This window comes from Streptomyces sp. NPDC053755, from assembly GCF_040677675.1.
Lineage (GTDB): Bacteria > Actinomycetota > Actinomycetes > Streptomycetales > Streptomycetaceae > Streptomyces.
In genome coordinates this window covers 1-94,604 of record NZ_JBFASK010000027.1, presented here as the reverse complement: position 1 = coordinate 94,604, position 94,604 = coordinate 1, and the positions used below count along the sequence as shown (strand labels likewise).

At 73.1% G+C, this 94,604-nt stretch carries 81 protein-coding genes; 45 read left to right on the top strand and 36 right to left on the bottom strand.

Annotation, left to right across the window (positions count from 1 at the left end):
• Positions 1-102 precede the first annotated feature (102 nt).
• From AB0K65_RS24130 to AB0K65_RS24120, 3 genes are read left to right on the top strand one after another with little or no spacing between them, the layout of a single operon-like run.
• Positions 103-804, top strand: coding sequence for an NTP transferase domain-containing protein (locus AB0K65_RS24130; RefSeq protein WP_365719799.1), 702 nt, complete (start codon positions 103-105; stop codon positions 802-804).
• Positions 797-1,414: an SIS domain-containing protein gene (locus AB0K65_RS24125; RefSeq protein ID WP_365719797.1), complete on the top strand. Its 618-nt coding sequence runs from the start codon at positions 797-799 to the stop codon at positions 1,412-1,414. Before AB0K65_RS24130 ends, AB0K65_RS24125 begins: the two co-directional genes overlap by 8 nt.
• Positions 1,414-2,178 (top strand): HAD-IA family hydrolase, encoded by a 765-nt coding sequence (locus tag AB0K65_RS24120; RefSeq protein ID WP_365719795.1) that lies wholly within the window; start codon positions 1,414-1,416, stop codon positions 2,176-2,178. Before AB0K65_RS24125 ends, AB0K65_RS24120 begins: the two co-directional genes overlap by 1 nt.
• An 81-nt stretch (positions 2,179-2,259) precedes the next feature.
• Here AB0K65_RS24120 and AB0K65_RS24115 read toward each other — a convergent pair whose 3' ends face one another.
• The 4 genes from AB0K65_RS24115 to AB0K65_RS24100 all read right to left on the bottom strand — a co-directional run bounded on the left by AB0K65_RS24115 (position 2,260) and on the right by AB0K65_RS24100 (position 6,168).
• The gene (locus tag AB0K65_RS24115; RefSeq protein WP_365719793.1) at positions 2,260-3,420 is read right to left on the bottom strand and encodes a glycosyltransferase family 4 protein; all 1,161 of its coding nucleotides are present in this window, start codon (positions 3,418-3,420) and stop codon (positions 2,260-2,262) included.
• 95 nt (positions 3,421-3,515) lie between these two features.
• Positions 3,516-4,568 (bottom strand): sugar phosphate nucleotidyltransferase, encoded by a 1,053-nt coding sequence (locus AB0K65_RS24110; protein WP_365719791.1) that lies wholly within the window; start codon positions 4,566-4,568, stop codon positions 3,516-3,518.
• Positions 4,565-5,494 (bottom strand): NAD-dependent epimerase/dehydratase family protein, encoded by a 930-nt coding sequence (locus AB0K65_RS24105; protein WP_365719789.1) that lies wholly within the window; start codon positions 5,492-5,494, stop codon positions 4,565-4,567. Before AB0K65_RS24105 ends, AB0K65_RS24110 begins: the two co-directional genes overlap by 4 nt.
• 95 nt (positions 5,495-5,589) lie before the next feature.
• Positions 5,590-6,168, bottom strand: a complete 579-nt coding sequence (locus AB0K65_RS24100) for an HAD-IIIA family hydrolase (RefSeq protein WP_365719787.1) — start codon at positions 6,166-6,168, stop codon at positions 5,590-5,592.
• Between the two features lie 327 nt (positions 6,169-6,495).
• Here AB0K65_RS24100 and AB0K65_RS24095 point away from each other — a divergent pair, with 327 nt between their 5' ends.
• Positions 6,496-7,485: a hypothetical protein gene (locus AB0K65_RS24095; RefSeq protein ID WP_365719785.1), complete on the top strand. Its 990-nt coding sequence runs from the start codon at positions 6,496-6,498 to the stop codon at positions 7,483-7,485.
• Between the two features lie 267 nt (positions 7,486-7,752).
• On the opposite strand, the gene treZ is transcribed toward AB0K65_RS24095, so the two are convergent.
• Together treZ and AB0K65_RS24085 are read right to left on the bottom strand one after the other, a co-directional pair.
• Complete coding sequence (gene treZ, locus AB0K65_RS24090; RefSeq protein WP_365719783.1) at positions 7,753-9,504, bottom strand: malto-oligosyltrehalose trehalohydrolase; 1,752 nt, start codon at positions 9,502-9,504, stop codon at positions 7,753-7,755.
• Between the two features lie 52 nt (positions 9,505-9,556).
• Positions 9,557-10,513, bottom strand: coding sequence for a GNAT family N-acetyltransferase (locus tag AB0K65_RS24085; protein ID WP_365719781.1), 957 nt, complete (start codon positions 10,511-10,513; stop codon positions 9,557-9,559).
• Positions 10,514-10,786: 273 nt separating this feature from the next.
• Here AB0K65_RS24085 and AB0K65_RS24080 point away from each other — a divergent pair, with 273 nt between their 5' ends.
• The gene (locus AB0K65_RS24080) at positions 10,787-11,335 is read left to right on the top strand and encodes a DUF1707 and FHA domain-containing protein (RefSeq protein ID WP_365719779.1); all 549 of its coding nucleotides are present in this window, start codon (positions 10,787-10,789) and stop codon (positions 11,333-11,335) included.
• Between the two features lie 380 nt (positions 11,336-11,715).
• Complete coding sequence (locus AB0K65_RS24075; protein ID WP_365719777.1) at positions 11,716-12,729, top strand: cytochrome P450; 1,014 nt, start codon at positions 11,716-11,718, stop codon at positions 12,727-12,729.
• Positions 12,730-12,786: 57 nt separating this feature from the next.
• On the opposite strand, the gene treY is transcribed toward AB0K65_RS24075, so the two are convergent.
• Positions 12,787-15,120 (bottom strand): malto-oligosyltrehalose synthase, encoded by a 2,334-nt coding sequence (gene treY, locus AB0K65_RS24070; protein ID WP_365719775.1) that lies wholly within the window; start codon positions 15,118-15,120, stop codon positions 12,787-12,789.
• An 81-nt stretch (positions 15,121-15,201) separates the two neighbouring features.
• Here treY and AB0K65_RS24065 point away from each other — a divergent pair, with 81 nt between their 5' ends.
• Entirely contained in the window at positions 15,202-16,701 is a 1,500-nt protein-coding gene (locus AB0K65_RS24065; RefSeq protein ID WP_365719773.1) for an MFS transporter, read from the top strand.
• A gap of 152 nt (positions 16,702-16,853) precedes the next feature.
• On the opposite strand, the gene glgX is transcribed toward AB0K65_RS24065, so the two are convergent.
• Complete coding sequence (glgX, locus tag AB0K65_RS24060) at positions 16,854-18,977, bottom strand: glycogen debranching protein GlgX (RefSeq protein ID WP_365719771.1); 2,124 nt, start codon at positions 18,975-18,977, stop codon at positions 16,854-16,856.
• A gap of 137 nt (positions 18,978-19,114) precedes the next feature.
• Here glgX and AB0K65_RS24055 point away from each other — a divergent pair, with 137 nt between their 5' ends.
• The 4 genes from AB0K65_RS24055 (at position 19,115) to AB0K65_RS24040 (ending at position 23,736) form a co-directional block, all read left to right on the top strand.
• Positions 19,115-19,960 carry a Tat pathway signal sequence domain protein gene (locus tag AB0K65_RS24055; protein ID WP_365719769.1) on the top strand — a complete coding sequence of 282 codons (846 nt, stop codon included), beginning with the start codon at positions 19,115-19,117 and terminating at the stop codon, positions 19,958-19,960.
• 310 nt (positions 19,961-20,270) lie between these two features.
• On the top strand, positions 20,271-21,572 hold the full coding sequence (locus AB0K65_RS24050; RefSeq protein ID WP_365719767.1) for a copper amine oxidase: 1,302 nt from the start codon (positions 20,271-20,273) through the stop codon (positions 21,570-21,572).
• Between the two features lie 108 nt (positions 21,573-21,680).
• On the top strand, positions 21,681-22,934 hold the full coding sequence (locus AB0K65_RS24045; protein ID WP_365719765.1) for an SAV2148 family HEPN domain-containing protein: 1,254 nt from the start codon (positions 21,681-21,683) through the stop codon (positions 22,932-22,934).
• A 79-nt stretch (positions 22,935-23,013) separates the two neighbouring features.
• A complete protein-coding gene (locus tag AB0K65_RS24040) occupies positions 23,014-23,736 on the top strand; it encodes an exonuclease domain-containing protein (RefSeq protein ID WP_365719763.1) in 723 nt (240 codons plus the stop codon).
• Positions 23,737-23,776: 40 nt separating this feature from the next.
• Here AB0K65_RS24040 and AB0K65_RS24035 read toward each other — a convergent pair whose 3' ends face one another.
• Complete coding sequence (locus AB0K65_RS24035) at positions 23,777-24,640, bottom strand: aminoglycoside phosphotransferase family protein (protein WP_365719761.1); 864 nt, start codon at positions 24,638-24,640, stop codon at positions 23,777-23,779.
• A gap of 191 nt (positions 24,641-24,831) precedes the next feature.
• On the opposite strand from AB0K65_RS24035, the gene AB0K65_RS24030 reads away from it, so the two are divergent.
• The 7 genes from AB0K65_RS24030 (at position 24,832) to AB0K65_RS24000 (ending at position 31,863) form a co-directional block, all read left to right on the top strand.
• Positions 24,832-25,728 (top strand): sugar ABC transporter permease, encoded by an 897-nt coding sequence (locus tag AB0K65_RS24030; RefSeq protein WP_365719809.1) that lies wholly within the window; start codon positions 24,832-24,834, stop codon positions 25,726-25,728.
• Positions 25,725-26,564, top strand: a complete 840-nt coding sequence (locus AB0K65_RS24025; protein WP_365719759.1) for a carbohydrate ABC transporter permease — start codon at positions 25,725-25,727, stop codon at positions 26,562-26,564. The genes AB0K65_RS24030 and AB0K65_RS24025 overlap by 4 nt, the downstream gene beginning before the upstream one ends.
• A complete protein-coding gene (locus AB0K65_RS24020; protein WP_365719757.1) occupies positions 26,564-27,859 on the top strand; it encodes a sugar ABC transporter substrate-binding protein in 1,296 nt (431 codons plus the stop codon). Before AB0K65_RS24025 ends, AB0K65_RS24020 begins: the two co-directional genes overlap by 1 nt.
• A 53-nt stretch (positions 27,860-27,912) precedes the next feature.
• The gene (mgt, locus tag AB0K65_RS24015) at positions 27,913-29,106 is read left to right on the top strand and encodes a macrolide-inactivating glycosyltransferase (protein ID WP_365719755.1); all 1,194 of its coding nucleotides are present in this window, start codon (positions 27,913-27,915) and stop codon (positions 29,104-29,106) included.
• Positions 29,107-29,330: 224 nt separating this feature from the next.
• On the top strand, positions 29,331-30,533 hold the full coding sequence (locus AB0K65_RS24010; RefSeq protein ID WP_365719753.1) for a S8 family serine peptidase: 1,203 nt from the start codon (positions 29,331-29,333) through the stop codon (positions 30,531-30,533).
• 73 nt (positions 30,534-30,606) lie between these two features.
• Positions 30,607-31,161, top strand: a complete 555-nt coding sequence (locus AB0K65_RS24005) for a DUF1697 domain-containing protein (RefSeq protein WP_365719751.1) — start codon at positions 30,607-30,609, stop codon at positions 31,159-31,161.
• Between the two features lie 78 nt (positions 31,162-31,239).
• On the top strand, positions 31,240-31,863 hold the full coding sequence (locus AB0K65_RS24000; protein WP_365719749.1) for a DsbA family protein: 624 nt from the start codon (positions 31,240-31,242) through the stop codon (positions 31,861-31,863).
• 195 nt (positions 31,864-32,058) lie between these two features.
• Here AB0K65_RS24000 and AB0K65_RS23995 read toward each other — a convergent pair whose 3' ends face one another.
• From AB0K65_RS23995 to AB0K65_RS23930, 14 genes are all read right to left on the bottom strand, one after another.
• Positions 32,059-32,793: a sirohydrochlorin chelatase gene (locus AB0K65_RS23995; RefSeq protein ID WP_365719747.1), complete on the bottom strand. Its 735-nt coding sequence runs from the start codon at positions 32,791-32,793 to the stop codon at positions 32,059-32,061.
• An 8-nt stretch (positions 32,794-32,801) separates the two neighbouring features.
• Entirely contained in the window at positions 32,802-33,686 is an 885-nt protein-coding gene (locus AB0K65_RS23990; RefSeq protein ID WP_365719745.1) for an ABC transporter permease, read from the bottom strand.
• A complete protein-coding gene (locus tag AB0K65_RS23985; protein ID WP_365719743.1) occupies positions 33,673-34,467 on the bottom strand; it encodes an ABC transporter ATP-binding protein in 795 nt (264 codons plus the stop codon). The genes AB0K65_RS23990 and AB0K65_RS23985 overlap by 14 nt, the downstream gene beginning before the upstream one ends.
• Positions 34,468-34,500: 33 nt before the next feature.
• Positions 34,501-35,607, bottom strand: coding sequence for an aliphatic sulfonate ABC transporter substrate-binding protein (locus AB0K65_RS23980; RefSeq protein WP_365719741.1), 1,107 nt, complete (start codon positions 35,605-35,607; stop codon positions 34,501-34,503).
• Positions 35,608-35,798: 191 nt separating this feature from the next.
• Positions 35,799-37,151: a GTP-binding protein gene (locus AB0K65_RS23975; protein ID WP_365719739.1), complete on the bottom strand. Its 1,353-nt coding sequence runs from the start codon at positions 37,149-37,151 to the stop codon at positions 35,799-35,801.
• Positions 37,152-37,153: 2 nt separating this feature from the next.
• Positions 37,154-38,089 carry a sulfate adenylyltransferase subunit CysD gene (cysD, locus tag AB0K65_RS23970; protein WP_365719737.1) on the bottom strand — a complete coding sequence of 312 codons (936 nt, stop codon included), beginning with the start codon at positions 38,087-38,089 and terminating at the stop codon, positions 37,154-37,156.
• Positions 38,090-38,210: 121 nt separating this feature from the next.
• Positions 38,211-38,777: an adenylyl-sulfate kinase gene (gene cysC / locus AB0K65_RS23965; protein WP_365719735.1), complete on the bottom strand. Its 567-nt coding sequence runs from the start codon at positions 38,775-38,777 to the stop codon at positions 38,211-38,213.
• Positions 38,777-39,484: a phosphoadenylyl-sulfate reductase gene (locus tag AB0K65_RS23960; protein WP_365719733.1), complete on the bottom strand. Its 708-nt coding sequence runs from the start codon at positions 39,482-39,484 to the stop codon at positions 38,777-38,779. The genes cysC and AB0K65_RS23960 overlap by 1 nt, the downstream gene beginning before the upstream one ends.
• On the bottom strand, positions 39,481-39,669 hold the full coding sequence (locus tag AB0K65_RS23955) for a hypothetical protein (RefSeq protein WP_365719731.1): 189 nt from the start codon (positions 39,667-39,669) through the stop codon (positions 39,481-39,483). The genes AB0K65_RS23960 and AB0K65_RS23955 overlap by 4 nt, the downstream gene beginning before the upstream one ends.
• Positions 39,666-41,363 (bottom strand): nitrite/sulfite reductase, encoded by a 1,698-nt coding sequence (locus tag AB0K65_RS23950; protein WP_365719729.1) that lies wholly within the window; start codon positions 41,361-41,363, stop codon positions 39,666-39,668. The genes AB0K65_RS23955 and AB0K65_RS23950 overlap by 4 nt, the downstream gene beginning before the upstream one ends.
• 126 nt (positions 41,364-41,489) lie before the next feature.
• Positions 41,490-41,573: a putative leader peptide gene (locus AB0K65_RS23945; protein WP_310591794.1), complete on the bottom strand. Its 84-nt coding sequence runs from the start codon at positions 41,571-41,573 to the stop codon at positions 41,490-41,492.
• A 145-nt stretch (positions 41,574-41,718) separates the two neighbouring features.
• Positions 41,719-42,288: a GNAT family N-acetyltransferase gene (locus tag AB0K65_RS23940; RefSeq protein WP_365719727.1), complete on the bottom strand. Its 570-nt coding sequence runs from the start codon at positions 42,286-42,288 to the stop codon at positions 41,719-41,721.
• A gap of 57 nt (positions 42,289-42,345) precedes the next feature.
• Positions 42,346-43,671: a GAF domain-containing protein gene (locus AB0K65_RS23935; RefSeq protein ID WP_365719725.1), complete on the bottom strand. Its 1,326-nt coding sequence runs from the start codon at positions 43,669-43,671 to the stop codon at positions 42,346-42,348.
• A gap of 330 nt (positions 43,672-44,001) precedes the next feature.
• On the bottom strand, positions 44,002-45,645 hold the full coding sequence (locus tag AB0K65_RS23930; protein ID WP_365719723.1) for an acyl-CoA dehydrogenase family protein: 1,644 nt from the start codon (positions 45,643-45,645) through the stop codon (positions 44,002-44,004).
• 17 nt (positions 45,646-45,662) lie between these two features.
• Here AB0K65_RS23930 and AB0K65_RS23925 point away from each other — a divergent pair, with 17 nt between their 5' ends.
• Both AB0K65_RS23925 and AB0K65_RS23920 read left to right on the top strand, forming a co-directional pair.
• On the top strand, positions 45,663-46,778 hold the full coding sequence (locus tag AB0K65_RS23925) for a YihY/virulence factor BrkB family protein (RefSeq protein WP_365719721.1): 1,116 nt from the start codon (positions 45,663-45,665) through the stop codon (positions 46,776-46,778).
• Between the two features lie 62 nt (positions 46,779-46,840).
• Positions 46,841-47,548, top strand: a complete 708-nt coding sequence (locus AB0K65_RS23920; protein ID WP_365719719.1) for a helix-turn-helix domain-containing protein — start codon at positions 46,841-46,843, stop codon at positions 47,546-47,548.
• A gap of 10 nt (positions 47,549-47,558) precedes the next feature.
• Here the strand turns inward: AB0K65_RS23920 and AB0K65_RS23915 are convergent, their stop codons facing one another.
• Entirely contained in the window at positions 47,559-47,957 is a 399-nt protein-coding gene (locus tag AB0K65_RS23915; RefSeq protein WP_365719717.1) for a VOC family protein, read from the bottom strand.
• Between the two features lie 238 nt (positions 47,958-48,195).
• Between AB0K65_RS23915 and AB0K65_RS23910 the strand changes: the two genes are divergently transcribed.
• The 5 genes from AB0K65_RS23910 to AB0K65_RS23890 all read left to right on the top strand — a co-directional run bounded on the left by AB0K65_RS23910 (position 48,196) and on the right by AB0K65_RS23890 (position 56,104).
• Entirely contained in the window at positions 48,196-48,615 is a 420-nt protein-coding gene (locus AB0K65_RS23910; RefSeq protein WP_365719715.1) for a hypothetical protein, read from the top strand.
• Positions 48,612-52,568 carry a WD40 repeat domain-containing protein gene (locus AB0K65_RS23905; RefSeq protein ID WP_365719714.1) on the top strand — a complete coding sequence of 1,319 codons (3,957 nt, stop codon included), beginning with the start codon at positions 48,612-48,614 and terminating at the stop codon, positions 52,566-52,568. The genes AB0K65_RS23910 and AB0K65_RS23905 overlap by 4 nt, the downstream gene beginning before the upstream one ends.
• A 416-nt stretch (positions 52,569-52,984) precedes the next feature.
• Complete coding sequence (gene rsgA / locus AB0K65_RS23900) at positions 52,985-54,100, top strand: ribosome small subunit-dependent GTPase A (protein WP_365719712.1); 1,116 nt, start codon at positions 52,985-52,987, stop codon at positions 54,098-54,100.
• Between the two features lie 97 nt (positions 54,101-54,197).
• Complete coding sequence (locus tag AB0K65_RS23895; protein ID WP_365719710.1) at positions 54,198-55,661, top strand: AlkA N-terminal domain-containing protein; 1,464 nt, start codon at positions 54,198-54,200, stop codon at positions 55,659-55,661.
• The gene (locus tag AB0K65_RS23890) at positions 55,658-56,104 is read left to right on the top strand and encodes a GNAT family N-acetyltransferase (RefSeq protein ID WP_365719708.1); all 447 of its coding nucleotides are present in this window, start codon (positions 55,658-55,660) and stop codon (positions 56,102-56,104) included. Before AB0K65_RS23895 ends, AB0K65_RS23890 begins: the two co-directional genes overlap by 4 nt.
• Positions 56,105-56,223: 119 nt before the next feature.
• On the opposite strand, the gene AB0K65_RS23885 is transcribed toward AB0K65_RS23890, so the two are convergent.
• Both AB0K65_RS23885 and AB0K65_RS23880 read right to left on the bottom strand, forming a co-directional pair.
• Positions 56,224-56,706 (bottom strand): DUF456 domain-containing protein, encoded by a 483-nt coding sequence (locus tag AB0K65_RS23885; protein WP_365719706.1) that lies wholly within the window; start codon positions 56,704-56,706, stop codon positions 56,224-56,226.
• 91 nt (positions 56,707-56,797) lie between these two features.
• Positions 56,798-57,781, bottom strand: a complete 984-nt coding sequence (locus tag AB0K65_RS23880; RefSeq protein ID WP_365719705.1) for a helix-turn-helix domain-containing protein — start codon at positions 57,779-57,781, stop codon at positions 56,798-56,800.
• Between the two features lie 939 nt (positions 57,782-58,720).
• On the opposite strand from AB0K65_RS23880, the gene AB0K65_RS23875 reads away from it, so the two are divergent.
• The 3 genes from AB0K65_RS23875 to AB0K65_RS23865 all read left to right on the top strand — a co-directional run bounded on the left by AB0K65_RS23875 (position 58,721) and on the right by AB0K65_RS23865 (position 62,426).
• Entirely contained in the window at positions 58,721-60,145 is a 1,425-nt protein-coding gene (locus AB0K65_RS23875) for a protein phosphatase 2C domain-containing protein (protein WP_365719703.1), read from the top strand.
• A 27-nt stretch (positions 60,146-60,172) separates the two neighbouring features.
• Entirely contained in the window at positions 60,173-61,915 is a 1,743-nt protein-coding gene (locus AB0K65_RS23870) for a pyruvate dehydrogenase (protein ID WP_365719701.1), read from the top strand.
• Positions 61,916-62,072: 157 nt separating this feature from the next.
• The gene (locus tag AB0K65_RS23865; protein WP_365719807.1) at positions 62,073-62,426 is read left to right on the top strand and encodes an ATP-binding protein; all 354 of its coding nucleotides are present in this window, start codon (positions 62,073-62,075) and stop codon (positions 62,424-62,426) included.
• A gap of 39 nt (positions 62,427-62,465) precedes the next feature.
• Here AB0K65_RS23865 and AB0K65_RS23860 read toward each other — a convergent pair whose 3' ends face one another.
• Together AB0K65_RS23860 and AB0K65_RS23855 are read right to left on the bottom strand one after the other, a co-directional pair.
• Positions 62,466-63,524: a DUF2637 domain-containing protein gene (locus AB0K65_RS23860; protein ID WP_365719699.1), complete on the bottom strand. Its 1,059-nt coding sequence runs from the start codon at positions 63,522-63,524 to the stop codon at positions 62,466-62,468.
• 206 nt (positions 63,525-63,730) lie between these two features.
• Positions 63,731-64,588, bottom strand: coding sequence for a (2Fe-2S)-binding protein (locus AB0K65_RS23855; protein ID WP_365719698.1), 858 nt, complete (start codon positions 64,586-64,588; stop codon positions 63,731-63,733).
• Positions 64,589-64,888: 300 nt separating this feature from the next.
• Here AB0K65_RS23855 and AB0K65_RS23850 point away from each other — a divergent pair, with 300 nt between their 5' ends.
• The 6 genes from AB0K65_RS23850 (at position 64,889) to AB0K65_RS23825 (ending at position 72,667) form a co-directional block, all read left to right on the top strand.
• Positions 64,889-65,758, top strand: coding sequence for an FCD domain-containing protein (locus tag AB0K65_RS23850; protein WP_365719805.1), 870 nt, complete (start codon positions 64,889-64,891; stop codon positions 65,756-65,758).
• Between the two features lie 117 nt (positions 65,759-65,875).
• Positions 65,876-67,735, top strand: a complete 1,860-nt coding sequence (locus tag AB0K65_RS23845) for a hypothetical protein (protein ID WP_365719697.1) — start codon at positions 65,876-65,878, stop codon at positions 67,733-67,735.
• Positions 67,736-67,877: 142 nt separating this feature from the next.
• Complete coding sequence (locus tag AB0K65_RS23840; RefSeq protein WP_365719696.1) at positions 67,878-68,600, top strand: Crp/Fnr family transcriptional regulator; 723 nt, start codon at positions 67,878-67,880, stop codon at positions 68,598-68,600.
• 264 nt (positions 68,601-68,864) lie between these two features.
• The gene (locus tag AB0K65_RS23835; RefSeq protein ID WP_365719695.1) at positions 68,865-69,620 is read left to right on the top strand and encodes a hypothetical protein; all 756 of its coding nucleotides are present in this window, start codon (positions 68,865-68,867) and stop codon (positions 69,618-69,620) included.
• 12 nt (positions 69,621-69,632) lie between these two features.
• Positions 69,633-71,786 (top strand): hypothetical protein, encoded by a 2,154-nt coding sequence (locus AB0K65_RS23830; protein WP_365719693.1) that lies wholly within the window; start codon positions 69,633-69,635, stop codon positions 71,784-71,786.
• Positions 71,783-72,667: a hypothetical protein gene (locus AB0K65_RS23825; RefSeq protein WP_365719691.1), complete on the top strand. Its 885-nt coding sequence runs from the start codon at positions 71,783-71,785 to the stop codon at positions 72,665-72,667. The genes AB0K65_RS23830 and AB0K65_RS23825 overlap by 4 nt, the downstream gene beginning before the upstream one ends.
• A 25-nt stretch (positions 72,668-72,692) precedes the next feature.
• Here the strand turns inward: AB0K65_RS23825 and AB0K65_RS23820 are convergent, their stop codons facing one another.
• The gene (locus AB0K65_RS23820) at positions 72,693-73,241 is read right to left on the bottom strand and encodes a hypothetical protein (RefSeq protein WP_365719689.1); all 549 of its coding nucleotides are present in this window, start codon (positions 73,239-73,241) and stop codon (positions 72,693-72,695) included.
• A 103-nt stretch (positions 73,242-73,344) separates the two neighbouring features.
• On the opposite strand from AB0K65_RS23820, the gene AB0K65_RS23815 reads away from it, so the two are divergent.
• Both AB0K65_RS23815 and AB0K65_RS23810 read left to right on the top strand, forming a co-directional pair.
• A complete protein-coding gene (locus tag AB0K65_RS23815; protein WP_365719687.1) occupies positions 73,345-74,616 on the top strand; it encodes an OmpA family protein in 1,272 nt (423 codons plus the stop codon).
• Between the two features lie 115 nt (positions 74,617-74,731).
• On the top strand, positions 74,732-75,985 hold the full coding sequence (locus AB0K65_RS23810) for a hypothetical protein (RefSeq protein WP_365719685.1): 1,254 nt from the start codon (positions 74,732-74,734) through the stop codon (positions 75,983-75,985).
• A 120-nt stretch (positions 75,986-76,105) separates the two neighbouring features.
• On the opposite strand, the gene AB0K65_RS23805 is transcribed toward AB0K65_RS23810, so the two are convergent.
• Positions 76,106-76,894, bottom strand: a complete 789-nt coding sequence (locus tag AB0K65_RS23805; protein ID WP_365719683.1) for a hypothetical protein — start codon at positions 76,892-76,894, stop codon at positions 76,106-76,108.
• 529 nt (positions 76,895-77,423) lie between these two features.
• Positions 77,424-79,121: a PucR family transcriptional regulator ligand-binding domain-containing protein gene (locus AB0K65_RS23800; protein WP_365719681.1), complete on the bottom strand. Its 1,698-nt coding sequence runs from the start codon at positions 79,119-79,121 to the stop codon at positions 77,424-77,426.
• A 312-nt stretch (positions 79,122-79,433) separates the two neighbouring features.
• Between AB0K65_RS23800 and AB0K65_RS23795 the strand changes: the two genes are divergently transcribed.
• From AB0K65_RS23795 to AB0K65_RS23770, 6 genes are all read left to right on the top strand, one after another.
• Positions 79,434-80,324 (top strand): xanthine dehydrogenase family protein subunit M, encoded by an 891-nt coding sequence (locus AB0K65_RS23795; RefSeq protein WP_365719679.1) that lies wholly within the window; start codon positions 79,434-79,436, stop codon positions 80,322-80,324.
• A gap of 2 nt (positions 80,325-80,326) precedes the next feature.
• The gene (locus AB0K65_RS23790) at positions 80,327-80,920 is read left to right on the top strand and encodes a (2Fe-2S)-binding protein (protein ID WP_365719677.1); all 594 of its coding nucleotides are present in this window, start codon (positions 80,327-80,329) and stop codon (positions 80,918-80,920) included.
• Positions 80,921-80,922: 2 nt separating this feature from the next.
• The gene (gene pucD / locus AB0K65_RS23785; RefSeq protein WP_365719675.1) at positions 80,923-83,328 is read left to right on the top strand and encodes a xanthine dehydrogenase subunit D; all 2,406 of its coding nucleotides are present in this window, start codon (positions 80,923-80,925) and stop codon (positions 83,326-83,328) included.
• Between the two features lie 367 nt (positions 83,329-83,695).
• Positions 83,696-85,171, top strand: coding sequence for an NCS2 family permease (locus AB0K65_RS23780; protein ID WP_365719673.1), 1,476 nt, complete (start codon positions 83,696-83,698; stop codon positions 85,169-85,171).
• Between the two features lie 41 nt (positions 85,172-85,212).
• Positions 85,213-86,361 carry an XdhC/CoxI family protein gene (locus tag AB0K65_RS23775; protein WP_365719671.1) on the top strand — a complete coding sequence of 383 codons (1,149 nt, stop codon included), beginning with the start codon at positions 85,213-85,215 and terminating at the stop codon, positions 86,359-86,361.
• A 121-nt stretch (positions 86,362-86,482) separates the two neighbouring features.
• Positions 86,483-87,709 carry a GNAT family N-acetyltransferase gene (locus tag AB0K65_RS23770; protein WP_365719669.1) on the top strand — a complete coding sequence of 409 codons (1,227 nt, stop codon included), beginning with the start codon at positions 86,483-86,485 and terminating at the stop codon, positions 87,707-87,709.
• A gap of 108 nt (positions 87,710-87,817) precedes the next feature.
• On the opposite strand, the gene AB0K65_RS23765 is transcribed toward AB0K65_RS23770, so the two are convergent.
• The 5 genes from AB0K65_RS23765 to AB0K65_RS23745 form a co-directional block, all read right to left on the bottom strand.
• On the bottom strand, positions 87,818-88,654 hold the full coding sequence (locus tag AB0K65_RS23765; protein ID WP_365719803.1) for an endonuclease: 837 nt from the start codon (positions 88,652-88,654) through the stop codon (positions 87,818-87,820).
• A gap of 278 nt (positions 88,655-88,932) precedes the next feature.
• The gene (locus AB0K65_RS23760) at positions 88,933-89,541 is read right to left on the bottom strand and encodes a snapalysin family zinc-dependent metalloprotease (RefSeq protein ID WP_365719667.1); all 609 of its coding nucleotides are present in this window, start codon (positions 89,539-89,541) and stop codon (positions 88,933-88,935) included.
• 172 nt (positions 89,542-89,713) lie between these two features.
• Positions 89,714-89,992 carry a hypothetical protein gene (locus tag AB0K65_RS23755; RefSeq protein ID WP_365719665.1) on the bottom strand — a complete coding sequence of 93 codons (279 nt, stop codon included), beginning with the start codon at positions 89,990-89,992 and terminating at the stop codon, positions 89,714-89,716.
• Complete coding sequence (locus AB0K65_RS23750) at positions 89,989-90,723, bottom strand: TNT domain-containing protein (RefSeq protein ID WP_365719801.1); 735 nt, start codon at positions 90,721-90,723, stop codon at positions 89,989-89,991. The genes AB0K65_RS23755 and AB0K65_RS23750 overlap by 4 nt, the downstream gene beginning before the upstream one ends.
• A gap of 131 nt (positions 90,724-90,854) precedes the next feature.
• Positions 90,855-91,460 carry a TetR/AcrR family transcriptional regulator gene (locus AB0K65_RS23745; RefSeq protein WP_365719663.1) on the bottom strand — a complete coding sequence of 202 codons (606 nt, stop codon included), beginning with the start codon at positions 91,458-91,460 and terminating at the stop codon, positions 90,855-90,857.
• Positions 91,461-91,587: 127 nt separating this feature from the next.
• Here AB0K65_RS23745 and AB0K65_RS23740 point away from each other — a divergent pair, with 127 nt between their 5' ends.
• From AB0K65_RS23740 to AB0K65_RS23730, 3 genes are all read left to right on the top strand, one after another.
• Complete coding sequence (locus AB0K65_RS23740; protein WP_365719661.1) at positions 91,588-92,742, top strand: acyl-CoA dehydrogenase family protein; 1,155 nt, start codon at positions 91,588-91,590, stop codon at positions 92,740-92,742.
• 62 nt (positions 92,743-92,804) lie between these two features.
• The gene (locus AB0K65_RS23735) at positions 92,805-93,566 is read left to right on the top strand and encodes an SDR family NAD(P)-dependent oxidoreductase (RefSeq protein WP_365719659.1); all 762 of its coding nucleotides are present in this window, start codon (positions 92,805-92,807) and stop codon (positions 93,564-93,566) included.
• 104 nt (positions 93,567-93,670) lie between these two features.
• A complete protein-coding gene (locus AB0K65_RS23730; RefSeq protein WP_365719657.1) occupies positions 93,671-94,387 on the top strand; it encodes a TetR family transcriptional regulator in 717 nt (238 codons plus the stop codon).
• The last annotated feature ends 217 nt before the right edge of the window (positions 94,388-94,604 follow it).

Genomic DNA, 94,604 nt, shown 5'->3' with positions numbered 1-94,604 from the left:
GACAACCCCCGCGCAGCCATCCAACACACCGTCACCAACCGCTGAATCGAGGCGATGTCGAGATGGAGTCCTTGATCGGCCAGAGTGGAGGGTGTGCTCTCCATGCCGTCTGAGCGCCTTGTGGTCTTCCTCGCCGGAGGACGGGCGACCCGTCTGGGGGGCCACGCCGCGAACACGCCCAAGGCGTTGCAGCGAGTCGCCGGTGTGCCGCTGATCGACCACCTCGTCGGGGAGGCGACGCGCCTCGGCTTCGGGCGGTTCCACCTCGCCCTCGACCACCTGTACGAGCCCATCGTCGAGCACCTCGCACGCCAGGGCGTGCCGTTCACCTGGTCACTCGACGACGTCCCCGGCGGTGCCGGGACGGCCGGAGCGCTGAGGTCCGCGCGGGATCACCTCGCGGACGATTTCGTGGTGTGGCTCGCCGACACCCTTCCTCCCGCGGAGCTGACCGGGCCCGTGCTCCCGGCGCCCGCCGCACCGGCCGTCGCGCGGATGGCCGTCTCGGCACAGGTCCCGGACGTCGTGCCGAACGTCGTCGTCGAGGACGGCCGCGTCGTCGGCTACGACAAGCACGCGGCGGCCGGGGCGACCCACGTGGACGCCGGGCTCTACGCCCTCACGCGCGAGGTCCTCGACCACGTGTCGGCCGGACGCTGCGAGCTGGAGCAGCTGTGGCCGGTCCTCGCCCGGCGCGGCCTGGTCGAGGCCGAGGTGGTAGACGGCCGGTTCCTCGACATCGGAACGCCCGGCCGGCTCGCCGTGGCCGACCGCGAGCTGCGGGCGGTGAAGTCCCGTGCGTAGCCACTCCGACCCGGCCACGGTCCGTGGCGCGCGCGGGTACGTCGACGACCTGTCTCTGGCCCTCGACCGGCTCGACACGGAACAGCTCGACGGTGCCATCGAGATGGTCGCCTCCCGGATCCGCGGCGGGCGCGGCGTCTTCGTCGTCGGCAACGGCGGCAGCTCGTCCGTGGCCGACCACATGGCGTGCGACTGGCAGGCCGCCGCCTGGTACGCCGGCCACCGCACCCGGGAGATCAGCTCGCTGACCGAGAACACGGCGCGGATCACGGCCATCGCCAACGACTTCAGCTACGAGGCCATATTCGAGCAACAGCTGACCGAGCGCTGCCAGCCGGGGGACCTGCTGGTGTGCCTGTCGGTCAGCGGCGCCTCCCCGAACGTGCTGCGTGCCGCGTCGGCCGCGCGAGAGCGGGGGGTCGCGGTGCTCAGCCTCGTAGGAAGGCTCAGTCCCCTGTCCGAGCTGAGCGACATGGCGGTGCATCTGGACGTCCACGGGGACTACGGCCTGACCGAGGACCTCCAGTCGCTCTTCACCCACATGGTCGCCCGGTCCGTCCGCAAGGTGGGCACCCACCGGGTGTCGGCTCCCGCGCGCGGGCTCGTCTGATGGGCACGGCCACGCGCCCCTCGGAAGCGCGCGCACGCCGGCCGCGGGCCATCCTCTTCGACGTCGGCATGACGCTCGTGCACCCCGACGGCGGCGTGATCGCCCACGAGCTCGACGCCCGGGGTATCCCGGGCGTGACGGCGGCCGACGCGGTGGCGGCCCTGCAGATGGCCTGCGACGCGTCCCACATGCGGCTGCCCGCGGGGCAGGACGCGATCGGCAGGACCGGACTCGCCTTCGCCGGCGCGCTCGGACTCCCGCCCGCGCCCACCGCGGAGGCCCTGCGCACGTGTCTGACGGAACGTGACCTGTACCGCGAGCTCGACCCCGGCGCCGCGCCCGCCCTCGAGGCCCTGCGGGACCTCGGCATCCGGCTCGCCGTCGTCTCGAACTCCGACGGCACGCTCCTCGAGGAGCTCGACCGCTGGTCGCTCCGCGGCTACTTCGACGTCATCGTCGACTCGACCGTGGCGGGAGTGGAGAAGCCCGACCCCGGCATCTTCCGCATCGCGGTCGACCGGCTGGGGCTGGAGGCGGAGCACTGCTGGTACGTCGGCGACCACGTGGTCAACGACGTGGTCGGGGGCATGGCGGCGGGGATCGGCGAGATCGTCCTCTACGACCGGTTCGAGCTGTACCGGCACATTCCGGGCGTCCACCGGATCGCCGAGCTGCCGGGCCTCGTGACCCTGGCGAAGGAGGCGCTGTCCGGGGCCGCGCCCGGCGGGCGCCCGACCGCACCTCGGCCGGCCGCCCTGTCGTAGGCCGTGGGGAAAGGGCCGGCGCCCCCCGGGTGCCGGCCCTTCGGACGGACCGTGCCGCCGCGCGGCGGTCGCGCGGGGCCGTCACAGGGAGGCGAGCACCTCCGCCGTGCGGCGCACCATCACGGGCAGGCTGAAGTTCTCCCGGACATGCGCGTGCCCCGCGTCCGCGTACGCCTGGCGGAGGCCGGGATCGCCGAGCATCCGGTCGAGGGCGTCGGCCAGCGACCGGGCGTCGCGCGCCTCGACCTGGAGGGCCACGTCCGGGCGGGTCACGATCTCGTCGATGCCCTTCACGCGCGTGGTCACGACCGCCCGGCGCGCCGCCATCCCCTCCAGGACGGCCAGTCCCAGTCCCTCCTCGTGACTGGGCTGCGCCACGAGGTCGGCGGCCGAGAACAGCGCCGGGACCTGGTCCGCCACCACGGTCGCGTCGAAGGAGACCAGGTCGGCGCAGCCGAGTCCCTCGGCGAGGGACCTCAGACCGTCGGCGTACTCCTGGGACGCCGAGCTGACCGTCCCGGCGATGACGAGCCGCAGCCGTCGCTCGTGGGGGCCCAGAGCGCCGAACGCCTCGATGAGTTCCCTCATGCCCTTGCGTTCCTTGAGGCGGCCGACGCACGCGATCATCAGGTCGCGCTCGCCCACGCCGTACCGGGCCCGCCACGCGGCCGTCGTGGGCGCGTCGGTCTCCGGCATCGGCACCCCGTGGTGGATCAGGTGCACCACCTCGGCCGGTCCGTGGGCGCGCGCCCTCTCCGCGTAGAACCGCGAGCCGGCGAGTACGGCGTCCGGGCGCAGGTCGCCGTAGACCACGGCCATGCGTCCGTCGCCGAACGGCTCGTCCTGGGGAGCGTGTTCGTGGAAGGCGGCCGCCCAGGCGAGTCCCGGCGTCGAGCGGCGGATCATGGCCGCCTGGAAGGCGGCGTCGAGGCTGTTGGAGACCAGGACGTCCGGACGGAAGTCGTCCACCTGGGCCTTGAGTTCGGTGGCGAGCGAGAACGCCATCTCCTCCCACGGGAGCTTCTGGCGGTCGAACAGCCGGTCGCGGTACCGCCAGAGCCGGACCAGCCGGTAGGGCCGGGGCCTGGGGTCCACCGCACCCGGCTCCATGCCGTGCGGGGTGTCGGTCAGCACCATGACCTGGTGGCCCGACGCCGTCAGCCCTTCGGCCAGGTTCAGGGCGTAGGTCTCGGCGCCGCCGATGACCGGGTCGAAGCTGGATGTCAGGAGTGCCACGCGCATGCGGATCATCTTTCGTGGGTCGCGTCGGAACGGTCCGTGGGCGCCGCGTCGACCGCGCCGGGGCCGGCGCCCGTGCGGTCGCGGCACGGCGGGGGTCACCCGCCGCCGGCGCTCGCCTCGCCGAAGAGCACCGCGTCCTCGAAGACGCCGCGCCGCAGGCGGGTGCCCGGCATCGTGACGGCGCGCCGCACGAGCGCCCCTTCCTCCAGGGCGGTCCCGGTCCCCAGGACGGCGGGGCCTTCGACACGGCTGCCCGGGCTCACCCGGACGCCCGGGCCGAGGAGGACCCGCCCGGTGACCGTCCCCTCCACCGGGGGATGCTCGCCCTGGCACCAGAGGTCCGCGCCGGAGTCCGCGCCCGGCCCGCCGTGACACGGACGGGCCACGCGGCCCAGCCGGTCCGTGCCGAGCAGGTGCAGCGACGACGCCAGCAGGGCCTCGGGGACGCCGACGTCGCTCCAGTACGCCGACGTGCCGACCGCCGCCACGGGCATGCCCCGGCGCAGCAGCTCGGGCACCAGATGCCGGTCGAAGTCGAGGTCCGGGGCCGTACCCCGCAGCGCCGACAGCACGGCGAGAGCGTCGGGCGAGAGGACGTACATGCCCGTACTGATCATGCCGGAGGCCAGACGCCGGGAGGCGTCGCGGACCATGTCGGTGATCCGGCCCCCGGCGTCGACGTCGACCTGCCCGAACGGCCGGGGATCGTCGACGGCCTGGGTCACCACGGTCATCACCGCACCGCGCCGTCGGTGCTCCCGGAGCACGTCGCCGAAGCCGACCGTGGTGCAGGCGTCGCCGCTGACCACCACCACGGCATCGGCCCCGGCGAGCCGGTCGAGGACCGCCACCAGGCCGCCGGCCGGACCCGTCAGGCTCTCCTCCGTCACGGAGGAGAGCCTGACCCCGTCGACCGGATCCGTGCGCGTCCAGGCCTCGATGGCCGGTGCCAGGTGGTGCAGGTTGAGGACCACCCGCGTGATCCCGCTCGCGGCCAGGTCCTCGGTGATCCACTCGACCAGCGGGCGGTTGAGCACCGGGACCAGCGGCTTGGGCAGGGTGGCCGTGATGCCGCCCAGGCGCGTCCCGCGACCGGCGGCCAGGACCACACCGCGAACGTCGCCGACGACCGGCGGCGGGACCGTCATCGGCCCGCCCGGGACGCCCACAGGCCGGCCGCCGCCTGACGCACCGCCTCCCGGGACGATGCCCGCGGGCGCCAGCCCGCGGCGGTCAGCCGCGCGGTGTCCGGCAGCACCGTCCCCGCGTCGCCGCGCCAGGCCAACTCGTCGCTGTGCCGCTCCAGGACGAAGTCGACGCCGGTGACCGCCGCGACGACGTCGGCGACGTCGGCGATGGAGACGCTGTCGAGGTTCGCCACGTTGAAGACCCGCCGTCCCGCCGGCGAGCCCGGCAGCGCGTCGGAGAGGTCGACCAGGGCCGAGGCGCAGTCCGCCAGGCTCAGGAAGGACCGCCGGTGGTGGGTGGATCCCGTGATCTTCACGGCGTCGCCCGCGGCGGCGGCCTCCCCGGCCCGTCGCACGAAGTCGTGGACGACGCCCCGGCGGGTGGCGGGCCCGACGATGTTGGCGAGCCGGAACACGGCGGTCGGGACGCCGCTGCGCTGCCCGTAGGCCTCGAGGAACGCCTCCGAGGCGATCTTGGCGGCGGCGAAGCCGGTCGTGGCCGCCACCGGTGCCCGCTCGTCCGGATGCTGCGTCCCTGCCTCGTACACCAGCTGGCTCGACGTCGTCACGACCGCTCCCGGAACGCGCTCGCCGAGCGCGTCGAGGAGGTGCGCGGTCATGGCGAGGGAGTGGAGGTGGTCGAGAAGGCTCGACCGGTCGTCACGGTTCTCCGTGACCGACGCCAGATGGACGACCAGGCGGTAGTCCCGTACCAGCGCGGGATCCACCGGCTGCCGCAGATCGACGCCGACGGGGGTGACCCCGGGACGGTCGCGCGGCTCGACGAGGTCCCACGCGTCCACCTCGAAGCCCCGGTCCACGAGTTCGCCGACGACGGCCTCGCCTATGGAACCCGCCGCGCCGGTCACCAGAGCCCGCTGGGTCATCGTGTCCCTCTCCTCCAGTCCGATCATCACCACGGTCAGTCAATCACCGTTCCCCGGCGGGCCGGCCTCGATGCCCGTACCCGCCGGAAGCCGCTTCAGGCGAGCAGCCGGTCGGCCCCGAGGGACAGGGAGGGCGCGACCACACAACCCGGGTACGCCTGGCGGGTCCTGTCCTCGTGGGCGGCTCCCCGGCCGGTGCGGACGAGCATGGTCCTGCACCCCGCGGCGGCCCCCGCCTGGATGTCGGTGATCGCGTCCCCGACCATCCAACCGCCCTCCGGACGGCACCCCCAGGCCCGTGAGGCCGCGAGGAGCATCCCCGGCTCTGGCTTCCGGCACGCGCACCGGCCGGCCGGAGCGTGCGGGCAGATGACCGACCCCAGGATGCTCGCGCCCGCGGCCTCGAACCGGTCGACGACCGACCGGTGGATGGCCAGGATCTCCTCCGCCGGCGCCAAGTCCCGCTCGATCACCGCCTGGTTGGTCACGATGACCACGTCCCGGCTCCGGCTCAGAAGCCGCACGGCCTCGACCGCCCCCGGGATCAGGGCGACATCGGAGGGCCTGCGGACGTGGGCGTCACGGTTCTCGATGAGGACGCCGTCGCGGTCCAGGAAGACGACGGGGCGCCGGGCACCCTCCGAGGCATCCTCGGCACGATGCCGGATCAACACGCACGACCGGTCAGTGGTCACAGTGGGCTTGTCCCTGTCCGACGGAGACGGATGCCGCGCAGGCCGGTCCACGGGGATGCCGCGTACTCGAGTGGGCGACGGCCCTCCCCCTGCGCGTGTCGTGGACATTACCCCAGCAGCGGTGGAGAGCGGGAGGCGGGGCAGGACCGTGATCTCCGCCGCGGGCCCACCGCCCTGCTCGCCGCGCCGGTGCCGAAACAGTGTGCGCAAGGGCACAGTTGACCCGGGGACCGCCCTCCTGATCCACACGACGCATCTAGGCTGGACCGGACGGCACGGACCGGACGGCAACGGAAGGCGGCGCACGTGGGTTTGTTCCGGCGAGGACCCCGACGGGACGGCGACGAGATCCCCAGGGACCCCGAGTTCTCCTACTTCTCCGAACGTGAGGGCGCGCTGTTCCGCGGCCAGGTCCGCGAGGCGTTCGCCGAACTCGGGCTCGAAGTCACCGTCTACGCCGACCTGGTGAGCGACGACGGCGGCCGGCAGTTCGGCCTGGGCAATCTGGCGGCGGTCTGCCACAACGACCGGCGCGGGCCGCGCGTCTGGCCGGACCTCATCCGCCGCCACGTCCGCCTCGTCCTGCGCACCATGGACGGCCCCTCCGCGCTCGACACCCTCCCGCCCGAACAGATCCGCGCCCAGCTCTACCCGCGGGTGGTCAGCGGCGACGGCATCGACCCGGGGGCCTTCGGCTACGCCAGGACCGTCGCGCCGGGACTGTACGAGATCCTCGCCCTCGACCTGCCGGAGAGCGTCATGATGCTCACCGACGAGGCCCTGGAGCCGCTCGGCGACGTCCAGCGCCTGCGCGACCGGGCCCTGAGCAATCTGCGCGGACTGCCGGTCGAAGGACACGAGACGGTCCGGGACGCCGACGGCATGTGCTTCGAGGTGGTCCTCGGCGACTCCTTCTACACCGCCAGCCGCGTCCTCGACCTGGACGCGGTCGTCCGGCGCGTCACCGGCCGGCCGCTCACGGACCACGGGGCACTGGTCGCGATGCCGTTCCGCCACCAGCTCGCCTTCCATCCCATCCGCGACACCACCATCGTCGCCGCGCTCGGCGCGATGGCCTCCTTCGCCGCCTCCGGCTACGAGGACACGCCCGGCGCCATCAGCCCGTACGTCTTCTGGTGGCGGGACGGCACGCTCACCCAGCTAAGCGAACGGGACGGAGACGACGGCGACCTGCGCATCGTCGTGGGTGACGACTTCCAGGACCTGCTCGAACGCCTCATCGCCCAGGGCCCGGACACGGGCAGGGACAAACGCAGGGACAAGGACGGACGCTGACCGGCCGCGGCCCGTCGGCGACGACGGGCCGCGACGCGTGACGAGGAACGGGGCCCGGACGGCCGCTTCACTGATCCGGAGCGTCAGCGGCTAGGGCGTGTTCGGAAAGTGGCGCCGTCCGCCCGAAGGGCGGGCCCCGCGGCGTCCGGTGCGTGCGATCGCACGGCGGAGGGCCGCCCTCGTACGGGACGTACATGGACGATCCCGACAACGCGGCGAGCGTGCGTGCCAGGCGTCGCGGGGCAGACGGGACCTTCGAAACACGCCCTAGCCGTCGACGAGGATCACCGCGGACTCGGCCGGCAGCAGCAGCGCCCCGTCCCGGCCCGGGGCCTCGACCGGTTCCCAGGCCGCGACGACCCGGTCGCGGCCGTTCGACCCCAGGGGGATCTCCGCCGTCTCCTTGCCCAGGTTGGCCGCGACGCGGAGCACCCCGCGCCGGAACGCCAGCCAGCGGCCCTCCTCGTCGTAGGCCACCCGGACCGCCGCGAGGTCCGGATCGGTGAGGTCGGGGAGGGTGCGGCGCAGGGCGATCAGCTCGCGGTGCCAGGCGAGGAGCCGGTTGTGCGGTGCCCGCTCGCGCTCCGAGCGGTCCAGGACCGACCGGTCCCGGGTCGCCGGGTCCTGCGGGTCGGGAATGTCCTCCTCCGACCAGCCGTGCGCCGCGAACTCGCGCCGCCGGCCCTGCCGTACGGCCTCGGCCAGCTCCGGGTCGGTGTGGTCGGTGAAGTACTGCCAGGGCGTGCCCGCCCCCCACTCCTCGCCCATGAAGAGCATCGGCACCGAGGGGCCGGTGAGGACCAGCGTCGCCGCGCAGGCCAGCAGGCCGGGGGAGAGGGTCGCCGACAGGCGGTCGCCGGTCGCCCGGTTGCCGATCTGGTCGTGGGTCTGGGCGTAGCCGAGGAACCGCTGCGCGGGCGTACGGGCCCGGTCCACCGGCCGCCCGTGGCGGCGGCCCCGGAAGGTGGAGAAGGTGCCGTCGTGGAAGAAGACGTGCGTGAGGGTCTTGGCCAGCGCCGCCAGCGGGGCGCGCGCGAAGTCGGCGTAGTACCCCTGGGACTCCCCGGTGAGCGCGGTGTGCAGCGCGTGGTGGAAGTCGTCGTTCCACTGGGCGTGGACGCCGAGTCCGCCCATCGTGCGGGGCGTGGTCATGCGCGGGTCGGCGAGGTCCGACTCGGCGATCAGGAAGTGCGGCCGGCCCTGCTCCCTGGCCAGTTCGTCCACCGCCTCCGACAGCTCCTCCAGGAACGGAAGCGCCCGGGTGTCCGCGAGCGCGTGCACCGCGTCGAGACGGAGGCCGTCGATCCGGTAGTCCCGCAGCCAGGCGAGTGCGCTGCCGATCAGATACGCGCGGACCTCGTCCGAGCCGGGCGCGTCCAGGTTCACCGCGGCGCCCCACGGCGTGTGGTGGGTGTCGGTGAAGTACGGCCCGAAGGAGGGCAGGTGGTTCCCGGAGGGGCCCAGGTGATTGTGGACGACGTCCAGCACCACCCCCATCCCGAGCCCGTGCGCCGCGTCGACGAAGCGCTTGAGGGCCTCCGGCCCGCCGTACGGCTCGTGGACCGCCCACAGCGAGACGCCGTCGTACCCCCAGCCCCAGCGGCCCGGGAAAGGGCACAGCGGCATCAGCTCCACATGGGTGATGCCGAGGCCCGCCAGCTCCCCGAGCCGCTCCGCCGCCGCGTCCAGGGTGCCCTCGGGGGTGAAGGTCCCGACGTGCAGCTCGTACAGCACCGCGGCGCGCAGCCGCAGCCCCGGGGAGGCGTGGCGCCAGGTGTACGTGTCGTGGTCGACGACCGCGCTGCGGCCGTCCGGCCCCTCCGGCTGGCGGCGGGAGCGGGGGTCGGGGAGCAGCGGCCCGCCGTCCACGGCGTAGCCGTAGCGGTCACCGTCGGCGGCCTCCGCCACCCCCGTCCACCAGCCGTCCCGCTCGGCATCCCTCTCCAGGGCGTGCTCGGCGCCGTTCAGTTCCAGCGTGACCCGTTCACGGGCCTGCGGGGCCCACACCTCGAACAGCACTGGCCGATCCCCTCGTCGACGGACCAACGACTACCGGGGACCATCCTGGCAGTCAGGAGTCGGTACCGCCCGGCGCGTCCCACACGTAGTTGATCGCCCGCTCGAAGGTGATGTAACCCGCTCGGGCGAACGCGTTCGCCATCGGGACGTTCGCGAGATCGGTCGCGGCACGGATACGGGGCACGTTCTCCCCGGCCAGGACGCGGGTGCCTTCGGCGAGGATGTCGTCGATGAAGCCCTTGCCGCGGTAAGCGGGGAGCACGCCGATGTAGGCGATGGTGTGGTGGTAGTTGTTCCGCGCCGGGATGACGAACCCCACCGGCTCACCGGTCTCCGGCAGCCGCGCGACCCGCCACCACTCCCGTGGTGAGGCGTAGTGCGCGAACTCCTCGTCGTAGTGCTTCTCCGCCGCCTCGCGCGCCGTCAGGCCCGACGCCAGGTCGGCGTTTCCATGGGCGTCGAGCGTTCCCTCCAGCACCGGCGCCATCAGGGTCACGAGGTCCTCGCGGTCCTTCACCGGCCGGAACTCCAGACGTCCCCCCGGCTCCGGTACGGCGGTCCCGGGGCGCCACTCGAGGCGCAGCCGCTCGACCAGCGGGCGGGCGCCCGCCCGCTCCAGGGCGCCGAAGAGCGTCTCCAGCCGGGCGCGCGTCTCGGGGACGTCGTGCCAGTCCGGCGGCAGGAACCGTCCGTACTCGGGGCGTTCCGCGCCCGCGGGCACGACGGCCGCGGTCGCCGTCTCCAGGAGCCGCAGCCCGATCTCGGCGCTCTCGTCGGCGGGCAGCTCGGGGTCGAGGTCGTAGAAGTCGAGGGCGAGCGGCTCGCCGCCCTCCTTGTTGGTCCACCACGCGATCCTGGCGAGGACCCGGTCGCCGCGCAGGGCCACCCACATCCACCGCGGCACGCGGCGGCCGGTGGCGAGGTCGTCCTCCAACTCGTGGTCGAGGACGTAGGTCAGCCGGCAGAACAGGGCCAGCTCCTCCGGTCCGGAGAGGGGGCGCAGGGTCACACCGGCGGTGGCGCGGGAAGAGGCCGGTCCGGCGGGCCGGGGCGCCGCACCCGACACCGGCCGGGAGGTTGTGTCGGACGTCGGGTGGGACGCCGTGTCGGACGTCGGGTGGGACGTCGCGTCGGACGTCGAGTGCGAAGACGTGGGCACGTCCTGGTTCCCCCTGGGAGTCGAGTCCGCAGACCGTATCAGCGCTCTTCGCCGGGCCGGTACGGCTTTGTCGTGCGGGCCCCTTCTGGACACTCCGGGCTCCTCGGACCGACAATCACGAGTGTGACGACGCCTTTCGAGTTCCCCACGCACTCCGCGCGGCTCTCCGACGCCGAGCGGGACCGTGCGCTGGTGCTGCTCCGGGAGGGTGCCGCGCAGGGCCGGCTCTCGCACGACACCTTCCTCTTCCGGATGGAGCGCGCGCTCGCAGCGCGCCGTCCCGACGAACTCGCCCTCCTGACAGCCGACTTGCAGACGGAGTCGGGCTGGACCCGGCGGGTGGTGGGCGCGGTCGAGAAGATGTCCGCGTTCACGGCCAAGGTCGGACGGGCCTGGCAGGCCGAGCGGCTGCCGAAGCTGCTCCTGCCGGCACCGGGGCCCTATCCGCTGCGGATCGGCCGCGACCCGGTGAACGGACTGCGGCTCAGCCACGAGACGGTCTCCCGCGCCCACGCCGAGCTGTCCCTCCAGGGGGAGCTCTGGGTGCTGCGCGACCTCGGCTCGACCAACGGCACGACCGTCAACGGGCGCCGGGTGACCGGTGCCGTGGTGGTGCGGGCGGGAGACATGGTCGGGTTCGGGCAGATGTCCTTCCGGCTCTCCGTGCGCTGAACCGCCCGCCCGCCCTCCTGTCGGCCCGCCCTCCTGTCGGCGAGCCGCCGGGCGAGGCCCGGCCCCCGCGCGGGGCCGGGCCGCCCCCACGCGGTGCCGGCCGCTTCCCTTCGCGGGTGCGGGGCCGGGGCGCCCCCCTCATGGGTGCGGCGCGGGGCCCGGCCCCCGGGAGCCCTCGGCGGGCGCGCGGTGCCGGGGCCGTGTGCCGGGCTTCCGCCGGCGGGCGACCGGCAGCGGCTTTCCGGGCCCCGTCCGCGGGCGCTCGGGGTCACCCGTTCGGCGGAGCGCCGACTGCGGCGGGCCGCCCCCGGTGGTGAGGTGGGGAGACGCGCCCGCACCGTCGGCCGCGGTCACCCACAGCGGAACCGACAGGGGGCGCGATGCGCGAGACGTCGAACCCGGCCATACGACAGGACAGCTGGGCGGAGGTGCCGCCCATGGCCCCGGCCGCCACCCGGTCCCAGGGCCCCGCGCCCCTCGCCCGTACCGTCGCGCCGAGCCCTCTGGCCCCCGGCGCGAGCCGGGACCCGCACCGGGTACACCGGGTGCTCCGGAAGGAGTTCCCGCTCACCTTCGACCCGCTGCTGCGCGCCTGGGTACTCAGCCGGTTCGCCGACGTGGCCTGCGCGCTCACCGACGCCCGGTTCACCCACGGCCACCGCCCGGGCGACCCGCCCTGTGCCGAGAGCCATGTCGACGTCGACGCGGCGGAGCTGCGGACCGTCGCCGAACGCACGGCACACGTCCTCGCGCGCCGTCTCGCCGACCTTCCCCGGGCCGATCTCGTCGCCGACTACTGCCACTGGCTTCCCGCCGGCACCGTGGCCGCCGCCACCGGCGTGCCCTACCGGGACATGATGCGCCTGGTCCGCGGCCGCGCCGCCTCCGCACTCGCCGGCCAGTGCACCGCGCAGATCGCGATACGAGAGAAGGCCCTGGCCTCCTTCCTCGCCAACGTCCTCGCCGACCCCGACCAGGTGGCCGCGCTCCGCGACGCGCCCTCGGACCTGATCGCCCGCGCCTGGACCGAGTCGCTGCGCCGCGACCCGCCCGTGCAGATCGCCGTACGCCGCACCAGCGCCCAGGTGCCGGTCAGCGGCGGCACCCTCCCCGAGGGCGCACCCGTGGCCCTGCTGGTCGGCTCCGCCGGGCGGGACCCCGAGCGGTTCCGCGCCCCCGACCGCTTCGACCCGTTCCGCGACGATCCCGGCCAGCTCACCTACGGCTACGGCGGCTGCCCCGCCGTCCTCCTGGCCGGCTTCGAGGCGGAGTACGCGCTGCGCGCCCTGTTCGAGACGATGCCCCGGATCCGCCTCGCCGACGGATTCCGCCCCGAACACACCGGCCTCGTCACCCGCGGCCCCCGCAACCTCTTCGTCCGCCCCCGCGGCTGACCGCGCGGCGGCGCGGGGCGCGCTGCCGACGGCGCGCCCCGCCCCTCGGCCCTCCCGTCACCCCGGCAGGCGGCCGAGCAGCGCCACCGGACGCTCGTCGAAGAGTTCCGCCAGCTTGACCTCCGTGTCCGGGCCGCCCGTGAACTCCCGTACCCCGTCCAGCAGATCGCCCCACCGGCCCTCGGGAAGCACCAGCTCCGTGTCCTGCCAGCCGCCCGCCTCCGCCAGGCGCAGGGAGAGCCGTGTGACGGCCGTGACGACCTGGCCCGAGCGGGCGAAGGCCAGGCAGTGCGAGGCCGCCGGGCCGGACGCGGCCAGCGGAAGGTAGCTCTCCGGCGCGCCGAAGACCTCCGGGCGCTCCCTGCGGAGCCTGAGCACCGCCCTGACCAGGGCCGTCTTGTCGTCGTCGGGACCGACCGCGAACGGTCGGCGGTTGTCCGGATCGACCAGGGCCCGGTACTCCCGCTCCGTCCCCTGGTACAGCTCCGGCACCCCCGGCATCGTCAGCTGCACGAGCGCCGCACCGAGCATCTGCGCCCGGATGTGCGGCTCCAGGGCGAACGCCGCCTCCGAGGCCGAGCGCAGCGGAATGCGGCCGGGGCCCGCCGCCACGAACTCCGCCACCGCCCGTTCGTAGACCGGATCGGGCTCCGTCCAGCTGGTGTGCAGACCCGCCTCCCGCACGGACTTCAGCACGGCGGGTCCGAGCCGTCCGGCGTCGGGCGTGCCGAACCCGAACGCGGTCTGCCACGCCGTCCACGCGAGGTGCGGATCGGGCGCCGGCACCCCCGCCACCTCCTCGAGCAGCGAGGCCCACACCGACGGGCACTGGGCGAGCACCGAGATGCCCGCCCGGACGTCCGCGCTCCGCTTGGTGTCGTGGGTGGTCAGCACCGTGCCGGTGGCCGGCCAGTCCCGGGCGATCCGCGACGCGTACGCGTGGAACTCCTCGGGCGTGACCGCCGGGCGGCCGGGGTCCCCGCCCACTTCGTTCGCCGAGAGCAGCGGGGTGTAGCGGTAGAAGGCCGTGTCCTCCACGGACTTGGCGCGCAGCGCCGACGACGTCTGGGCGAACCGGGCCCGGAAGGCGCGGTGTTCCGGACCGTCCCCGAGCAGCCCGAGCGCGAGGGCCCGCACGGTGTCGACCGCCTCGGCCTCCTCGGCCACCGCGAACGCGGCCTTGGCGCCCCGGGCCGCGTCCTCGGTGAGGACCTCCTCGCCGCCGGTCCGGTACGTGCGGTAGACCGGGACCCGCACCAGGAGTTCACGGATCGCCGTCGTCAGCGCCCAGGGCGCGTGGTCCCGCAGTCCGGGGTCAGCCGCGCAGACACGGCCCGCGATCCGCGTCAGGGCGGCCGTCTCCGCCACCAGCTCGTGGGTCACCACCTTGTACGCGGCCCGGCGCGCCGTCGCCTCCCAACAGCCGCCCCTGTCCCCGGCGCGCCCGGCGAACTCGCGGTACACGTCGAGGAGTTCGTCGGCGCCGACCGGGTCGACGAAGACGCCGTCCACCTGCCGCAGGGCGTCGTAGCCGGTGGTCCCGGCGACGGGCCAGTCGGCGGGCAGGGGCTCCGTGCCGGTGAGGATCTTCTCGACGACCGTCCAGCACCGGCCGCCGGTCGCGTCCCGCAGCCGCTCCAGATAGCCCTGGGGGTCGGCGAGCCCGTCGGGGTGGTCGATCCGCAGGCCGTCGATCACCCCGTCCCGTACCAGCCGCACGATCGTGGCGTGGGTGGCGTCGAAGACCTCGGGGTCCTCGACGCGCACCCCGATCAGGTCGGAGATGGTGAAGAAGCGGCGGTAGTTGAGCTCCGTGCGGGCCAGTCGCCACCAGGCCAGGCGGTACCACTGGGCGTCGAGCAGTTCGGCGAGCGGGAGGTCCTCGGTGCCGGCACGGAGCGGGAACTCCTGCTCGTCCAGGCGGAGCGTGCCGTCCTCCACCCGCATCCGGTCCCGCACCTCGGACAGCCGGCCCGGCAGCACGGGCAGCAGGACGCGGCCGTCCTCCGCCTGCCAGTCGATGTCGAACCAGCGGGCGTACGGGGAGTCGGGGCCCTCGCGCAGCACCTCGCGCAGGGCGTGGTTGTACCGGGGATCGGCGGCCATGTGGTTGGGCACCAGGTCGACGACGACGCCGAGGCCGTGGGCCCGGGCGGTCGACGCGAGGGAGCGCAGACCGTCCTCGCCACCGAGCTCGGCGCGGACGGCGCGGTGGTCGGTGACGTCGTACCCGTGCGTGGAGCCGGGCACGGCCTCCAGGACGGGCGAGAGATGGACGTGGGAGACCCCGAGGCCGGCCAGGTGCGGGACGGCACGCTCGGCGGCCGCGAACGGGAACTCCGGCTGGAGCTGGAGCCGGTAGGTGGCGGTGGGCGTGGTCGAGGGCGTCATGCGAACGTACGTACCCCGTTGGGCGGCTTCTGTGTCATCGCCCCATGCGCCCGTTCGAGTGCATCGCGTTACGTTCGCGTGATGCTGCGTCTGTATCGCGACACCCTGTCGGTGCTCGGACCGGCCCTTCCGGCCGTCTCGTTCCTCGGCAGACTGCCCACCGCGATGTGCCAGCTCGGCAGTCTCCTCCTCGTCGCCGAGACGAGCGGCTCCCTGACGACGGCGGGACTCGCGGGCGGAGCGCTCGCGGCCGGGCAGACGGTCGCCGGACCGGTCGTCGGCAGGCTCGCCGACCGGCGGGGACAGCGCGGGGTCGTCCTCACCGCCTCCCTCGCCAACGCGGTGCTCGTCACCGCGCTGGTGGCCGCGGCACTCGCCCAGGCGGCGACCGGCTGGCTGATGCTCCTCGGCGCGCTCGCCGGGGCGAGCGTCCCGCAGGTCGGTCCGCTGGCCCGGACCCGCTCGGTGGCGCTGGTCCGGCGCGGCGGGGCGGACGACCGGGGGGTGGCGACGGTGCTGTCCTTCGAGGGCACCCTGGACGAGGTCTCCTTCGTGCTCGGGCCCGCCCTGGTCGGCGTGGCCGCGGCCCTCGCCCACCCGGCGGCCGCGCTGCTGCTCGCCGCCGCCCTGCTGGCGACCTGCGGCACGGCCTTCGCCCTGCATCCCTCGGCGCGGGCGGCCGCGGCGCCGGAGCGGCGGTCAGCCCGGAGCCCGGAGTCCGGGTCGGTCGCGGCGCCGGGCCGGCCACCGGTCGGGGCGCCGGGGTCGCGGACGCTGGAGGTGCCGGAATCCGGGGCGGTGGAGGTGCAGGAGGCCCGGGCGGTGGAGGTGCCGGAGTCCGGGTCGGTCGGGGCGGGTGCCGCCACGGCGCCGGCCGGGCGCGGAGTCGGGGCCGGGAGGGAAGCAGGTGCCGGCGCCGGCGGCGTGCCGGGTGCGGACGGCCCGGCTCTCGACGGCCCGGCGGCCGGAAGAGCCGCGTCCCGCACCACCCGTACGGGCGTCGCCCGACGGGGGAGGCTGTCGGGGGCGGCTTACGCCCTTCGGGTCACGATGGCGCTCCAGGGCGCGATGTTCGGAGCCTCGCAGGCCGGGATCACCGCCCTCACCGAGAAGCTGGGCGCACCGGAGCAGGCCGGGCTCGTCTATGCCGCGATGGGCGTGATGAGCGCGGCCGTCGGCCTGTCGATGGCGGCCGTCCCGGCCGGGATCGGGCCGGCCGTCCGCTGGCGCGTCTCCACCGCCGCCCTCGTCGTGCTCTCCGTGCCGCTCGTCGTCGTCGACTCGCTCGGCGCGCTGTACGCGGTCGTGATCGTCCTCGGAGCGGCCTTCGCGCCCCACCTCATCACCGTCTTCGCACTGACCGAGCGGACGGTGCCGGCCGCACGGCTCGCCGAGTCCATGGCCTTTCTGACCAGCGGGATCGTGGGCGGCCAGGCCCTCGCCCTCGCCGTGTCGGGCGGCCTCGCGGACGGTCACGGCGCCCCCGCCGCCTTCGCGGTGGGCGTGGCGGCGGCGGTGCTGTGCGCCGTGCTCTCCTGGGCGGTCCGCATCCGCCTCCCGTCGGCACGGGCGGACGCCTGACCGACACGGCGGCCGGGGTGGGCGGGTGTCATGCGGCCGGACGCTGCCAGGGCGGAGGCGGCGGGGGCCCCGGACCAGTCCACCCCGCGAGAACGGGGCGGGGCGGCCCGGTGGACCGTCCCGCCCCGCGTACCGTCCTCCGGCTCGGACCTCTATGCCGGGCGCAGCAGCACCGTCAGGCTGAGCGGTGCCAGCGTCACCCGTTCGCCCGCCGCCACCTTGGGGCCCTCCTGGGGCGGGATGCCCTCGGGGTGGGAGGTGTCGACCACGACACGCCAGGTCTGGCCGTGGTTGACCGGGACCTCGAACTCCAGCTCCTGCGACGACGCGTTGAACATCAGCAGGAAGGAGTCGTCGGCGATCCGCTCACCCTGGAGCCCCGGCTCTGAGATGGCGTTGCCGTTCAGGAAGACCGTCAGCGCCTGGGCGTGCGCCGCCTGCCAGTCCCGCGAGGTCATCTCCACGCCCTCCGGCGTGAACCAGGCGATGTCGGTCAACTCGTCGTGCGTGCCCTCCACCGGCCGCCCGTGGAAGAAGCGCCGGCGCCGGAAGACCGGGTGGTCCCGCCGCAGCCGCACCATCGCCCGGGTGAACTCGAGCAGGGTGCCCTCCTCCTCGGCGCCCGGCTCCGGCCAGCGGACCCACGACACCTCGTTGTCCTGGCAGTAGGCGTTGTTGTTGCCGCCCTGGGTCCGCCCGAACTCGTCGCCGTGGCTGAGCATCGGCACGCCCTGCGACAGCATGAGCGTCGCCAGGAAGTTGCGCATCTGGCGGGCACGCAGCTCCCGGATGCCGATGTCGTCCGTGTCGCCCTCGGCGCCGCAGTTCCAGGACCGGTTGTGGCTCTCCCCGTCCCGGTTGCCCTCGCCGTTCGACTCGTTGTGCTTCCCGTCGTACGACACCAGGTCGCGCAGGGTGAACCCGTCGTGGCACGTCACGAAGTTCACCGAGGCGAGCGGGCGCCGGCCGTCGTCCTGGTAGAGATCGGACGACCCGGTGAGCCGGGACGCGAACTCGGCGAGCGTGCGCGGCTCGCCCCGCCACAGGTCCCGGACGCAGTCGCGGTACTTGCCGTTCCACTCGGTCCACAGGGGCGGGAAGTTGCCGACCTGATAGCCGCCCTCGCCCACGTCCCAGGGCTCGGCGATCAGCTTCACCTGGCTGACCACCGGATCCTGTTGCACCAGGTCGAAGAAGGACGACAGCCGGTCCACCTCGTGGAACTGGCGGGCGAGGGTCGCCGCCAGGTCGAAGCGGAAGCCGTCGACGTGCATCTCCGTCACCCAGTACCGCAGACTGTCCATGATCATCTGGAGGACGTGCGGGGACCGCATGAGCAGCGAGTTCCCGGTGCCCGTGGTGTCGAAGTAGTGCTGGGGCGCGTCGTCCACGAGACGGTAGTAGGAGGGGTTGTCCAGACCCCGGAAGGAGAGCGTCGGCCCCAGGTGGTTGCCCTCCGCGGTGTGGTTGTAGACCACGTCGAGGATGACCTCGATCCCGGCCTGGTGCAGCGCCTTGACCGCCGACTTGAACTCCAGGACCTGCTGGCCCCGGTCGCCCCAGGAGGCGTAGGCGTTGTGCGGGGCGAAGAAGCCGATGGTGTTGTAGCCCCAGTAGTTCGACAGACCCGCGTCCACCAGCCGGTGGTCGTTGACGAACTGGTGGACCGGCATCAGCTCCAGCGCCGTGACGCCCAGTTCCTTGAGGTGACCGATCACCGACGGGTGGGCGAGACCCGCGTACGTGCCGCGCAGTTCCTCGGGAAGCTCCGGGTGGAGCATCGTCAGGCCCTTCACATGGGCCTCGTAGATCACCGTGCGGTGGTAGTCGGTCCTCGGGCGCCGGTCGTCGCCCCAGTCGAAGTACGGATTGACCACGACCGAGGTCATCGTGTGGGGCGCCGAGTCGAGGTCGTTGCGGGAGTCCGGCCGCCCGAAGTGGTAGCCGTACACCGCCTCGCCCCAGTCGACGGAGCCCGAGACCGCCCGGGCGTAAGGGTCCAGGAGCAGCTTCGCCGCGTTGCAGCGCTGCCCGTGCTCCGGCGCGTACGGACCGTGGACCCGGAATCCGTAGCGCTGTCCGGGCATCACGCCCGGCAGATAGGCGTGGCGGACGAAGGCGTCCGTCTCGCGCAGCTCGACGGCCGTCTCCGACCCGTCGTCATGGATCAGACACAGCTCGATTCTGTCGGCGGTCTCCGAGAAGACCGCGAAGTTCGTTCCGGCGCCGTCGTAGGTGGCGCCCAGGGGATACGCCTGTCCCGGCCAGACCTGCATAGATAAGACTCTTCCATCCTGATCCGGGGGTGGGGGTGCACTCCGGCCAAATGCTGCCTCAAAGAGGGGCAACCTCCTAGGACTTCGACCCGTCCTACCGGGTGACCGCATGCACGTGGGGGAACAGAGGGGGAAGTGTGTACGAATCAGTGCGCCGCCATCTGGGGAAGATGGTGGCGGGCACGGCCCTGGCGGTGACGGGAACCGCCGTCATGGTCGGGATCACGCTGCCCGGAACGGCGGGCGCCGACGACACGCCGAGGGCCGGGGTGTCCGGTGCGCGCGGCACCGGATCCGAGGGGGCCTCCGGGGCCGGGGAAGCCGGCGCGGACGCGTCCGCGGGGACCGCGCCGGAGCCGGCGACCCTGGCGGTCGCGCCGCCCGAGGGGGAGAAGGGCGTGGGCACCGACCCGCTCACCGACGACGAGCTGAAGCGGGCGGAGGCGCTGGCACTGACCCCGCCGGCCCGGGCCGCGCGGCGCGACGTCGAGGGGGCGCGAGGACCGCAGCACCTGGGCACCGAGCTGGCCGACCCGCGCCCGGAGGAGGCCGACGACCCCGCCGCGCCGCGCCGGGCGGAGGTGCGGTTCTACGACTACGAACGCGACGAGCTGATCACCCGGACCGTCAACCTCGCCACGGGGAAGGTCGAGAGCGCCGCCGCCCAGCGCGGCGTGCAGCCCTCGGCCCATCCCGAGGAGCTGCGCGAGGCCCTGGAGCTCATCCTGAGGAGCCCGCTGGGCAAGGGTGTCCGCGAGGATTACAAGGACGCCACCGGCAAGGCCCTGACCTCGGCCGACCAGCTCTGGTTCAACGGCGACGTCTACCGCCCCTACCGCGAGGCGAAGGTACCCGCGCAGCTGGCCGCCTGCGGCGGACACCGGTGCGTCCGCCTGGTCACCAAGATCCACAACGGGTCCTGGATCGACACGCGGAACCTCGTCGTCGACCTCAGCGCCAGGACCGTGACCCGCGTCGGCTGATCGCGCCGCCCCGACCCGACCGGCTCGGCTCCCGCCCGCCCCGACGGGACCTGAACGGATCCCACGCGCGCGGGTCCGACCCGCACCGCCACCGACGCCGGCATCACGGACCGACCCGTTCGGATCCGACCTGACCTGACAAGACCTGACCTATGGCCTGACCCGAACCGGCTCGGCCCGACCCGGCCCCCGCCGTGGCGCCCGCCGACCGTCGTCGGCCGCTCTCCTCGGCCCGGGGCCCGTCCCGCGCGGGCCGACCACCCGCGCGTCTGTCCGCATTCCGCACTTCCGTACGAGGGAGTTCGTCCACATGCCCACCCCTTCGCTCTCGCGCGCCCGCAGGCACGGCGCCGCGCTCGCCGTGGCCGGCCTGCTCGCCACCGCCACGGCCGCCGCCGGCCCCGCGACGCCCGCCACCGCCGCTCCCGCCCCGCCCCGGCCCGACTGCTCCGCCGCCCACCGCATCGAGCAGAAGCTCGACGGCGGCACCACCTGGCGCATGTGCTGGCGCTACGACACCGACTCCGGCCTCGTCCTGGACAAGGTGACCTACCAGCCCAAGAGCGCGAGCGCCCCCATCCGCGTGCTCACCAGCGCGAAGCTCGCCCAGATCCACGTGCCGTACGACGACGGCAACGCCGAGTACGACGACCTCACCGGTGCCGGGTTCGGCTGGGGCCTGCAGAACCTGAAGCCCGCCGAGTGCCCCGGCGGCACCCTCACCAGCGTGAAGGTGCCCGAAGTCGGCAAGGTCAACGGACTGTGCACCACCACCCGGGCCCGTGGCCACGCGTACCGCATGGCCAACGACGAGGGCACCAAGGTCTGGCAGTCCCAGGGCAAGGACCTGCTCGTCTACACCGTGAACAAGGTCGCCTGGTACGAATACATCACCGAATGGCGCTTCTCCTCCGACGGAACGATCGCCGCCAACGTCGGCGCCACCGGCAGCCTCTCGCCCTTCGACTACAACGCCACCGACGGCCGGGGATGGCCCATCGGGGCGGGCTCCCGCGCCTACGCCACCAGCCACGCGCACAACGTCTTCTGGCGCCTCGACTTCGGCCTGGACGGCAGCGTCAGGGACCGGATCGAGCAGTACGACTCCAAGGTCACCGCGCCGGGCCCCCAGGGCGGCGGCCCGACCGTGAAGACGACCCGCACCCCGGTCACCAGGGAACTCGCCGGGGACGCGAAGAACATGCGCTGGTGGCGGGTGGTCAGCGCGAACGGCAAGAACAAGGACGGCCACGCCCGCTCGTACGAGATCGTGCCCGGGCCCTCCAACACCCATGCCGGCCGGGGCTTCACCCGGCACGACATCTACTTCACCCAGAGCCGCGCCTGCGAGCAGTTCGCCAGCAACAACATCCTGCCGTGCGGCACCAACGCCCCCGACAGCGTGGACAAGTGGGTCGACGGCGAGACGCTGACCGACCCCGCCGTCTGGGTCAACATCGGGTTCCACCACATCGCCCGGGACGAGGACCAGCAGCCGATGCCGGTCCACTGGCAGGGCTTCCAGCTCGCGCCCCGGGACGTAACCGCTATGAATCCGCTCACTCCGGCTGATCTCGCCGGCCAGAACGGCGCTCCGAACCAGGGGAGTTGAGCGAGGAGCCTGACGATCCTGCTGCACCGCCTCCCGCTCCCGGAGTACCCTTCCTTGATCTTGTCGGACTGGTCAGACGGGCGTCCAGGAGCAGAAGGCGGTGCGCGGGTGAGCTCGGGAGGTCTGGAGCTGCCCCCAGGTGACGCGGGTCACGAGGGGAGTTCCCCCGACCCCGGCGCAGTGCCGCCCGGAGCGGTGTCAGTCGCCAGGCCGATGGAGATCGGGGCGGAGCTGGACTGGGACGCCGAAGCGTGGAGCGAGGTGCGCACCCGCGCCCAGCGGGCCGGACGCGCCTATATCTGGCTGAATCTCGTCGAGCAGCGGTTGCGAGCCGTCGTGGCGGCGGTCCTTCGGCCCGTGTACGAACCGGTCCACGGCGAGGAATGGGTGGTGGCCGCGGCGGGCCCCGCCGGCCAGGAGTGGGTGCAGCGGGCGGTCGCGGTCCGGGAGGTGTCGCGGCGCAAGGGGTACCTCCTCGACCCCGCCGACGACAACGTCCTCAGCTTCCTCACCCTCCCGCAGCTGCGGGAACTGGTGGTGCAGCACTGGCCCTGCTTCGAGCCGTACTTCGACGACCGGCGCGAGGTCGAACTCGCCCTGGACGAGCTGGAGGTGACGCGCAACGTCGTCTCCCGCAACCGTGCCCTCTCGCTCACCGTGCTCGCCCAGTCCGAGCGCGCCTCCGCCCGGCTCCTGGAGATCCTCGGGAGCGGGGCGGGCGTGCCGTCCGCCGACCGGCTGCCCGTCGACGCGGTCGAGGACCTCGTCGGCGACCGGTACGCCGATGTCGTCTCCGTCCATCCCGACCGGGTCCGGCTCCAGCGGCAGCTGCCGGCCGAGGACCTCTTCGGTGGAGCCCGGCGCCTCGACGCCACCGGCATAGGCCTGAACCTGCTCGTGCAGAACTTCTCCGGGCGGCGGCTCGTCCGCCTGGCCGAGTCCGGCTGCCGGATACGGCTCCTCTTCCTCAACCCGGCCAGCAGCGCCGTGAAGCGGCGCGAGCGCGAGCTCGGCCTGAAGAAGGGCGAGCTGAGCCGCTCGGTGGAGATGAACATCCTCCACATGCGGCGGGTCCGCTCGAAGCTGCGCGACCCCGGGGCCTTCCAGATCCACGTCTTCGACGAGACCCCGCGCTTCACCGCGTACCTCGTGGACGGTGACGGGGCGGACGGGGTCGCCGTCGTCCAGTCCTATCTGCGCCGGGCCCGGGGGATGGAGGCGCCGGTGCTCGTGCTGCGCGGGGGCGGACGGAACGTGGTGCGGGCCGGACGGCAGGACGGCCGGGACGCGGACCACGGACTGTTCGAGACATACCGGGAGGAGTTCGAGTCGGTGTGGCTCGACTCCCGTCCGGTCTCCTGAGCGGCCTCGAAGGAGGCGTTGTCAGTGGCGCGTGCGAGGGTGTTCAGCACCACGGGGGAGATCACGTAAGGAGGACCCGATGGCCTGGCATGGGGAAGAGCTGGTCGGTTTCGACCTGGAGACGACCGGTACGGAACCGCTGGAGGCGCGGATCGTGACGGCGTCGGTCGTCGGCGTCCACGGCGGACGGGTGGTGCGGCAGCGGGACTGGCTCGCCGATCCCGGCATCCGCATCCCGGCCCAGGCGTCGGCGATCCACGGCATCAGCAGCGAACGGGCCGCGGCCGAGGGGCGACCGGTGCGCGAGGTCGCCGACGAGATCGCCGAGACGCTGACCGGGTACTGGTCCAAGGGCGTCCCGGTCGTCGCGTACAACGCCGCCTTCGACCTGACGCTGCTCTCCGCCGAGCTGCGCCGCCACGGCCTGCCCTCGCTGGGCGAGCGGCTCGGCGGCGCCGCCACGGGACCGGTCGTCGACCCGTACACCATCGACCGGGCCGTCGACCGGTACCGCCGGGGGAAGCGGACGCTGGAGGCGGTCTGCGGCGAGTACGGCGTCGTCCTCGAAGCGGCCCACCAGGCGGCCGCCGACGCCCTGGCCGCCGTGCGGGTCGCCGTCGCGATAGCCGAGCGGCACCCGTCGGTGGCCGCCCTGACCCCCGCCGAGCTGCATGAGCGTCAGATCGGCTGGTACCGCGCCTGGGCGGAGGACTTCCAGGACTTCCTGCGCCGCAAGGGCAGCCCCGAGGCGGTCGTCGACCCGTCCTGGCCCCTGCGGGAGCAGGTGCCCGTGACGCGCTGAGGAAGCGGAACCGAAGACCGGGCCCCGCTCGGCGGCTCCGTCAGAACGGGTACCAGCGGACCTCGGGGTCGCCGTCGCGCAGCGAGGCCACCCGGCGCTCGAACTCGGCCAGGGCCTGGGGGTTGGCGGGGGCGTGCTGGGCCACCCAGGCGCAGCTCGCGGTCTCCCGTGCCCCGCGCAGCACGGCGCACCCCTCCCACTCCCGGACGTCCCAGCCGTACGCCTCGGTGAAGGCGTCGTAGGCGGCGGGATCGAGGCCGTAGCGGTCGCGGGAGAGGGCCAGGACGACCAGGTCGTGCTCGCGCAGGTCGGAGGAGAAGGTCTCCAGGTCGACCAGGACCGGGCCGTCGGGGCCCACGTGGACGTTGCGGGGCAGCGCGTCGCCGTGGATCGGGCCGGGGGTGAGGCGCGGGGCGAGAGCCGCCGCCGCCGGCGCGAAGGAGTCGCGGCGCTCCCGCAGGAAGGCAGCGTCGGCCGGGTCGACGGCGTCGCCCGCGAGCCGCAGCCACCGTTCCACCCCGCCGAGCAGCTCGCGCCGGGGGAGGGTGAGGGACACGGGCTCCGCGAGGGCGTGGACCCGGCGCAGCAGCGGTGCCAGGTCCCGTGGCTCGGCAGGCCGCACGGCCTCGGGCAGCCGGTGCCAGAGGGTGACCGGATGGCCGTCCACCAGGCGGGGTGCGGACTCCGCCGCCCGTACCGCGGGGACGCCCGACTCCGCGAGCCAGTCGGCGAGCGCCAGTTCCCGCTCGGCACGGGCCAGCAGCTCCGCGTCCCGGCCGATCTTGATCACCAGGTCGCCCGCCGCGAAGACCGCGTTCTCGCCCAGCGCGAGCAGCGATGCCTCCCGCTCACGGGCCGGCAGCCCCGCGGCGGCCAGGATGTCCCGTGCCCGCGCCTCGTCCATGCGTCTCTCCGTCTCCGTCCGATGCCTGTGCGAATCAGCCAAAGTCTCGCATCGACGCAGGTGACCTTGACGAACCGACGGCCCGTCAGGACCATGACGGAGCCCGCTGTGACGTCGCGAATGCCGTATCCGTCTCATAAGGGGTCTCATCTGTGAGTGTGGCGATCGCGCCGAAGCGGTCCGGCGGACCGGTGACCGCCGGCAGGGAGCCGGACCGGAGGCAGGGCTTCGGCGCCTGGTTCCTGGTGCTGCCGGCCCTCATCCCGATCCTGGTCCTGAGCGTCGGCCCGCTCCTCTACGGCATCGCGCTCGCGTTCACCGACGCCCAGTCCGGCCGCACCCAGCCGACGCGGTGGGTGGGCACCCTCAACTTCCAGGACCTGCTCCACGACACGCTCTTCTGGGAGTCGTTCCGGATCGGCCTTCTCTGGGCCGTCGGGGTCACCGTCCCGCAGTTCCTGCTGGCCCTCGGCCTCGCCCTCCTGCTCGACCAGAAGCTCCGCTTCCGCTGGCTGGCCCGAGCGCTCGCGATCATCCCCTGGGCCATGCCCGAGGTCGTCGTCGGCATCATGTGGCGCCTGGTCTACAACCCCGACGCGGGCATCCTCAACGAGACGATCCGCGATCTGGGCCTGGGAGACGGAGGCGACTGGCTCACCCGGCCGGCGACCGCCCTGCCCGCCGTCGTCCTCGTCGGGGTGTGGGCGGGCATGCCCCAGACCACGGTCGCCCTGCTCGCCGGGCTCCAGAACACCCCGCACGAACTCCACGAGGCCGCCGCACTGGACGGCGCGGGCGCCTGGCGCCGCTTCCGTACCGTCACCTGGCCCGCCCTCAGACCCGTCGCCCTCGCCATCACCGCCCTCAACTTCATCTGGAACTTCAACTCCTTCGCCCTGGTCTACGTCCTGACCAACGGCGGACCCGGGGGCCGCACCCGGCTGCCGATGCTCTTCGCGTACGAAGAGGCGTTCCGCTACGGCCAGTTCGGCTACGCCGCCGCGATGGGCTGTGTGATGGTGGCCGTCGTCTCGGTGCTCCTCGCCCTCTACCTCGTCGGACGGCTGAAGGGGGAACAGGACCGGTGAGCCTCCGCACCAGCAGGCCCGCGCGCATCGGCCAGTACCTCGCGCTCCTCGCCTATCTCGTCTTCCTCGCGTTCCCGTTCCTCTGGCTGGTCTCCACCGCCTTCAAGCCCGCCCCCGAACTGGCCTCCCTCCACCCCACCTGGATCCCCGAGGACCCCACCCTCGCCAACTTCCGGCAGGCCTTCGACGAACAGTCCCTGCTGCGGGCCGCCGGGAACAGCCTGGTCGCCGCGGTCTGCGCCGCTCTCATCGCCGTCGTCGTCGCCACGCCGATGGCCTATGTGACGGCGCGGCACCGGAGCCGGCTCACCACCGCCGCCACGGGGTGGGTCGTGGTCAGCCAGGCGTTCCCCTTCGTCCTCGTGATCATTCCGCTCTTCCTCGTCCTGAAGGACCTCCACCTGATCAACAGCCTGGCCGGGCTGGTCATGGTGTACGTCGTCTGGTCGCTGCCGTTCGCGCTGTGGATGCTGGTGGGGTACGTCCGGGCCGTGCCGGCCGAACTGGAGGAGGCAGCCGCCGTCGACGGCGCGGGCAGGCTCCGGACCCTCGTCTCGGTCACCGCCCCGCTGCTCGCCCCGGGCATCGTCGCCACCGCGCTCTTCGCCTTCGTCACCGCGTGGAACGAGTTCTTCTTCGCGCTCGTTCTGCTCAAGACCCCGGAGAAGCAGACCTTGCCGGTCGTCCTCACCCACTTCCTCGGCGCCGAGGGCGTCGCCGACCTCGGCCCGCTGGCCGCGGCGGCCTTCCTCGCCACGATCCCCTCCCTCGTCCTCTTCGCCGTCATCCAGAAGCGGATCACCGGCGGGATGTTCACCGGGGCGGTGAAGTCCTGATGCGCATCCGTACGTTCACCGCCGCGGCCGCCGCACTGGCCCTGCTGCTCACCGGCTGCGCCTCGGAGGGGGAACGGGAGGACGGGAAGGTGCGGCTCCGCTTCCAGTCCCTGGCCTGGCAGCAGGAATCCGTCGACGCCAACAAGGAGCTGGTGGCGGAGTGGAACGCCGCCCACCCCGACATCCAGGTCGACTACGTCCAGGGCAGCTGGGACTCGGTCCACGACCAGCTCCTCACCTCCTTCGAGGGCGGCGAGGCGCCCGACATCATCCACGACGCCTCCGACGACCTGGCCGACTTCGCCTACGGCGGCTACCTCGCCGATCTGACCGGCCTCCTCCCCGCGCGGCTGCGCGCCGACATCCCCGCGCACAGCTGGCGGACGACCACCTTCGGCGAGGGGATCTACGGCGTGCCGTTCCTCCAGGAACCGCGCATGATCATGGCGAACAAGAAGATCCTCGACTCCTCCGGCGTCCGGATCCCGACTCCGGAGAGGCCGTGGAGCTGGGAGGAGTTCCGGCAGGTCGCCAAGGACCTGACGGCGAGCATGGGCAAGGGGAGGTACGCGGTCGCCTGGCCGCTCAAGGAGCCGGTCTCCGTCAGTCTCAACCTGGGCCTCTCGGCCGGCGGGCGGCTGTTCCACCGGGGCGGGGACGGCAAGGTCACCGTCCGCTTCACCGAGGCCGACGGGGTGGTGCCCCGGACCATCCACGATCAGGTGGGCATCGACCGCTCGGCCTCGCGGTCCACGCTCGGCTCGGGCGGCTCGGACACCCTTCCGGGATTCTTCGGCGGTACGTACGCGATGGTCCCGCTCGGGTTCTCGTACCGGCAGCAGATCACCCAGCAGGCCCCCAAGGGCTTCGAGTGGATCGTCCTGCCCGCCCCGGCGGGGCGGCACGGCCTCGCGCAGGGTGTCAGTCCGCAGACGCTCTCGATCGCCGAGGACAGCCCGCACAAGAAGGAGGCCGCACTCTTCCTCGACTTCTTCCTCCAGCCGCGGAACATGGTCCGCCTCGCGCGGGGTGACTGGATGCTGCCCACCGGCACGGCGGCGCTCGCCGACCCCTCCCTGCACACGCCGGAGGACGGCTGGGCCACCGGAGCGGCGGTGGCGCGGCAGCTGCGGCCGGCACCGGCGCAGTCGGTGCGGGGCTATGCCGAGTGGAAGGACAAGGTGGCGACGCCGGCGTTCCAGGAGTACTACAGCGGGGCGATCGACGCCGACGAGCTGCGCGAACGGCTGGAGAAGGACGGCAATCCGGTCCTCGCCCGCTACCAGCGCCACTGACGTCGACCGAAACCGACTGGACGAGACGTCTCGTCTCGCTTAGGCTCGCGGTCATGACCACCACCCCGCGCGCCCATGTCGCCATGTTCTCCATCGCCGCCCACGGCCACGTCAACCCCAGCCTCGAAGTGATCAGGGAGCTCGTCGAGCGTGGGCACCGCGTCAGCTACGCCATCCCCGCGGCCTTCGCCGAGAAGGTCGCGGCGACCGGGGCCACCCCCGTCGTCTACACCTCCACGCTGCCCACCGACGACGACCCGGAGGCGTGGGGAACCGAGCTGATCGACAACATCGAGCCGTTCCTGGACGACGCGGTCCAGGCGCTGCCTCAACTGGCCGAGGCCTTCGACGCGGACCGTCCCGATCTCGTCCTGCACGACATCACGTCGTACCCCGCGCCGGTCCTCGCCCACCGCTGGGGTGTGCCCGCCGTCGGACTCTGGCCCAATCTCGTTCCCTGGGAGGGGTACGAGGAGGAGGTCGCCGAGCCCATGTTCGCCGAACTCAAGGCGTCCGAGCGGGGGAAGGCGTACTACGCGCGGTTCACGTCCTGGCTGGCCGAGCACGGTGTCGACACGCACCCCGACCGGCTCGTCGCGCGCCCCCGGCGGGCGCTCGTGCTCATCCCCCGGGCGCTCCAGCCGCACGCCGACCGGGTCGACGAGTCCGTCTTCACGTTCGTCGGCGCCTGTCAGGGGGAGCGGGCGGAGCAGGGGGAGTGGCAGCGCCCCTCCGGTGCGGAGAAGGTGCTCCTGGTCTCTCTGGGCTCCGCCTTCACCAAGCAGCCGGACTTCTACCGTGCGTGCGCCGAAGCCTTCGCCGGCCTGCCGGAGTGGCATGTCGTCCTGCAGATCGGCCGGTTCGTCGACCCCGCCGAACTCGGCGGCCTGCCGGCCAACGTCGAGGTGCGGTCGTGGGTACCGCAACTGGCCGTTCTCAGGCAGGCGGACGCGTTCATCACGCACGCCGGCGCCGGCGGCAGCCAGGAGGGCCTGGCCACGGCCACGCCGATGGTCGCGGTCCCGCAGGCCGTCGACCAGTTCGGCAACGCCGACGTGCTCCAGTCCCTCGGAGTGGCGCGGCACCTGCCGATGGAGGAGGCGACGCCGGAGGCGCTGCGCGAGGCCGTGCTCGCCCTGACCGGCGACCCCGAAGTGGCACGGCGGGCACGGGAGATCCAGGCGGGCATGGCCGGTGAAGGCGGTGCCCGCCGAGCCGCCGACCTCATCGAGGCCGAACTCCGCTGAGAAGGGCGACGACGAAGGCCCCCGGGTGAACCGGGGGCCTTACGCATGGCCCGAGTTGGGCGGAAGTGTCGCACTTGTTATTAAGAAAGCTTGTTGAATAAGTCATAGGTGTGTGAAGGCCTTGATTTGCACTCGTCAATCGGTCAGGGTTTCGAACCAGCTACCGGAGAGTTTCCTTCCAGTGGCCCAACCCCCCACAAATCCTGACGAGGAGACCCCTCTTCATGGCAACACACAAGCGTATTCGCAGGACGAAGCTCGTCGTCGTCGCCACGGCGATAGCGGCCGCGACGGGCGTCACCGCCCTCACCACCCCGTTCGCGGGCGCGGCCCCCGCTCCCGCCGAGGGAACGGTGTTCGGGATCGGTGCCGAAGGCGCGGTCGCCGGAAGCTACATCGTTCTGCTGGACGAGAAGGCCGACAAGGGCGAGCTGGCCGAGGAGTACGGCGGCACCCTGCGCCGCAGCTACGACTCGGCCGTCAACGGCTTCTCCGTCAACGGCATGTCGGAGACCGAGGCCAAGCGCCTCGCCGCCGACCCGGCCGTCGCCAAGGTCGTGCAGAACAAGAAGTTCACCATCAACGCCACCCAGGAGAACCCGCCTTCCTGGGGCCTCGACCGGGTCGACCAGGCCGAGACCGCCGGGGACGCGAAGTACACCTACCCCGACAAGGCCGGTGAGGGCGTCACCGCCTACGTCATCGACACCGGCGTCCGCGTCACCCACAAGGACTTCGAGGGCCGCGCGACCGACGGCTTCGACGCCGTCGACAACGACGACACGGCCCAGGACGGCAACGGCCACGGCACCCATGTGGCCGGCACCATCGCCGGATCCACCTACGGCATCGCGAAGAAGGCGAAGATCGTCGCGGTCCGCGTCCTCGACGACGCCGGATCCGGCACCACCGAGCAGGTCGTCGCCGGCATCGACTGGGTCACCCAGAACCACAAGGGCCCGTCCGTGGCCAACATGAGCCTCGGCGGAGGCGCCGACCCGGCCCTGGACGAGGCCGTCAAGAAGGCCATCGCCTCCGGCGTCACCTTCGGCGTCGCCGCCGGCAACGAGTCCTCCGACGCCGGCCAGGGCTCCCCCTCCCGCGTCCCGGAGGCGATCACCGTGGCCTCCTCGACCAAGACCGACGAGCAGTCCGACTTCTCCAACTTCGGCTCCGTCGTCGACCTCTACGCCCCGGGCTCCGAGATCGCCTCGGCCTGGAACGACAGCGACACCGGGACGAAGACCATCTCGGGCACGTCGATGGCGACTCCGCACGTGGTCGGCGCCGCCGCCGTCTACCTCGCCGGACACCCCGACGCCACCCCGGACCAGGTGGCCCAGGCCCTGGTCGGCGGTGCCAGCACCGACAAGATCACCAACCCCAGCCAGGGCACCGCCAACAAGCTGCTCAAGATCGTCGAGTAGCGGCTCCCCTCGCGTGACCGGCGGCCGCCGCGCCCTCCCCCACGGGGCGCGGCGGCCGCCTTATGGTGTGCGCATGACGACGACCTACGCCGCCCTGCTCCGCGGGATCAACGTGAGCGGCCACCGCAAAGTCCCCATGGCCGAACTCCGTTCGCTCCTCGAGGAACTCGGCCACCGGGACGTCCGCACCTACCTGCAGAGCGGCAACGCCGTCTTCACCACCGACGCCGACGACCGGAGCGAGGACGCGCTCCGTCAGGACCTCGAAGACGCCGTCGAGCGGCACTTCGGCTTCCGCGTCGACTGTCTGGTGCGCGACGCGGACTACCTCGCCGCCGTCGCCGACGCCTGCCCCTTCCCCGCCGCCGAGCTGGAGGGCAGGCAACTCCACGTCACGTACTTCTCCGAGCGCGTCGATCCCGAACGGCTCGCCGGAATCGACCAGGCCGCCTTCCTGCCCGAGGAGTTCCGGCTCGGCGACCGCGCCCTCTACCTCTACGCGCCCGACGGCCTCGGCCGGTCGAAGCTCGCCGAGGCGCTCTCCCGGCCCGGACTCACCAAGGGCGTCGTCGCCACCTCGCGCAACTGGAACACCGTGGCCAAGCTGGTGGAGCTGACGCGCGCCTGACCGCTCGCGATTGGCCCAGTTGACGGAGTCGCGAATGGCCCGCCGATCCGGCGGGCCCGCTGGCTAGGCTCATGTCACATGACGACCGAGACGCAGCCCAGGACCGCCGTCGACTTCTACTTCGACCCCGCCTGCCCCTTCGCCTGGATCGCCTCCCGCTGGATGCTGGAGGTGGAGCGGCATCGTGACATCGACCTGCGGTTCCACGTGATGAGCCTGTACTTCCACAACGTCGGCAACGACCTGCCCGAGTGGTACAGGGAACTCGTCGACAAGTCGATAGGCCCGGTCCGGGTCGCGGTCGCGGCGGCCGAGAAGCACGGCGAAGAGATCCTGCGCCCGCTCTACACCGCGTACGGCACCCGCATCCACAACGAGAAGCAGACCGACTTCGACGCCGTGATCGCCGAGTCGCTCGCCGAGGTCGGCCTGCCGGCCGAGCTGGCCGCGGCCGCGCACGACGAGGGGTACGACGAGGCGGTCCGCCGCAGCCACGACGCGGGCAAGGACCCCGAGGCGGACGGCTACGTCGGCACCCCGACCCTCCACCTCGACGGAACCGCCTGGTTCGGACCGGTCCTGCGGGCCGTCCCGCGCGGCGAGAAGGCGGCCGAGCTGTTCGACGGCTTCCGGGTGCTCGCCGGCCACTCCGACCTGTTCGAGATCAAGCGGACTCGCACGGGCGGCCTGGACTTCAGCTGACCGCCGACGGCACGGACCTCAGGGCGTGTTTCGAGAGTCCCGCCTGCCCCGCGACGCCTGGCACGCACGCTCGCCGCGTGGTCGTGATCGTCCACGTACGTCCCGTACGAGGGCGACCCTCCGCCGTGCGATCGCACGCACCGGACGCCGCGGGGCCCGCCCTGCGGGCGGACGGCGCTACCTTCGAAACACGCCCTAGCCGACCGCCACCAGCCCGGCCGCGGTCCGCGCCTCGTCGTAGCGAGCGGTCAGCAGGCGTGCCAGCTCCGGCGCCGGACCGAGGACGCCGGCCAGGACGTCGGCGTCGGCCGCACCCGCCGCGATGCGGTCCGGGAGCCGGCCCGGGGCGATGACGTACGGAGCCACCGCCACCCGGCGGACGCCGTCGGCGCGCAGCGCGCGGACGGCGTCCTCGGTCCGGGGAAGGGATGCGGAGGCGAACGCAGGCCGCACGGAGCACCAACCGGTGCGCCGCAGCTCCCGCGCCGTTTCTGCGATCACTGCGATCGCCTCCGGGTCAGAGGAGCCCGCCGAGGCCAGGACGACCCCGGTCGTGCTCTTGTCGGCGGGCCCGAGGCCCGCCTCGTACAGCCGGCGTTCCACCGCCGACACCAGCAGCGGGGACGGTCCGAGGACCTCCGCCTGCCGGATGCGGAGGCCGGCGGGGGCCTGGCGAAGGACGGCGGGGATGTCGGCCTTGGCGTGGAAGGCCCGGGTCAGCAGCAGTGGCAGCGCCACCACCTCCCGGACCCCCTCGGCGGCCAGGGCCGCCAGGACCCCGGGCACCGACGGGAGGTTGAAGTCCAGGAACGCCGTCTCCACCCGGAGCCCCGGCCGCAGCGACCGCGCACGGCGCACCAGCGCGTGCACGGTCGCGGCGTGCCGCGGATCGCGGCTGCCGTGGGCGACGACGAGCAGGACGGGGTTCATGGGCGCACTCAGCTCCGGGCCAGCAGACCGCGGCTGCGCAGGACCGAGCGCTCCAGCGGGCTGAAGATCAGGAGGTCGATGGCGATGCCGACGACCAGGATCAGGATGATGGCGAGGAAGATCCCCGGCATGTCGATGTTGTTCCGGCCGTTCTCCAGCAACTGGCCGAGCCCGAGGCCCAGTTCAGGGGAGGACGCGATGATCTCTGCGGCCATCAGCGACCGCCAGGAGAACGCCCAGCCCTGCTTCAGACCCGCCAGATAGCCGGGCAGCGCGGCCGGCATCACGATGTGCCAGGCCCCCTTCAGTCCCGTCGCGCCGAGCGTTTGCCCGGCCCGCAGGAACAGCGGCGGGACCTGGTCGACACCGGCCACCAGACCGTTGGCGATCGACGGGACGGCGCCCAGCAGGATCACCGCGTACATCATCTGGTCGTTGAGGCCGATCCAGAGCACCGCGGGGGCGACCCAGGCGACCGAGGGCAGCGACTGCAGGCCGGACAGGATCGGGCCGATCGCCGCGCGGACGAACTTCACCCGGGCGACGAGCAGGCCCAGCGGCGTACCGATGGCGAGCGCCATCAGGAAGCCGAGCAGAGCCCGGGACACGCTCGTCCAGAGGACGTCGAGAAGCGTGCCCTCCAGCCACATCGTGGACAGGCTGTCCCAGACCGCGGACGGCGGCGGCAGCTTGAACTCGTCCGTGACCTTGGCGGTGACCAGCAGCTGCCACACCACCAGCACCAGGGCGACGGCGAGGACGGGCGGCAGCACCTTCTTCAGCAGGACCTCGCGGACCGGCGTGCGGCTGACCTGCACCGCGTCGAGCGCGTCGAGGCCCGCTTCCAGGCCGGCCAGGTCGTCGGCCTTGGTGGTCGTGTCAGTGCTGGCCATGACGGCGGATCTCCCCACGCAGTTCTTCGGTGATCTCGACGGAAAGCTCCGCGACGGCGGCGTCCTCGATGCGGCGCGGCTGCGGGATGTCGATGGTCCACTCCCGGGCGATCCGGCCCGGCCGGGACGAGAGCAGCACCACGCGCTCGGCCAGCCGCACGGCCTCGCGCACGTTGTGCGTCACGAACAGCACCGACAGGTTCGTCTCGCGCCAGATCCGGGTCAGCTCGTCGTGCAGCACGTCACGGGTGATGGCGTCGAGCGCGGCGAACGGCTCGTCCATCAGCAGCAGGTCGCTGTCCTGGGCGAGCGCCCTGGCCAGGGCCACCCGCTGGCGCATACCGCCGGACAGCTCGTGCACCCGCTTGCCGTACGAGCCGCGGAGCCTGACCAGCTCCAGCAGGCGCTCCGCCTCCGGGCGGCGCTCGGCCTTCGGGACGCCGCGCAGCCGCAGGGCCAGCTCGATGTTCTTGCCCGCGGTCAGCCACGGGAAGAGGGCGTGCTCCTGGAACATCAGGGCCGGCCGGCCACCGGGGGTCTCGATCGACCCCGCCGACGGCCGGTCGAGCCCGGCGACCAGGTTGAGCAGCGTGGACTTTCCGCAGCCCGAGGCCCCCAGGAGGGTGACGAACTCGCCCGGGGCGACATCGAGCGTGATGTCGTCGAGGACGAGCTGCGGACCCGCGGGTCCGCCGAAGGACTTCGATACATGCGCGATCCGGGCGGCATGGGTCACCGCCGCACGGTCCTCGGCCTTGGCGAGCGTCGCGGTCGTGGCCATGGTCGTCACCTCCTGGGAACTCGGCTGGTTGGTTTACTTGACGCCGAGACCGGCGTCGGCGACCTCGGGCTGCCCCGCGGCCTTGAGGACCTTGTTGAGCGGCTTCAGGTCGTAGATGCCGTTCAGGTCGGGCCGCTTGAGGAGGCCGGCCTTCACCGCGTGGTCCGCCTGGGCCTGGAGCGTGGCGGCCAGCGGGTCGTCGGTGAACCGGATCGACGGCCAGGCGGCGTCGATCACCTTGGCGCCGAGCGGCTTGCCCGTCAGCTCCTTGAGCTTGGCGTTCGCCGACGCCTTCGCCTTGTCCGGGTGGGCGTTGATCCACGCGTTGGTCTTCACCACACCGCGCAGGACGGCCTCGACGACGTCGGGGTGCTCGGCGAGGAATCTCTGCGACACGATGATGTTCGTGATCACGAACTTCTTGTCGGGCCACAGCGTCGACTCGTCGAGAAGGACCTTCGCGCCCTCGGTGACCAGCTTGGAGGCGGTCGGTTCCGGCACCCAGGCGCCGTCGATGGAGCCGGAGGTGTAGGCGTTCGGGGTCACCTTGTTGTCCGTGCGGACCACGGAGACGTCGCCCTTGCCGCTCTGGGCGTCGACCTTCCAGCCCTTCTCGGAGATCCAGTTGAGGAAGGCGACGTCCTGGGTGTTGCCGTGCTGCGGGGTGGCGATCCTCTTGCCCTTGAGGTCGTCCAGGGTCTTGATCTTGTCGGGGTCGACCACGAGCTTCACGCCGCCGGAGGCCGAGCCTCCGACGATGCGCAGGTTCGTGCCCCCGGATTTGGTGTAGCCGTTGATCGCGGGGGAGGGGCCGATGAAACCGATGTCGATCGAGTCGGCGTTGAGCGCCTCGATCTCGGAGGGGCCGGCGTTGAAGGTCGAGACCTCGAGCCGCGTGCCGCCCAGCTCCTTCTGCAGGATGCCTTCCTGGTCGCCCACCAGGGCCGTGGCGTGGGTCAGGTTCGGGAAGTAGCCGAGCCGGACCTTGTCGGCCGAGAGCTTCGCGCCCTCGGCGGCCACCTTCTTCTGGTCGTCCTTGGCCTGGGAGCCGTAGCCGCACGAGGCGAGCGCGCCGATCAGCAGCGGCAGGGCCGCGGCGGCGGCGAGCGAGCGGCGCAGGGTGGTGCGGGAGGCAGGCACGGAGGTTCCCCTCAGGGTCTTCGAAGTTCTCGTCGTCTATGTCGTGCGGGGTGGAGCGGGACAGCGCCGCGTACCCGCGGCGTGGACGTCAGCACGCACATCGCCCGACTCCTCCCCGGCCCGCGCCGAGGGCGCCGGAACCCACCCGGCCGCCCTCCTTGGCGAAGGTGGCGTACACGTCCTGTCGCATGTCAGAAGTCCCAGCCCTCGTCGGAGGCGGCGTCCGCCACGGGCAGCGCCTTGGCGGTGGCGAATGCCTCGCCCGCCATGCCGGCGGCGAGCGTGGTGCCGTCCGCGGGGTCGATCAGCAGGAACGAGCCGGTACGCCGGGAGTCCACGTACGCGTCCAGCGCGAGCGGCTCGGCGGTGCGGACCCTCACCCGGCCGATGTCGTTGGCGACGAGCTGCCCCGGCTCGGGGTGCTGGGAGAGGTCGTCCAGGGTCAGCCGGGACGGGATCTCCTTCACGATCGCCTTGACCGTGCGGGTCGTGTGCTTCAGGAGTACCCGCTGGCCCACCGTCAGCGGCTGGTCGGCCACGTGGCAGACGGTCGCCTCGACGTCCTGGCTGGTCGCCGGGGCGTCACCGCTGGGGGCCAGCAGGTCGCCGCGGGAGATGTCGATGTCGTCGGCGAGCCGGATGGTGACCGACTGCGGGGCCCACGCGATGTCCACGGGCTCGCCCAGCGCGTCGATCGCCGTGATCGTGGACGTCCTGCCCGACGGCAGGACGGTGATCTCCTCGCCGACCCGGAAGGCGCCGGCCGCGATCTGACCGGCGTACCCGCGGTAGTCCGGGTGCTCGGCGGTCTGCGGACGGATCACGTACTGCACCGGGAAGCGGGCGTGGCACGCCGTCAGGTCATGGCTGACCGGGACGGTCTCCAGGTGCTCCAGGACGGTCGGGCCGCCGTACCAGTCCATGTTCGCGGAGGGTTCCACGACGTTGTCGCCGGCCAGCGCCGAGATCGGGATCGCGGTGATCTCCGGGACGCCCAGCTCCGAGGCGTACGTCGTGAACTCCTCGGCGATCGCGGCGAAGACGGGCTCGGCGTAGTCGACGAGGTCCATCTTGTTCACGGCCAGGACGACGTGCGGCACCCGCAGCAGCGCGGCGACCGCGGCGTGCCGGCGGGTCTGCTCGACGACGCCGTTGCGGGCGTCGACCAGGACCACGGCCAGCTCGGCGGTCGAGGCGCCGGTCACCATGTTCCGGGTGTACTGCACGTGCCCGGGCGTGTCGGCGAGGATGAACCGGCGGCGTGCCGTGGCGAAGTAGCGGTAGGCGACGTCGATGGTGATGCCCTGCTCGCGCTCGGCCCGCAGCCCGTCGGTGAGCAGCGCGAGGTCCGGGGCGTCCTGGCCGCGCTTGATGGACGCGGCCTCGACGGCCTCCAGCTGGTCGGTGAGGACCGACTTGGAGTCGTGGAGGAGCCGGCCCACCAGGGTGGACTTGCCGTCGTCGACGGAGCCGGCGGTGGCGAAGCGCAGCAGGGTGGTCGCCGAGACGTCGGCGAACTGCTCGGTCGTGCTCGTGCTCGTCATGGCTAGAAGTACCCTTCGCGCTTGCGGTCTTCCATCGCGGCCTCGGACATCTTGTCGTCGGCGCGGGTCGCGCCCCGCTCGGTGAGACGGGAGGCGGCGATCTCGGCGATCACCGCGTCCAGCGTGGTGGCGTCGGAGTCGACGGCGCCCGTGCAGGACATGTCACCGACGGTGCGGTAGCGGATGAGCCGCGTCTCGACCGTCTCGGTCTCCTTGGGGCCGCCCCACTCGCCGGCGGTCAGCCACATGCCGTTGCGGGCGAACACCTCCCGCTCGTGGGCGAAGTAGATCTCCGGCAGCTCGATGCCCTCGCGGGCGATGTACTGCCAGACGTCCAGCTCGGTCCAGTTGGAGAGCGGGAAGACGCGGACGTGCTCGCCGGGAGCGTGCCGGCCGTTGTAGAGCTGCCACAGCTCCGGGCGCTGGCGGCGCGGGTCCCACTGGGAGAACTCGTCGCGGAGGCTGAACACCCGCTCCTTGGCGCGCGCCTTCTCCTCGTCGCGGCGGCCGCCGCCGAAGACCGCGTCGAAACGGTGCTGCTGGATCGCCTCGGTCAGCGGCACCGTCTGGAGCGGGTTGCGCGTCCCGTCGGGACGCTCGCGCAGCTTCCCGGCGTCGATGTACTCCTGGACGGAGGCCACGTGCAGACGGAGCCCGTGCTTCTCGACCGTGCGGTCGCGGTACTCGAGGACCTCGGGGAAGTTGTGCCCGGTGTCGACGTGCAGCAGCGTGAACGGCACCGGCGCGGGCGCGAACGCCTTCAGCGCCAGGTGCAGCATCACGATGGAGTCCTTGCCACCGGAGAAGAGGATCACCGGCCGCTCGAACTCGCCCGCCACCTCGCGGAAGATGTGGACGGCCTCGGACTCGAGCGAGTCCAGGTGCGACAGCGCGAACGGGCTGTCGGTCTCCTCATGAACATGCGCAACGGTGGTCACTCTGCACCCCTTTCGTGATCCCCCAGAGCTGACGCCTGGGCGGTACCCCCATCTCCGCCCGCGCGGCGCAGAGGCGCTGCTTCGGCATTCGTCCGCGGCCGGGCGGCCGCACGTGCGTCGCTCACAGCAAGCCCTTCTCGGTGAGCAGCGCGTACAGCTGCGCGGCGGACTCCTGCACGGACTGGTTCTGGGACTCGATCCGCAGATCGGGGGCGGCCGGCTCGTCGTACGGGTCGTCGACCCCGGTGAGGCCGCTGATCTCGCCGGCGGCCTGCTTGGCGTAGAGCCCCTTCACATCGCGTACGGAGCACACGTCCACCGGAGTGGCGACGTGCACCTCGACATAGGGGGTGCCCTCGGACTGGTGACGCTTGCGGACGGCCTCGCGGCTGTCCTCGTACGGGGCGATGACCGGGACCAGGACCTTCACACCGTTGGAGGCGAGCAGTTCGGCGACGAAGCCGATGCGCTGCACGTTGGTGTGGCGGTCCTCGCGGGTGAAGCCGAGGCCCGCGGAGAGGAACTCGCGGATCTCGTCGCCGTCGAGCACCTCGACGCGGTGGCCCTCGCCGCGCAGGCGGCCGGCCAGCTCGTACGCGATGGTGGTCTTGCCGGCGCTCGGCAGGCCCGTGAGCCAGATGGTGGCACCGGTCACGTGGTTCTCCTGAGAAGTCTGGGTGGTGGTCATCAGCCGTGCAGTCCGCATTCCGTCTTGGCACGCCCGGCCCAGCGGCCGGCGCGGGCGTCCTCGCCCTCCTCGACGCGGCGGGTGCAGGGGGCGCAGCCGACGGAGGCGTATCCGTCCATCAGCAGCGGGTTGGTGAGCACGCCGTGCTCGGCGACGTACGCGTCGACGTCGTCCTGGGTCCAGCGGGCGATGGGCGAGATCTTGACCTTCTGCCGCTTCTCGTCCCAGCCGACGACCGGGGTGGCGGCGCGGGTGGGGGACTCGTCGCGGCGCAGGCCGGTCGCCCAGGCGCGGTAGGCGGTCAGGCCCTCTTCGAGGGGCTTGACCTTGCGCAGCGCGCAGCACCGGTCGGGGTCGCGGTCGTGCAGCCGGGGGCCGTACTCGGCGTCCTGCTCGGCGACCGTCTGGCGCGGGGTCAGGGTGATGACGTTGACGTCCATCACCGCCTCGACCGCGTCGCGGGTGCCGATGGTCTCGGGGAAGTGGTAGCCGGTGTCGAGGAAGACGACGTCCACGCCGGGCAGGGCGCGCGAGGCGAGGTGGGCGACCACCGCGTCCTCCATGGAGGAGGTGACGCAGAACTCCTTGCCGAAGGTGCCGGTCGCCCACTGGAGGATCTCCAGCGCGGAGGCGTCCTCCAGGTCGCGTCCGGCCTGCTCGGCGAGGGCCTTGAGGTCGGTGGCCCCGGTGACCTGGGTCGTCGTCATATCTGTTCCCCTCCAGTGGTGTCGCTCCGCGAGCTTCGAGGTTCCGGGGCGAGGAGCCCCAGGAACTTCAGCTGGAAGGCTCGCCCGCATGCCCGGCATTCCCAGGCGCCGTGACCCTGCTCGTTCGGACGCAGGTCCTCGTCGCCGCAGTACGGGCAGTGGAACGGCGCGGCACGCTCGCTCATGACAGCGCTTCTTCCGAGGCGCGGGCCGCCCAGGTGGCGAAGCGCTCGCCGTCCTCGCGCTGCTCCTGGAAGCGCTTGAGGACCCGCTCGACGTAGTCCGGCAGACCGGCCGCGGTGACCTTCAGGCCGCGGACCTTGCGGCCGAAGCCGGCCTCCAGGCCGAGCGCGCCGCCGAGGTGGACCTGGTAGCCCTCCACCCGGTTGCCCTCGTCGTCGATGACCAGCTGGCCCTTGAGACCGATGTCCGCCACCTGGATACGGGCGCAGGCGTTGGGGCAGCCGTTGATGTTGATGGTGATCGGCTCGTCGAACTCCGGGATGCGGCGCTCCAGTTCGTCGATGAGCGAGGCGCCGCGCGCCTTGGTCTCGACGATGGCCAGCTTGCAGAACTCGATGCCCGTGCAGGCCATCGTGCCGCGGCGGAAGGGCGAGGGCGTGACCCGCAGGTCCAGCGACTCCAGCGCGGAGACCAGGGGCTCGACCTGGGCCTCCTCGACGTCGAGGACGATCATCTTCTGCTCGGCGGTGGTGCGGAGCCGCCCCGAGCCGTGCGACTCGGCGATCTCGGCGATCTTGGTGAGCGTGGCGCCGTCGACCCGGCCGACGCGCGGCGCGAACCCGACGTAGAACCGGCCGTCCTTCTGCTTGTGGACGCCGACGTGGTCACGCCACTGGCCGGCGGGCTGGGCCGGAGCCGGGCCGTCGGTCAGCTTGCGCTTCAGGTACTCGTCCTCCAGGACCTGGCGGAACTTCTCGGGGCCCCAGTCCGCGACCAGGAACTTCAGGCGGGCGCGGTTGCGCAGCCGGCGGTAGCCGTAGTCGCGGAAGATCGAGATGACGCCCTCGTAGACGTCCGGGACCTCGTCGAGCGAGACCCAGGTGCCCAGGCGGACGCCCAGCTTGGGGTTGGTGGACAGGCCGCCGCCGACCCAGACGTCGAAGCCGGGGCCGTGCTCCGGGTGGTGCACACCGACGAAGGCGATGTCGTTGATCTCGTGCGCCACGTCGAGCAGCGGCGAGCCGGAGACCGCCGACTTGAACTTGCGGGGCAGGTTCGAGAAGTCCTTGTTGCCGACGATCCGGCGCTGGATCTCGTCGATGGCGGGCGTGCCGTCGATGATCTCGTCCTGGGCGATGCCGGCGACCGGCGAGCCGAGGATGACGCGCGGGGTGTCGCCGCAGGCCTCGGTCGTGGAGAGGCCGACCGCCTCCAGGCGGTTCCAGATCTCGGGCACGTCCTCGATCCGGATCCAGTGGTACTGCACGTTCTGGCGGTCGGTGATGTCGGCGGTACCCCGCGCGAACTCCTGCGAGATCTCGCCGATGACGCGCAGCTGCTCGGTGGTCAGCCGGCCGCCGTCGATGCGGACACGGAGCATGAAGTACTCGTCGTCCAGCTCCTCCGGCTCGAGGACCCCGGTCTTGGTGCCGTCCAGACCCTGCTTGCGCTGGGTGTAGAGGCCCCACCAGCGCATGCGTCCGCGCAGGTCGTTGGGGTCGATGGAGTCGAATCCGCGCTTGGAGTAGATCGTCTCAATACGTGTCCGTACATTGAGACCGTCGTCGTCCTTCTTGAACTGCTCATTGCCGTTCAGCGGGGTGAAGTGCCCCACGGCCCACTGACCCTCGCCACGGTGACGCCCGGCCTTGCGGCGGGCGGCGACGGGAGTGGGGTTTTCCGGGGTGGCGGCCATGGCGTTTTGTCCTTCGGGACTGCGGGAGGGCGGCTCTGACCTGCACACTCGCGCTCAGGTCAGAGGATGGCGCGTCGGTGCGCAGCAGGGTCTTGCAGAAAGTCGATCGCGGCGTCGCTGGTTCTCTCAGCGCGCCGGACAGATGGCGCTGGACATGCGGCCGAGGTCGACGTGCCGCCGACTCACCAAGGCAATTCCAGTTCCAGACATGACGGAAGCGTGTCACGGGCCTTTGGACTCAGTCCAGCTTCGTCCGTTATGTGGACACCACCGTCCCGCATCGCGAGACGGTGTGCCGTGGGTCACTCCGTAAGGGTGCTGATCAGGGGGAATCGCGCGCGATGGCGCTTTCCGGTCAGCCGTGGGCGCCGGGCCAGGGGCCGGGGGTCGTCGCCTCCTCGGTCTCCTCCACCGTGGTGTCGAAGAGCCGGAAGCCGCGCCGCAGGTAGTTGTCCATCGCGTGCGGTCCGTCCAGCGAGCAGGTGTGCAGCCACACCCGCCGGGTCGGCTCCCGGTCCGGCCAGCGCTCGGCCAGGTCCCAGGCGCGCCGCACGCCCTCGGTCAGCAGGTGGCCGCCGATGCGGCGACCCCGGAAGGCCGGGATCAGCCCGAAGTAGATGATCTCCACGACTCCGTCGTCCTGCGGGTCCAGCTCCACGTACCCGGCCGGCGTCCCCTTCTCGTACGCCACCCAGATCTCGGCTCCCGGACGCTCGACGATCTCCTGCCACTCCTTGTACGACAGGTGCAGCCGGTCGTTCCAGCTGATGTCGCCGCCGACCGCCGTATAGAGGAAGCGGGCGAACTCGGGGGAGGGCACCTCGGCCCGCGCGATCCTGACGTCGTCGCCCGCGGGCGGGGCGGCGGGACGCAGGTCCGAGGCCGAGGTCTGTTCGAGGGACCAGGTGGTGAGAGTGATGCTCATACGCCCATCGCATCATGCGGAGCGCGAGATTCCCATGGGGGTCCGGCGTCGCGTGCGTTACTCCCCCGCAGGTCCGGGCGTTCCCGGAGGGCCGGGCACCCGGGCCGCGCTGATCGCCGGGGCCGTGGAGTGGGGCAGCAGATCCTCCGACCGCGGCGGGCGGACGACCTCCACCTCGACCTCCTCGCCGAAACGGTACGGACGGTGGGCGAGCACACCGGCCAGGGTGCGGCGGACCCGGGACATCTCCGCCCGTACCGTCACCGTCCGCGTCCGGTCCCCGAACACGTCCTGCGCCAGCTCCGCCGCCGTCCGCCCGCCGGGGTGCAGCGCGAGGACGAACAGCAGCTCCGCGTGGCGCGGACTCAGCTCCCTCGACCAGCTGCCCGCCGCGCCCGACACCGTCACCGACCACCGGCGCGGCCGGCTCAGATCGAGCACCACCCGGCTCGGGGCCGCCGCCGTGTCGTCCGCCGCCGTCCGCCCCGCCTCCACCCGCAGCAGCCAGCCGCCCGGCAGCGGCTCCACCGCGCACATGCCGAGCGCCGGCAGCCACACCCGCCCGGCCCGGAACGACGTGGGGAGCGCGATCCGGTCCACCGGCGCCATCCCGGTCACCGCCGCCGTCCAGCCGTGCGTGTCCACGGCGACGGCCCGGCCGCCCACCCGGCACAGGATCGGCGCCGCCACCGAGCGCAACCGCTCGATCGAGCGCAGATGGCGCTGGCGCATCTCCGCCTCGGCGAGCCGGGCCACCGAGCCGACCAGGGCCAGCGTCGCCGGATGGAAGCTCGACGCCGGCCCGCTCACGTCCACGATGCCCAGCAGCCGCTGGTCCCGCGGGTCGTGCACCGGGGCGGCGGCGCAGGTCCAGGTGTGGAGGGTGTGGACGTAGTGCTCGGCCGAGTGCACCTGGACCGCCCGGCGCGTCGCGAGCGCCGTCCCCACCGCGTTCGTCCCGGTGGTGTGCTCCGACCAGGCCGCGCCCTCCTCCAGACAGATGCCGTTGGCCTGCCGCAGCACCGCGAGATTGCCCTCGCGCCACAGCACCCGGCCCTGGTCGTCGGTGACCACCATGATCTGCATCGAGGCGTCGGCGATCCCGGCCAGGCCGGTGCTCAGCGTCCGCATGACCTCGCCCAGGACCGTGGAGCGCCGCCGTTCCTCCAGCTCCTCGCGTTTCAGCAGCACACTGCTGGTGCCCTGGTCCGGGTCGAGGCCGAGCCGGAACATCCGGCGCCAGGAGGCGTCGATGACCGGGCGCGGCGCGATCGGCGGGGTCCGGCCCGCCAGGGTCTCCTCGCGGACCAGGTGCAGCAGCCGGGCGGCCTGGGCGGCGTCCATGGCGGCGAGCCGGTTCATGTCGAGCTGGGTGTTCTTCATCGGTCCCTTCCCGCCACCCGGCGCTGTATCGGTTCTGCAGAGGCGGATCAGCGGAGCGGCGGATCCGCGGAGAAGCGGAGGCAGTGCCCATCGTGCCGCTCTCGCTCCCCGGCGGAGCGTGCTTCCCGAAAAGCTGCAACCCTTTGCAACTCTGGCAGTCGGCTGCCGCGTCCAGGAGATTGGTGTCAGCCGAGGGTGGTGCCGTGTCGGCGCAGCACCACCCTCGGCTTTCGGCTTCCCGCGGCCGGCCCCTCCGGCCCGCCCCGCGCCGCCCGCCCGGGCCCGCTCCACGACCTCCGCCCGGGCCCGCTCCACGCCGCCCGCCCGGGGTCAGGCATCCACCTCCACCCGGGCCCGCTCCACCACCGCACCCAGGTCCAGGGTCGGAGGCAGCGTCCCGAACGCCGAGCCCCAGTCCCCGCCGAGCCGCGAGGCGCAGAACGCGTCCGCCACCTCCGCCGGCGCGTACCGCACCAGCAGCGACCCCTGGAGCACCAGCGCCATCCGCTCCACGACCCGGCGCGCCCGCCCCTCGATCCCGTCCAGGTCGGCCAGTTCGGTCAGCATGTCCCTGATCGCCCCGTCCAGACGGTGGTCCGCGCCGCGTACCCGGCCGACCTCCGTCAGAAAGGCGTTCAGCGCCTGCGGCTCCCTCCGCAACGCCCGCAGCACGTCCAGCGCCTGGACGTTGCCCGAACCCTCCCAGATCGAGTTGAGCGGCGACTCGCGCAGCAGCCTCGGCATCCCCGACTCCTCCACGTAGCCGTTGCCGCCCAGGCACTCCAGCGCCTCCGCCACGACCGGCGTGCACCGCTTCGTCACCCAGTACTTCGCCACCGGTACCGCGATCCGCGCGAACGCCCGCTCCGCCTCCGTGTCGGCGTCGTACGCGGCCGCGAGCCGCATCCCGAGGACCGTCGCGGCCTCCGACTCCAGCGCCAGATCCGCCAGCACGTTGCGCATCAGCGGCTTGTCGGCCAGCAGCCCGCCGAACGCCCGCCGGTGACCGGCGTGGTGCACGGCCTGCGCCACCGCCTGGCGCATCAGACCGGCCGACCCCAGGACGCAGTCCAGCCGGGTCGCCGCCACCATCCCGATGATCGTCCGGATCCCGCTCCCCTCCTCGCCGACCCGGCGCGCCCACGTCGTCCCGTCGAACTCCACCTCGGCCGAGGCGTTCGACCGGTTCCCCAGCTTGTCCTTGAGCCGCTGGATCGCGAACGCGTTGCGGGAGCCGTCGTCCAGCACCCGTGGCACCAGGAAGCAGGTCAGGCCCTCCGCCGCCTGGGCGAGGACCAGGAACGCGTCCGACATCGGGGCGGAGCAGAACCACTTGTGCCCGGTCAGGACGTACTCGCCGTCGGCGTCCAGCGGCCGGGCCCGCGTCGTGTTCTCCCGTACGTCGCTCCCGCCCTGCTTCTCCGTCATCCCCATCCCGACGAGCACCCCGCTCTTCTCCCGGGGCGGCCGCAGCTCCTCCTCGTACACCAGCGAGGTCAGCAGCGGCTCCCAGACGGAGGCCAGCGCCGGATCGGCGCGCAGCGCCGGCACCGCGGCGTGCGTCATCGACAGCGGACAGCCGTGCCCCGCCTCGACCTGCGTCTGCACCAGGAACCCGGCCGCCCGGCGCACATGACCACCCGGACGGCCCCAGGCCGCGGTCAACCCCGCGTTGACCGACTTCCCCAGCAGCCGGTGCCAGGAAGGATGGAAGTCGACCTGGTCGATCCGGTGGCCGTACCGGTCGTGCGTCCGCAGCCGGGGCGGGTACTCGTCGGCGAGCGCCCCCCACTCCCGCACCTGCGCCGACCCCGCCGACCGGCCGAGCGTCGTCAGTTCGCCCCGCGCGTCCGCGAGGACGTCCGGTGCCAGATGGCGCTCCACGGCCTCCGCCAGAGCCCGGTCCGACGAGAAGACGTCATATCCCACCAGGGGCGGAGCCTGGTTGGTCACTGTATGGGTGGTGGCTGCCATGCCGATACGGTAAGGAGGTGCAGGCAGCAAATGAAACACCCGAGCGGCGGCGCGGGAGCAGACTCCACCGCGCGCGCGTCCTCTACCGCAACGTGTCGAAGCGGAAGATGGTCTGGCTGCTCCTGAAGGACACCGTCAACTCGTGCATCGAGTACCGCATCCTCGGCCTCGCCGCGGAGGCCGCGTTCTTCACCCTGCTGTCGCTGCCGCCGCTGCTCCTCGGCCTCATCGCGCTCCTCGGCTACGCCGACGACTGGACCAACACCGACACGGTCGCCAGCATCGAGGAGAACATCCTGCGGGCCGCCGGGACGGTCCTGTCCGACCGGGGCGTCCGCGACATCGCCCGACCCCTCCTGGACGACGTCACCCAGGGCAAACGCCCCGACCTGATCTCGATCGGCTTCGCCATCGCCCTGTGGTCCGGCTCCCGCGCGGTGAACGTCTTCATCGACACCATCACCGTGATGTACGGCCTCGACGGGCACCGCGGCATCGTGAAGACCAGGCTCCTCGCCTTCCTGCTCTACCTCGTGGCGCTGCTCATCGGCGCGGTCGTCCTGCCGCTCGCGGTCGTCGGTCCCGACCGTGTGGTCGAACTGATCCCCTGGGGCACCGAAGTCGTCTCGGTGCTGTACTGGCCGGCCGTCATCCTGCTCTCCATCGCCTTCCTCACCACGCTCTACCACGTGTCCGTACCCGTCCGCTCGCCCTGGATCGAGGACATCCCCGGCGCCCTGATGGCCCTGGGCATGTGGGTGCTCGGCAGCTTCCTCCTGAGGATCTACCTGACCAGCCAGGTCGAGGGGCCCACGATCTACGGCTCCCTCGCCGCCCCGATCGCCGTCCTGCTCTGGATCGGCATCTCCGCCTTCGCGGTCCTGGTCGGAGCGGCGGTGAACGCCGCCATCGACCGCGTCTGGCCCTCGGTCGCCACCGCCGCCGCCCGCGAGGCCAGTGAACGCGCCCGCGCCGCCCAGGCAGCCGACCTGGTCGCCCGGATGCGCGCCGAGGCGGAGGACGTCGACGAGGACGACCCGGACATGCCGTCGGAGTTCCCGGAACGGTGGTCGCGGTTCCTGCCCCCCGACGACGTCAAGTCGCGCCTGCACTCGGGCTGGGAGAAGGAATGACGGACGCCTGACGGCCCCGGGGAGGGTGAACGTGCCGGGTCCGGCCGCCTACCCTCGGAGGTGTGTACGAAGAACGCCCGGCGCGGGTCGACGGAGCCGTCGTCTGGACCCGCGTGTTCACGGACGCGCCCGGCACGCCGTACCCCGTGCTGCCCGACGGGTGCATGGACCTGCTGTGGTGCGACGGCCGCCTGCTGGTGGCGGGACCCGACACCCGGGCGTACGTCCCCGAGGCCACCGTCGCCCACTGCGCCGGGATCCGCTTCGCACCCGGTGACGCGCCCGCGTTGCTCGGCGTACCGGCGAGGGAACTGCGCGACCGGCGGATCGAGCTCGGCGCGCTGTGGGGCGCGGCGCGGGCGCGGCGGCTGGGCGAACGGATCGCCGCGGCGCCCGACCCCGCGGCCGCGCTGGAGACGCTCGCGGCGTGCCGGGCAGCGGACGCCCCCGGCCCGGACCCGCTGCTGCGGGAGGTCGTACGGCGGCTGAACGCCGGCCGGCCGGTGGCCGAGACCTCCGAGGCGGTCGGGCTCGGCGCCCGGCAGCTGCACCGGCGATCCCTCGACGCCTTCGGCTACGGCCCCAAGACCCTGGCCCGCATCCTCCGGCTCCAGCGCGCGCTCGCCCTGGTCAGGGCGGGCCTGCCGTACGCGGAGGCGGCCCTCCGCGCCGGCTGCGCCGACCAGGCTCATCTGGCCCGCGAGACACGGGCCCTGACCGGCACGACCCTCTCCGCCCTGACGGCCGGCGCCGATACGGGCACGGCCTGAGGCCGCCTCCTCACGCCTCGGACGGGGCGAAGAGGGAGACACCGCAGCCGTCCGGATCGAGGACCACCGCGTAGCGCTGCCCCCAGAAGGCGTCCCAGGGCTGGAGGTGCCCGCGGTAGCCGGCCGAGGTCAGCGCCTCGTACACCGCGTCGACCTCGCGCGGCCCTTCGCAGCGGAAGGCGAGCCCGATCCGGTCGCCGCCCTCGGGCCTGGTCCAGCCCGGGTCGAAGGAGCGGATGACGTCCTCCGTGTCCCAGGCGATCCGCAGCCCTCCCGGCAGGGCGGCCTCCACGTGCGGCTGCGCGTCGGCCTCGGCGGGCACGTCGAGACCGAGACGGCGGTAGAAGGCGAGCGAGGCGGCCATGTCGGAGACCACCAGTGCGATGACGTCGAGGCGTGGTGCGTTCATGCTCGTACGGTAGGCAGGGACCGCGGGGGCCGTCTTGTACGAATCGGACGTCCCCGCCCTCGCGCCGCGTGCGGCCCGGACCGCGTGGTCCCGCGTTCGACGCCGTCTCCGGGAGAACCCGACTCGCCCCGCCCGCGGGCGTCGTAGGGTGAGCGGTGATCGCACAGGGGAGCGGGGGAGAGCCGGCCGGCACGGGCCCGCACCGTTCAGGACGAGCCGGACGGCGAGAGGGTGGGGGATGGAAGCCGAACTGGTGACGCTGGCGTCGTCGGCCGCGACCACGGTGGTGGGTCTGCTGGCGACGGACGGCTGGGAGCACGTCAAGAGGGCGGTCGTCGCCCTGTGGCAGCGGGCCCGCCCCGAGGAGGCAGAGACGGTCGAGGCGGAACTGGTCGAGGCCCGTGGCGAGATCCTGTCCGCCCGCCAGGCGGGGGACGCCACGACCGAGGACGGCCTGACGTCGCAGTGGCGGCTCCGGCTCCTCGGCATGCTGGCGGCCGACCCCGCACTGGAGTCCCGGCTTCGCGAGCTGCTCGGCGAGCTGGGCCCCGAGAAGCCGGAGGCCGGCCGGCCCGGCCGGGTCGAGATGCACGGCACCGCATCGGACAACGCCAGGCTCTACATGTCCGGCGGCACCATGAACATCACCGGCCAGTGACCCCCGAGCCGACCGGGCGCGAGGTGCGGATGGAGGCGTACGCCTCCGGGTCCGGGACCATCTACCTGGCGGCCGGGAACCAGAACATCGCCGGCCGGGACCTGCACCTGCACTACTGGGACGGCACCCACCGGGTGGACCGTGTACAGCCGGGGCAGGCCGCCGGCGACGAGTGCCCCTACCCCGGCATGAGCGCCTTCGGCGTCGAACAGTCACGGTGGTACTTCGGCCGGGACGCCCTGCGCGCCCGGCTGACGGCCGGCCTCGACGACTGCCTCCGGGAGGGCGGCGCCCTGGCCGTGGTGGCCGATTCCGGCGCGGGAAAGTCCTCCCTGCTCCGGGCCGGCCTCGCCCCGGACCTCGCCCGCGGCGCCCTGCCCGGCTCACGCCACTGGCCCTGCCTGATCCTCACCCCGACCGCCCAGCCCGTGGCGGCGCTGACGACCCATCTCGCGGGGCTGACCGGCGTCGAGCCGGAGGTCGTCCGCCGCGAACTCGTCCACGAGCCCGACGCGCTGGCCGTCCGTCTGAGCGCCTCTCTCGCCGAGCGGCGGGCCGACCGGCTCGTGGTCGTGGTCGACCAGGCGGAGGAGCTGTTCACCCTCGTCACCGACGAGACGGAGCGGACCCGGTTCACCGACGCCCTCGACCGGCTGGCCCGAGCGCAGGGGCCCGCGCTGGTCGTCTACGGGCTGCGGGCGGACTTCTACGGCCACGCTCTGCGGTACCGGCCGCTCCGCCAGGCCCTGGAGCGCCGTCAGGTCGCCGTCGGCCCGATGGACCGGACGGAGCTGCGCGAGGCGATCGTCTTTCCGGCCCGCTCGGTCGGGCTCGAACTGGAGGAGGGCCTGGTCGAGCTGCTGCTGACCGACCTCGGCGCCACCACCGGCACCCGGGAGGGATACGAGGCCGGGCGGCTCCCGCACCTCGCCCACGCACTCCGGCTGACGTGGCAGCAGCGGCAGGGCTCCACCATGACCGTGGAGCGCTACACGGCCATCGGAGGCATCCACGAAGCCGTCGCCAGGAGTGCCGAAGCCGCCTTCCAGGCCCTGGACCCCCTCGCCCGGACGGCGGCGGAGGTGATGCTCCGCCGACTGGTCCGGATCGGCGAGAAGGGCGACGACGACACGCGACGGACCGTCCCCACGGCCCGGTTGACGCAAGGGCTGGAGCGGCGGGCGGCCGAGGCCGTGCTGGCCGGCTTCACCGAGCGGCGGCTGCTCACCCGGCTGCGGGACGTCCGTCAGCCGGACACCCAGTGGCAGGACACGGTCACCCTCACCCATGAGGCCCTCCTCCGGGCCTGGCCCCGTCTGCACGGCTGGCTGCACACCGGCCGGGCCGCCAGCCTGCTGCGCCAGCAGATCGAGGACGACGCGGCCGCCTGGGCGAGCGATCGGGACCGCGCCCACCTCTACCGGGGCAGCCGGCTGGCGAAGGCCCGTGCCTGGGCGGCCGGACCCGGCCACGACGGCCTCGGGCCGCCGGTCTCGGACTTCCTCGACGCCTCGGTCCGGCTGGCACGCCGGACGGCCGTACTCCTGCGCGGCGCCGTGGCCGTGGTGGTGGTGTCGGCGCTCCTCGCCGTCGGCGGCGCGCTCGTCGCGCAGTCCCAGAGCCGGCGAGCGGACCAGGAGCGGGCGGCGGCGGAGGCGCAGCGGCTGCCGGCGGTCGCCCGGACGCTCAGGGCGAAGGCGGAGAGTCTTCGCGACAGCGACCCACGCCGGTCCCTGCGGCTCGGACTCGCGGCCCAGCGGGTCGCCCCGACGACGGAGGGCCGGCAGGGGCTCGTCACCATGCTCCAGCAGACCCGCTTCGACGGGGCGTCGGCGGACGCGGCGCTCGGACCCGTGGACGGCCTCGCCACCTTCTTCCAGAGCGGCACGCTCCTGGTCACCGCCGCCCCCCGTGCCGGTTCCGTCACCCTGTGGGACACGGTGGACCCGCTGCGCCCGCGGCGGCTCGCCACCCTGACCGGCCTCCGCGACAAGGCGTCGGCCGTCTCGCTGAGCCCCGACGGACGGCGTCTCGCGGTGGTCACCGAGGGCGACGGCAGAGCGCCCGTCCACGAGTTGTCCCTCTGGGACCTGACGGACCGTGCGCACCCCCTCCGACTGCCCTTCCGGGCGGGCGTGGAGCAGGTGGCGGACTGCGCCTTCAGCCCGGACGGCAGGACGCTGGCGGTCGTGGCCGGCGGCGGGGACGGCACCCTGACCCTGTGGGACATCGGCGACCCGGCCTCGCCGCGCAGGCTCTCCGCGCCGACCGCCGCGACCGATGCCGGAACCGTCCGCTTCAGCGCCGACGGACGCACTCTGGTCACCGCCGCCGGCCTGGCGACGGCCTCCCCCTCCTTCGGGCCGGACTCCATCGCCCACTTCTCCGGCTGGCAGCTCTGGGACGTCAGGGACGCGCGCCGCCCCCGTGCGGTCTTCCACGAACGCGGCTTCACGGAGGGGACGCTGGCCGTCAGCACGACGTCCCCGGTCCTGGCGGTGGGGAGCGGGCACAAGCTCGCGCTGTGGGACTTCGGCGACCCCGCCTCCCCCAGGAGAACCGCCGTCCTGCAACACCCGACCAGGGTGGCCAAGGCCGCCTTCCGGCCCGACGGACGCCGCGTCGTCACGCTGTCCGACGGGCAGCGGACGCAACTGTGGGACGTCACGGATCCGGCGCGGCCCGTCGGACCGTCCCGGCTCTCCGGCCCGGGTAAGCCCGTGGCGTTCGCGTTCAGCGGCGACCACGTCGTCATGGCCGACGAATCCGGTTCGCTCTCCCGCTGGCGCGTCGCCCTCCGTTCCGGGCTCCGCCGCGGAGCCGCCCTTCCCTCCGGGGACGTGAGCCTCTCCAGCGTCGCGTTCAGCCCCGACGGACGCAGGCTGGCGGCGGGCGGCTTCGGAGGTGACGTCCACCTCTGGGACACCACCGACCCGGCCCGGCCCCGCGCACTGCCGCCCCTGCGGAGCACGTCCGGGCAGCCGGTGGAGACGGTGGCCTTCAACCGGGACGGAACCGCCCTGGCGGCGGGCACGATCGCGGACGCCGACTCCGCCCGTGGCGAGATCGTGCTCTGGGACGTGTCGGACACCGACCGGCCGCGACGGCGCGCCGTGCTGGCCACGCCCACGGGTGTGACCTCGCTGGCCTTCAACCCCCGCACCGCCACGCTGGCCGCCTCGGGCACGACGAACATGTTCGGCAGTACCTGGGTCGCCCTGTGGGACACGAGCACCACGGTGCCCCGCCGCTCGTACCTGGAGGAGTCGCTCAACCGGCTGCTCGACGAGACCGACGATCCGGCGCCCGTCGTGCCCCGGCACCTCATCGCCGCCACCCCCACCGTCTTCAGCCCGGACGGCCGGCTGCTGGCTCTCTCGGGGTCCCTCTGGAACGTCACGGATCCGGCGGCACCGGTCCGGGTGCGCCAGGCCGAGCGCCCGCCCGGTGACCACCGCTCGACGCCCTCCGCGCTGCTGGGGATGGCCCAGGCGGACTTCAGCCCCGACGGACGTCGGCTGGCGGCGGAGAGCGTGCGGGAGGACGGGGTCGATCTGTGGCCGGTCGGCCCGGTCATCGGCACGGATCCGGTCGGTTCCGTGCCGGCGCGAAAGCCCGTACGGGTCGTCCACCATCCCGCCGGCCACCTGCTCGCGACCGCGGAGGAGCACGGCGCCGTCCAGCTCTGGGACATCTTCGACCCGGCCCGGCCCGCGCTCGCGGCGACGCTGGAGGACCCGGTCGTGGACGCCCGGTTCGCCCCCGACGGCAGGACCTTGGCCCTGATCCCCGAGGCGGGCGACACCGTCGGGCTGTGGCACCTCGGCGACCTGCCCCGGACCCTCGCCGACGTCACGGGACTCGCCTGCCGGATCGTCGGTGCGGGGCTCTCCGAGGACGCCTGGAAGAAGGACGTGCCCGGCGTGCCCTACCAGGACACCTGCGCCGGGTGACCCGGCCCGATCGGGCGGGCGCGCACGGATTCCCCGCCGGGTGATCCGGCCCGATCGTGCGGGCGCGCAGGGAGGGCCCCCGGGGCGGCGCGGCGCGCCGGGTGAGGGCGCGCGGATGCCCGCCGGGGCGGGCCTCCACCGGGCCGTCCCCGCTCCGAACGGCGGCACGGTAAATGCGTGGCGGGGCGGACGGAGGCCGCGTTAAGGTCTGCATCGTTCCTGCGGACCGGCTCGGTGAGCCGTCCGCGGCCGAGACCCGGTGTGAATCAGGAGGTGTGACCGATGGCCGTCATGACGACGGGTGTTGCCCGCATCCAGCAGTTGTCCCACTCCACCTCCGTGGTCTCCGGCTGACCTCTTCTCACCTCGCGCCCCGTGCGGCGCGTGCCGGGGCCACCCCTGTGAAGGGTCCCCCCTTGTCTTTCGCCTCTTTCCAGGCATCGCTCTGCTCTTCCGCGCACCCGCTCTCCGCCTACGGCTGGGACGAGGGCTGGGAAGCCGCCGCCGCCCCGTACGTCGCCCAGGGCCTGCTGCCCGGCCGCGTCGTCCGCGTCGACCGGGGTCAGTGCGACCTGGTCACCGCCGACGGGATCGTCCGCGCCGACACGGCCTTCGTGACCCCGCACGATCCGCTGCGGGTCATCTGCACCGGTGACTGGGCCGTCGTCGACCCCGAGGGCGGCCACCCCCGTTACGTGCGGGCGTACCTGCCGCGCCGGACGGCGTTCGCGCGGTCCACCTCCTCCAAGCGGTCCGAGGGCCAGATCCTCGCGGCCAACGTCGACCACGCGATCATCACCGTCTCGCTCGCCGTCGAGCTGGACCTCGGGCGCGTCGAGCGCTTCCTCGCCCTCGCGTGGGAGTCGGGGGCCCAGCCCCTCGTCGTGCTCAGCAAGGCCGACCTGGTGCCCGACCCGGTCGGGCTCTCCTATCTCGTCCAGGACGTCGAGACCTCCGCACCGGGCGTGCAGGTGCTGCCGGTCAGTGCCACCACCGGCGAGGGCGTGGACGTGCTCGCCTCGGTCGTGGCGGGCGGGACGAGCGTGCTCCTCGGCACCTCCGGCGCCGGCAAGTCGACGCTCGCCAACACCCTGCTCGGCGAGGACGTCATGTCCGTCCAGGCCGCCCGTGACGTGGACGGCAAGGGCCGCCACACCACGACCACCCGCAATCTGCTCAAGCTGCCCGGGGGCGGCGTCCTGATCGACACCCCGGGGCTGCGCGGAGTCGGCCTCTGGGACGCCGAGAGCGGGGTCGGCCAGGTCTTCTCCGAGATCGAGAGCCTCGCGGAGGACTGCCGCTTCCACGACTGCGCCCACGAGTCCGAACCGGGCTGCGCCGTGACGGCGGCCGTCGACGACGGCACGCTGCCGGTCCGTCGTCTGGAGAGCTACCGCAAGCTCCTGCGCGAGAACCAGCGCATCGTCGCCAAGACCGACGCCCGTCTGCGGGCCGAGATGCTCAAGGACTGGAAGCGCAAGGGCGCCGCCGGCCGCGCGGCGATGGCCCTGAAGCGCGGCCACGCGCGGTAGCGGCCGACGGTCCGCCCGGTCCGTCCCGTCCGGTCCGTCCCGTGCGGTCCGCCCCGCGGGGCGGACCGCACGGGGGCCCGTGCCGCCCCGGAACGCCATGTCCGAAAACCGCCGGAACCGCCGCGCGCGGTCCCGCACACTGGACCGTGTGAAGGACGAGGACACCAGGTACGAAGCGGTCAGCAGCCGTGACGCGCGGTTCGACGGGGAGTTCTTCTTCGCCGTGGCGACCACCGGGATCTACTGCCGCCCCAGCTGCCCCGCCGTCACCCCCCGACGCAAGAACGTCACGTTCTTCCCGACCGCGGCCGCCGCCCAGGGCCACGGCTTCCGGGCCTGCCGGCGCTGCCGGCCGGACGCCGTGCCCGGATCCGCCGAGTGGAACGTACGCGCCGATGTCGTCGGGCGCGCCATGCGGATGATCGGCGACGGCGTCGTCGACCGCGAGGGCGTGCCCGGTCTCGCCGGACGGCTCGGCTACAGCGCCCGCCAGGTCCAGCGCCAGCTCACCGCCGAGCTGGGCGCCGGCCCCGTGGCGCTCGCCCGCGCCCAGCGGGCGCACACCGCGCGTCTCCTCCTGCAGACCACCGACCTGCCGATCACCGAGATCGCCTTCGCGTCCGGCTTCGCCAGCGTGCGCCAGTTCAACGACACCGTCCGCCGCATCTACGCCCGTACCCCCTCCGGGCTCCGCGCCGAGGCCGGCACCACGGCCGCCTCCCGCGCGGCCACCACCGGGGTCCGCCGCCCGGGCACGGGAGCGAACGCCGCCGACGGCCCCGGCGGCGCCCCCGCCCGGGCCGCCGGAATCCCGCTCAGGCTCGCCCACCGCGGGCCCTACGCCGCCCGGGAGGTCTTCGACCTGCTCGCCGCGGAGGCCCTGCCCCGGGTCGAGGAGGTCATCGGCGATCCCGGCCGCCGCACCTACCGCCGCACGCTCCGCCTTCCGCACGGCACGGGCGTCGTCTCCGTCGACGAGCGGTCCGCCGGAGCCTGGCTTGACGCCCGGATCCACCTCACCGACCTGCGCGACCTGACCACCGCCGTGCAGCGGCTGCGACGGCTTCTCGACCTGGACGCCGATCCGCACGCCGTCGCCGAGCGCCTCGGCGCGGACACACGGCTGGCCGCGCGGGTGGCCGCCCGCCCCGGCGTCCGCTCCCCGGGCGCGGCCGATCCCGAGGAGTTCGCCCTGCGGGCCCTCGTCGGCCCGGAGGAGGCCGCGCGGCTGGCCGCGACGCGCGGCACGGCCCTGGACCAGCCCTGCGGCGGCCTGAACCGCCTCTTCCCCGAGCCCGCCGAGCTCACCGCCCACCCCGTCGCCGGGCCGCTCGCGGCCGCGCTCGCCACCGGGGCCGTACGCCTCGACCCGGGCGCCGACCGCGACGAGTCCGAGCGGGCCCTGCGCACCGTCCCGGGCGTCACGGCCGCCCTCGCGGGCCTCATCCGGATGCGGGCCCTCGGCGACCCGGACGTGGCACCGGACGGCGCCCCCGACGCGGGGCGCTGGCGGCCCTGGAGGTCCTACGCCCTGCGCTACCTGGAAGACTGCCGGGCATGATCACCATCGACCGGCTGGAACCCGCCGACCGTGCGACCTGGGAGCGCCTCTTCCGCGCCTACCTCGACTTCTACGGCCGCGTCGAAGGCCCGGAGACGTACGAACGCGCCTGGCGGGCCTTCCGGGACGACACCCGGCTGCACGCCCTGGCCGCCCGGCTCGACGGTCGCCTCGTCGGCTTCACGCACTTCCTCGTCCACCCCAGCACCTCCGGGCCGGACGTCTGCTATCTCCAGGACCTCTTCACCGAGCCCCAGGCACGCGGCAAGGGCGTGGCGCGGGCGCTGATCGAGGCCGTCGCCGCATGGGCCGGGGCGCGCGGCTGCGACCGGGTCTACTGGAACACCCAGGAGTCCAACGCCACCGCGCGGCGCCTCTACGACAAGGTGGCCAGGAACACCGGCTTCATCAAGTACCAGATCGATCTTCCGCCGACGGGATGAGGGGGTCCCCCTTCCGGGACCCTGGGTCGTGTCCGGAAGGTCTCGCCCGGGCCGCGGCCCTCCGAGCGGACGCCGACGCCTTCCGGGCGCTTCCTCGCCGCCGAGGGACCAGGCCGGGCTCAGCCCCAGAGGACCGCGCCCACCCACGCCCCGACGATCAGCAGACACGCGAACAGCTCGACCAGCACGCTCGTCCCGGCCGCCCGCATCACCCTGCGGGTGGCCGCCTTCGCCTGCCCGTGGCCGCCCAGTCGCAGCCGCTCCGAGAGGTAGATCCCGCCGACGAAGCCGGGGATCGCGCCGAGCACGGGCACGAGGACGAAGCCGAGCAGCGCCCCGATTCCCGCGTACGCCACCATCCGCTGGGAGATGCCCACCCCCCGCAGCCGGCGTTGCGGCAGCTGCCACACGACCACCTGGGTGAGCAGCAGCAGCGCCGTCGAGGAGACGAGCAGGATCCAGGCGAGGCCGGTCTTCTCGTGCAGGGACCACCAGAGCATGGCCGCCCAGATCAGCCAGGGCCCGGGCACGCCGGGAGCCAGGACTCCGAACAGGCCCAGCAGCATCACCATCGCCACCAGCAACAGCTGCCACACACCCATTGGACAAGCGTGCAGGACGAGGGGGTCCTGCGCAGGTCGCGGCACCGAGGGGCACGGCAGGTCCGCGGACCGCGGCTGTCACCTGGCGCCGCTACCCCCGGGCCACCCAGCCCTTCTCGTAGGCGTGCCAGCCGAGCTGGAGCCGGGTCGTCACCCCCGTCAGCTCCATCAGCCCCTTCACCCGGCGCTGCACCGTGCGCAGTCCCAGGTCCAGCTGCTTGGCCACGCTCGCGTCCGTCATGCCCGCCAGGAGCAGCGAGAGGATCTCCAGGTCGGTCACGTCCGGACCCGGCACCTCCGTCTCCCGCACCTGCGCGCCCGCGCCGAGCCGCAGGGGGAGCGCGTCGCGCCAGACCGACTCGAAGAGCCCCATGAGGGATTCCAGGAGGCCGCTCGCGTGGACCATGAGCGCGGCGGGCTCCGCCCCCCGGCCGGTCAGGGGCACCATCGCGAGGGTGCGGTCGGCGACCACCAGCTTGGTCGGCACCCGGTCCACCACCCGGATCTGCTCCTCCCGGCCGAGCGCCGCCGTCAGCTCCACGAGCCCCGCCGGGAGCGTCAGGACCTCCCGTTCGATCACCACCCGGTAGCGCACGCCCCGCCCGGCGGCCAGCTCCTCCGCCTCGTTCTCCATGCCGCTCACCACCATCGGCTTCCCGGTGACCAGAGCGCAGACCTCGTCCGCCGCGCCGAGCTGCAGCTGCAGGAACCGGTGCGTGACGGCGCTCGCGCCGGTGACCACCTCCACCAGGTCGTGCACGGCCGGCTCCGTCGCCTCCGCCCGGTACTCCTCCGCGAGCAGCGCCGCCGCCAGCTCCGCCTGCTCCAGCTCGTGCCGCTGCTGGGTCAGCAGCGCGCCCAGCGCCACACCCGGGGGCGCCGCCACCCACCGCCCCGTCTTCGCCGAGGACTGCGCGGCCAGACCCTGCGACTCGAGCCGCCTCAGGGCCCGCTCGGTATCCGTCTCCGGCAGGGCGAGCCGGAGCGCCAGGTCCGCCACCTCGGCCGCGCCCAGCGCGACCAACGCGCGATACGCGGACTCCTGCCGTTCGTCGAGACCTATCGCTCCCAGCATCGCTGCCCCACCCCTCGCCGGACGTCACCGGACGTTCCGTACCTTCACGGGACGTTCGGCGCACGCATTCGTTCCGTTGGTGCCCTGGCGGGAATCGGCCACGGCGCATTCCCGCCTCGCCCATCATCCCTGCACCACCCTCACCTCTGCCAATGTGGCGCCACCGCAGCACCAGCAGCCTCGGGGTACGGCTCTTTTGCCCGCCTGTGTCCCGTCATCGGATGGAGAAGAGCGATGCGCCCGATATCACGTACGGCCCGGGGAGCGGCGGCCGGCGCCGTCCCGCCCGCCACCGTGATCGCGCCGTCGGGGGCCGCCGCCGGGGCGCCGGAGACCGGACGGCCGTTCGGTGTCCTCGAAGCCCCGTCCGAGCGCGGCGCGTACCCGCTCGAACACCGGACGACGACGAGCGGCAGCACGGCGCGGAACCGCTCCACATCCCTCAACTCCCTCTGGAAATACACTTCCCAGGCCGACGAGAGCGTCTACTCTCAAGGCATCCCGATTCTCCTTCCCCGGTACGACCTACCGGAGGACGGCCTCAGGACCCTCGCCGCGACCGACGGCCGGAAGACCGGCCTCACCGCCACGGGGCACGCGGGCCACCCGCCCGCCGCCTCATCCCGGCCGGACACTCGTGCTCCCACGGCGCAGGCGCGCCCCGGACGCGGGCGCGGGGCTCGCGGCAGGGCGGACGGCGGACCGCGACCGTGAACCACGCGGGAGCCGCCGGCAGGCCCGTCCCGCCGAAGACCGAACCGACGGACGCCGAGGGCGAATCCGTCACCCAGACCGTGGTCCGCGCTGACGACGTGCGCTGACCACGCCGGTCCGCCGGGCGTCCTTCCCGTGGGGGGTGGGGTCGCCCGGCGGACCCCTTTCTCGTTGCTTTTCGGGATGTCCCGTCCTCGCGCGGCCCCCTCGGTGGACACTATGGGCATGACTCAGCAGGGGGACCACTGGTGGGACAAGCTGTACGACGAGTCGGTGCCGGACACGGCGCCGACGACGACGGGTGACACGCTCGACGACCGCTTCGACTCCGCGTCACGGGCGATGCCCGCCTCCGTACGGCGGGACGCGGTCCCGTTCCGGCCGGAGAAGGCCCCGTGGGAGCCCCTCGACGCGGACGCGGGCGTTCCGCGCACCTTCCCGTCCGCGCCCTGCGTGCCCGACCCGCCGGACGATCCGGAGAGGCCCCCGGCCGCGCCGGCGAGGCCCGCGGACGCCCCGACCGTCCAGGTCCCGGCCCCCCGCCCCCGGACGGAACACATCGGCAGCCGGCCGCCCACCTACGAGCCCGAACCGACCGCCCTGCCCGTCGCCCGCCCCGGCGAACTGGCCGATCTCGTGGCCGACACCGTCCTCGACGGTGCCCGCTACGGCGCATGGACCCTGCGCGCCGCCTCCGTCCGCGGCGACTCCGCCCGCTACCGCGGCGAACCCCGCCGCGACACCCTGCTCACCGCCCGCTTCGGCCAGGACGAAGCCGCCCTGGTCCTGGTCGCCGTGGCCGGCGGCCCCCGCGCCGCCGGCGGCTCCCACCGCGCCGCCGCCGACGCCTGCCGCTGGATCGGCGAGGCCGTCGGCCGCAGCCACACCCGGCTCTCCGAGGACATCCGGGCCGGCCGTCGCGGCGACCTCAAGTCAGGGCTCCACCGGCTCACCGACCGCACCTACGGCCGGCTCCGCGCCCGTGCCGCCGAACTGGGCCTCGACGCGGAGGACTACACCGCGAGCCTGCGCTGCCTGCTGCTCTCCGCCGACCCCGACTGCCGCACCCGCGTCTTCTTCGGCATCGGCCGTGGCGGGCTCTTCCGGCTCCGCGACGGCTCCTGGCAGGACATCGAGCCTTTCGTCCCCGAACCGGCCACCCTGACCGGCGCACCCGTCGTCGGCTTCGGCTCCCCGCCCGCCCCGGCCCGCGCCGCCGACGACAGGACCCCGGCCGACGAGCCCTCCCGCCCGGCGGCCGTGTCCTCGGACCCCCTCGGCCCGGCCCCGGCCGAGACGGAGGAGGGCGACCGGCTCACCATGAACCTCGGCGTCACCGGCGTCCCCCGTCCGTTCGTCGAGGACCCCGCCGCGGCCTCCGCCCGGGGGAGCGGAGATGCCGCCTCCCCCGCGCCTCCGGCGGAGCCCTTCCGCTTCCGCGCCTCCGTGGCCCGTCCGGGCGACACGCTCCTCCTCGCGTCGAGCGGCCTCGCCGACGCGATGCGCGGCGAGCCGGCCCTCGCCGAGGAACTCGCCGCCCGCTGGGCGGTCCCCGAGGCGCCCGGGCTCGCCGCCTTCCTCGCCGACACCCAACTGAGGGTGAAGGGGTACGCCGATGACCGTACGGCGGCGGCCGTCTGGGAGGCGTAACGTCCGGGCCCATGTGTTGATGGATCCATGGCCAAACAGAACGTCGCCGAACAATTCGTCGATCTGCTCGTCCGCGCGGGCGTCCGACGGCTGTACGGAGTCGTCGGCGACAGCCTGAACCCCGTCGTCGACGCCGTCCGCCGCCACTCCGGCATCGACTGGATCCACGTCCGGCACGAGGAGACCGCCGCCTTCGCCGCGGGCGCCGAGGCGCAGATCACCGGGCGCCTCGCCGCCTGCGCGGGATCCTGCGGCCCGGGCAATCTGCACCTCATCAACGGCCTGTACGACGCCCACCGCTCGATGGCACCGGTCCTGGCGCTCGCCTCGCACATCCCGTCGAGCGAGATCGGCCTCAGCTTCTTCCAGGAGACCCACCCCGACCGGCTGTTCGGCGAGTGCAGTCACTACAGCGAGCTGATCAGCAACCCGAAGCAGATGCCCCGGCTGCTCCAGACGGCCATTCAGCACGCGGTCGGCCAGGGCGGCGTCAGCGTCGTCTCCCTGCCGGGCGACCTGGCCTCCGCGCCCGCCCCCGAGAAGGCGGCAGAGCACGCGCTTGTCACCAGCCGGCCCACCGTCCGTCCGGGTGACGCCGAGATCGAGGCGCTCGTGCGGCTCATCGACGAAGCCGACCGGGTGACGCTGTTCTGCGGCAGCGGCACCGCCGGCGCGCACGCCGAGGTCATGCAGTTCGCCGAGCGCGTCAAGTCACCGGTCGGCCACGCCCTGCGCGGCAAGGAGTGGATCCAGTACGACAATCCGTTCGACGTCGGGATGAGCGGACTGCTGGGCTACGGCGCCGCCTACGAGGCCACCCACGAGTGCGATCTGCTCCTGCTGCTCGGCACCGACTTCCCCTACAACGCCTTCCTGCCCGACGACGTCACGATCGCCCAGGTGGACGTCCGGCCCGAGCGCCTCGGCCGTCGCTCCAAGCTCGACCTCGCCGTCTGGGGCGACGTCCGCGAGACGCTGCGCTGCATCACCCCGCGCGTGCGTGCCAAGACGGACCGGCGCTTCCTCGACAAGATGCTGAAGAAGCACGCCGACGCGCTCGAAGGGGTCGTCAAGGCCTATACGCGCAAGGTCGAGAAGCACGTCCCGATCCACCCGGAGTACGTGGCCTCCGTCCTGGACGACCTCGCCGACGACGACGCCGTCTTCACCGTCGACACCGGCATGTGCAACGTCTGGGCGGCCCGCTATCTCACGCCCAACGGCCGCCGGCGCATCATCGGCTCCTTCAGCCACGGCTCCATGGCCAACGCGCTGCCGCAGGCGATCGGCGCCCAGTTCGTCGACCGGAACCGCCAGGTGATCTCGATGTCCGGCGACGGCGGCTTCTCCATGCTGATGGGCGACTTCCTGACGCTCGTGCAGTACGACCTGCCGGTGAAGGTCGTGCTGTTCGACAACTCCTCGCTCGGCATGGTCGAACTGGAGATGATGGTGGCCGGCCTTCCCTCGTACGGCACGGCCAACCACAACCCGGACTTCGCCGCCATCGCCCGCGCGGCCGGCGCCTACGGCGTACGGGTCGAGAAGCCGAAACAGCTCGCCGGGGCGCTCAAGGAGGCCTTCAAGCACAAGGGCCCCGCCCTTGTCGACGTCGTCACCGACCGCAACGCGCTGTCCATCCCCCCGAAGATCAGCGCGGACATGGTGACCGGGTTCGCCCTCTCCGCGAGCAAGATCGTCCTCGACGGCGGTGTCGGCCGCATGCTCCAGATGGCCCGTTCCAACCTGCGCAACGTCCCGCGGCCATGAATGCGGGACGGTGGGCGGGGCATGCATCCCCGTGACTGTCCGACGACTGTGGGTGGGGGTTATGGCCGGGGAGGCGAGACAGCCGACTCAACTGCTGAGAAAGGTGGGGTGCGCGGATCTCACCGCGGTGCCGGAGGTGCGCCACGCGTTGCGCGAGATGCTGCGGAGATGGGGCGGGCCGGGGGCCTGCGACGTGGCCGAACTGCTGACGAGCGAGCTCGTCACCAACGCGCTGATCCACACCGAGCACGGCGCCGTCGTGACGGCGACCGTCGTCCCGGAGAACCTCAGGGTGGAGGTGCGGGACTTCGTGCCCGGCCTGACCGCGCCGCACGTACCGGCCGCCGACGACGGTACGCACGGCAGAGGGCTCGTCCTGGTCGACGCCCTGGCCGACTCCTGGGGCGTCGAGGACCAGGAGGTGGGCAAGGTCGTGTGGTTCGAACTGCACGGCGAGCGGCGGGGCGGCGAGCAGCCCGCGGGACGCCGGACGCACGGCGGGGCCGCCTGAGGGGCGGCCCCGCCGTGCGGTTCCTCCGTGCGCGGGCGCTCAGCCGAACTGCTGCTCGAGATCCTTGAGCTTGCGCTCCAGGGAGTCGAGCCGGGGGAGCGCCTGGGTGTCGTCCTCGGCGGTGAGGTCCACCGTCCGAGGCTCAACGCCCTGCACGGCCTGGAGGGAGGGCCGGGGTCGAAGCGGCAGTTGTCCGGGGTCCGCTATGGCGGGCTCCGCGACGGCCGCCCCGGCGGATGTCGCGGAGCCCGCACCGGCGCTCAGAGCCGCGACCTCGACCTGGCGGCCGCCGCCGCGACCGAGCCCGAAGGCACGGTGCTGACGGTTGATCGCCTTGAGTCGCGCCCGGCCGAGCTTCTCCTGCTCCCGCCTGCGCAGCCGGTTCTGCTGCTTCTCGCGTCGGTCCTCGCGGACCTCGTCGACCGCCTCGTCCAGCGTCCGCACGCCTTCGAGGAGCATCAGCGACCAGGCGCCGAAGGTCTCCCTGGGCGCCCGAAGCCACCGTACGATCCGGATCTGCGGCAGGGGGCGGGGCACCAGGCCCTGCTCCCTGAGCGCTGCCCGGCGGGTCTGCTTGAGGGCCCGGTCGAAGAGGACGGCCGCCGAGAGGGACATGCCGGCGAAGAACTGCGGAGCCCCGTCGTGCCCCAGGCCCCGGGGGGCGTGCACCCAGTTGAACCAGGCCGCGGCGCCCGCGAACGTCCACACGAGGAGGCGCGAGCCGAGGGCCGCGTCACCATGGCTCGCCTCGCGGACCGCGAGGACCGAGCAGAACATGGCCGCGCCGTCGAGGCCGAAGGGGACGAGGTACTCCCAGCCCCCGGTGAGGTTGAGGTTCTGGCGGCCGAAGCCGACCAGCCCGTGGAAGGAGAGGGCGGCCGCGACCGCCGCGCAGCAGAAGAGCAGGACGTAGGAGGCGGTTCCGTAGATCGCTTCCTTGCGTCTGCGGCGTTCCTCGCTGCGTTCCCACGAGTCCTCGGCCGCGGCCTGGTCACCGGCGCGCTTGCCGCGCGCGAGCACCGCCACCGCCGTCAGGACTCCGGCCACCATCACGCCGCCCGGAAGCAGCCAGTCCAGCGATATGTCGGTCAGTCTCATGCGGTGTCCCTTGCATCGCAGTAGGGCGTTTCGGGCGCCCATACTGGCCGACCTCGCAGGGGCCTCAAGGGGTTTCGCGGCAAGAGCACGCCAATGGGGTCGCACGGCATACGAATAGGTGCGATCTGGTCGAACTGCCGAGCGGAGACGGGGAGTCGTGTTCGACGGACGTCACCCGTGAGGGTGGCGTAAGCGCCGGTCGGAGGTCAGGCGGTCGCGGCGAGCCGGCGGACCCGCTCGGCGTCGCAGGTACGCGGACACGTCAGGCAGGTGTCCTCGGGTCGCAGGGTGTAGAAGAAGCAGCAGCTGACCCGGTCGCGGGTGGCGACGGGGGGCGTGTGGGCGGTCCCGGAGCCGGGCAGCTCGCGGAAGCCCGCGGTCCCGGCGTACGGCTTGGCGGTGCCGGGCAGGAGCAGCTCCAGCTCCTCCATCGCCCGCGCCTCCTCGCCCAGCAGGGAGGCGATGTACCAGAGCCCCTCGACGATCTCGTCGGTCGCCATGCCCCACAGGGCGCGCCTGCCGCGCCGCATCCGCGGCCCGAAGCCGGCCAGGAGGTCCTCGAAGTGCTCGGCGAGCGAGTCACGGACCTCGGCCCGCAGAGCCTCCTCGTCCGGGACGATCCGCGCGCCGGGCAGTGCGGCCGCCGGGTCGCCGGGCAGGCAGGCGAACTCCTCCACCCGGACCGCCAGCCGGCCGGCGGAGCGCTGGAAGGCGACGCTGCGGGCGGGCAGGCGCGGCACCCTGCGGTGCAGGAACCACGGGGCGGTCACCAGCAGGCAGGCGGGCCAGGCGTAGCGGTGCAGTCCGAAACCGGCGACCACGTCGGGCCTGCCCCTTCGGCCGTAGTCGCGCAGCACCTGGGCGTCGTCCCAGGCGAGGAACGCGTCGAGCGCGGCGCCGCCGGCCGCGAGCTCGTCCGCGCCGACCCAGCCCTCTCCGCGCGGCATCGCATCGTCCGGGCCCAGTTCCTCTATCCGCAGGCCGCTGAACACCTCGCCGAGGCGGGCGTAGGACGCCGCGACAGGCGAGGTCGAGGGGGCGGGGAGCAGGGCGGGGACGGCCATGGGGGACCACCGAATCGCGATCGTTAGCAGGTTAGCCTTACCTTACCCGATGCGATCGGTGTTTGCCCTTCACGTCCGCGGGGCACGTCTCCCGGGCCCTGGGGGTTCCGCCCGTCGCCTATCGTGCACAGGGGGCGCCGGCATCGCGAGCCGGGCCCGGCACGATCCCGCAGGAGGACCCGGGTGGAGCAGGGCAGAGCGCGCGAGCGCGCGGTGCGGGAGCCGCACGCGCCGTTCGGTGACGCCGTGGAGGGACCGGAACGGGCGCGCGGCGGACACGCCCACGCGCACCACCCTCCCGTGGAGCCCTCCGCTCCCTTCACGGATCCCACGCCCCGCTCCGACTCCGTACCTGGCTCCGATCCCGTACGCGGCTCGGCTCCCGGTCCCGGTCCCGATCCCGTACGCGGCTCGGCTCCCGGTCCCGTACGAGGCTCGGCTCCCGGTCCCGGTCCCGATCCCGTACGCGGCCCCGGCTCCGTCCCCGCTCCCGATCCGGCACGCGGCTCCGTGCCCGCATCCGGCCTCGTGCCCGCACCGCGCGCCGCCGTCCGGCGCCATTCCGTACGCGGTCAGATCCTCCAGGCCCTGCGCGCCGCACTCGTCGGCGGAGAGCTGGTCCCGGGCGAGGTCTACTCCGCCCCCGTCCTCGCCGAACGCTTCGGAGTCTCCGCGACCCCGGTCCGCGAGGCGATGCAGCGGCTGGCGACCGAGGGCGCGGTCGACGTCGTGCCGAACCGGGGCTTCCGGGTCGTCGAACGCACCGCGCGCGAACTCGCGGAACTCGCCGAGGTCCGCGCCCTCATCGAGGTCCCCGTCATGCTGCGGCTGGCCCGTACGGTCCCCGCCGCCCGCTGGACGGAGCTCCGGCCGCTCGCCGAGGCCACGTCCACGGCCGCCGCCCGAGGCGACCGCGCGCACTACGCGGAGGCCGACCGGGCCTTCCACCGCGCGGTCCTCGCCCTCGCCGGGAACACCCAGCTCCTCTCCGTCGCCGACGATCTGCACCGCCGCTCCCAATGGCCCCTGACGAGCGCTCCGGCGGCCCGGCACGCCGACCTGGTGGCCGACGCGGCCGAACACACCGCCCTCCTCGACGCGCTCGTGGCCCAGGATCTGGCCGTCGTACGGTCACTCGTCGAGGAGCACTTCACCGGATCCGGCGGCTGACCCCACCTCCCGGCCCCCACCGACTAAGGTCGGTGGCGTGAGGTGTCCCCTGCCGTCCCCCGTCCCGTCCCCGTCGCACGCGGGGTCGCCCCGGCCGGAGGCCCGGGGAGGACGATCGTGACGGGTCCCGTACGCGCGGAGCGTCCCGCACCCGGCAGGGAGGCCGAGGCGGCCGCCCTGCTCGGCTGGCTCACCGACCCGGACGCGCCCCGCCTCTGCCTGGTCACCGGAGGCCCGGACCGGGGCAAGAGCGCACTGCTCTCCTGGCTCGCCGCACACGGCACCCGCTCCGGCTCCGCCCGTCGCCGGCGAGCGCCACGCGAACTCGTCCCCCTGAACGGTCAGAGCGCGCTCGGCGCCGCCTGGACGATCGCCAACCGCCTGGGCGTGGTCGCCCGCACGCCCGGCGAACTCGTCCAGGTCCTCGCCACCACCGACGTACGCCGCGCCGCCCTGGTCCTCCCGAACCTGTCCGCGGCGGACGAACCGGACGCCCTCGCCGAACTGTTCGCGGAACTCGCCGCGTTGGGGCGCGTCCGCCTCCTCGTCGAGACGGAGGCGGGGACCGCCGCGCACCTGCTCCTGACGGCCGGCGGCCGCGCGACGGTCGTGGACCTCGGAGCGGAAGCCCCCGCCGCCCCCGCCGGTGCGGACGGCGAGCGGACGGCGAGCGCACCGGCGCAGGACGCGGCCCGCGCCCCGGGCGGACGTGGCAGGCGGGGCGACGTCGCTGACGCCCCCGCCGCGCGTGACGACGCCGAGCCGACCGCGCCTGCCGGGTGGCCGGGGACGGGCGGGACCGACCGGGGCGGGGGCGCACCGGCCACGGGTGCCGGGCCTTCCGCCGGCCGCACCCGCGGTTCCGCTGCCGGAGCCGCCCTCGGGGCCGGTGCCGGAACCTCCGCCGGCCGCACGGCCGGAGCCGGTGCGGACGGTCGGCGGGGGTTCGACCCCGCCGACCCCGAGGCCGTCTGCGCGGCCGACCCCCGCCGGGTCACCCGGGAGTATCTGGCGGAGCCCGACGACGACCGGGGCGGCCTGCGCTCCGCCTGGCTGCGCGCGGGACAGTCCCTCAGCCGCGACCAGGACCCGTCCGGCCGCGCCGTCGTGCTGCTCGCCACGCTCGGGGACGCGGCGGATCCCCGGCTGCGGCCCGCCCTCGCGGAGCTCGCCGGGCGGTCCGGCTGGAGCGTGTGCTGGACCCGGGTGCGCGGCGACGTCACCCCGCCCTGGCCGGGCCCCGTCACCGCGCTCGGAGCCGTGGGAGTGCGGCTCCTCGTCGCGGGTCCGGCGGGCGCCGTGCGGCTGCTCGACGCCCGGGACGCCCGTCCCGGCGGGCGGCTGGACGCGGGACCCGCGGGCCGGGTCAAGGCGCTCGCCCCCGCCGCGGACGGGACGGTCCTCCTGCTCGACGAGCGCGGCCGGCTGCACACCGTACGGGGGACGGCGCCCCGCCCTCCGTACCTGGAGCGGCTCACCCAGGCCGTCACCGCCACCCTCACCCGGCACCCGGGCACCGCGCTCGCCGCGATCGGCGGCTCGGTGGTGGTCGGCGACCGGCTGGGTTCCGTGCACGCCTTCGGGCTCACCGGTATCCACCAGGCGGCTCTGCACAGCGGGCGCGTCGCGGCCGTCACCGCCGTGGAGACGGCCACGCCGTTCGTGTGCAGCGGAGGCACCGACGGCGCGGTCCGCCTCTGGACGCCGGGCCAGGACGCGGCCCCGCACCCCGCCCCGCTCGTGGAGCGCCCCGCTCCGGTCGTCGCCCTCCACGCCGCCGAGACGCCCCGGGGCCCGGCCCTCGCGGTCGCCTGGGCCGACGGCCTCGTCGAACTCCGCCACCTCGACACCGGCGCCCTCCACCGCTTCCGCCCCGGCCCGCCCGTCCGCGCCGTCGCCGTCACCGCGGACGGCGGCCTCGTCGTGGGCACGGACGAGACCCTGGTGCGTCTCGAACCCACCGGGGGCGCTCACTAGGGGAGTCGTGCGCCCCCGCACGCGCTGAGCGCCCCAAAACCCGCCCGCGCACACTCTGCCCCTGCGCCTCCTTAGCTGCTCTTCTGGAGCAGATGAGGCGAGCGGTCGCCGACGGACCGGAGTGGGGCCGGGGGATAGGGGGATGTCTGTGACACCGCGATCCGAACACCAGGACCGGGAAGGGTGGCCGACCGGGAGCTTCCTCGGCGCCTTGCCGGAGGCCGTGCGCGCCGATCTGCTGAGGATCGGCACCCGCTGCCGCTACGTCCCGGAGGAGATCCTCATGCACGAGGGCGAACGCTCGCGTCATGTGGTCCTTCTGCGCTCCGGTTTCGTCAAGGTGACGGCCCGCCTGGCCAACGGCCACGAGGCGCTGCTCGCCATCCGCGTCGGCGGGGACATCGTCGGCGAGATGGCCGCCATGGACGACGCCCCGAGGTCCGCCACCATCACCGCGTGCGGAGACATCGCGGCCAGCATCGTCCGCGAGTCGGACCTCCGCCTCTTCCTCAACTCCCGCCCCGAGGCCGCCTTGGCCATCGCGGGTATCGTCACCCAGCGACTGCGCTGGGCGAACCGCCGCCGGGTCGAGTTCGGTGGCTTCCCGGTCAAGGTGCGCCTCGCCCGCGTCCTGGCCGAGCTCGCCGCCTCTTACGGGCACCGTGTGCCCCGAGGTCTGGTCATCGGCGTCGACCTCACCCAGCCGGAACTGGCCGCGCTGACCGGCTCGGCGGAGGTCACGATCCACAAGGCACTCGCCGAACTGCGCAGGGACGACCTGATCACGACGGGCTACCGGCGAACCACCGTGCTCGACCTGGACAGGCTCCGGCAGGTCGCGCGGATGGACGAGGACCTCACGTAACGGGGGACCGGACCACCGTCACGGAGACCCCGACAACCACCGTCACGGAGGCACCGCGACCACCGCCGCGCGGGGACCGGAATCTCCGCTCCGAAGGAGCCGGTCCGGCCGTCTCGCGAGGGGCGTGAGGGCCCGGCGCGCGCGGGCGTTCCGGGCCGCCCCGCCGTCGAATTCCGTATTTCTACGACCCACTCCGGGTTTCGCGCCCCCCGGTGCAGAGTTGACGCCCGAGCCCGCCCCCTACGGCAGTCAGGTGGCCGATCCATGAACACACAGCCCTCTTCCCCCCTGCCCGCACACGAGAGCATCCCCCGCCGTCTCTGCCTCGCGGCGGACGTGGAGAAGTACAGCCTGCTCGACACCCTCGGACAGGAGACGGTCCAGTCCGACCTCGTACGCGTGCTGGAGGAGGCCGCCGCTCTCAGCGGCCTCGACCGCACCGCGTGGGAGCGACAGCCGCAGGGCGACCAGGAGTTCGCCGTCCTGCCCGTCGACACACCCGAGCCGGTCGTCCTCGGCGACTTCGTCCGGCACCTGACCGAGCGGCTCGCGGTGCGCAACGCCAACCGGGCGGTACCGGAGCGGATGCGGCTGCGCCTGGCGATGGACACCGGGGTGGCCCGCACCGCCGCCCTCGGATACGCCGGACCCGCCCCGGTCGCCCTCGCGCGCTATCTCAACGCCGACCAGCTGAAGCGGGTGCTCGCAGGCGTCGACTCCACGGACCTCGCGCTCATCGTCTCCGACCGGCTCTACCAGGACGTCGTCAGGCTCCGGGGGCAGGGCCTCGACCCCCGGGCCTACGTCAAGGCGCACATCCGGCAGAAGGAGTTCACCGGCTACGGCTGGATCCACGTACCGGAGCACGGCCCGGAGGAGCTGGCGGAACTGGTCGCCGACCCGGAGCCGGAGGAACGGACGGGGACCGGCCCCAGCCAGGTCGTGGAGCGCATCACGGGCGGGTTCAACCATTTCGGCAGCGGCGATCTGGCCCAGACCATCAACAAGTACAACCGGTGACGGGGCGGAGCCATGGAAGACGTGATGCAGTCCACCGACCGGCCGGAGGAAGCGGCCGAGGACGAACCCCGGGAGGCCGCGTGGGCCGGGCAGGCCGTCCGGGACGCACCGGCCGGACCGGACGACGCCCTGGACGAGGACCGCGAGACGGAGGAGGACGCCGACCACATCCGTGAACTGCGCCGCCGGGGACTCCAGCAGATCCGCATCGGCGGGGGAGTGGTCGGCTTCGGGCCGGGTGACGCCGCCGGGACGATCAACAAGCACTACTACGCCTCCGCCCCGCACGCCGACCCGGTCGACGGCCGGATCCGAGAGGAGGACCTCGACCGCCTGCGCGAGCGGTACGTCGAGCCCGACAGCCATCGCGCGCTCGTCACCCTGCTCCTCAAGGAGGGCGTCGCGGTCCTGCGCGGAGCGCCCGGCTCAGGGAGGTGCACCACGGCTCTGCTCGCCGCCCAGGAGGTCATGGACGCGAGCGTGGTGCTCCTGGACCCGGAGATGGACCTGAAGCGGCTGGTCAGCCCGGGCGGCGGGGACCTGCAGCCCGGCCGTGGCCATGTCGTCGAGGGCGACGGCCGGCCCTGGGCGTCCCAGCTGCGCCCTCAACTGCTCAGCAGGCTCAAGGAGGTGACCTACCGGCGGAGCCCCCTGGTCGTCGTCGTCGACGACCAGGTGCCGGTCGACGGCCTCGACGCGCACGTCGTCGAGCACCACGTCCCGGACGGCATGCGGTTCGAGGCACTGGCGCGGCACCTGGCCGTGCGGCTCGCCGACCGCCCCGGCGCGTCCGAGAAGCTGCTGCGGCACGACAGCGTCCGGGCGGGTCTGTACGGGCGCACCACCCTGGCCGAGGTCCAGGCGATCGCCCGGCAGCTGGAGCGGTGCGAGCGGGACGGCGACGACGTCGACACCATCGCCCAGGGCTTCCAGGCACAACTGCGGGCCAAGGCCAAGGAACTGCTCCGCGCCCCCGTGCGCGGCACCGACCCCACGGCCGGCAAACCGGAGGTCTCCCTCTGGGCCCGGGCCTTCCTGCTGGCCTGTGTGGTGCTCGACGGGGCGCCGCTGAGCCGGGTGAGCCGGGAGTCCCACCAGCTCGCCGCCCTGCTCCACGGCGTGCGCTCGCCCTCCGTGGAACCGGAGATGCGGCTCTTCGAGGAGGGCCTCACCGACTGGCTCGACACCTCCGTCGTGGCCCTGACCGACAACGCGGGCGGCCCGGCCGGGGAGGGCGATCCCGACTGCCGGGTGCGCATCGCCCGGCCCGGCCTCGGCGAGGCGCTGCTGGAGACGCTGTGCCTGGAGCACAGCGGAGCCCGCGCCCCGCTGCTCGTCTGGCTGGACAGCCTGGTCATCAGGAGCGAGGAGGACATCCGGGTGTCCGCGGCCCAGGCAGCGGGCCTGCTCGCCACCTTCGACTGGGACTACGTCCGGGAGGAACTGTTCGTCCCCTGGGCGACCACGAAGGGGGAGCACGCCGACCGGCGCCGGCACGCGGCCGCCTGGGCCCTGGAGCGCGTCGCGGCCGACCCCGTCCTCGTCCCGCGCGTCCAGCGCCTGCTGCGCGCATGGTCCCAGCGGCGGGACTACCAGGCGTGCGCACAGGTCGCGTACGGCACCGGGATCGGCGCGCGGTACCCGGCGGAGGCGCTGGGCAGCCTGGAGAGGATCGCCGGGACGAGCCTGCGGGGCGTTCGCTCCGCCGTCCGGGAGATCTACGCCGCGGGGGCGCGGGAGCAGACGATCGAGCGGCTGGCCGACTGGTCGGAGTCACCGCACGCCGGGCTCCGGGGCGAGGCGGCCGCGTGCCTGCAACAGCTCAGCAGGTTCCGGGGCGGTCTCGCGGTCACCGGCTTCCTGGCCGAGCCGGTCCAGCGCGGCCATCTCCTCCGGCTGATGCGCGCCGCCCTGTCCGATCCCAGGCCCGGGGTCCCGCAGCGGGCCTGGGACACCCTGCGGTCGTGGGTGGAGCGGTCCGGGGACGAGCCGGGACTGGACACGAGACTCGTCGCCTTCGTGACCGAGCTGTTCCCCGACGACGGATCGGCCACCGGCCCCCGTCAGCGGTTCCTGTTCTACCTCCGGCTGTGGAGCCACCAAGGAGTGGGCTTCGACGCGGCCGCACAGATCAACTCCCTCGTGACGGAAAGGTGGTCGACGTGACCAGCACCCCACGCCGTGGCCCGATCTCCTGGCTGCGCTCCCTGTTCGGCCGCCAGGCCCTGCCCGACGCACCGGTCTTCTCGCCCGTGACGGTGGACGTGCCCGAGATCGCGGTGGTGCACCGCGAGTCCGTGGTCTCCTTCGAGACCCCGGCCAAGGGAGGCGGCTTCGACTTCCACGTCGAGATCCGCTGCGACTGGTGCGCCGAGGGGCGCCTGGACACGTACTCCCTGAGCCGCGCGGTCGACGGGTACCAGGCGGCGCTGCCCCAGCGTCTGGCCGAGCGCGTCCGCGAGATCACCCGGGACTACCAGCCCTTCCACGCCCAGGAGGCCGAGCGGGCGGTCAACGAGGCGCTGCGCGAGGGCGAGTGCTTCGACAGCGGCCTGGTGACGTGCCGCACGAGCACCGTCGTCAGGCCGGCGCCGGAGATCGTGGAACAGCAGCGCAAAGCCGCTCTGGACCTTCAGGAGATCGAGCACCACTACGCCAAGTCGTCGCTTCGGGTGCGGCTGTTGAGCGAGGTCGCCGAGGAGTGGCGCGCGTTCCTGGCGAGCGGCCTGGTCGACGTCCGGCCCGACGACGAGTCGGCCTCGTGGCTGACCCCGTGGGCGGTACTGCTGGCCGAGCGGCCCGAGGAGGCCGCGGCCGAGGTCGGCGCGATGTTCCGGGAGCGGCAGAAGCAGCTGGATCAGTTCGTCACGCTCGTCGGACGGCAGCGCAAGGAGTACCAGGCACACGACCTCTTCGAGTTCGTCATCGACAACGAGCGCCAGCTCGGCCGGGCCATGCGGCTCTTCGGACTCGCCCCGGCGGGGGAGTCCGAGCCCGGCGGCGGCCCGGCCGAGCCCCTTCCTCAGCCCCGGAGTTCCCGAAGCTGAGCGAAGGGCGGCGCGCCGGCGCCGGTCACAGCACGAGCGGGACGGCCAGGAAGGAGAGCCCGGCGGCCAGGGCCATCAGACCGGTCCAGACGACACCGCGCGCGATGTACCGGTGCTTGGCCATCCCCACCCGGGCCAGGACCGGGATCAACTGCCAGAGCTCGGCCCGCTCCGCGTCGTCGTCCCGCGGCGGGGGAGTGCCGTCGGCGGACGCCAGTAACGGCAGGCTGAACCGGTTGGGGGCGGGCGGCGGTGTCAGCCGGGGCCGGAGCGCCTGGACGACGCAGTACACGGCGGGCAGGAAGGCCGCCACGTGCAGCACGAGCAGCCCGGCCGCCACCCACGCCCCGGGGCCACCGTGCTCCCACGCCTCGCGCACCACCGCCCCCTGCGGTACGGAGGCGGCCACCAGACCCGCTTGGACGACGCCCAGCACGCCGACCTTGGCGTCGGCGAACTGGTTCGCCGCCTGGAGCGCGGTGTAGACGGCGAGCCCGGAGCGCAGGCCGGTGTCGGAGGGGCGGGTGGCGGAGCCGTCGTCGGTGCCGCCGGCCGCGGCGGAGGAGTGGGACATCGAAGGCCTCCCGGCATCGAGGTGGTCGAGGGCTCCCAGTAACGCCTTCGACCGCGACCGAGAACAGTCATAAATGCGTATTCGACTCACTTTGGAGAACCCCATGTCCCTCGTGCTCCGGGCGCTGCCCGGCCGGCTCCTCATCGCGGCCCTGGCGCTCTCGGCCGCCGTCGCGGGGAGCGGCTGCGGCGCCTTCGACGCCCCTGAAGTACGCCCCTGCGCCTGGCTCGACCGGCCGTCGGGCGAGAACCCCGAGGGCGCGGCCCGCACGGCCGTGCTGGTGGACCGGAGTTCCTCCACCCGGCCCGGCGCGCGCACCGCTCCGGGGGCTCCGGTCCCCGACTGGGGCGCGACGCTGGTCCGCGAGCTCGACGTCGCCGCTCTGGAGGGCGGGACCCTCTCCATAGCCGGCTTCGACGGCACCCGCGCGACCGTCGACTGGGAGGCCGACCGGGCCTCCGTGTCCCGGGTGGAGGGCACCGACACCACGAAGGGGGACCGCCGCCGCGCGCGTCGCGGATGTCTGGAGGAGCGGATCCGCACGGTGTCGGCCGGGACGCCGAGGTCCGGCCGGACGGACGTCCTGGGCGCGCTGGCGGCGGCGGTCGACCAGCTCGGCCCCCAGGCGGGCCGTCGCCGTGTCGTCGTGGCGACCGACGGGCTGGTCAACACCGGCTGCGCTGACCTTCGTTCGCTGGGCTTCGACGGAACGGCCGAGATCGACGCGACCGTCGCCCGGTGCCGCACGGCGGGCGAGCTGCCCGGCCTGAAGGGCGTCGAGGTCGCGCTCGTCGGCATCGGCATGACGGCGGGCGGCCCCGTGCCGACATCACCGCAGACCACCTGGCTGACCACCCTGTGGACGGGGCTGTGCCGGGCGGCCGGCGCCGCCGACTGCCGCGTGGAGGCCACGGCGCGTACCCGCGGGGCGGGCGGAAGCGACGTCGTGAAGCACCCGACCATGGAGCCGGTGGTCACCTTCCCCGCCGTCTCGGAGCGTCCCGCCGGGCGGGTCACGACGATCACGATCCCCGGCTCCGTCCTGTTCGCGACCGACACCGCCGAGCTGTCGCCGCAGGCGCGCGGCACGCTGGACGACGCCGCGAAGAGGGTCCGCGAGCTGGGGCCCCTCTCCGTCGCGGTCTCCGGGCACACCGACTCCCGCGGCAGCGAGGAGCGGGGCAGGCGGCTCTCGCTGGACCGTGCCGAGGCCGTCCGGGCAGCGCTCGCCGCGCGCGGGATCACGGTGCTGACGGCCCGTGGCCACTCCGACGACCGGCCCCGCTGCACGCCCGAGTACCGCGACGGCGAGCCGGACCACGCGGCGATGGCCTGCAACCGGCGGGTCGAGATCGCCGTCACCGTACGCCGCTGACCCCCCGCCGGTCGGCCCCCGGCCCTGGTCCCGACAGAGCCGGCACCCCGCCCCGACAGGGGACACCACCTCACCCCCCCCACGGGGGCGAGACCTCGAGAGAAGGACGTCGTCCATGCCCGAGAACCACCGAGGCATCCCCTGCCACCACGGCTGCGGATGCGACATCCGGCATCTGGTGAAGAGCGCCGAGCAGGGTCCGGAACGCCACCCCGAGAACCTCGACAACGGCGAGATGCGGATGCTGCTGCGTGCGGCCCGCGAGGTCGCCGAGATCGTCGGCCACAACCGCGAACAGCTCGCCGCGGCCCGCGCCCGGACGATCGGGACCCACGCCCGGGCGGAGGAGACCCTGCACGCCCTGGCCCGCTTCGAGGCCGCCGCGCCCCTACGGGCGGCGCGCGGGGCGCACGACGGCGTCGAGGCCCGTCACGCGGAGGACGGTGCGGCCGACCGGCGCCGCCGCGACCTGTGGATCCGCGTGCTGCGCTGGCCGGTCATCGGCGCCATGGCGGTCTTCGACGCCTGGTACTTCATGCAGGTGTTCCAGGACCTCACCAGCAGTACGGAGAACGTCTCGGCGCTGGAGCGGATGGTCTCCTTCCTGCCCGGTGTGGTGCTCGCCCTGGCCCTGATGCTGTCCGGGCACGTGATCGCCGCGCCCTTGCACGGGATACGCGAGCGGCTGCACGCGCTGCGCGAGCGCCGGCCCGTCGCGGCGCTGTGCGCCTCCCTCGCCCTGCCCCTGCTCTACCTCCTCTCCGTGCTGTTCGTCGTCACCGTGTGGGCGCTGATGCGGGCGCGGGACGCCGGGACCGCGGACAGCGAGATCGACGGGGCGAGGTACGCGCCGGGCTGGGTGGCCGCGCTGATGCTGGTCCTCGCCCTGACCGCCGTGGCGATGAAGATCGTCGCCCACAACCCGTACGCGGACAGCGCGGCCGAGGCGCGGCGGGGTCTCTTCAGGGCGCGCACGACCTACGGGCTGCTGGTGCGCCGGGCCGGCGAGGCCCTGCGCGACCACGAGCGGGCGTGGAGCGATCTGTGCGCGGTCCGCGACGAACTGGCCTCGCAGGTGAGGCTGGAGAGCATGCGGGTGTGGGAGGCGGCCATCCTGTCCGCCCGGATGCTGCACGGTCAGGCGGGACACCTGCCGCCCACGCCGGCCGCGCTTCCCGCCAAGCCGCAGGCGGAGGTCTCGGCCTCCACGCTGACGGAGCCCCTCTTCTCCGGGGTGGTGGAGCCGCCGCCCGAGCTGGGGCCGCTGATCGAGGCCCACCGCATCACGCTCTCGTGTGCTCCCACCGAACTGCGGGCGCGCCGGGACGAGTTGATCGTACGGATCGACCGCCAGCTCGCCGGGGTGTGACGGGCCCCTGCGGCCCCGTGGCACCCGAACCCGTCGGGCTCCTTCGGCGCCGTTGTGCACCGGATCACGACGACCGGGGCGCCCTCGCGGACGCCCCGGTGCACCGTCAATGACGGTGCGTCACGCCGCCGTCTGCGGAGCGAGTTGAGCCGCGAGCCAGGTCGGTACACCGCCCAGGAGCCGGAAGAGGCGGGTGGCCTCCGCCCTGAGGCGGCGGGCCTCCGGCTCCGTCTCGGTGTCCGCCAGGGCCGTCAGGGCGGGGGCCGTACCGACGAGGAAGCCGAGTTCCTCGCGGATCCGGAGCGACTCGGCGAAACCGTGCCGGGCCTCGGCCAACTCCCCTTCCCGCAAGGCGAGTCCCGCGAGATGGCGCCAGGTGGAGGAGAGCAGCAGGGTGTCGCCCCGGTCCGTGGCGCCCGCGTGGGCGCGGCGGTAGGCGGCGCGGGCCGCCTGCGGGGAGTCGCCGAGGTTCTGGGCGACCAGCCCGCGCCGGAAGTCGAGCAGCGGGCGCCCGTCGGTGGTCGGGCCGATCAGCGCCGCCGCCCGGCCGAGCGCCGCCCGGGCCTCGTCGGCCCGGTCCCTGACCCCGAGGAGCGTCGACGCGTAGGCGAGGTAACCGCGTTCGCAGGCCGCGGCCCCTCGTTCCTCGTCGCTCTGGGCGACCGCCTCGGCCGCCCGCAGTGCCTCTTCCGCCTCGGCCCAGCCCTGCTCGGTGTAGAGACACCGCTCGATCAGCAGCGCCGCCCTCTCGAGCGCCGCCGCCGGTTCGGCGGCGTGGGGGGTGAGCAGAGCGGCCGCGTCCGTCCAGCAGCCGCGTGACCGCAGTCGCCATATGGCGGTCTCCGTCGGGGTCTCCCTGCCGTAGGCAGGGGACGGATCGACGCCTTCCGTTGTTTCGGAACCAGACATGGCGGTGTCCGCCACATTGCCCTCCCCGAGCGCGCCATTGAGCTGTTGAGTCGTCTCGCATCTCAGCACGAACCGGCGCGCCTGGCCAAGAGGTCGAGTGAATCATTTCACAAGAGCCTTGCGCACACCGGTATACGGACACTTCCGATGTCCGGGATCCGCGCTCGGCCCGGCCTGCCTGCGCCCCGCCGCCGGGCGCTGTCGGGAAGGGGCGGGAGCCGTCGTCCGAGGGGGCGGAACGCCTGACGAGGGGCCGTGCCGGACCTCCCCCGAAAAGATGAATCTCGCCGTCCCCGTCCCGGGTGACGGCGCCGCGCGGACCGCCGACGCGCACGTCCACTCGGCGGTGCCCCGCGCCTCTCTCGCCGGGTGTGGGCCGGACGGGTGGATCCGCCCTGCCCGCGGCGACCGGCGGGGCGCCTGCGACGGGTGGTCCCGCCTCGTCCCACGAGGCGGGCGGGATGATCCTGCCTCCAGGCGCCCCCGGGCGCCGTCTGGCGCGTGAGCCGAGCCCTCGAAGAAGAGCGCCTCAGCTCATGCGGAGGGCCAGGAAGAAGTCGAGCTTGTCCTCCAGGCGCGACAGGTCCCGGCCCGTCAGTTGCTCGATCCTGCCGACTCGGTAGCGCAGGGTGTTCACATGCAGGTGAAGCCGGGTCGCGCAGCGTGTCCAGGAGCCGTCGCAGTCGAGGAAGGCCTCCAGGGTGGGGATGAGTTCCGCGCGGTGGCGGCGGTCGTAGTCGCGCAGCGGGTCCAGGAGGCGGGCCGTGAAGGCGCGGCGGACGTCGTCCGGGACGAACGGGAGCAGCAGGACGTGGGAGGCCAGTTCGTGGTGTCCGGCGGCGCAGACGCGGCCCGGGCGGGCGGCGGCGACGCGGCGGGCGTGGCGGGCCTCCTCCAGGGCGCCGCGCAGGCCTTCGGCGGAGTGGACGGCCGCGCTGACGCCGAGAGTGAGCCGCCCGTCGTCGGCGAGTCCGGACGAGAGCGGGTCGCGGACGGCGGCGAGGAGCGCGTCGGCGTGCAGGCCGAGGCCGGGGGAGGTGCCCTCGTCCTCGCTGTCCGGGAGGGGGCCGGCGGGCAGCGGGACGAGGGCGATGGCCTCGTCGCCGTGGTGGGCGACGGCGATCCGGTCGGCCGAGTCGGTGCCGACGGTGGCGGGGTCGACCAGGATCTCCTCCAGGAGCGCCTGGGCGACCGGGCCGCTGTCGACGGCCGTTCCCGTGGCGCCCTCCTGGTCCCATTCCACGCGGGCGACGACGACCTGCCAGTGCGGCGCGGTGCCGAGGCCCGGGAGCAGCACCGGGGCGGCGACGCGCAGGCGGGCCGCGATCTCGGCGGGGGCGGCGCCGGTCTGGACGAGTTCGAGGACTTCCTGGGCGAGCCGGCGCCGTACGGTGCGGGCGGCGTCGCGCCGGTCGCGTTCGACGGCGATCAGCTGGGTGACGCCCTGGAGCAGGTCGAGCCGGGCGGCCGGCCACTCTCCGGCGTCGGCCTCGACGGCGAGCAGCCAGTCGGACAGCACGGTCTCGCGCACGTCGCGGGAGGCGGGCACGGCGCCGCGCCCGGTGTTGCGGATCGGGAACAGCGAGTAGGTGGTTCCGCCGAGGGCGAGCCGGTGCGGGCCGCGCCGGCCGGTGCGGGTCGCGGCCAGGTGTTCCCCGGCGAGGGTGGCGGCCAGACCGGCCTCCAGGGGCTCGCCCGCGCCGGCGATCTGGCGGCCGGTCGGGGAGAGGACCCAGGCGCGAAGGTCCAGGTCGGAGCCGAGAAGGTCCAGGACGACGTCGGGGCCGCCGCCGGCGGGACCGGAGGTCATCAGCCGCCGGTGGCGGTCGACGACCGCCGCCAGGTCGCCGGCCCGCTCGCCGGAGACCTGTCGAACAACGTGTTCCGTGATCGTCGCGAAAGCAACCGTCTCGTTGACCGCGAACAGGGGCAGGCGGTGGCGCAAACACGCCTGCACCAGATCGTCCGGGATGTCGCCCAGCTCGGCCTCGCCCGCCGCCAGGGCCGCCACTCCGGTGGAGGCGAGGATCCGGACGAACGGTTCGGCGTCCTCGGGCTCACGCAGCCAGGCCAGGCCGGTGAGGACCAGCTCGCCACCGGACAGATACCTGCTGGGATCCTTGAGGTCCGTCGTCATCACGCCACGGACCGTGCGGTCCAGCTCTTCCTCGCCACCGAGCAGGCGCAGCCCCAGCGCGTCGGTTTCCAGCAGTGCGCGCAGCCGCATCTCGTCTCCGCCGTTCCTTCTCGTCCGTCGCGAAAACTGTCGCGTTGTCGTCGGTGGCGCGGTGCCACCGTTTCCAGGGGGAAACGGCGAGGTTACCGAGCCCCGCCTTTCGTTCGAATCTACAAGACGAACAAGGTCACCAGCCAACTCCTTCATGGTTTCGGTGACTGCACCCCAGCCTGCCGGGCTTGTGTACTAGGCCACACATCGCGTGAACAGCACATGAACACGAAATCGAAGTCGAGGGCCGGCCGTCCCCCCGGGCCCGTACGACGGACCCCCGACCACTAGAAGCACTAGAAGAGAGCCACCATGGACTTCCTTCGCCCCGCCAGCTGGGAGGAGGCGCTCGCCGCCAAGGCCGAGCACCCCACGGCCGTGCCCATCGCGGGTGGCACCGACGTCATGGTCGAGATCAACTTCGACCACCGGCGTCCCGAGTACCTCCTGGACCTGAACCGTATCGAGCTGCTGCGCGAGTGGGAGGTCGGCGAGGAGAACGTCCGCCTCGGAGCCTCCGTTCCGTACACGCAGATCATGGAGAACCTGCGGGCCGAGCTGCCCGGTCTGGCGCTCGCCTCGCACACGGTCGCCTCCCCCCAGATCCGTAACCGCGGTGGTGTCGGCGGCAACCTCGGCACCGCGTCCCCGGCCGGTGACGCGCACCCGGCGCTGCTCGCCGCGGGTGCCGAGGTCGAGGTGGAGTCGGTGCGCGGCAACCGGTTCATCCCGATCGACGCGTTCTACACGGGTGTGAAGCGCAACGCGCTGGAGCCCGACGAGCTGATCAAGACCGTCCACATCAAGAAGGCGGACGGACCTCAGCAGTACTCGAAGGTCGGGACGCGCAACGCGATGGTCATCGCGGTCTGCGCCTTCGGCCTGGCGCTCCACCCGGAGACCCGGACCGTGCGCACCGGCATCGGTTCGGCCGCGCCCACCCCGATCCGCGCCAAGGAGGCCGAGGCCTTCCTGAACGCGGCTCTGGAAGAGGGCGGTTTCTGGGAGAGCGGCAAGATCATCACGCCGTCGATCGCGAAGCAGTTCGCCGACCTCTGCTCGGGCGCCGCCAATCCGATCGACGACGTCCGCGGCACCGCCAAGTACCGGCGCCACGCCGTCGGCATCATGGCCCGCCGTCAGCTCGGCTGGACCTGGGAGCAGTACCGCGGCACCGGCCGCACGCTTGAGGGAGCTGCATAACCATGCGCGTCAATTTCACGGTCAACGGTCGTCCGCAGGAAGCCGACGACGTCTGGGAGGGCGAGTCCCTCCTCTACGTCCTGCGTGAGCGGATGGGTCTGCCCGGCTCCAAGAACGCCTGCGAGCAGGGCGAGTGCGGTTCCTGCACGGTCCGTCTCGACGGGGTGCCGGTCTGTTCCTGCCTGGTCGCCGCCGGTCAGGTCGAGGGGCGCGAGGTCGTCACGGTCGAGGGTCTCGCCGACTACGCCCAGCACCGCGAGGACGCCCACCCGGGCGGGGCCTGCGGCACCGGAGGCTGCGGCACGAGCCTCGACTCGGCGAAGAAGTGGCAGGCCAAGCCGGCCGACTCGCAGACCGGTGAGGGCGTCGAACTGAGCCCGATCCAGCAGGCGTTCATCGACGCCGGCGCCGTCCAGTGCGGCTTCTGCACCCCCGGTCTGCTGATCGCCGCCGACGAACTCCTGGAGCGTCAGAGCGACCCGTCCGACCAGGACATCCGTGAGGCCCTCTCCGGCAACCTCTGCCGGTGCACGGGGTACGAGAAGATCCTCGACGCGGTCCGCCTGGCGGCCGCCCGTCAGGGAGAGGCGGTCTGACCATGGCGCAGAACACCCGTACCACTCCGGCCGGTACGCCGACGAAGGTCACCCAGAACCACAACAAGGGCGGCATCGGCGAGTCCACCCTCCGCCCGGACGGCACCCTCAAGGTGACCGGCGAGTTCGCGTACTCCTCGGACATGTGGCACGAGGACATGCTGTGGGGCCACACGCTCCGCTCCACCGTGGCGCACGCCGAGATCCTCTCCATCGACATCTCCGAGGCCCTCGCGATGGGCGGCGTCTACGCCGTCCTGACCTACGACGACCTGCCGACCGAGATGAAGAACTACGGCCTGGAGATCCAGGACACCCCCGTCCTCGCCCACGGCCGGGTACGGCACCACGGCGAGCCGGTGGCCCTGATCGCCGCCGACCATCCGGAGACCGCCCGCCGCGCGGCCGCCAAGATCAAGATCGACTACAAGGAACTGCCGGTCGTCACCGACGAGGCCTCCGCCCTCGCCGAGGACGCGCCGCTGCTCCACCCGGGCCGCGACGACCACCACGCCGGTCACGTCCCGCACCCCAACATCGTGCACCGCCAGCCGATCATCCGCGGCGACGTGGAGGAGGCCCGCAAGCGGGCCGACGTGATCGTCGAGGGCGAGTACGTCTTCGGCATGCAGGACCAGGCCTTCCTCGGCCCGGAGTCCGGTCTCGCCGTGCCCGCCGAGGACGGAGGCGTCGACCTGTACGTCGCCACCCAGTGGCTGCACTCCGACCTCCGCCAGATCGCCCCGGTCCTCGGCCTGCCCGAGGAGAAGGTCCGGATGACGCTCTCCGGCGTCGGCGGCGCCTTCGGCGGCCGCGAGGACCTGTCGATGCAGATCCACGCCTGCCTCCTGGCGCTGCGCACCGGCAAGCCCGTCAAGATCGTCTACAACCGCTTCGAGTCCTTCTTCGGGCACGTGCACCGCCACCCGGCGAAGCTCTGGTACGAGCACGGGGCCACCAAGGACGGCAAGATCACGCACATGAAGTGCCGGATCGTGCTCGACGGCGGCGCGTACGCCTCCGCCTCCCCGGCGGTCGTCGGCAACGCGTCCTCCCTCGGCGCCGGTCCGTACGTGATCGACAACGTCGACATCGAGGCCGTCGCGCTTTACACCAACAACCCGCCCTGTGGCGCGATGCGCGGCTTCGGCGCCGTCCAGGCGTGCTTCGCGTACGAGGCGCAGATGGACAAGCTCGCCGCCAAGCTGGGCATGGACCCGGTGGAGCTGCGCCAGCTCAACGCCATGGAGCAGGGCACGATCATGCCGACCGGCCAGGTCGTGGACTCGCCGGCCCCGGTCGCCGAGCTGCTGCGCCGGGTCAAGGCCCGCCCGATGCCCCCGGAGCAGCAGTGGCTCGCCGCCGGTGAGCAGGCGGACGTCCGCGCGCTGCCCGGCGGTCTGTCCAACACCACGCACGGCGAGGGTGTCGTCCGGGGTGTCGGCTACGCCGTCGGCATCAAGAACGTCGGCTTCTCCGAGGGCTTCGACGACTACTCCACCGCCCGCGTGACCCTGGAGGTCATCAACGGCGAGCCCGTCGCGATGGTCCACACGGCCATGGCGGAGGTCGGTCAGGGCGGTGTCACCGTGCACGCCCAGATCGCCCGTACGGAGCTGGGCGTCACGCAGGTGACGATCCACCCGGCCGACACCCAGGTCGGCTCCGCCGGTTCGACGTCCGCCTCCCGGCAGACGTACATGACCGGTGGCGCGGTGAAGAACACCTGTGAGGCCGTCCGCGAGGCGGTCCTGGAGATCGGCCGCCGCAAGAACGGGTCCTACCACCCGGCGTGGGCGACCGCCGAGCTGCTCCTGGAGGGCGGCAAGGTCGTCACCGACGGCGGCGAGGTCCTGGCGACCATCGCGGACATCCTGGAGGGCGAGGAGCCGATCGACATCGAGCTCGAGTTCCGCCACCGTCCGACCCAGGCGTTCGACCTCGTCACCGGCCAGGGCGACGGCCATGTCCAGTACACCTTCGCCGCGCACCGCGCGGTGGTGGAGGTGGACACCGAGCTCGGCCTGGTCAAGGTCATCGAGCTGGCCACCGCCCAGGACGTCGGCAAGGCGCTCAACATGCTCTCCGTCGTCGGCCAGATCCAGGGTGGCACCACCCAGGGCCTGGGCGTCGCGGTGATGGAAGAGATCATCGTGGACCCGAAGACCGCGAAGGTGCGCAACCCCTCCTTCACGGACTACCTGATCCCGACGATCCTCGACACGCCGACCATCCCGGTCGACGTCCTCGAACTCGCCGACCCCAACGCGCCGTACGGCCTGCGGGGACTCGGCGAGGCCCCGACCCTGTCGTCCACCCCGGCCGTCCTCGCGGCGATCCGGAACGCGACGGGTCTGGAGCTGAACAAGACGCCGGTCCGCCCCGAGGCGCTCACCGGCACCCTCTAGAGAGTGTCCGGAAAGTACCGGCGTCCGTCCGAAGGGCGCCCTGGCGAGACTTTCCGGACACGACCGAGAACTCTCCGGGCGGTGCGTGCCTCCAGGAACGTCACACTTCCCGCCCGTACCGCCCGGAGCGACCCCCGCAGTACCCAGCACCACCGGCATCACCCGCAGTACCGAGTACCACCCGTGGTACCCGGCATCACCCGCACCACCCCGCAGTACCGAGCAGCACCAGATCGACCTGAACCACCACAGTTCGTCTCGGGCCGTCCCCCGGGTCGTGCAGCCCACGCAGCATCCCAAATCCCGCAGCGTCTCTGACTTCCCCAGTCTTATGCGGGTGCCCCTTTGAACCTTGGGAGTAGGCCCCATGACCCAGTCGTCAGTGGAGCCCAAGACCGCCTCGGAGGACGCGGGCTCCGGCTCCAACGTCCCCGCCGGCCGTTCTTGGCTCGACCGGTACTTTCACATCTCGGAGAGAGGATCCACCGTCGCGACGGAGATCCGCGGCGGCGTCACCACCTTCATGGCGATGGCGTACATTCTCCTGCTCAACCCCCTGATCCTCGGCGGCAAGGATGTGGACGGCAACGTCCTCAGCCAGCCCGCGCTCATCACGGCGACCGCTCTCGCCGCCGCTGTGACCACCCTCCTGATGGGCTTCTGGGGCAAGGTCCCGCTCGCCCTGGCCGCCGGCCTCAGCGTGTCCGGCGTCCTGTCCTCGCAGGTCATCGCCGTCATGACCTGGCCGCAGGCCATGGCCATGTGTGTGGCCTACGGTGTGGTGATCTGTCTCCTGGTGGTCACCGGCCTCCGTGAGATGATCATGAACGCGATACCGCTGGCGATCAAGCACGCGATCACCATCGGCATCGGCCTCTTCATCGCGATCATCGGCTTCGTCAAGGCCGGCTTCGTGCACGAGAACCCCGCCCCCGGCGGCGGCCCCGTCACGCTCGGCCCCCTGGGTGAACTCCAGGGCTGGCCGGTCCTGATCTTCGCCGTCACCCTGCTGCTGATCTTCGCCCTGCAGGCCCGCAACATCCCCGGCGCCATCCTCATCGGCATCGTCGTGGGCACGGTCATCGCCATGATCGTCAACGCCGTCGGCGACGTCCCGGAGAAGGGCGCGGGAGCCTGGTTCTCCGGCGCGCCCGAGCTGCACGGGAGCGCCGTCTCCGCCCCGGACTTCTCGCTCATCGGCGACGTGTCCTTCAGCGGCTGGGGCGACGTCGGCTACATCACGATCACCATGATCGTCTTCACCCTGGTGCTCGCGGGCTTCTTCGACGCCATGGCGACCATCATCGGTGTCGGCTCCGAGGCCAACCTGGCCGACGACAAGGGCCGCATGCCGGGTCTGTCCAAGGCCCTGTTCATCGACGGTGCCGGCGGTGTCATCGGCGGAGGCGTCGGCGGCTCCGGCCAGACCGTCTTCGTCGAGTCCGCCACCGGCGTCGGCGAAGGCGCCCGCACGGGCCTGTCCTCCGTCGTCACCGGCGCGTTCTTCGCGGCCTGCCTCTTCTTCACCCCGGTCACCGCGATCGTGCCCGCCGAGGTCGCCTCCGCGGCCCTGGTCGTCATCGGCGCGATGATGATGCAGAACGCCAAGCACGTCGACTGGAGCGACCGCTCCGTCGCGATCCCGGTGTTCCTCACCGTGGTCCTGATGCCGTTCACGTACACCATCACCACGGGTGTCGCGGCCGGTGTCATCTCCTACGCCGTCATCAAGGTGGCGCAGGGCAAGGCACGCGAAGTGGGCGCCTTCATGTGGGGTCTGACCGCGATCTTCGTCGTGTACTTCGCGATCCATCCGATCGAGAGCTGGCTGGGCGTCAGCTGACGCCCGTACCGCCGCCCTCCACACGTATCGAGGAGTTCGAGATGCTGGACATCGCCGAAGAGCTGCACCGGTGGGTCGAGCAGGGCCGCGAGTTCGCCGTTGCCACCGTCGTGGCCGTCGGCGGCAGCGCGCCCCGGCAGCCCGGCGCCGCGCTCGCCGTCGACCGGGACGGCACGGCGATCGGCTCGGTCTCCGGCGGATGTGTGGAGGGCGCGGTCTACGACCTGTGCCGACAGGCCCTCGAGGACGGCGGAACCGTCGTCGAGCGCTTCGGATACAGCGACGAGGACGCCTTCGCGGTCGGCCTGACCTGCGGCGGCATCATCGACATCCTCGTCACGCCGGTACGCGGCGGGGTCTACCCCGCCGCGCTCCGCGCCGCCGTCTCCGGCGAGGCGGCGGCCCTGGCCCGGATCGTCGGGGGCCCCGCCGACCTGATGGGCCGGGCGCTCCTCGTCCGCCCCGACGGGTCCTGCGAAGGTTCCCTCGGAGGCCACCCCGAGCTGGACCGCACCGCGGCCGGCGAGGCCTTCGCCATGCTCGACGCCGGCCGGACCGGCACCGTCGAGATCGGCGAGGACGGCAGCCGCTGCGGTCAGCCGCTCACCCTCCTGGTCGAGTCCTCCGTCCCCGCCCCCCGCATGATCGTCTTCGGCGCGATCGACTTCGCCTCCGCGCTGGTGAAGGTCGGCAAGTTCCTCGGGTACCACGTCACCGTCTGCGACGCCCGCCCCGTCTTCGCGACGCCGGCCCGCTTCCCCGACGCCGACGAGATCGTCGTCGAGTGGCCCCACCGCTACCTCAGGGCCGCCGCCGACGCGGGCGGGATCGACGGCCGCACGGTCCTCTGCGTCCTCACCCACGACGCCAAGTTCGACGTCCCGCTGCTCGAAGCGGCCCTGAAGCTTCCCGTCGCCTACGTCGGCGCGATGGGCTCCCGCCGTACCCACGAGGACCGCAACAAGCGGCTGCGCGAGGTCGGCGTCACCGAACTCGAACTCGCCCGGCTGCGCTCGCCGATCGGCCTCGACCTCGGCGCCCGCACCCCCGAGGAGACGGCGATCTCCATCGCCGCCGAGATCGTCGCCAACCGGCGCGGCGGCAGCGGAGTCTCCCTCACCGGCGCCCACACGCCCATCCACCACGACGGGCCGCGCGCACCCGACGGCCGCATCGGCTCCGTGGCGTAGACGGCTCCCCCGGGCCGTACGGGACGTCCCGTACGGCCCCCACGCCCGGTTTCCGGCCGAGGTGTCGCGATATCGACGCGTACCGGCGGCGGCGGGACGCCCGCCGGTTAGGGTCCGGTTCATGGAGATTCGTGACGTACCCGAAGCCCATCTCGACCGCGCCCTCGATCTCGTCTACCTCGTCTTCCACGAACGCCCGGACGAACAGAAGCGCAAGCACCACCGCGAGCTGATGCTGCCCTGCGAACGCGTCGGGGCGTACGACGGGGAGACCCTGGTCGGCTTCGTCGCCGCCCACCGCTTCACCCTCTCCGTGCCCGGGGGCGACCTGCCCTGCCCCGGCCTGACCTTCGTCTCGGTCGCCCCCACCCACCGCCGGCGCGGTGTGCTCTCGGCCATGCTCGGGGAGCTCTACCGCCGGTGCGCGGCACGCCGGGAGCCGATCGCCGCGCTGTGGGCCTCGGAGGACGCCATCTACGGCCGGTTCGGCTTCGGGCCCGCCACCCAGGGCGCCCTCGTCGAGATCGATTCCCGGCGGCCCCTCGCGCTGCGCGTCGCCCCCGACGAGCGCCCGCTGCGGCTCGTGGACCCCGCCGACGCGCCCGCCGTCCTCGGGCCGTACTACGAGGCCACCCGCGCGCGGCGGGCGGGGCGGGTCGCCCGTGACGAGGAACGCTGGAGCGGCGAATGGCTCGTCGACGAGGACGAGGAGGACGACGAGCTGTCCCCGCCCCGGATCGTCGCCCTCGGCGAGCCCCTCGCGGGATACGCCGTCTACCGCACCAAGGGGGAGGACGACGGCACCCGGACCCCGGGTCTGGTCCGCGTGGACGAACTCGAGGCCGACACCCCCGCGGTCGCCGCCGCCCTGTGGACCTATCTCGCCTCCGTGGACCTCACCGGCACCGTCCGTGCCTGGGGCCGCCCGCTGGACGACCCCCTGCTGCTCTTCGCGGCCGACCGCGACCAGGTGCGGGTCACGGGGCAGTTCCCCGCGCTGTGGGTGCGGCTCGTCGACGTGGGGGCGGCGCTGACCGCGCGGCGCTGGAGCGCCGCCGCGGACCTCGTCGTCGAGGTCCACGACAGCCGGATCCCGGCCAACTCCGGCCGCTTCCGGCTCCGTACGGGGACGGCGGCGGGCCCCGCCGGGACGCGGTACGAGCCGACGGGCGATCCGGTCGACCTCGCCTTCGACGTACGCGACCTCGGCGCCTGCTACCTCGGCGGGACCCGAGTCACCGACCTGGTCGCCGCGGGCCTGGTGGAGGAGCACACGCGGGGCGCGGCCGGCACGCTCGACGCTGCCCTGCGCACCGACCGCCTCCCGCACACCGGCGACGAGTTCTAGGGCGTGTTTCGAAAGTGGCGCCGTCCGCCCGCAGGGCGGGCCAGGCGTCGCCGGGCGGACGGGGCGTCGTGAAACGCCCTGGCGTGCGCGGGAGGCGGTCGTACCGCGTCACTTCCAGATCTCGGCGACCCACTCGGGGTGATCGATGAAGGGGTTCCGGTTCTTCTGGATGCCGAAGATCCTGTCGTTGCGGGACTTCTCGAACGCGTCCGGCGGGTCCTGGTCGTTCCACTGCCGCAGGACCGAGAGCCGGCCCATCGCCGGCGCGGAGCCGTTCCCCACCCGCTCGTTGGGTTCGAGGTCGGGGAAGCCGTCACCGCCGTCGTAGCGGACGGCCATGTAGAGGATCATGCGGGCGACATCGCCCTTGACCGCGTCCCGGGGCTCGAACGAATCGCCGTCGGAGAGGCTGCCGGGGGCCTCGTCGACCGGGTCGCCGCCCGTGTCGAAGTCGAGGTTGCCCCGGGTCGCGTTGACGGAGACGTCCTCGGGGCGCAGGTGGTGGATGTCGGTGCCCGGGCCCGTGGCGGTGCCGAAGTCGCCGTGCGACTTGGCCCAGACGTGCTCGCGGTTCCAGTCGTTCGCCTCGCCGCCGTTGGTGTCCTTGGCCTGGGAGCGCCCGGAGTAGAGCAGGACGACGTTGCCCGGGGCGGCCGGATCCTCGTCGGTGGTCTTCAGCGCGTCCCAGACGTCGTCGTACGAGAGCCTGGTCTGCTCGCTGATGATGGCGTGGAGGGCGCTCTTCAGCTCGGTGCCGGTCTTGCCGTGGGCGCCGTCGTAGTACGTGTCGTCCAGCGGCGCGGCGGCCGGGGCGGGCGCGGCGCCTCCGGCCGGCGCGGGCGGGGAGCCGGAGGCGTAGGCCGCCGTGGACACGGCGACCGCGGCCGTCGCGACGAGGGTCAGGACGGGGCGCCGCCAGGGACGCTGCCTGCGGTGAGCGGACATGATGTGGGGGGTGTCCTCTCGCTCGGCGGGCACGTCGTCTCGTTCCGGCGATCGGCAGGCTGGACGTGGTGCCCGACAGACGGATCACGGTGGGGGGTTCAGGCCAGGAGCTTGGCATGTCACGGCCATGGGTGCGTGCACGCCGTGCACCCGTCCTGTGACGACCCCGTGGAGGAGGCCGTCTCCGGTGCGCGGCGGAAAGGCCGTGCGAGCCCCGCTCCCGCGCATGCCGGAGCGCCCGGCCGATCAGGTCGGCCGGGCGCGGTGTCCAGGCTCCCTTAGGGAGCGTCCACCAGGACCCGTCCGTCGGCCGGGACGCGGGAGGCGAGGCCGCCGGCGTAGGCCGACTCCACCCGGGCCTGCTCGGTCGCGTTCGGGACGGCGTTCCTGCAGCTCGTACCGGCGCTCGAACCCGACATGAGCTGGGAGCACGGGCCGGGCTTGGTGTCGGGCAGACCCAGGCTGTGGCCCAGCTCGTGGGCGGCGATGCGGGTCTTGTCGTAGCCCTGGGCCACCGCCTGGCTGCCGAGCTCGACCCGGACCTGCCTGCCCGGCCGGACGGGGCCGAGGGTGGCCTGGGGCCAGCCGGTCGTCGCCACGATCACGATCTCGGCCGGGGAGCCCGGCGCCACTTCGACCAGCCGGACGTTGTCGACGTTCGCGTTCCAGGAGGCGACTCCGGCGGCGATCGCCGCCTCCCAGCCGACGGCCCTGCTGTCGTCGTATCGGAGTGTCACCACCGCCGAGGCGCTCACCGCCGACGGCTGCGAGGCGGGCGCGGGCGTGGGGGCGGGGGCGTAGGCGGGTGCGGCGTTGGCGGCGGACGCCGTGGCCAGGACGACCGCTGCGGCGGTGATCCCTGTCTTCAGCCATGTGGAGAGCGGCATTGCTGTCCCTTCACTCATGGGGGGACTCGGAACCGTGCGGAACCGAGAGTGCGGGAGGAGCTGCGCTGGTGCCCGGTCGGCCGGGACGGTCGGTCGCCGATCCTCCCCGGGTCCTACGACGGTATGCCCCCACGACCCTGTCTGTCATGGGCCTGCCATAGCTGACAAAGCGTCAGTTTGTTTCCTCTGGCGCCGTGTTGGGGGACAGGGGCGTTTCCATGAGCAGCGTACGGAGATGGGCGCAGGCCTCCGCCTCGGTGGCGTGCGCGGCGACCGGCTCGTACGCGCCGCGCTCGTACACGCCCGTCTCCCAGCCGTCGCCGCCGGGCCTCGCGCGCAGATAGGCGAAGTCCGGCGGGGTGGGGGCCGGTTCGTGGACGCCCTCGATCCAGTAGTGGCCCCCGGGCACTCCGGCCTCGCGCAGCGCCCGGGCCAAGGCGGACCGGTTCACGCGGTGACGCGCACCAGGTAGCCGTTGTCGAGCAGCCACTTGACGTTCAGGCGCTGACCGGTGCCCGGGTCGAGGAAGGCGGGGTCCAGCTTGATCTGGCGGCCGCCGCCGGGCTGCTCGAACCAGGGGGCGATGCCGCCCTCCCAGACCGTGAACGGCCGCGTCACGACGTACACGTGGTAGTCGCAGGGGAAGGCGGCGTCGCGGGTGTTGAGGTTCTGCGGCGGCAGGGCTCGCTTGGCGTAGGCGTCTCCGGCGGGGGCGAGGTAGGAGCCGTACTCCGAGCCGAAGCGGTCCAGGCGCTCACCCTCCTCCAGGACCTCGGGGGCCTTGTCCACCTCGCCGTTGACCTCGGCGAAGCCGTCGTTCGGCGGGTACTTCCAGCCGCCCGTGTCGGCCGGGCCCTCCCAGTACTTCTTGAGGAAGTCCGCGGAGGAGAGGGTGCCGGTGCGGTGGTACCGGTGCAGCAGCGGGCCCACCGGCTGCTGCCGCTTCCTCGGCAGGAACTTCGGGCCGAGCCGCTTGTCGCCCGCGAACTCCCCGGTGCAGGGCGCGTGCGGCCTGGAGCCGGCTCCGGCATCCGTGGCGAGGGGGGCGGCTCCGGCCAGGGCGGCGCCGGCTTCGGGCGTCCCGGGGTGCGGGGTGCCGGTGGTCACGGTGCCGGGCGTCTCGTCCGGGGCGGGGGCGGCCTGGGCCGCCGGGGCGCCGGTCAGCGCGGCGGTGACGCCCATGGCGGCGAGTACGGCACGGATCCTCAGGTCGGTACGACTGCGCTCCACGCGAAGGTCTCCCTGTGTGATGGCATGGCCTGTCGATGCGCCGCACACAGTAGTGGATCACAAGCGGAGCGTGAGGGAGCCGCTCAGGACCTCGTCAGGCCGTTCAGGAGCAGCTCCGCCAGCTGTTCGTACGCCTCGGCGTCGGCGAGCCCCGTCGCCGCCGCCACCTGGCGCCGCTGGATCCGGACCATCACCGAGGAGATGACGTCGGCCGCGAAGGTCACGTGGACGTCGCGGAAGACGCCCGCGCGCACGCCCTCCTCGATCAGCTGCTGGACCCGTCCCGCCGCCGCGCGCGTGTTGCGCTCGTACACCTCGGCGGCCGGTTCGAAGGCGGCCACGTCGTCGAAGAAGCGGGGCGAGACCGGGGCCAGCTCGGCCGCCACCGCCCGCAGATAGGCGGCGAGGCGTTCGGCCGGCTCGGTCTCGGCCGCGAGCACCGACTCCACCCGAGTCGTCGCGCGCCGGAAGAAGTGGACCACGGCCGCCCGGACGAGCTGCTCCTTGCTGCCCGCCAGGCCGTAGAGCGTCCGCTTCGAGCAGCGCAGCCGAGAGGCGAGCTCGTCGAGCGTCAGCTGGGCGAAGCCCTCGCCCACCAGAAGGGCCACCAGGTCCTCGAACAGGGCGGACCGGCGGGCCGCGCCGCGGCCCGTCAGCTTGGGTGCGTCGGCGGCTGAGGTCTCGATCACCCGAACAGTATGCCGGGCGGCCTCTGCGGGGGGTTACGGCGGAACCCTTCTGCGCTACGCTGACCGGTACTGCCGTACCGCCCCCAGTACCGCTTTACCCGTGGTGCTGAGTGTCCCTGGAGTCGCCATGGATGTCGACCGCCTGCTTCCCACCCCCGAGGCAGCGGACCTCATCGCCCTCACGCGGGAGATCGCCGACAAGGAGCTCTCTCCCCGCGTGGACGAGCACGAGGCCGCCGAGACGTACCCGGAAGGTCTGTTCACCACCCTCGGCGAGGCCGGGCTGCTCGGCCTCGCCTATCCCGAGGAATTCGGCGGCGGAGGCCAGCCGTACGAGGTCTACCTCCAGGTCCTGGAGGAGCTCGCGGCACGCTGGGCGGCCGTGGCCGTCGCCACCAGCGTGCACACGCTCGCCTGCCACCCGCTGCACTCCTTCGGCACCCCCGAGCAGAAGGAGCGCTGGCTGCCCGCGATGCTCGCGGGCGAGGTGGTCGGCGGATACAGCCTCTCCGAGCCTCAGGCCGGCTCCGACGCGGCCGCCCTTTCCTGCAAGGCGGAGCGCACCACCGACGGCGAGGGCGCCGACGCCTACCGCGTCACCGGAAACAAGGCGTGGATCACGCACGGCGGGAAGGCAGGCTTCTACGCCCTCTTCGCCCGCACGGCGCCGGGCAGCCACGGCATCTCCTGCTTCCTCGCGCCGGGCGCCGCCGACGGGCTGACCTTCGGCAAGCCGGAACGCAAGATGGGCCTCCAGGCCGTGCCCACCACCTCCGCCCACTGGGACGGCGCCCTCCTCGGAGCCGACCGCCGGATCGGGGAGGAGGGGCAGGGGCTCCAGATCGCGTTCAGCGCCCTCGACTGCGGCCGGCTCGGCATCGCCGCCTGCGCCACGGGCCTCGCCCAGGCCGCCCTCGACGCCGCCGTCGCGTACGCCAACGAGCGCACCACCTTCGGCCGCAAGATCGTCGACCACCAGGGGCTCGGCTTCCTCCTCGCGGACATGGCCGCCGCCGTGGACTCCGCCCGCGCGACCTACCTTGACGCCGCCCGCCGCCGCGACCTCGGCCGCCCGTTCAGCCGCCAGGCCAGCGCGGCCAAGCTGGTCGCGACCGACGCCGCCATGAAGGTGACCACGGACGCCGTGCAGGTCCTCGGCGGGTACGGCTACACGCGTGACTTCCCGGTCGAGCGCTACATGCGCGAGGCGAAGATCATGCAGATCTTCGAAGGCACGAACCAGATCCAGCGGCTCGTCATCAGCCGCTCCCTCGTCCGGTGACCCCGCTCGCCGTCACCCCTCCGTCCGTCTCGCACGCTGCCGCCACACCCGCAAGGAGCATCATGGACATCGCCGGATCCGCCGCGCTCGTCACCGGCGCGGCCTCGGGCCTCGGGGCCGCCACCGCCGCCGCGCTCGCCGCCCGCGGCGCGACCGTCTACGGCCTGGACCTGGACAGGGCCGTCGCCGCCGCGGGCCCCCTGCCCGACGGGGTCACCCTGCTCGCCGCCGACGTCACCGACGAGGGCCCGGTCCGCGAGGCCCTCGCCCGGATCGAGGCCGACGGCGCCGAGCTGCGGCTCGCCGTCAACTGCGCGGGCATCGCCCCCTCGGCCCGCGTCCTGGGCCGCAAAGGGCCGCACGATCTCGATCTGTTCCGCACGGTGCTCCACGTCAACCTGCTCGGCACCTTCAACGTGATGCGCCTCGCCGCCGAGGTCATCGCCCGGCAGGAGGCGGACGAGCACGGCCAGCGCGGGCTCGTCGTCAACACCGCCTCCATCGCCGCCTTCGAGGGGCAGGTCGGCCAGATCGCCTACGCGGCCTCCAAGGCCGGGGTCGCCGGGATGACCGTGACCGCCGCCCGGGACCTCGCGCAGTTCGGCATCCGGGTCGTCACCATCGCCCCCGGCATCGTCGACACCCCGATGATGGCCGGCTTCAGCGACGAGATCCGGGCCGGGCTCGGCGCGAGCGTCACCTTCCCGCAGCGCCTGGCCCGGCCGGAGGAGTATGCCCGGCTCGTCACGATGATCACCGAGCACGACTACCTCAACGGCGAGACGATCCGGATGGACGGCGCTCTGCGCATGGCGGCCCGCTGATTCGCCCCCTCGCGCACCCTCATCACCAGGGAAATAGCACTTGGTGCCGCTTCTGAGTGGCACCAAGTGCCGCTGCGGCGCGCCCGGGGTGTTAGGTTCGGGCCATGGGAACGGGAACAGCGTCGACCAACTCCGCGAAGCCCGGCATGCGGGACTCCCTCATCGCCGCGGCCTTCCAGCTCTTCCTGGAGCGGGGGTACGAACAGACGACCGTCGACGACATCGTCCGGACGGCCGGGGTCGGCCGCCGGTCCTTCTTCCGGTACTTCCCGTCCAAGGAGGACGTGGTCTTCCCCGACCACGAGCAGTGCCTCGCCGACATGACCGCGTTCCTGGCCGCGAGCGAGGACGGCGACGACCCACTGGTCCGGGTCTGCGACGCCGCCCGGCTCGTCATGCGGATGTACGCCGAGAACCCCACGTTCTCCGTCCAGCGCTACCGCCTCACCCGCGAGGTGACGGGCCTTCGCACGTACGAACTCTCGGTGGTCTGGCGGTACGAGAAGACCCTGGGCGACTACCTGCGCACCCGCTTCGCCGGGCGGCGCGACGGCACCCTGCGCGCCAACGTGGTCGCGGCGGCCGTGGTCGCCGCGCACAACCACGCCCTGCGCCACTGGCTGCGCTCGGGCGGCGAGGGCGACCCGCTGGCCGAGGTCGACCGGGCCCTGGAGTTCGTCCGGGCCACCTGGAGCCCGGAGGGCGGCGCCCCGGGGGCCCCGGCGGACGAGGCCGAGGACGTCGTCGTGGTGATCACCAAGCGCTCCACACCCATGTGGCGGGTGGTGCGTGAGGTGGAGTCGAGCATCGGCGAGAGCTGAGCCGGACGCGTTCCGGGGCGACGGGGTTCCGGGTATCTCCAAATAAGGGAACTCAGGTCTTTATTCTGTGGCACTCAGTGCCATATCTTTGCACTGCACGGTCGAGCCGCCGAGTGCAAGGAGAAGCATCGTGTTCCACACGGGACTGAGGAGCGGGTACGCCGTCCGGACCGAGGAATCGGGCGCAGGCGCCGAGCTCTACTTCCAGCGCTGCCGC

Coding starts and splice junctions, on each gene's coding strand:
- AB0K65_RS24130 (WP_365719799.1), top strand. CDS start 103: ATGCCGTCTGAGCGCCTTGTGGTCTTCCTCGCCGGAGGACGGGCGACC.
- AB0K65_RS24120 (WP_365719795.1), top strand. CDS start 1,414: ATGGGCACGGCCACGCGCCCCTCGGAAGCGCGCGCACGCCGGCCGCGG.
- AB0K65_RS24115 (WP_365719793.1), bottom strand. CDS start 3,420: ATGCGCGTGGCACTCCTGACATCCAGCTTCGACCCGGTCATCGGCGGC.
- AB0K65_RS24110 (WP_365719791.1), bottom strand. CDS start 4,568: ATGACGGTCCCGCCGCCGGTCGTCGGCGACGTTCGCGGTGTGGTCCTG.
- AB0K65_RS24105 (WP_365719789.1), bottom strand. CDS start 5,494: ATGACCCAGCGGGCTCTGGTGACCGGCGCGGCGGGTTCCATAGGCGAG.
- AB0K65_RS24075 (WP_365719777.1), top strand. CDS start 11,716: ATGCGCGAGACGTCGAACCCGGCCATACGACAGGACAGCTGGGCGGAG.
- treY (WP_365719775.1), bottom strand. CDS start 15,120: ATGACGCCCTCGACCACGCCCACCGCCACCTACCGGCTCCAGCTCCAG.
- AB0K65_RS24065 (WP_365719773.1), top strand. CDS start 15,202: ATGCTGCGTCTGTATCGCGACACCCTGTCGGTGCTCGGACCGGCCCTT.
- glgX (WP_365719771.1), bottom strand. CDS start 18,977: ATGCAGGTCTGGCCGGGACAGGCGTATCCCCTGGGCGCCACCTACGAC.
- AB0K65_RS24050 (WP_365719767.1), top strand. CDS start 20,271: ATGCCCACCCCTTCGCTCTCGCGCGCCCGCAGGCACGGCGCCGCGCTC.
- AB0K65_RS24040 (WP_365719763.1), top strand. CDS start 23,014: ATGGCCTGGCATGGGGAAGAGCTGGTCGGTTTCGACCTGGAGACGACC.
- AB0K65_RS24035 (WP_365719761.1), bottom strand. CDS start 24,640: ATGGACGAGGCGCGGGCACGGGACATCCTGGCCGCCGCGGGGCTGCCG.
- AB0K65_RS24020 (WP_365719757.1), top strand. CDS start 26,564: ATGCGCATCCGTACGTTCACCGCCGCGGCCGCCGCACTGGCCCTGCTG.
- mgt (WP_365719755.1), top strand. CDS start 27,913: ATGACCACCACCCCGCGCGCCCATGTCGCCATGTTCTCCATCGCCGCC.
- AB0K65_RS24010 (WP_365719753.1), top strand. CDS start 29,331: ATGGCAACACACAAGCGTATTCGCAGGACGAAGCTCGTCGTCGTCGCC.
- AB0K65_RS24005 (WP_365719751.1), top strand. CDS start 30,607: ATGACGACGACCTACGCCGCCCTGCTCCGCGGGATCAACGTGAGCGGC.
- AB0K65_RS24000 (WP_365719749.1), top strand. CDS start 31,240: ATGACGACCGAGACGCAGCCCAGGACCGCCGTCGACTTCTACTTCGAC.
- AB0K65_RS23995 (WP_365719747.1), bottom strand. CDS start 32,793: ATGAACCCCGTCCTGCTCGTCGTCGCCCACGGCAGCCGCGATCCGCGG.
- AB0K65_RS23990 (WP_365719745.1), bottom strand. CDS start 33,686: ATGGCCAGCACTGACACGACCACCAAGGCCGACGACCTGGCCGGCCTG.
- AB0K65_RS23985 (WP_365719743.1), bottom strand. CDS start 34,467: ATGGCCACGACCGCGACGCTCGCCAAGGCCGAGGACCGTGCGGCGGTG.
- AB0K65_RS23975 (WP_365719739.1), bottom strand. CDS start 37,151: ATGACGAGCACGAGCACGACCGAGCAGTTCGCCGACGTCTCGGCGACC.
- cysC (WP_365719735.1), bottom strand. CDS start 38,777: ATGACCACCACCCAGACTTCTCAGGAGAACCACGTGACCGGTGCCACC.
- AB0K65_RS23960 (WP_365719733.1), bottom strand. CDS start 39,484: ATGACGACGACCCAGGTCACCGGGGCCACCGACCTCAAGGCCCTCGCC.
- AB0K65_RS23955 (WP_365719731.1), bottom strand. CDS start 39,669: ATGAGCGAGCGTGCCGCGCCGTTCCACTGCCCGTACTGCGGCGACGAG.
- AB0K65_RS23950 (WP_365719729.1), bottom strand. CDS start 41,363: ATGGCCGCCACCCCGGAAAACCCCACTCCCGTCGCCGCCCGCCGCAAG.
- AB0K65_RS23945 (WP_310591794.1), bottom strand. CDS start 41,573: ATGTCTGGAACTGGAATTGCCTTGGTGAGTCGGCGGCACGTCGACCTC.
- AB0K65_RS23940 (WP_365719727.1), bottom strand. CDS start 42,288: ATGAGCATCACTCTCACCACCTGGTCCCTCGAACAGACCTCGGCCTCG.
- AB0K65_RS23935 (WP_365719725.1), bottom strand. CDS start 43,671: ATGAAGAACACCCAGCTCGACATGAACCGGCTCGCCGCCATGGACGCC.
- AB0K65_RS23930 (WP_365719723.1), bottom strand. CDS start 45,645: ATGGCAGCCACCACCCATACAGTGACCAACCAGGCTCCGCCCCTGGTG.
- AB0K65_RS23915 (WP_365719717.1), bottom strand. CDS start 47,957: ATGAACGCACCACGCCTCGACGTCATCGCACTGGTGGTCTCCGACATG.
- AB0K65_RS23910 (WP_365719715.1), top strand. CDS start 48,196: ATGGAAGCCGAACTGGTGACGCTGGCGTCGTCGGCCGCGACCACGGTG.
- AB0K65_RS23895 (WP_365719710.1), top strand. CDS start 54,198: ATGTCCGAAAACCGCCGGAACCGCCGCGCGCGGTCCCGCACACTGGAC.
- AB0K65_RS23890 (WP_365719708.1), top strand. CDS start 55,658: ATGATCACCATCGACCGGCTGGAACCCGCCGACCGTGCGACCTGGGAG.
- AB0K65_RS23885 (WP_365719706.1), bottom strand. CDS start 56,706: ATGGGTGTGTGGCAGCTGTTGCTGGTGGCGATGGTGATGCTGCTGGGC.
- AB0K65_RS23880 (WP_365719705.1), bottom strand. CDS start 57,781: ATGCTGGGAGCGATAGGTCTCGACGAACGGCAGGAGTCCGCGTATCGC.
- AB0K65_RS23875 (WP_365719703.1), top strand. CDS start 58,721: ATGACTCAGCAGGGGGACCACTGGTGGGACAAGCTGTACGACGAGTCG.
- AB0K65_RS23870 (WP_365719701.1), top strand. CDS start 60,173: ATGGCCAAACAGAACGTCGCCGAACAATTCGTCGATCTGCTCGTCCGC.
- AB0K65_RS23865 (WP_365719807.1), top strand. CDS start 62,073: ATGCTGCGGAGATGGGGCGGGCCGGGGGCCTGCGACGTGGCCGAACTG.
- AB0K65_RS23860 (WP_365719699.1), bottom strand. CDS start 63,524: ATGAGACTGACCGACATATCGCTGGACTGGCTGCTTCCGGGCGGCGTG.
- AB0K65_RS23855 (WP_365719698.1), bottom strand. CDS start 64,588: ATGGCCGTCCCCGCCCTGCTCCCCGCCCCCTCGACCTCGCCTGTCGCG.
- AB0K65_RS23840 (WP_365719696.1), top strand. CDS start 67,878: ATGTCTGTGACACCGCGATCCGAACACCAGGACCGGGAAGGGTGGCCG.
- AB0K65_RS23835 (WP_365719695.1), top strand. CDS start 68,865: ATGAACACACAGCCCTCTTCCCCCCTGCCCGCACACGAGAGCATCCCC.
- AB0K65_RS23830 (WP_365719693.1), top strand. CDS start 69,633: ATGGAAGACGTGATGCAGTCCACCGACCGGCCGGAGGAAGCGGCCGAG.
- AB0K65_RS23820 (WP_365719689.1), bottom strand. CDS start 73,241: ATGTCCCACTCCTCCGCCGCGGCCGGCGGCACCGACGACGGCTCCGCC.
- AB0K65_RS23815 (WP_365719687.1), top strand. CDS start 73,345: ATGTCCCTCGTGCTCCGGGCGCTGCCCGGCCGGCTCCTCATCGCGGCC.
- AB0K65_RS23810 (WP_365719685.1), top strand. CDS start 74,732: ATGCCCGAGAACCACCGAGGCATCCCCTGCCACCACGGCTGCGGATGC.
- AB0K65_RS23805 (WP_365719683.1), bottom strand. CDS start 76,894: ATGTCTGGTTCCGAAACAACGGAAGGCGTCGATCCGTCCCCTGCCTAC.
- AB0K65_RS23800 (WP_365719681.1), bottom strand. CDS start 79,121: ATGCGGCTGCGCGCACTGCTGGAAACCGACGCGCTGGGGCTGCGCCTG.
- AB0K65_RS23795 (WP_365719679.1), top strand. CDS start 79,434: ATGGACTTCCTTCGCCCCGCCAGCTGGGAGGAGGCGCTCGCCGCCAAG.
- AB0K65_RS23790 (WP_365719677.1), top strand. CDS start 80,327: ATGCGCGTCAATTTCACGGTCAACGGTCGTCCGCAGGAAGCCGACGAC.
- pucD (WP_365719675.1), top strand. CDS start 80,923: ATGGCGCAGAACACCCGTACCACTCCGGCCGGTACGCCGACGAAGGTC.
- AB0K65_RS23780 (WP_365719673.1), top strand. CDS start 83,696: ATGACCCAGTCGTCAGTGGAGCCCAAGACCGCCTCGGAGGACGCGGGC.
- AB0K65_RS23775 (WP_365719671.1), top strand. CDS start 85,213: ATGCTGGACATCGCCGAAGAGCTGCACCGGTGGGTCGAGCAGGGCCGC.
- AB0K65_RS23770 (WP_365719669.1), top strand. CDS start 86,483: ATGGAGATTCGTGACGTACCCGAAGCCCATCTCGACCGCGCCCTCGAT.
- AB0K65_RS23765 (WP_365719803.1), bottom strand. CDS start 88,654: ATGTCCGCTCACCGCAGGCAGCGTCCCTGGCGGCGCCCCGTCCTGACC.
- AB0K65_RS23760 (WP_365719667.1), bottom strand. CDS start 89,541: ATGCCGCTCTCCACATGGCTGAAGACAGGGATCACCGCCGCAGCGGTC.
- AB0K65_RS23750 (WP_365719801.1), bottom strand. CDS start 90,723: ATGGGCGTCACCGCCGCGCTGACCGGCGCCCCGGCGGCCCAGGCCGCC.
- AB0K65_RS23740 (WP_365719661.1), top strand. CDS start 91,588: ATGGATGTCGACCGCCTGCTTCCCACCCCCGAGGCAGCGGACCTCATC.
- AB0K65_RS23735 (WP_365719659.1), top strand. CDS start 92,805: ATGGACATCGCCGGATCCGCCGCGCTCGTCACCGGCGCGGCCTCGGGC.
- AB0K65_RS23730 (WP_365719657.1), top strand. CDS start 93,671: ATGGGAACGGGAACAGCGTCGACCAACTCCGCGAAGCCCGGCATGCGG.